Annotated in this window: 78 protein-coding genes, 1 tRNA gene and 3 pseudogenes (2 of these 82 running past the window's edge); 49 read left to right on the plus strand and 33 right to left on the minus strand. The window is 58.9% G+C overall.

All coding sequences use genetic code 11. The annotated features are described in order from the left end of the window. On the plus strand, nt 1-115 hold the 3' portion of the coding sequence (gene cydX, locus RBH71_RS09480; protein WP_004431852.1) for a cytochrome bd-I oxidase subunit CydX. Its footprint begins 8 nt before the window's first position; the window shows 115 of its 123 coding nt (coding positions 9-123); its start codon lies beyond the left edge, outside the window; the stop codon is at nt 113-115. A gap of 87 nt (nt 116-202) precedes the next feature. On the opposite strand, the gene RBH71_RS09485 is transcribed toward cydX, so the two are convergent. The 7 genes from RBH71_RS09485 to RBH71_RS09515 form a co-directional block, all read right to left on the minus strand. Beyond that, complete coding sequence (locus RBH71_RS09485; RefSeq protein WP_004431853.1) at nt 203-391, minus strand: hypothetical protein; 189 nt, start codon at nt 389-391, stop codon at nt 203-205. A gap of 22 nt (nt 392-413) precedes the next feature. After that, complete coding sequence (locus RBH71_RS09490; RefSeq protein WP_004431862.1) at nt 414-833, minus strand: DUF3597 domain-containing protein; 420 nt, start codon at nt 831-833, stop codon at nt 414-416. Between the two features lie 12 nt (nt 834-845). Beyond that, nucleotides 846-1,097: a GlsB/YeaQ/YmgE family stress response membrane protein gene (locus RBH71_RS09495; RefSeq protein WP_004431872.1), complete on the minus strand. Its 252-nt coding sequence runs from the start codon at nt 1,095-1,097 to the stop codon at nt 846-848. Nucleotides 1,098-1,232: 135 nt separating this feature from the next. Beyond that, on the minus strand, nt 1,233-2,090 hold the full coding sequence (gene nadC / locus RBH71_RS09500) for a carboxylating nicotinate-nucleotide diphosphorylase (protein ID WP_004431875.1): 858 nt from the start codon (nt 2,088-2,090) through the stop codon (nt 1,233-1,235). A gap of 1 nt (nt 2,091) precedes the next feature. Next, nucleotides 2,092-3,657 (minus strand): L-aspartate oxidase, encoded by a 1,566-nt coding sequence (locus RBH71_RS09505; protein ID WP_004431878.1) that lies wholly within the window; start codon nt 3,655-3,657, stop codon nt 2,092-2,094. Then, complete coding sequence (gene nadA / locus RBH71_RS09510; RefSeq protein WP_004431880.1) at nt 3,654-4,625, minus strand: quinolinate synthase NadA; 972 nt, start codon at nt 4,623-4,625, stop codon at nt 3,654-3,656. The genes RBH71_RS09505 and nadA overlap by 4 nt, the downstream gene beginning before the upstream one ends. 69 nt (nt 4,626-4,694) lie before the next feature. Beyond that, complete coding sequence (locus tag RBH71_RS09515) at nt 4,695-5,597, minus strand: NUDIX hydrolase (protein ID WP_004431893.1); 903 nt, start codon at nt 5,595-5,597, stop codon at nt 4,695-4,697. A gap of 208 nt (nt 5,598-5,805) precedes the next feature. On the opposite strand from RBH71_RS09515, the gene RBH71_RS09520 reads away from it, so the two are divergent. Continuing rightward, a complete protein-coding gene (locus RBH71_RS09520; protein WP_323687263.1) occupies nt 5,806-6,180 on the plus strand; it encodes a PAS domain-containing protein in 375 nt (124 codons plus the stop codon). Nucleotides 6,181-6,251: 71 nt separating this feature from the next. Beyond that, nucleotides 6,252-6,752: a hypothetical protein gene (locus RBH71_RS09525; protein ID WP_025595216.1), complete on the plus strand. Its 501-nt coding sequence runs from the start codon at nt 6,252-6,254 to the stop codon at nt 6,750-6,752. Between the two features lie 71 nt (nt 6,753-6,823). Here RBH71_RS09525 and RBH71_RS09530 read toward each other — a convergent pair. Then, nucleotides 6,824-6,899, minus strand: a tRNA-Ala gene (locus RBH71_RS09530). A gap of 152 nt (nt 6,900-7,051) precedes the next feature. Then, on the minus strand, nt 7,052-7,441 hold the full coding sequence (locus RBH71_RS09535) for a TIGR02300 family protein (protein WP_004431900.1): 390 nt from the start codon (nt 7,439-7,441) through the stop codon (nt 7,052-7,054). Nucleotides 7,442-7,639: 198 nt separating this feature from the next. Here RBH71_RS09535 and cmk point away from each other — a divergent pair, with 198 nt between their 5' ends. Together cmk and rpsA are read left to right on the plus strand one after the other, a co-directional pair. Then, entirely contained in the window at nt 7,640-8,320 is a 681-nt protein-coding gene (gene cmk / locus RBH71_RS09540; protein ID WP_004431904.1) for a (d)CMP kinase, read from the plus strand. A 149-nt stretch (nt 8,321-8,469) separates the two neighbouring features. After that, on the plus strand, nt 8,470-10,170 hold the full coding sequence (gene rpsA / locus RBH71_RS09545; protein ID WP_004431908.1) for a 30S ribosomal protein S1: 1,701 nt from the start codon (nt 8,470-8,472) through the stop codon (nt 10,168-10,170). 100 nt (nt 10,171-10,270) lie between these two features. Here the strand turns inward: rpsA and RBH71_RS09550 are convergent, their stop codons facing one another. The 4 genes from RBH71_RS09550 to RBH71_RS09565 form a co-directional block, all read right to left on the minus strand. Next, the gene (locus RBH71_RS09550; protein WP_323687264.1) at nt 10,271-11,827 is read right to left on the minus strand and encodes a hypothetical protein; all 1,557 of its coding nucleotides are present in this window, start codon (nt 11,825-11,827) and stop codon (nt 10,271-10,273) included. Nucleotides 11,828-12,086: 259 nt separating this feature from the next. Then, complete coding sequence (locus RBH71_RS09555) at nt 12,087-12,395, minus strand: hypothetical protein (RefSeq protein ID WP_038494666.1); 309 nt, start codon at nt 12,393-12,395, stop codon at nt 12,087-12,089. A 50-nt stretch (nt 12,396-12,445) separates the two neighbouring features. Then, on the minus strand, nt 12,446-13,678 hold the full coding sequence (locus tag RBH71_RS09560) for a hypothetical protein (RefSeq protein WP_038494669.1): 1,233 nt from the start codon (nt 13,676-13,678) through the stop codon (nt 12,446-12,448). An 82-nt stretch (nt 13,679-13,760) separates the two neighbouring features. After that, nucleotides 13,761-14,387 carry a ribonuclease D gene (locus RBH71_RS09565; protein ID WP_004431923.1) on the minus strand — a complete coding sequence of 209 codons (627 nt, stop codon included), beginning with the start codon at nt 14,385-14,387 and terminating at the stop codon, nt 13,761-13,763. 182 nt (nt 14,388-14,569) lie between these two features. On the opposite strand from RBH71_RS09565, the gene RBH71_RS09570 reads away from it, so the two are divergent. From RBH71_RS09570 to RBH71_RS09605, 8 genes are all read left to right on the plus strand, one after another. After that, nucleotides 14,570-15,184, plus strand: coding sequence for a nucleoside 2-deoxyribosyltransferase (locus RBH71_RS09570; RefSeq protein WP_038494672.1), 615 nt, complete (start codon nt 14,570-14,572; stop codon nt 15,182-15,184). After that, complete coding sequence (locus RBH71_RS09575; protein WP_004431929.1) at nt 15,181-15,930, plus strand: SDR family oxidoreductase; 750 nt, start codon at nt 15,181-15,183, stop codon at nt 15,928-15,930. Before RBH71_RS09570 ends, RBH71_RS09575 begins: the two co-directional genes overlap by 4 nt. 555 nt (nt 15,931-16,485) lie before the next feature. After that, the gene (locus RBH71_RS09580; protein WP_038494675.1) at nt 16,486-17,673 is read left to right on the plus strand and encodes a M24 family metallopeptidase; all 1,188 of its coding nucleotides are present in this window, start codon (nt 16,486-16,488) and stop codon (nt 17,671-17,673) included. A gap of 120 nt (nt 17,674-17,793) precedes the next feature. Further along, nucleotides 17,794-19,398, plus strand: coding sequence for an ABC transporter substrate-binding protein (locus RBH71_RS09585; RefSeq protein ID WP_004431933.1), 1,605 nt, complete (start codon nt 17,794-17,796; stop codon nt 19,396-19,398). 63 nt (nt 19,399-19,461) lie between these two features. Then, the gene (locus RBH71_RS09590; RefSeq protein ID WP_004431937.1) at nt 19,462-20,469 is read left to right on the plus strand and encodes an ABC transporter permease subunit; all 1,008 of its coding nucleotides are present in this window, start codon (nt 19,462-19,464) and stop codon (nt 20,467-20,469) included. Next, nucleotides 20,466-21,380 (plus strand): ABC transporter permease subunit, encoded by a 915-nt coding sequence (locus RBH71_RS09595; RefSeq protein WP_004431940.1) that lies wholly within the window; start codon nt 20,466-20,468, stop codon nt 21,378-21,380. The genes RBH71_RS09590 and RBH71_RS09595 overlap by 4 nt, the downstream gene beginning before the upstream one ends. A gap of 3 nt (nt 21,381-21,383) precedes the next feature. Then, complete coding sequence (locus RBH71_RS09600) at nt 21,384-22,223, plus strand: ABC transporter ATP-binding protein (protein WP_004431942.1); 840 nt, start codon at nt 21,384-21,386, stop codon at nt 22,221-22,223. Next, nucleotides 22,220-23,065, plus strand: a complete 846-nt coding sequence (locus RBH71_RS09605; RefSeq protein WP_111801361.1) for an ATP-binding cassette domain-containing protein — start codon at nt 22,220-22,222, stop codon at nt 23,063-23,065. The genes RBH71_RS09600 and RBH71_RS09605 overlap by 4 nt, the downstream gene beginning before the upstream one ends. 88 nt (nt 23,066-23,153) lie before the next feature. Here the strand turns inward: RBH71_RS09605 and RBH71_RS09610 are convergent, their stop codons facing one another. Further along, nucleotides 23,154-23,828 (minus strand): GntR family transcriptional regulator, encoded by a 675-nt coding sequence (locus RBH71_RS09610; protein WP_025595209.1) that lies wholly within the window; start codon nt 23,826-23,828, stop codon nt 23,154-23,156. Nucleotides 23,829-24,110: 282 nt separating this feature from the next. Here RBH71_RS09610 and RBH71_RS09615 point away from each other — a divergent pair, with 282 nt between their 5' ends. Beyond that, entirely contained in the window at nt 24,111-25,229 is a 1,119-nt protein-coding gene (locus RBH71_RS09615) for a mandelate racemase/muconate lactonizing enzyme family protein (RefSeq protein ID WP_111801360.1), read from the plus strand. Nucleotides 25,230-25,372: 143 nt separating this feature from the next. On the opposite strand, the gene RBH71_RS09620 is transcribed toward RBH71_RS09615, so the two are convergent. Both RBH71_RS09620 and RBH71_RS09625 read right to left on the minus strand, forming a co-directional pair. Then, entirely contained in the window at nt 25,373-26,395 is a 1,023-nt protein-coding gene (locus RBH71_RS09620; protein ID WP_111801359.1) for an LLM class flavin-dependent oxidoreductase, read from the minus strand. Nucleotides 26,396-26,529: 134 nt separating this feature from the next. Then, nucleotides 26,530-27,447, minus strand: a complete 918-nt coding sequence (locus RBH71_RS09625; protein WP_025595208.1) for a LysR family transcriptional regulator — start codon at nt 27,445-27,447, stop codon at nt 26,530-26,532. 232 nt (nt 27,448-27,679) lie between these two features. On the opposite strand from RBH71_RS09625, the gene RBH71_RS09630 reads away from it, so the two are divergent. From RBH71_RS09630 to RBH71_RS09690, 13 genes and pseudogenes are all read left to right on the plus strand, one after another. Then, nucleotides 27,680-28,888, plus strand: coding sequence for an ABC transporter substrate-binding protein (locus RBH71_RS09630; RefSeq protein WP_013762102.1), 1,209 nt, complete (start codon nt 27,680-27,682; stop codon nt 28,886-28,888). A 13-nt stretch (nt 28,889-28,901) separates the two neighbouring features. Next, nucleotides 28,902-29,687, plus strand: coding sequence for an ABC transporter ATP-binding protein (locus RBH71_RS09635; RefSeq protein ID WP_025595206.1), 786 nt, complete (start codon nt 28,902-28,904; stop codon nt 29,685-29,687). A 1-nt stretch (nt 29,688) separates the two neighbouring features. Then, a complete protein-coding gene (locus tag RBH71_RS09640; RefSeq protein ID WP_004431956.1) occupies nt 29,689-30,390 on the plus strand; it encodes an ABC transporter ATP-binding protein in 702 nt (233 codons plus the stop codon). 2 nt (nt 30,391-30,392) lie between these two features. Then, nucleotides 30,393-31,280, plus strand: a complete 888-nt coding sequence (locus tag RBH71_RS09645) for a branched-chain amino acid ABC transporter permease (protein WP_019566514.1) — start codon at nt 30,393-30,395, stop codon at nt 31,278-31,280. 1 nt (nt 31,281) lies between these two features. Next, the gene (locus RBH71_RS09650; protein ID WP_019566513.1) at nt 31,282-32,289 is read left to right on the plus strand and encodes a branched-chain amino acid ABC transporter permease; all 1,008 of its coding nucleotides are present in this window, start codon (nt 31,282-31,284) and stop codon (nt 32,287-32,289) included. A 72-nt stretch (nt 32,290-32,361) separates the two neighbouring features. Next, nucleotides 32,362-33,957 carry a GMC family oxidoreductase gene (locus tag RBH71_RS09655; protein WP_004431964.1) on the plus strand — a complete coding sequence of 532 codons (1,596 nt, stop codon included), beginning with the start codon at nt 32,362-32,364 and terminating at the stop codon, nt 33,955-33,957. A 13-nt stretch (nt 33,958-33,970) separates the two neighbouring features. Next, a complete protein-coding gene (gene mmsB, locus RBH71_RS09660) occupies nt 33,971-34,855 on the plus strand; it encodes a 3-hydroxyisobutyrate dehydrogenase (RefSeq protein WP_004431967.1) in 885 nt (294 codons plus the stop codon). Continuing rightward, nucleotides 34,852-36,807 (plus strand): acetoacetate--CoA ligase, encoded by a 1,956-nt coding sequence (locus tag RBH71_RS09665; RefSeq protein WP_323687265.1) that lies wholly within the window; start codon nt 34,852-34,854, stop codon nt 36,805-36,807. Before mmsB ends, RBH71_RS09665 begins: the two co-directional genes overlap by 4 nt. A gap of 4 nt (nt 36,808-36,811) precedes the next feature. Continuing rightward, nucleotides 36,812-37,597 carry a 3-hydroxybutyrate dehydrogenase gene (locus RBH71_RS09670; RefSeq protein WP_065663276.1) on the plus strand — a complete coding sequence of 262 codons (786 nt, stop codon included), beginning with the start codon at nt 36,812-36,814 and terminating at the stop codon, nt 37,595-37,597. A gap of 117 nt (nt 37,598-37,714) precedes the next feature. Then, a complete protein-coding gene (locus tag RBH71_RS09675) occupies nt 37,715-38,758 on the plus strand; it encodes a helix-turn-helix domain-containing protein (RefSeq protein WP_050923926.1) in 1,044 nt (347 codons plus the stop codon). Nucleotides 38,759-38,910: 152 nt separating this feature from the next. Continuing rightward, a complete protein-coding gene (locus RBH71_RS09680; protein ID WP_233284963.1) occupies nt 38,911-39,198 on the plus strand; it encodes a hypothetical protein in 288 nt (95 codons plus the stop codon). A gap of 71 nt (nt 39,199-39,269) precedes the next feature. Continuing rightward, complete coding sequence (locus tag RBH71_RS09685) at nt 39,270-39,500, plus strand: hypothetical protein (protein WP_004431981.1); 231 nt, start codon at nt 39,270-39,272, stop codon at nt 39,498-39,500. A gap of 104 nt (nt 39,501-39,604) precedes the next feature. After that, nucleotides 39,605-41,940: pseudogene (locus RBH71_RS09690) on the plus strand (glucose/quinate/shikimate family membrane-bound PQQ-dependent dehydrogenase). Nucleotides 41,941-42,020: 80 nt separating this feature from the next. Here the strand turns inward: RBH71_RS09690 and RBH71_RS09695 are convergent. From RBH71_RS09695 to RBH71_RS09710, 4 genes are all read right to left on the minus strand, one after another. Continuing rightward, the gene (locus RBH71_RS09695; protein WP_004431986.1) at nt 42,021-42,521 is read right to left on the minus strand and encodes a ferritin-like domain-containing protein; all 501 of its coding nucleotides are present in this window, start codon (nt 42,519-42,521) and stop codon (nt 42,021-42,023) included. Nucleotides 42,522-42,671: 150 nt separating this feature from the next. Further along, complete coding sequence (locus RBH71_RS09700) at nt 42,672-43,898, minus strand: NAD(P)/FAD-dependent oxidoreductase (RefSeq protein ID WP_111801357.1); 1,227 nt, start codon at nt 43,896-43,898, stop codon at nt 42,672-42,674. A 145-nt stretch (nt 43,899-44,043) separates the two neighbouring features. Continuing rightward, nucleotides 44,044-44,604 carry a type 1 glutamine amidotransferase domain-containing protein gene (locus RBH71_RS09705; protein WP_323687266.1) on the minus strand — a complete coding sequence of 187 codons (561 nt, stop codon included), beginning with the start codon at nt 44,602-44,604 and terminating at the stop codon, nt 44,044-44,046. Nucleotides 44,605-44,621: 17 nt separating this feature from the next. After that, on the minus strand, nt 44,622-44,849 hold the full coding sequence (locus tag RBH71_RS09710; protein ID WP_111801356.1) for a hypothetical protein: 228 nt from the start codon (nt 44,847-44,849) through the stop codon (nt 44,622-44,624). A gap of 44 nt (nt 44,850-44,893) precedes the next feature. Here RBH71_RS09710 and RBH71_RS09715 point away from each other — a divergent pair, with 44 nt between their 5' ends. The 4 genes from RBH71_RS09715 to RBH71_RS09730 are packed head-to-tail and all read left to right on the plus strand — an operon-like array spanning nt 44,894 to nt 48,906. Next, nucleotides 44,894-45,157, plus strand: a complete 264-nt coding sequence (locus tag RBH71_RS09715) for a hypothetical protein (RefSeq protein WP_075807788.1) — start codon at nt 44,894-44,896, stop codon at nt 45,155-45,157. Further along, complete coding sequence (locus tag RBH71_RS09720) at nt 45,138-45,968, plus strand: N-formylglutamate amidohydrolase (RefSeq protein ID WP_004432005.1); 831 nt, start codon at nt 45,138-45,140, stop codon at nt 45,966-45,968. Before RBH71_RS09715 ends, RBH71_RS09720 begins: the two co-directional genes overlap by 20 nt. Further along, nucleotides 45,965-47,842, plus strand: a complete 1,878-nt coding sequence (locus RBH71_RS09725; protein ID WP_111801355.1) for a flavohemoglobin expression-modulating QEGLA motif protein — start codon at nt 45,965-45,967, stop codon at nt 47,840-47,842. Before RBH71_RS09720 ends, RBH71_RS09725 begins: the two co-directional genes overlap by 4 nt. A gap of 17 nt (nt 47,843-47,859) precedes the next feature. Continuing rightward, on the plus strand, nt 47,860-48,906 hold the full coding sequence (locus tag RBH71_RS09730) for a glutathione synthase (RefSeq protein WP_111801354.1): 1,047 nt from the start codon (nt 47,860-47,862) through the stop codon (nt 48,904-48,906). A 1-nt stretch (nt 48,907) separates the two neighbouring features. On the opposite strand, the gene RBH71_RS09735 is transcribed toward RBH71_RS09730, so the two are convergent. Both RBH71_RS09735 and RBH71_RS09740 read right to left on the minus strand, forming a co-directional pair. After that, the gene (locus RBH71_RS09735) at nt 48,908-49,930 is read right to left on the minus strand and encodes an NAD-dependent epimerase (protein WP_004432021.1); all 1,023 of its coding nucleotides are present in this window, start codon (nt 49,928-49,930) and stop codon (nt 48,908-48,910) included. Nucleotides 49,931-50,016: 86 nt separating this feature from the next. Next, entirely contained in the window at nt 50,017-51,348 is a 1,332-nt protein-coding gene (locus tag RBH71_RS09740; protein WP_035252640.1) for a UDP-glucose dehydrogenase family protein, read from the minus strand. A gap of 376 nt (nt 51,349-51,724) precedes the next feature. On the opposite strand from RBH71_RS09740, the gene RBH71_RS09745 reads away from it, so the two are divergent. Both RBH71_RS09745 and RBH71_RS09750 read left to right on the plus strand, forming a co-directional pair. Further along, nucleotides 51,725-52,612: a DMT family transporter gene (locus RBH71_RS09745; protein ID WP_004432025.1), complete on the plus strand. Its 888-nt coding sequence runs from the start codon at nt 51,725-51,727 to the stop codon at nt 52,610-52,612. Nucleotides 52,613-52,717: 105 nt separating this feature from the next. Further along, nucleotides 52,718-53,698 (plus strand): glutathione S-transferase family protein, encoded by a 981-nt coding sequence (locus tag RBH71_RS09750; protein WP_004432027.1) that lies wholly within the window; start codon nt 52,718-52,720, stop codon nt 53,696-53,698. Nucleotides 53,699-53,702: 4 nt separating this feature from the next. On the opposite strand, the gene RBH71_RS09755 is transcribed toward RBH71_RS09750, so the two are convergent. Beyond that, nucleotides 53,703-54,605 (minus strand): LysR family transcriptional regulator, encoded by a 903-nt coding sequence (locus RBH71_RS09755; protein WP_111801353.1) that lies wholly within the window; start codon nt 54,603-54,605, stop codon nt 53,703-53,705. Between the two features lie 215 nt (nt 54,606-54,820). Here RBH71_RS09755 and RBH71_RS09760 point away from each other — a divergent pair, with 215 nt between their 5' ends. The 4 genes from RBH71_RS09760 (at nt 54,821) to RBH71_RS09775 (ending at nt 59,201) form a co-directional block, all read left to right on the plus strand. After that, nucleotides 54,821-56,350, plus strand: coding sequence for an aldehyde dehydrogenase family protein (locus RBH71_RS09760; RefSeq protein ID WP_013762124.1), 1,530 nt, complete (start codon nt 54,821-54,823; stop codon nt 56,348-56,350). Nucleotides 56,351-56,608: 258 nt separating this feature from the next. Continuing rightward, a complete protein-coding gene (locus RBH71_RS09765) occupies nt 56,609-57,562 on the plus strand; it encodes an aliphatic sulfonate ABC transporter substrate-binding protein (RefSeq protein WP_004432036.1) in 954 nt (317 codons plus the stop codon). 23 nt (nt 57,563-57,585) lie between these two features. After that, on the plus strand, nt 57,586-58,365 hold the full coding sequence (locus RBH71_RS09770; RefSeq protein ID WP_004432039.1) for an ABC transporter permease subunit: 780 nt from the start codon (nt 57,586-57,588) through the stop codon (nt 58,363-58,365). An 8-nt stretch (nt 58,366-58,373) separates the two neighbouring features. After that, complete coding sequence (locus tag RBH71_RS09775; RefSeq protein WP_004432043.1) at nt 58,374-59,201, plus strand: ABC transporter ATP-binding protein; 828 nt, start codon at nt 58,374-58,376, stop codon at nt 59,199-59,201. A gap of 43 nt (nt 59,202-59,244) precedes the next feature. Here RBH71_RS09775 and putA read toward each other — a convergent pair whose 3' ends face one another. Then, a complete protein-coding gene (putA, locus tag RBH71_RS09780; protein WP_004432057.1) occupies nt 59,245-62,931 on the minus strand; it encodes a trifunctional transcriptional regulator/proline dehydrogenase/L-glutamate gamma-semialdehyde dehydrogenase in 3,687 nt (1,228 codons plus the stop codon). 175 nt (nt 62,932-63,106) lie between these two features. On the opposite strand from putA, the gene RBH71_RS09785 reads away from it, so the two are divergent. Beyond that, nucleotides 63,107-63,577, plus strand: a complete 471-nt coding sequence (locus RBH71_RS09785; protein ID WP_004432060.1) for an Lrp/AsnC ligand binding domain-containing protein — start codon at nt 63,107-63,109, stop codon at nt 63,575-63,577. A 66-nt stretch (nt 63,578-63,643) separates the two neighbouring features. On the opposite strand, the pseudogene RBH71_RS09790 reads toward RBH71_RS09785, so the two are convergent. Further along, a pseudogene (locus RBH71_RS09790) lies at nt 63,644-64,211 on the minus strand (sigma-70 family RNA polymerase sigma factor). Further along, complete coding sequence (locus RBH71_RS09795; RefSeq protein WP_004432062.1) at nt 64,211-64,417, minus strand: NepR family anti-sigma factor; 207 nt, start codon at nt 64,415-64,417, stop codon at nt 64,211-64,213. The pseudogene RBH71_RS09790 and the gene RBH71_RS09795 overlap by 1 nt, the downstream one beginning before the upstream one ends. A 137-nt stretch (nt 64,418-64,554) precedes the next feature. Here RBH71_RS09795 and RBH71_RS09800 point away from each other — a divergent pair, with 137 nt between their 5' ends. Both RBH71_RS09800 and RBH71_RS09805 read left to right on the plus strand, forming a co-directional pair. Continuing rightward, nucleotides 64,555-65,349 carry a response regulator gene (locus RBH71_RS09800; RefSeq protein WP_004432063.1) on the plus strand — a complete coding sequence of 265 codons (795 nt, stop codon included), beginning with the start codon at nt 64,555-64,557 and terminating at the stop codon, nt 65,347-65,349. 95 nt (nt 65,350-65,444) lie between these two features. Then, entirely contained in the window at nt 65,445-66,434 is a 990-nt protein-coding gene (locus RBH71_RS09805) for a sensor histidine kinase (protein ID WP_035252645.1), read from the plus strand. Nucleotides 66,435-66,733: 299 nt separating this feature from the next. Here the strand turns inward: RBH71_RS09805 and RBH71_RS09810 are convergent, their stop codons facing one another. After that, a complete protein-coding gene (locus RBH71_RS09810; protein WP_004432069.1) occupies nt 66,734-68,458 on the minus strand; it encodes a sensor histidine kinase in 1,725 nt (574 codons plus the stop codon). Nucleotides 68,459-68,696: 238 nt separating this feature from the next. On the opposite strand from RBH71_RS09810, the gene RBH71_RS09815 reads away from it, so the two are divergent. Continuing rightward, complete coding sequence (locus tag RBH71_RS09815) at nt 68,697-69,272, plus strand: PRC-barrel domain-containing protein (protein WP_004432071.1); 576 nt, start codon at nt 68,697-68,699, stop codon at nt 69,270-69,272. 100 nt (nt 69,273-69,372) lie between these two features. Here RBH71_RS09815 and galE read toward each other — a convergent pair whose 3' ends face one another. The 4 genes from galE to RBH71_RS09835 all read right to left on the minus strand — a co-directional run bounded on the left by galE (nt 69,373) and on the right by RBH71_RS09835 (nt 71,647). Beyond that, a complete protein-coding gene (gene galE / locus RBH71_RS09820; protein ID WP_004432073.1) occupies nt 69,373-70,356 on the minus strand; it encodes a UDP-glucose 4-epimerase GalE in 984 nt (327 codons plus the stop codon). 198 nt (nt 70,357-70,554) lie between these two features. Further along, entirely contained in the window at nt 70,555-70,992 is a 438-nt protein-coding gene (locus RBH71_RS09825) for a hypothetical protein (RefSeq protein ID WP_004432075.1), read from the minus strand. Between the two features lie 9 nt (nt 70,993-71,001). Further along, nucleotides 71,002-71,346, minus strand: a complete 345-nt coding sequence (locus RBH71_RS09830) for a DUF883 family protein (protein WP_004432077.1) — start codon at nt 71,344-71,346, stop codon at nt 71,002-71,004. Nucleotides 71,347-71,413: 67 nt separating this feature from the next. Next, entirely contained in the window at nt 71,414-71,647 is a 234-nt protein-coding gene (locus RBH71_RS09835) for a hypothetical protein (RefSeq protein WP_004432079.1), read from the minus strand. On the opposite strand from RBH71_RS09835, the gene nspC reads away from it, so the two are divergent. Both nspC and RBH71_RS09845 read left to right on the plus strand, forming a co-directional pair. Further along, a complete protein-coding gene (nspC, locus tag RBH71_RS09840) occupies nt 71,646-72,743 on the plus strand; it encodes a carboxynorspermidine decarboxylase (protein WP_004432082.1) in 1,098 nt (365 codons plus the stop codon). The two genes, RBH71_RS09835 and nspC, sit on opposite strands and share 2 nt — an antisense overlap. Before the next feature lie 59 nt (nt 72,744-72,802). Then, nucleotides 72,803-74,041, plus strand: a complete 1,239-nt coding sequence (locus tag RBH71_RS09845; RefSeq protein WP_004432085.1) for a saccharopine dehydrogenase family protein — start codon at nt 72,803-72,805, stop codon at nt 74,039-74,041. A 121-nt stretch (nt 74,042-74,162) separates the two neighbouring features. Here the strand turns inward: RBH71_RS09845 and RBH71_RS09850 are convergent, their stop codons facing one another. Continuing rightward, nucleotides 74,163-76,010 (minus strand): DEAD/DEAH box helicase, encoded by a 1,848-nt coding sequence (locus RBH71_RS09850; protein WP_004432087.1) that lies wholly within the window; start codon nt 76,008-76,010, stop codon nt 74,163-74,165. Nucleotides 76,011-76,400: 390 nt separating this feature from the next. Here RBH71_RS09850 and RBH71_RS09855 point away from each other — a divergent pair, with 390 nt between their 5' ends. The 6 genes and pseudogenes from RBH71_RS09855 (at nt 76,401) to clpB (ending at nt 86,298) form a co-directional block, all read left to right on the plus strand. Then, nucleotides 76,401-77,678, plus strand: coding sequence for an aspartate kinase (locus tag RBH71_RS09855; protein WP_004432098.1), 1,278 nt, complete (start codon nt 76,401-76,403; stop codon nt 77,676-77,678). 176 nt (nt 77,679-77,854) lie between these two features. After that, nucleotides 77,855-80,123, plus strand: a pseudogene (gene ptsP / locus RBH71_RS09860) (phosphoenolpyruvate--protein phosphotransferase). Nucleotides 80,124-80,151: 28 nt separating this feature from the next. Then, on the plus strand, nt 80,152-81,234 hold the full coding sequence (gene prfA, locus RBH71_RS09865; RefSeq protein ID WP_004432104.1) for a peptide chain release factor 1: 1,083 nt from the start codon (nt 80,152-80,154) through the stop codon (nt 81,232-81,234). After that, nucleotides 81,231-82,100 carry a peptide chain release factor N(5)-glutamine methyltransferase gene (gene prmC / locus RBH71_RS09870; RefSeq protein ID WP_004432107.1) on the plus strand — a complete coding sequence of 290 codons (870 nt, stop codon included), beginning with the start codon at nt 81,231-81,233 and terminating at the stop codon, nt 82,098-82,100. Before prfA ends, prmC begins: the two co-directional genes overlap by 4 nt. Before the next feature lie 395 nt (nt 82,101-82,495). Further along, nucleotides 82,496-83,302, plus strand: a complete 807-nt coding sequence (locus tag RBH71_RS09875; RefSeq protein ID WP_004432110.1) for a DUF4167 domain-containing protein — start codon at nt 82,496-82,498, stop codon at nt 83,300-83,302. A gap of 371 nt (nt 83,303-83,673) precedes the next feature. Next, nucleotides 83,674-86,298, plus strand: coding sequence for an ATP-dependent chaperone ClpB (gene clpB / locus RBH71_RS09880; RefSeq protein WP_004432113.1), 2,625 nt, complete (start codon nt 83,674-83,676; stop codon nt 86,296-86,298). 68 nt (nt 86,299-86,366) lie between these two features. Here the strand turns inward: clpB and RBH71_RS09885 are convergent, their stop codons facing one another. Beyond that, a protein-coding gene (locus RBH71_RS09885; protein WP_004432116.1) for a M23 family metallopeptidase crosses the window boundary here: on the minus strand, nt 86,367-88,179 show its 3' portion. It continues 134 nt past the right edge of the window; the window shows 1,813 of its 1,947 coding nt (coding positions 135-1,947); the start codon falls outside the window, past its right edge — the gene reads right to left on this strand; its stop codon occupies nt 86,367-86,369.

Raw genomic sequence — 88,179 nt, forward strand, 5'->3', positions numbered from 1 at the left:
TTTCGCCTGGCTGCTCGGCCTGCCTCTCGCCGCTATTTTCGCCGTCATGAACGCCATGTGGTATGAGCTGATGGAAGAAAACGCCAGAAAGGCCGGGGCCAAGCCTGAAAAATAACGCTTCGGGGCACGGGGCAAAAAAGGGCGGCGTCCTATCTGGATGCCGCCCTTCTTGTAGAAATCGCCGCGATTGACACGCGCGGTTTCAGTGGATCGCGATGCCGCGCTTGTCCGCTTCTTCCTTGATGATGTCTTCGACCAGCGCTCTCTTCAGATTTGGGTTTCCCAGAAGATAGTCGTCGGCAATCTCGAAAATCGATTTCGGATTCTCTGTCCTGTGCAGGGTGTCGAGGTCCTGGCCGATCTGCTCTCGCAAGTTTGAATAGTCGTCCATCGCGGTTCTCCCGGTCACTGGTTCAATGCAGAAGTTCTGCCGGAACCTTGCCGCCGTTTTCAGACAGCTTCTTGATGACAGCCTTGTGCAACCAGATGTTCATTGTGGCTGAGTCCGAGGTATCACCGGTATAGCCGAGTTCGCTTGCCAGTTCCTTGCGAGCGGTTAGGCTGCTGTCCAGATCGAGCGCTTTCAGAAGATCGACGATCGAATGTTTCCAGTCGAGTTTCTGCCCGTTCTGCTTGACCGCCGCGTCCAGAATGGAGGCGACATCGACGCTGCCGGTGGATGCCGGAGCAGCGGCTGTCGGTGCTGGTGCTGCTGGCTGAGCCGGAGCGGCCGGGCTTGCGCCTGTCGTGGGCGCGCCAGCTGGCGCCGAAGTCTGCGGTGCAGCCTCTGCCTTGCCAAAAATCGCGTTCTTGATCTTGTCGAAAAAGCTCATTGTGTCCTCCCTCTATCGGCGAAATGCGCGCCCGATGGCAATGAGAATGCATGCGCCGATGAAACCGGCGATAAGGTATCCAATCCAGCCTCCGAGCGAAATGCCCACAAGCCCAAGCAGGAAATTGGCGACGATGGCGCCAACGATGCCGAGAATTATGTTCATGAAAAGACCCATGTTGCTTTTCATGAACTGTTCGGCAAGCCAACCGGCTACGCCGCCGATGATGATTGCTGCAATCCAGCCGATTTGTGCGTCTTCCATAACAGGCCTTTCCTTTGTGAGAGAGGTCCGCAGGCATATGGACAGGCTTTTGCGCGCACTGATCCCCCCGCCTCTTGACCCCAGGCAGGGAATTAACGGTCAATCGAGGATTTTGTTCCGGTCTCCTTGCTTTCGTCAGCTTTGGCTTTGAAAGTCCAGCCCGATATCCAGAACCGGCGCGCTGTGGGTCAGCCAGCCGACGGAGATGAGATCGATGCCGGTTGTTGCAATGGCTGCTGCGGTTTGAGGGGTGATGCGTCCGGAGGCCTCGGTTATGGCGCGTCCGGCGACGATCTGCACCGCCTCGCGCAGCTGTTCCGGCGGCATGTTGTCGAGTAGAACCGCATCGACCCCTTCCTCCATCGCTTCGCGCAATTGCAAGAGCGTATCGACCTCGACCTCGATCTTGACCAGATGTCCGACACCCGCCTTGGCGCTGCGGATAGCGTCACGCACGCCGCCGGCTACGGCGATGTGGTTGTCCTTGATGAGAACAGCATCATAAAGGGCAAAACGGTGGTTCATGCCGCCGCCGGCGCGCACGGCATATTTTTCCAGCGCCCTGAGGCCCGGCGTCGTTTTGCGGGTGCAGGCAACCGAGGCTCTGGTGCCGGAGATGGCGGCAGCAATTGTAGCGGTGACGGACGCGATGCCTGAGAGATGGCCGAGAAAATTAAGGGCGGTGCGCTCCGCCGTCAAAAGACCGCGCGAGGGACCCTCGATCGTCGCGATAATATCGCCCGGAGCGACCGCCGCGCCATCCTGCACCTGCCGCCTCATCACGATTGTCGGGTCCACCAACTGGAAAGCCAGTTCTGCGGCATCAAGACCTGCGATGACACCCGGTTCACGCGCCGCCATGACGACGACTGAGCGATGATCAGCGGGGATGACTGCGGCGGACGTGATGTCGCCCGCCAGACCCAGGTCTTCCAGAAGGGCGTTGCGGACAAGCGGCTCCACGATAATGCGTGGCAGAGGGGTGAGGGTCATGTCAGGCGCTCCGCGCAATGCTGGAAGAAAAAAGATTGGACGATGAGAGGTCATGGGCAATGGCGATGACATCGGACAGGCAAAGCCTGCGCCTTGTGGCGGTCGCGTCCTTTTCCGGGAAATCGTTACGGAAATAGGCCCCGCGCGATTCTCTTCGCAAGGCGGCGAAGACGGCGATTGCGAGCCCGACGATGGCGGGATCGGATGCCGGGCCGTTCTGTTCGGCCAGTGGGAGAAGTTCGCTGATCGCGCTGATCAACCCCGCTTCATGCCTGGCGATGCCGAGATGGCGGGAGACGATGGGCCTGACGATAGACGGGTCTGCTGCCGAAAGAACAGGCGTTGCGAATGGCGTGACAGCTGTCACCCGTTTTGATGCCGGTCGGGCGGCAATATCTTTTGCCGCACGCATGCCCATGGCAGCCGCCTCCAGCAGGGAGTTGCTGGCCAGCCGATTGGCCCCGTGAAGACCGGTGCAGGCGGTTTCGCCCGCAACCCATAGGCCCGGCACGGAACTACGGCCATTACCATCCGTGGCGACGCCGCCCATGTGGTAGTGCACGGCGGGACGGACGGGCACGAGTTCGCGGGCGGGGTCTATACCAGCCTCGCGGCATAGCAGGTCGATTGACGGGAAACGCGCCGAAAAACCGCTGCCGATCGCCTTGCGGGCATCGAGAAAGACTTTGCCGCCGCGCAGGATTTCCCGGTCGATGGCGCGGGCGACAATATCGCGGGAGGCAAGTTCTGCACCCGGAACGGTCGCCATGAAACGCTCGCCGCTTTCATTGAGAAGAACGGCACCTTCGCCCCTCACCGCCTCGCTGACCAGAGCCAGCGGCCGCCGGGGAGAGGAAAGCGCCGTTGGGTGGAACTGGACGAATTCCATATCAGTGAGGATGGCTCCGGCGCGCGCGGCGAGCATGATCCCCTGTCCGAAATTGCCGGTGGGATTGGTGGTGGCCTCATACAGCCCGCCGAGGCCACCGGTCGCAAGAATGACGTTTGTGGCCGGCAGAACAAAGCTGCCCTTTTGCCCGGCGCAGATGAGACCGGCTATGGCCCCGCCTTCTGTCAGCAGCCGGCGCACCTCCGCACCTTCCAGGACTGCGATGGACGGCGTGTTGAGAACGGCGGCTGCAAGAGCCCTCACAATGGCCGCGCCCGAGCCATCACCTTCGGCATGCAGGATGCGCCGGCGGCCATGGGCGGCTTCCAGCCCGAAAACGAGCCTGCCTTGTGCATCGCGGTCGAAACGAACTCCGGCTAGTTCCAGGGCATCGATGACTGCGGGGGCGGTGGAGACGATATCTGCTGCCATAGCCGCGTCACAGAGGCCGTCGCCTGCGGCGAGCGTATCGGCAAGATGCAGTGCAGTGCTGTCGTCAGCGCCAAGGCTTGCAGCAATGCCGCCCTGCGCCCAGGCGCTGGACGTTTCGCCACCGAGCGCGCCGCGGGTCAGAAGCAGGACCGGTTGCGGTGCGAGCGTCAATGCTGCCATCAGGCCGGCAATACCGCTGCCGACGATGACCGTCCTGCCTGCATATTGCGACAGAGCCTCACTCATACCGCCAGCATCCTTTCCACCGCGCGGCGGGCGGCGACCGCAACAGCCGGATCGATTGTCACCTCGTGGCGGTTTTCTTCAAGCGCTGTGCGGATATTGCCGAGCGTGATGCGCTTCATGTGCGGGCAGAGGTTGCAGGGGCGGATGAATTCAACATCGGGATGATGCACGGCGACATTGTCGCTCATCGAGCATTCCGTCAAAAGCACCACGCGGGCCGGTCTTTCCCGGCCGACGTAGTCCGACATGACAGCGGTCGAGCCGGAAAAATCTGCGGCCTCAACGACATCGGGCGGACATTCGGGATGCGCGAGAACGGTGATGCCGGGATGGCTTTCGCGCAATTCCCTGATGTCGTCGACGGTGAAAAGCTCATGCACCTCGCAATGGCCGCGCCATGCGATGAGTTCGACATTGGTCTCCCGCGCTACATTCTTCGCCAGATATTCGTCCGGCAGCATCAGCACGCGCGGCACGCCGAGCGATTCCACCACCTGGCGGGCATTGCCGGAGGTGCAGCATATGTCGGAAGCCGCCTTCACCGCCGCCGACGTGTTCACGTAAGTGACGACAGGAACGCCGGGATAGGCCTTGCGCAGAAGTGCGATGTCTTCGGGCGTGATGGAATCGGCGAGCGAGCAGCCGGCGGCCATATCCGGAATAAGCACGGTTTTTCCCGGATTTAGCAGCTTTGCCGTCTCGGCCATGAAATGCACGCCGGCGAGAACGATCACATCCGCTTCTACTTCCATTGCCTTGCGCGCAAGGGCGAGGCTGTCGCCAACGATATCGGCAACGCCGTGGAAGATTTCCGGCGTCTGGTAATTATGGGCGAGGATGACGGCGTTGCGCCTGCGCTTCAGATCGAGGATCGCCTCCACATCATCCTGAAAACCCATCCATTCCGCCTTGGGAATGACGCGGCTGACGCGGTCGTAAAGGCTTGCGGCAGATATCTGTTCGTTCACGGCACTCTCCCATTTATACTCTATTTGAGTATATCTACGGCAAACAGATATTCTCATTGTGAGCATATGTCAATTGCGGGAGAGTGGCAGTTTGGTTCCGGAAAGGGCGCGTTCATCCACAACGGTCTGGCGGAATCGGAAGAGCTTTGCAGGGCGTCCGCCGGTTTCGGTCGCCATGTCGCCAGTTTCTTCCACCAGCTGTTGCTGTTCTATCAGCCGGCGGAAGTTCTGCTTGTGCAGCGTCAGACCGGCGAGCGCCTCCACCGCGCGCTGCAATTGCAGCAGGGTGAAAGCGTCGGCCATCAGTTCGAAAACTACAGGCCGGTATTTAATCTTAGCCCGGAGGCGCGCGATGCCGGTGGCAAGAATGCGACGGTGATCGGCAAACATCGGTCTGCCGAAATTGATCCGAGGCTCACTCTGGGCTTCTTCGACCAGTCCGGCCTCATAGAGCAATTCGTAGCGCTGAAGTGTCAGTTCCTCGTTCCAGCCGCCGCCATCAAGGCCGAAGGTGAAGTCGGCGCGTAAATGGCGCTGGCCTTTGCAGGCAGGGTCGGAATCCGCCCAGCAGCGCAGCTTCTCGATGATTGTGTCCAGAACCGCCGGCCGGCCCTGCCGATGGTCTTCCCAAGGAAAATACTCGTACCAGCCATGCCAGATAGGGCGGCCATTGCCGGGCGGCTCCTGTTCGCGAACCAGCCCGAGATAACCGATCGATATGGTTCTTCCGCCAAGAATGTCATTGTTGCGGTCCCGGTCGGCGAAGGTGTAGAGTTGTTCGAGATAGCCGACGGGATGATGTGTCTGTTCGTGTATCCACTCTCTCAACCCGCTCTGAAGCGTCCTGTGTCCGAATTCAAACGGCCCTGATGGAAGTGCCGCGCCCGCCCGCACGGTCATTACCCGCGGCTCGTCCGTGGTGATGGCGGTGACGACGGCGATGAGTTCGGCGTGGGCAAGCCCTATGGTCACGGCGGCTCCTCTGGTAGATGGCGTCGGTATCGACCTTCTTTGGCACAGGAATGCCTGTTCGCCAACAAGCGGGCGGGGAAACGCGGATGCCGCCGCGCATGTAAAACTTTACGTAGCGATCAGACAAAAGAATAAGTGCTTGTGGTTAGTCGCGTATCGTCCTTTATGTTAAGACCCGCGTCAAAAGCATCCATAATGTAGAAGGCCGATGTTAGAGGATATATATCTCGAAGAAACACTTGTGGGTTATTACACCTGGAACGTGGGACAGAATCTGGTTTATCTGGATGCTGTGGCGGCTCGCCTGCGCGAATTTTCCGAAGAGAAAGCCGCCCGCGGCATTCCCGTGGATGATTTCATAGATCAGATCGAAAGCGGCTCGCGCGCGCGCGTGGCCAAGGCGGTTTACAACTCGCTGACGAACGGCGTGTTCTATGATCAGCAATACCGCATCGAACTCAAATCCGGCGATTTTCGCTGGCTGCGGACAACGGGCAGGGTTATCCTTGATGGTGACCGCATTCCAATCATGGCGATGGGCACGGTGCGAGACATCACCTCGCGCAAGATTTTATTGATGTAATATTTATCGCGTTCGGTCTGTCTTGAAAAACGCCGATCTATTTCTTGTCGATTGTTTTGATGTGCGGTGACATGGTTCGGCAGGTTTTCATTTTGCTGTTTCAGATCGTGCTGGTCACGGGGCTTGGTATAGCCGGCATCCGCATCGCCTCGCTCATGAATGGCGAGGCGGCATATCCAGCGACTGGCCTCTCCGCAAACACGGAAACGCTGTGGACGACCTCTCCGGTCAGGGTCGATCCCCGCCATCAGAATTATGAGCGTATTCCGACCCCGCCCGATCCATACCCCCTGAAAATATATGCGGATCAGCGCCTGCGCGTTGCGTCCAACAATCGCTTCACCTTCAAAGGACAGGAGTTCCGCCTCGCCGGCGTGGAAGACATCGACCGCAACCGGGTTTGCGCCGGACCTGACGGCCGCCGTTATGCCTGCGGCCTGAACGCCTTCAAGGCGCTGGAGAACCGCCTGCGCGGCAAATATCTGGAATGCCGGGTGCTGGAAGAAGGCGGCGGCGTTCCGTCGGTGGAATGTCGGATCAACGGGCAGGATGTGCGGGCGCTCTTGCAATAGTCAACGCGAAGAACAGACAATGCCGCACGAACGCCCGTGCTGGACGATAGAAATTTGTATTTTAGAAGGTTTGGTGGAGCTAAGCGGGATCGAACCGCTGACCTCTTGCATGCCATGCAAGCGCTCTCCCAGCTGAGCTATAGCCCCATAAGGGTTCCGGCATTTCGTCCGGTTCCGGGAACCGAAGCGGCTGTTGTTCCGTTCGGTGGCGGCTTACTACTTCGGCTAATCGAAGAGTGCAAGCACAAAAAACAGCCCGGCTTCATTTTTTTGTCGCCGGGCTGGTTTATCCAATAAGATCAAGCTTCTTCGTCGTCGCCCGGTACGCCGATGATGCCGGACATGTCGTCGTCATCGTCGTCTTCGTCGGCTTCAAGGAAGGTGTCGTCGTCGTCGCCGATTTCCACGTCGTCGTCATCGTCGCCCAGGTCCGGGATATCGTCGCCGCTGTTGTCGCCGTCGGCGTCTTCCAGCGATACGAGTTCGACTTCCGTGTTTTCGGCATCGACTTCCGCGACTTCTTCTTCTTCAGCCTGCTCGAGCTTTGCCTGAGCGGTGCTTTCTTCAAAGAAAGAGAGCGGCCAGGACTTGCCGCTATAGGGAGAAACGACCGGGTCGCGGTTCAGATCGTAGAACTTCTTGCCGGTATCGGGGTCTGTGCGCTTGGTACCAAGGTCCGCTTTTGCCACTGTCTAAGCCTCAAATTGTCGAATGAGTTTCGGTGTGTACGCCGTAAAACCGGCATAGACGGTAAAATTTCTAGCCGGTCCCCTTAATCGTTGCGGTCTTTCGTGTCAAAGACAAACTTTGGAGGCCGCCCTCCCATGATGCGACTTGTATGTCAGGCTGCTCATAAAGATTGGAGGCCGACGCACTCTACTGTATTAATGATGGACGCACAGGCAGAAAGCTTCATGACCTTTACGATTGCCATAGATGGGCCAGCTGCGGCGGGCAAAGGGACCTTGTCACGCAAGATTGCGGAGACCTATGGTTTCCATCATCTCGACACCGGGCTGACCTACAGAGCCACGGCCAAGGCACTTCTTGACGCCGGCCTGTCGCTCGATGACGAGAAAGTCGCTGAAAAGGTGGCGCTGCAACTCGACCTTGCCGGCCTCGACCGCGCGGTGCTTTCAAGGCACGATATCGGCGAGGCGGCGTCCAGGATTGCGGTGATGACGCCGGTGAGGCGCGCGCTCGTGACAGCGCAGCAGCGGTTTGCGGCAAAGGAACCGGGCACGGTTCTGGATGGCCGCGACATCGGCACGGTGGTGTGCCCTGATGCGCCGGTGAAACTCTACGTCACCGCTTCGCCGGACGTGCGGGCGCGCAGGCGTTATGATGAAATTGTCGCCAACGGCAGCGTTGCAGACTACGACGCCATTTTCGCCGAGGTGAAGAAACGCGACGAGCGCGACATGGGCCGAGCCGACAGCCCGTTGAAACCGGCTGAAGACGCGCACTTGCTAGATACGTCGGAAATGAGTATAGAGGCGGCGTTTCAGGCCGCGCGGATGATTATCGACGCCGCCCTGAAGAAACAGGTTTTTCGCGGAACCGCTTGAATCGGTCCGCGTTTAGTCCGGAATTGCCTGAAGACATGTCCTTGCGCCGGGAAGCCTTTTGAAAAGGCGGGCATGGGTTCGGGTATCAACAACGCTAGCCCACCGGCGCTTTTGTATTCGCTCTCGCGCGGATGCAATCAGGAGATTTCATGTCAGTATCTACCCCCACGCGCGAAGATTTCGCAGCGCTTCTCGAAGAATCCTTTGCCTCTAACGATCTTGCCGAAGGCTATGTTGCCAAGGGTATCGTAACGGCAATCGAGAAGGACGTTGCCATCGTCGACGTTGGCCTCAAGGTTGAAGGCCGCGTACCGTTGAAGGAATTCGGCGCGAAGTCCAAGGACGGCACGCTGAAGGTCGGCGACGAAGTCGAAGTTTACGTTGAGCGCATCGAAAACGCACTCGGCGAAGCCGTTCTGTCGCGCGAGAAGGCTCGCCGCGAAGAAAGCTGGGTCAAGCTCGAAGCCAAGTTCGAAGCTGGCGAGCGCGTCGAAGGCGTTATCTTCAACCAGGTCAAGGGTGGTTTCACCGTCGATCTGGACGGCGCAGTTGCCTTCCTTCCGCGTTCGCAGGTCGACATCCGTCCGATCCGCGACGTTACCCCGCTGATGCACAACCCGCAGCCCTTCGAAATCCTCAAGATGGACAAGCGTCGCGGCAACATCGTTGTCTCGCGCCGCACGGTTCTCGAAGAGTCCCGCGCCGAGCAGCGTTCTGAAATCGTTCAGAACCTCGAAGAAGGCCAGGTTGTTGACGGCGTCGTCAAGAACATCACCGATTACGGTGCGTTCGTTGACCTCGGCGGCATCGACGGCCTGCTGCACGTTACCGACATGGCATGGCGCCGCGTCAACCATCCTTCGGAAATCCTCAACATTGGCCAGCAGGTCAAGGTTCAGATCATCCGCATCAACCAGGAAACCCACCGTATCTCGCTCGGCATGAAGCAGCTCGAGTCCGATCCGTGGGATGGCATCTCCGCCAAGTACCCGGTTGGCAAGAAGATCTCCGGTACGGTCACGAACATCACCGACTACGGTGCATTCGTCGAGCTGGAGCCGGGCATCGAAGGCCTGATCCACATTTCCGAAATGTCCTGGACCAAGAAGAACGTACATCCCGGCAAAATCCTGTCCACGAGCCAGGAAGTCGACGTTGTCGTTCTCGAAGTCGATCCGTCCAAGCGCCGTATCTCGCTCGGCCTCAAGCAGACGCTGGAAAACCCGTGGCAGGCATTTGCCTTCAGCCATCCGGCCGGCACTGAAGTCGAAGGCGAAGTCAAGAACAAGACCGAATTCGGCCTGTTCATCGGCCTCGAAGGCGATGTCGACGGCATGGTTCACCTGTCGGATCTCGACTGGAACCGTCCGGGCGAACAGGTCATCGAAGAGTTCAACAAGGGTGACGTGGTCAAGGCCGTCGTTCTCGATGTTGACGTCGAGAAGGAACGCATCTCGCTCGGCATCAAGCAGCTCGGCAAGGATGCTGTCGGTGAAGCCGCAACGTCCGGCGACCTGCGCAAGAACGCAGTCGTTTCGTGCGAAGTCATCGCCGTTAACGACGGTGGCGTGGAAGTGAAGCTCGTCAACCACGAGGACATCACCTCCTTCATCCGCCGCAACGACCTCGCACGCGATCGTGACGATCAGCGTCCGGAGCGTTTCGCAGTTGGCCAGGTTTTCGACGCTCGCGTCGTCAACTTCTCGAAGAAGGACCGCAAGGTCATGCTTTCGATCAAGGCTCTGGAAATCGCTGAAGAGAAGGAAGCCGTCGCACAGTTCGGTTCGTCCGACTCTGGCGCTTCGCTCGGCGACATCCTCGGTGCGGCTCTGAAGAACCGCAGCGAATAATCGCTAGAGATCGTTTGATATAAAGAACCCGCCGGAATTTTCCGGCGGGTTTTTTGTTGGCTATAGTGTTCGTGGCACAGGCCAATGGGCGGCGCGGAATTCAGTGCATGCCACTCATCTTGAGGTAATAATTTTCCGCACTGTCGTCGAAAGCCGCTGTCCGCGGATTTTCCCCATCCCCAATCTCGTCATTGGCGGCGACCCTCTCTTCCATCTCGTCCTGACCGTCGGGATTTTCGCCCTCCGCCTCGCCATTCGCTTCATCCTCGGAAAATGGACCACGCCCGCGATGCGGCGTTTCCGATCTGTGGTCCTCTTCCGCCGGTGGGTATGCGACGAGCGGTAACGGCGTGCCGTCTTTTGCCAGAGCCGCAGCGATCAGCGATTGCGAAGCCGTTTGTTCCAGCATCGCCATTCTTGCTTCCGGGTCGAGAGCGGCGCGCGGCATGGGCTGGGCTTCTGGCCGGTTGGTAATCGTCTCCGTTTCCTCCCCGGTCGGGTGGATGGGCGTTGCGAGGGCAGTTTTTTCGGCAGGCCGCTCTTCGAGTGGTTGCGGTATGGCGCCCGGTGGCGTGGCGGAAAGCTGGGCAGCGGTGGTGGCTTTGGCGGGAAGTTTGCCGGCCACTGCAGCAAGGAGCAGGTTTTCCATATCCTTGACGCCAGCCGTGGACTGGCCGGATGGCGAGGGCAAGGTAGTGCGGGTTTCCCTCGGCTCCAGCTTCATCGTGTCCCGATGCTGAAGTGCAGGGCGCATCTCGGCGTTCTCAGCCCGTGGCGGATTTGCCGGGCGGGCATCTGTCGAAGCTTCCTTTGTTGTGCTGCCCGTTTGCGGCTGAGGCAAGCGTACGGTGCTTTCGGCGGCTTTCCCTTCCGGTTTTGCCGCATCGTGCGGAGAGTCGGACATGTCGGCAGGTGGGGCGGGAAGATTGACCTGTGGGCCTTGCGGCGCTGCCTGCGCCGCAACCATGGCTTTTATCGCGGCGGCGCTTTGGGCAAGCGGGCCGATAAGCAGAGGCAACAGCCGGCCGGGTGTGGCGGCGGTTGCCGGTTGTGCTGTTGTTGTGGTGGTCGTTGCCGGGTTTGGGCGGCCCTCAGCACTCTGGCTCTGGCCGTTCTGCTGTCTCGCTTGTACTGGCTGCGCGGTCACCGGATTGGCCGAATTGTTCTGCTGATAAGAGGACACCACCGCCTTCGCCGCAAGATCCGTTCCCTTGTAGCGGGAAAGTTCGATCAGCAGCGCAAGCCTTGCGGCATCCGGCCCGGTTGGATGTTTCAGGATTTCTGCGAGCATCGAAAGGCTCAACCCCTGCAGGACTTTGCTGACCTGTTGTTCCAGCGCCAGGCGCTGCGGTGCGGGCAGGGCGCGCAGCGCATCCGTCAGACGCATCACATAGGTTTGAATGGCTTCGCCGTCGCGCCTTGGCAGGTTCATCAGCTTGCCAAGCGCCTCCGCCAGAACGGCGGTGCTGCGGGAAAGCTGATATTCGCTGGCGAGAGAGGTGACTGCGGCTTTGGCGAAAAGACTGCTGCCATTGTCGGGAGCAAGATTGCTTGCCTGCGGCTGCACGGCCTCCTTCGGCTCCCCGCGCTGCGTCTGCGAGGCTGCGGCTCCATAGGCGGCATCGGCTGCCGGAATTTTCGGTACAGGCGGTAACATGCTGCGCTCCGTTCCTATCGATTACCGCCGCTGGCTACGAAAGGGCCAGTCCCTGGCTCTCTGATCCGCATTTGGCCTATGTTGAAAGATTGCCGCGCCGGTGATGTACAGGTGTCATCTCGCCCGCTCATGCGGGAGCGCCGTGTGCGTCGCTGGCAGGAATGCCAGCTCTTCGCGATGCACACAGAATCATCAACCCTAAGTCTGGGCCGTAGATATTAAGAATTCGCTAACCATAAAAATCGTGTCGATATGGCAATCAGGGAGAGACGCTGATGAACATGCGGTAAAGCCCGTTATCGTCGGAATTGACCGATGAAATATGGTCCGGTTCCCTGTCCGCTGCCTCAAAGGCTTCCGGCGGCATCGCGTCGAGCCAGCTCGCCTTGGGAAAACCTCTCTCGGGACGATTTTCAACGGGGGCGATGAGGTTGTCTTCCTCGCTTGCGGCAACGAAATTGTCGTCATTCGGCGCCAGTGGCGGAGCGGCGATGGAGAGCAGCGCTTGCGCCGCATTTGGTTCGGCATCGAGGCCGGCGCTGCCGGATATGCCGGAAATTTGAGACATGTTTGAACTCACATCATGTTTCGCTCAAGTGACTATCGGTAGCGGCGAGATCATGCCGCCTTCTTCTTCAGCAGTGCATAAATTCCATTGTCGTCTATCGAGATCGGCAAAATGGCGCTGCGGGCGTTATCGACGACTGCCTGAGCATCAAGCAGTTTTTCGGCGTCGTCTTTCTGATCGGTTTCCGTCTTGGTTGCGGCGTCTGTCTCTGCGGGTTCGTTGTCATTTTCGGCCGGGGCCGTTTGGCTAGATGGCGTTGCCGCGAGCACGGAGATAAGGGCGATTTCCGATGAAATATCGACCGGGCCTTGCCCGTCAGTGCCTTGCGCTTTTTCTTCGGCGGCAGCGTCTATGTGTTCCTTCACGACGTCCTGAAGTTTTTGCACATCCTCCAGCTTGCCCTGTGCGTCTCGGGTCTGGATATCCTCTTCCCGCTCCGCCGCAACTTCGGCATCGTTGATTTCGCCCATGCGGTTTTTGCCGCGTTCGGCCTGCAATTCTTCCTTGGTTTTCGGATCGGCGACGTCTTCCAGGCGCTGGATGACCTTCATCGTTTCCCGTGTCATGAATTGGGTGCCCTGCGCCTGATCGTTCATCGCATTCTTCACGGCGCGTGCCGCATCGCCAAATGGGTTTGCGATTGCGGCGATCATCTGCTGCGCGGAAATACCAAGTTCCTTGAGGCCAGTCGATTCTTCGAGATCATTGACATTTTTGGGTGCGGTGGCGCGCACTGCCATGATTGCTTTCGACATCTGCACGCCGAAATCTTCTTCCTTGCCGCTCAGGCCGGCATTTTGGGCAATGCGTGCGGCAAGTGCTGCCATGGGCGCGGTCTTGGCAGTTACGCCGTTATTCAGGACTTCCACGACCTGCGCTTCCGAAACGCCGAAGGATTTCAGCGAAATCGGCGTGGCTTTTCCTGCCGCATCGGTTTTTTCAAAGCCGTCGGTCAGGGTCAGCGCGTCCTGAAGCCTTTGCGCGAAAGCGGCGTTCGATTCATCGTTTTCCTGGGTGATGCCAAGCGCAGACGAGAAACGGGAGACAAGCGAGGCGAAGGCATCGCCATCAGGCTTCATGGCGCCGAACAGATAGGCGCTTATCTTTTCATTGGCAACGCGATGGCTTTGGTCCGGCTGCGGCTGGGTCTTTATCGTCTCGTCTTTTTTGGTGCCGTTCGCTTTTTCCTGCTCTTCGCGATGGCGCTCCTCAATGGTTTCCACCATCGACCGCATGAGGTCGCTGACTGCAATGCTTGCCGTCTGCTGCAACGGTGTAATCATCTGGAAGTCCCCGGCCACCCAAAGTTGCGGCCGAGAATAGGCAGTTTCGGTAAATCAGTCCTTAAACGAAGTGTGAAACCGCTCAGCTATGGGCGAAGATATCCGTTTCGTCCCAGCCCAGAAGATCGAGCTTGGCACGGGTCGGCAGAAACGCGAAACAGGCATCGGCATGATCGAGGCGACCATCACGCACGAGGCGGTGGGTCAGCTTGTCGCGCAGCGCATGCAAATGCAGCACGTCGGAGGCGGCATATTCGAGCTGTGCGGGTGACAGTTTTTCTGCTGCCCAGTCGGACGATTGCTGCGCCTTGGAGATGTCGACCTCAAGCATTTCCTTCAGATTGTCCTTCAGCCCGTGCCGGTCGGTATAGGTGCGGGTCAGGCGGGAGGCGATCTTGGTGCAGAAAACCGGCGTCGTCGTCACACCGAACGTGTGGAACAGAACGGCGATATCGAAACGGCCATAGTGAAAAATCTTCTGCCGGGCAGGGTCTGCAAGCATATGGGTGAGGTTTGGAGCCTCCTTCTGGCCGGCGGCGATGCGGATGACATCCGCCGTACCGTCTCCAGGAGAAAGCTGAACGACACAGAGACGGTCGCGGCGTGGCACCAGCCCCAGTGTTTCCGTATCGATTGCGATGGCGCCAAGGTAGCGTGCGGCATCTGCGGCGGAAATATCGCCTTCGTGATAACGGATGGTTGCTGCCATTGTCTTGCTCCGGGAATGTCCAGTTCGTTGCTCCGGCTATAACGGAAAGACAGGTTTGACGATACCGTTTTGTAGGTCGCTCCGACGCGCCTTGGCGCATGTCCGCTTGGTACTTGCGTTTGCGAAAGTCTCCGGGTTAGGTTTGCGAAAATCCTGTTTCTCCAAATTGTATGAAATTTCCTATGACAAAGAAAATCTATCTCGCCGGGCCGGAGGTCTTCCTCCCGAATGCCCGTGAAATGCTCGACCTCAAGGCCTCGCTTGCACGCGAGGCCGGGTTTACGCCGCTTTCGCCGGGCGATTTGGAAATTCCGCCCGCGGACACGAAAATCGGCCACGGCTGCAACGTCAATGCCATAGACGAGCGGATGATGCTGGAAGCGGATGCGGTCATCGCCAATCTCACGCCGTTTCGCGGCATCGCCGCCGATACGGGAACGAGCTACGAACTGGGGTTCATGTGCGCGCTGGGCAAGCCGGTTTTCGCCTACACCAATGTCGCGGCCAATCACTTCACCCGCATCATGGCGCAATATAACGGTGTTGCCGCAATCGATGAAACAGGGCGCTATCGCGGCCCGGACGGTTTGTCGATCGAGAATTTCGACATGGTCGACAATCTCATGCTGCACGGCGGAATTTTGCGGCGCGGCGGCGTTGTCATCGTCGGCAACGCCACGGCAGAGGCTCTCTATACGGATCTCGAGGCGTATAAGCGCTGTCTGGCGGCCGCCGCTGAAAAATTACTGACACAGACTGATCCCGACAGAACGAATTTACTGGAGACATCATCATGAGCGGTACCATCCTCATCACCGGCGCCACGTCCGGCTTCGGACAGGCCACGGCGCGGCGCTTCGTCAAGGAAGGCTGGAAGGTCATTGGCACAGGTCGGCGGGCGGAACGGCTGGAGGCCCTGGCGCAAGAACTCGGCTCCGCCTTTCACGGCGCTGCCTTCGATGTTACCGACGAAGATGCCACTAAAAAGGCACTTGCGGCTTTGCCGGAAGGTTTCCGGGACATCGATATTCTCGTCAACAATGCGGGGCTTGCGCTCGGCACCGCACCTGCACCGCAGGTGCCGCTGAAAGACTGGCAGACCATGGTGAACACCAACATCACCGGTCTTTTGAACATCACCCACCATCTTTTGCCCACGTTGATCGACCGCAAGGGCATTGTCATCAACCTTTCCTCGGTAGCTGCGCACTGGCCCTATGCGGGCGGCAATGTCTATGCCGGAACGAAAGCCTTCCTGCGGCAATTCTCGCTAGGTCTGCGCTCCGACCTGCATGGCAAGGGCGTGCGCGTCACCTCGATCGAACCGGGCATGTGCGAAACGGAATTCACGCTTGTTCGCACCGGCGGCAATCAGGATGCCTCGGACAATCTTTACAAGGGCGTCAATCCGATCACGGCCGAGGATATCGCCAATACGATCCATTGGGTCGCCTCGCAGCCCAAACATATCAACATCAACAGCCTCGAACTCATGCCGGTCAACCAGTCCTTTGCCGGTTTTCAAGTGCATCGGGAAAGTTGATTTCCAACGTCTTCTGCGGGAGTGCTAAAAAACAAAGCAGGAATTTTCGAGCTATGCAAAAATGCAATGCTGCATTGCGAGACTTGCTCTGTTAAAAATCGCGGATACCGCTATATTCAAAACATCGAAGCGACGCACTCCTCCTCCCAGTGTCGCTCGATGCGGATCGGTGGTACTCCTCCTCCCAATCACCGATCAAGTTTGAAGCCTGCCGCACCTCCTCCCGCGGCAGGCTTTTTCCTTTTCTGGGCTTCTTTTTCCAATGCATCTTGCGGTGAGGTTTCTGCGCGCCGTCTGCGCCCGGATGACCGATACCCCGCTTTTCCCCTTAAGTTTTCGGGGGATTTCTGATTTTCCCGTCAAGGCGATGATTGTCGAAATCGGGCGCGTGTCGATCACGATTTCGTTATGTCTAGATGAATATGCACAGTTTTGTGGCGGTGCATCGTCCTGGCCCATTGCTTAGGCCCCGGCCTGTGTTTAAGCATTGGCAAAAGAACGCTTGGGAGTTGCCGACACGCTTGTGTCTGTGCGCCTGAAAGCGGCGGGGAGAGAATGGCAGACTTTCAAGAGGCGCTGAAGCGGTTTCAGCCGATCGCGGTTTCATCGATCGCTGAAGACGAGCTCGGGTTGCGGTTGCGCGGCCTGCAAGCGCAGCTAATCCAGCAAAATATCAAGGCGGTCTGGCTCGATGCATCATCGTCGCTGACCTATTATACTGGCCTGTCGCTTGGTCTTTCGGAGCGCATTCACGGCGCCCTGGTGCCGGCAGAAGGCAAGCCGGTCTATGTCAGTCCGGCATTTGAGGAGCCGAAACTACGGACGATGATCCGTATCGAGGGCGAAGTTGCCGTCTGGGAAGAGGATGAAAGTCCTTTTGACCTGATGGCAAAGCGCATCGAAGCGCTCGGCTGTCCCGGCCACCTTGTCGCGATCGATCCTGCCACTCCTTTCGTTTTCGCATCGGCCCTGATGCAGCGTCTGGAAGGCCGCATCATTTCCGCCCAGCCGATGATTGTCGCACAGCGGCAGGTCAAATCCGCAGCCGAGATTGCCATCATCCAGGCGGCGATGGATGCGAGCTACGGCGTGCAGAAGGCCGTGTTCGAGGGGCTGCGTCCCGGCATATCCACCACGGAAGTGGCTGACTTCGTTAACGCCGCACATGTTGCGCTTGGCATGAAGCCGCTTTTCGTGGCGGTTCAGTTCGGCGAGGCGACGGCTTATCCGCATGGCGTGCCCTATGCGCAGACGCTTGTTGACGGCGACATGGTGCTGGTCGATCTCGGCGGCATCCTTCATGGCTATCGTTCGGATATCACCCGCACCTATGTGTTCGGCCAGCCGACGGAACGGCAGCGTTTTCTCTGGAACGCCGAGCGGGACGCGCAGGCTGCTGCCTTTGACGCGGCCCGGGTCGGTGCTGCCTGCTCGGACGTGGACAAGGCCGCGCGCGACAGCCTGAAGGCGGCCGGTTTTGGGCCGGATTATCAGGTTCCGGGTCTACCGCATCGCACCGGCCATGGGCTTGGGCTGGATATTCACGAAGAACCCTATATCGTTGCAGGAAATGCCACGGCACTTCAGCCGGGAATGTGCTTTTCCATCGAGCCGATGCTGTGCGTTTATGGGGAATGCGGCGTCCGTCTCGAGGATATAGCTTATATGACGGAGGCGGGACCACGCTGGTTCTGCCCGCCGGAAAAGAACCTCGACCGGCTGTTCCAGCCGGTCGCCGGGTAATTGGTCGGGAGGCACAGGACCGAACGGCGACACGGGGCTCCGCGTCGTCGCTGACCAGGACAGGTAGGCCCCTTAAAACGGGGTCGCATAAACTCAGAAAAAGAGGGAAAGGACCACCAGATGAAAACGCTGACCCGCAGTTTGCTTATAGCCTCTGCGCTTGCGATGGCTTCCGCCGTGCCCGCCATGGCGAAGACCTTCGTTTATTGCTCCGAGGCATCTCCGGAAGGCTTCGATCCTTCGCCTTACACCGCCGGCGGCACCTTCGATGCCTCCGCGCATCCGGTCTACAACCGTCTGACCGAGTTCAAGAAGGGCACGACCGAAGTTGAGCCAGGCCTTGCCGAAAAGTGGGAAGTTTCGAGCGATGGCCTCGAATACACGTTCCACCTGCGCAAGGGCGTAAAGTGGCACTCCAACGAGAAGTTCACGCCAAGCCGCGATTTCAACGCCGATGATGTGATCTTCAGCTACAACCGCCAGGGTGACACAAAGAACCCGTGGAACCAGTATATCGCAGGCATCACCTACGAATATTACAACTCCATGGAAATGCCGTCGCTGATCAAGGAAATCGTCAAGGTTGACGATTACACCGTGAAGTTCGTGCTGACCCGTCCTGAAGCACCGTTCCTTGCCAATATCGCGATGCCTTTCGCTTCGATCGTTTCGAAGGAATATGCTGATACGCTTGATAAGGCCGGCACCAAGGAAGACTTCAACAACCTGCCGATCGGCACCGGCCCGTTCAAGTTTGTCGCCTATCAGAAAGACGCGGTCATCCGCTACCAGAAGAACGCCGACTACTGGGGCGAAGCTCCGAAGATCGACGATCTGATCTTCGCGATTACGCCGGACGCTGCCGTTCGTCTGCAGAAGCTGAAGGCTGGCGAATGCCACCTTATGCCTTATCCGGCCCCGGCCGACCTCGCCACCATCCGTGCCGATTCCAACCTCAAGCTCGATGAACAGCCGGGCCTGAACGTTGCCTACTTCGCCTACAACACCACCGTTGCACCTTTCGACAAGCCGGAAGTCCGCAAGGCGCTGAACATGGCGATGAACAAGCAGGCGATCATCGACGCCGTATTCCAGGGCGCCGGCACGGTTGCCAAGAACCCGATCCCGCCGACGATGTGGTCCTACAACGACAGCATCAAGGACGATCCTTACGATCCGGAAGCTGCCAAGAAGGCTCTCGAAGCCGCTGGCGTCAAGGATCTGACGATGAAGATCTGGGCGATGCCGGTTCAGCGTCCATACATGCCGAATGCCCGCCGCACCGCCGAGCTGATCCAGTCGGATTTCGCGAAGGTTGGCGTCAAGGCCGAGATCGTCTCCTTCGAATGGGGTGAATACCTCAAGAAGTCGACTGAAGTGAACCGCGACGGTGCCGTCATCCTCGGCTGGACCGGCGACAACGGTGACCCTGATAACTTCATGGGCGTTCTGCTTTCCTGCGCTGCAACCGGCGAAGGCGGTGCAAACCGTGCTCAGTGGTGCAACAAGGAGTTCTCCGAACTGCTTTCCAAGGCAAAGCAGACCACTGACGTTGCCGAGCGCACCAAGCTTTATGAGCAGGCGCAGGTGATCTTCAAGGAACAGGCTCCGTGGGCGACGCTTGCGCACTCCACGCAGTTCGTTCCGATGTCCGCCAAGGTTTCCGGCTTCACCATGAGCCCGCTTGGCGACTTCACCTTCGAATCCGTCGATATCGCTGAGTAATCCCAAACAACAGGACGCGCGGAAGAACTCAGGTTCTTTCGCGCGTCTTTTCAGGAAAAAACCATGATCCGGTTCATTTTCGGCAAACTTCTCTATCTCGTTCCGACATTTCTCGGGATTACCATCGTTGCCTTTGCCTTCGTTCGCGTCCTGCCGGGCGATCCCGTGCTGTTGATGGCGGGTGAGCGCGGCATTTCGCCCGAGCGGCATGCACAACTTGCCGAACAGCTCGGCTTCAGCCAGCCTATCTGGCAGCAATATCTCCATTTTCTCGGGCGGCTGCTTCAGGGTGATCTCGGCAATTCGCTGGTCACCAAGAAACCCGTTCTGACCGAGTTCCTGGCGCTCTTCCCCGCGACAGTCGAGCTTGGCCTCGTCGCCATCATCCTCGCCACACTGATCGGTGTGCCGGTCGGCGTCATCGCAGCAATCCGCCGTGGCTCGTGGTTCGACCAGATCTCCATGACGACGGCGCTGGTTGGCTTCTCCATGCCTATCTTCTGGTGGGGCCTGCTGCTCATCATCATGTTCTCCGGCATCCTGCAATGGACACCGGTGTCGGGCCGTATCTCGTTGATGTATTTCTTCCCTTCCGTCACCGGTTTCATGCTGATCGACAGCCTGATTTCGGGGCAGAAGGGTGCTTTCGCTTCGGCTCTGTCACATCTCATCCTGCCTTCGGTGGTGCTTGCCACCATCCCGCTTGCAGTTATTGCCCGCCAGACACGGTCGGCAATGCTCGAAGTCCTCGGTGAGGATTATGTGCGGACAGCGCGTGCAAAGGGCATGTCGCCGTCCCGTGTCGTCGGCGTCCACGCATTGCGCAACGCCATGATCCCGGTCATCACCACCATCGGCCTGCAGATCGGTGTGCTGATGGCGGGTGCAATCCTGACCGAAACCATCTTCTCCTGGCCGGGCATCGGCAAGTGGATGATCGATTCCATCTCGCGCCGCGACTATCCGGTCGTGCAGAGCGGCCTGCTTCTGATCGCGGGTCTGGTGATGATCGTCAACCTGCTTGTCGATCTCACCTATGGCCTCATCAATCCAAGGATCCGTCACAAATGAGCGATGTGACCACAGCTCCCGGCGTCAGGCTTTCCGACGCCGCCATCCGCCGCCGGATGATCGCCGATTTCTGGTTCTACTTCCGCCAGAACCGTGGCGCCGTCGTCGGCCTTGCCGTCTTCCTTCTTCTGGTTCTGATCGCGGTTTTCGCAGCCGTGATTGCCCCGCATGACCCGACCCAGCAATATAGAGACGCGTTGCTCGTCCCGCCGGTCTGGCAGGATGGAGGCCGTACCGCATTCCTGCTCGGCACCGACGCTGTCGGCCGCGACATGCTGTCCCGACTGATCTATGGCGCGCAATATTCGCTGTTCATCGGCGTCGTCGTTGTTTCCATCGCCCTTGTCGGCGGCATTGTCATCGGTCTCGTCGCCGGCTTCTTCGGCGGCTGGGTGGACACTGTCATCATGCGCGTGATGGACGTCATCCTGGCGTTTCCATCGCTGCTTCTGGCACTGGTGCTGGTTGCGATCCTGGGTCCGGGGTTGACCAACGCCATGATCGCGATTGCCATCGTCTATCAGCCGCATTTCGCGCGTCTGACGCGTGCAGCTGTCATGAGCGAGCTTCGGCGTGAATATGTCACCGCCGCCCGTGTGGCGGGTGCCGGCAATTTCCGGCTGATGTTCAAGACGATTTTGCCGAACTGCCTTGCACCTTTGATCGTGCAGGCGACGCTCTCCTTCTCATCTGCCGTTCTCGATGCGGCGGCTCTCGGCTTCCTCGGCATGGGCGCGCAGCCGCCCGCATCCGAATGGGGCACGATGCTGGCCGAAGCCCGCGAGTTCATCCTGCGCGCCTGGTGGGTCGTTACCCTTCCCGGCCTGACGATTCTCGTATCGGTGCTCGCCATCAACCTGATGGGTGACGGGCTGCGCGATGCGCTCGATCCCAAACTGAAGCGGAGCTAAGCGATGAGCCTGCTGAAAATCAAGAACCTCACCGTCAAGTTCGCCACCGCCACCGGCGCGTTCACGGCCGTCAACGGCATCGACGTCTCCGTGGACAAGCATGAGGTGCTGGCCATCGTCGGCGAGTCCGGTTCCGGCAAGTCGGTATCCATGCTCGCCGTCATGGGGCTTTTGCCCGATACGGCGACGATCACCGCCGACGAGATGATCTTCGATGGTATAAACCTGCTGGCCATGTCGCCGCAGGAGCGCCGCAAGCTGATCGGCCGTGAGATCACCATGATCTTCCAGGAGCCAGTTGCGTCGCTCAACCCGTCCTTTACGGTCGGTTTCCAGATCGAGGAGGTGCTGCGCCTCAATCTCGGCATGGGCCGGTCTGCGGCGCGTGCACGCGCACTGGAGCTGTTCCGGTCCGTCGGTATTCCCGATCCGGAAACCAAGCTCAATGCCTATCCGCACCAGATGTCCGGCGGTCAATGCCAGCGTGTGATGATCGCCATCGCCATCGCTTCCAAACCGCGTCTCTTGATCGCCGACGAGCCGACCACCGCGCTCGACGTGACGATCCAGAAACAGATCCTCGATCTGTTGATGGATCTGCAGGAAGAATACGGCATGGCGCTGATCCTCATCACCCATGACATGGGTGTCGTGGCCGAAACAGCAGACCGCGTGGTCGTGCAATATAAGGGCCGCAAGATGGAGGAAGCGGATGTGCTGAGCCTGTTTGAGGCCCCGCAACATCCCTATACCAAGGCATTGCTTTCCGCGCTGCCGGAACATGCGACCGGCGACCGCCTGCCCACGGTTTCCGACTTTTTCGGCAAGGAGGGCGTTCAATGAGCATCGTTGTCGAAGGCAAGGGCATTACCCGCCATTATCACGTTCCGGGCGGCCTGTTCGGCGGAGCAAAGACCGTGCAGGCGTTGAAAGGCATCGATTTTGCCGTCGAGCGCGGCAAGACGCTCGCCATCGTCGGCGAGTCCGGTTCCGGCAAATCGACGCTTGCGCGCATCATCGCGCTGATCGATCCGGCATCCGGTGGCGAGCTGAAGATCGACGGCCAGCCGGTCGATATCGCAAAGCGCCGTCCCGGCACGGACATGCGCTCCAAGGTGCAGATGGTGTTCCAGAACCCCTATGGTAGCCTCAATCCGCGCCAGAAGGTTGGCGACGTGCTGATGGAGCCGCTTGTCATCAACACCAAAATGCCGGCGTCCGAGCGTCGTGAGCGGGCTGAAGCCATGCTCGTGAAGGTGGGGCTGGGCCCCGAACACTTCAACCGATATCCGCACATGTTTTCTGGCGGCCAACGGCAGCGCATCGCGATTGCGCGGGCGCTGATGCTCAACCCCGCACTTCTGGTGCTGGACGAGCCGGTCTCGGCACTCGATCTTTCAGTGCAGGCGCAGGTGCTGAACCTGCTGAGAGACCTCCAGGAAGAGTTCGAGCTGACCTACGTCTTCGTCAGCCACGACCTTTCCGTCGTTCGCTATATCGCCGATGACGTCATGGTTATCTCGAAGGGTGTAGCCGTGGAGCAGGGCACGCGCGAGGAACTATTTGCCGATCCGAAGCACGCCTATACGCGCCAGCTTTTTGCCGCCACTCCGGTAACGGATGTAGACGCCATCCGCGCCCGCGTGGAGCGCCGCAAGGCGGCACGGCAGCCTGCGACGGCTTGAGATCGACGATTGACCGATGAATAAGTGGAACAGGCCGGATTTCCGGCCTGTTGTTTTTTCAGGACTTTAAAAGATTGCGGAGATACGCTCAGGCGCCGGCCTCTCTCAGCAGACGCACCTGCCGCAGTGTATTCTGCCGGCTACGCTCCAGATGGCGCCATAGGGCGTCGATAATCTGGGCCTTGCTGCGGGCGGCTATGGCATCGGCAATATTCTGGTGTTCCTCGACAGAGCGGGCGTAGTCGCCAAGGATCGATACGAAAACCGTGTGGGTCTGGTCGAGAATGCGCCCATGCGTGCCGGAAATGACCGGAATGCGCGCGGCCGAAACAAGGGCCGTGTGGAAGCTGCGATCGTGAAACAGCGCTTTGGAGAGATCGTCCAGCGTCGCGCTCTTGGCAAATTCGCGGTGTTTCGCAAGGCTTTCCAGAAGCTGCGCATGCAAGGCTTCGTCCAGCTGCCCGGCATCGAAGGCCACTTCCACAGCGCCTTTTTCCAGCAGCATTCTGGCGGCGTAGAGTTCTTCCACATCCTCCACGGTAAAATCGCGTACTACCATGCCGCGCCTTGAGGAATTGACCACCAGCCCGTCTGCCTCGAGTTTCAGGCATGCTTCCTTGACCGGCGTGGGGCTGATGCCGAGATCGGCGGCAAGTTCGTTGGGCAACAGCCGTTCGCCGCCGCGCAATCTGCCGCTGACGATGCGCGCCCGCAGTTCCTGATGCGCTTGGTCGGCGAGCGTGACTTTGATCAGTGTGTTCATGGCAACACCATCACCTAACAGCGAGTGACAGGCAATGACAGAATATAAAAAATAAAAAATTTTTTATTTTACAATGATCGATTTTGCTTTAGCTGTATCCGTCATCGGAAGCTGGCTGCTGGAGGAGGGTGGCCGGGCAACCCCTGAGGCTTCATCTCCTGCGGTCATTGATCGCGGGGCAGTGGCGACATTCCACTGGTTGATTGGTGGAGCTTCGATCAGAACGGAACTTCCGTTTATTCCTCCCCAAAGGCTGCTCAAGCGTCGAGGAATTGACCGATCATGAAAATAACCGCTGTCGAACCTTTCATCCTGCATCTGCCGCTGACATCGGAATCCATTTCCGATTCCACCCACAGCATCACCCATTGGGGCGTCGTCGGCGCAAAAATTACGACGAGTGACGGCCTTGAGGGATACGGCTTCACCGGTACCCATGCGCACCTGCCGTCCGACCGGTTGATCACATCCTGCATCAGCGATTGCTATGCGCCTCTGCTGATCGGCGAGGATGCATCCGAACATTCGCGGCTGTGGACAAAACTTGCCCGTTATCCGTCCCTGCAATGGGTCGGCCGCGCGGGCATCACCCATCTGGCGCTGGCTGCGGTCGATGTGGCGCTCTGGGATCTGAAGGCGAAGAAGGCGGGCGTGCCACTCTGGCAATACCTCGGCGGCGCGCGCACCACAGGGGTCGAAGCTTACAATACCGATATAGGCTGGCTTTCCTTCAATCTCGAAAATCTGCTGGCGGGCAGCGCCAGGGCAGTTGAAGAGGAAGGTTTTACCCGCCTGAAAATCAAGGTCGGGCACGATGATCCGAATATTGATATCGGACGCCTCGCGGCGGTGCGCAAGCGTCTCGGCTCCGCGATACGCATCGCTATCGATGGTAACGGCAAGTGGGATCTGCCGACATGCCAGCGCTTCTGCGCGGCGGCAAAGGATCTGGATATTTATTGGTTCGAAGAACCGCTTTGGTACGACGATGTGACCAGCCACGCGCGGCTGGCACGCAACACATCCATTCCCATCGCTCTCGGAGAGCAGCTTTATACGGTGGATGCGTTCCGGTCATTTATCGATGCGGGCGCGGTTGCCTATGTCCAGCCGGATGTAACCCGACTTGGCGGCATCACCGAATATATCCAGGTAGCTGACCTCGCGCTCGCCAATCGCCTGCCTGTCGTTCCGCATGCCGGTGAGATGAGCCAGGTGCATGTGCATCTGAGTTACTGGCATCCGGCATCGACCATCCTCGAATATATTCCGTGGATCAAGGACCATTTCGAAGAGCCGATCCATGTTCGCGATGGTGTTTACAAGCGCCCGGAGCATCCCGGCGCCAGCACCACGCCTTTAGCCGAAAGCATCGCCCGCTACGGCAAAGCGGTGAAATGAACCAGAGGCTTCAGCCCGGATTGCATCGGCCACGGGGCGCCGGCGCCGTCAAAGGAATCGTGCGCTATCAAAGACTGGATCGCACCGTCACCCAGAATCTAATCCGGGGTGACGGCGTGGGCATGATGAAGGTTTTGCCAGACTTAGCGCCAGCCGAGTGCGGGCGCCACCTGTTTTAGGATCGTCTCGATCACATGGGCGTTGTAGTCGACGCCCAGCTGGTTCGGCACGGTCAAAAGCAGCGTGTCGGCCTCGGCGATAGCTTCGTCGGTTTTCAGCTGTTCGATCAGCGCTTCAGGCTCGGCGGCATAGCTGCGGCCGAAGATCGCGCGGGTCTTGTCGTCGATATAGCCGACCTTGTCGTCACTCTCGTTGCCGTAACCGAAATAGGACCGGTCGCGATCGTTGACGAGGGCAAAGATGCTGCGGCTGACCGACACGCGAGGCTCGCGGGCGTGTCCAGCCTCTTTCCATGCGGCGTGGTAAGCACGGATCTGTTCGGCCTGCTGCACATGGAAGGGTTCGCCGGTCTCATCCGTTTTCAGGGTGGAGCTTTGAAGGTTCATGCCAAGCTTTGCCGCCCAAACCGCCGTCGCATTGGAGCTGGAACCCCACCAGATGCGCTCGCGCAACCCTTCGGAGTGCGGCTCCAGCCGCAGCAGGCCGGGCGGGTTGGGAAACATCGGCCGAGGGTTCGGCTCGGCGAAACCTTCGCCCTTCAGAAGCTCGAGGAAGACTTCGGTGTGCTGGCGCGCCATGTCCTCCTCGGTCTGGCCCTCGGCAGGGCGGTAGCCGAAATAGCGCCAGCCGTCGATCACCTGTTCGGGAGAACCGCGACTGATGCCGAGTTGCAGGCGTCCGCCGGCGATGAGATCGGCTGAACTCGCATCCTCCACCATGTAAAAGGGGTTCTCATAACGCATGTCGATGACGCCGGTGCCGATCTCGATACTTTTCGTTCTTGCGCCAACGGCGGCAAGCAGCGGAAAAGGTGATCCCAACTGGCGGGCGAAGTGGTGGACACGGAAATAAGCGCCGTCGGCGCCGAGTTCTTCCGCAGCAACGGCCAGGTCTATCGATTGCAGCAGGGTGTCTGCAGCAGAGCGGGTCTGCGACTGGGGCGAGGGCGTCCAGTGTCCGAAGGATAGAAATCCGATCTTTTTCATGATGACCTTCCAAATGTTTAGGCTGCAGCTGACTTGAGCCGGCATCGTTATTGTCAGTCATATAGGCTGCAGTGCGGATTCTCCAATCCGCCACGCGTAGACACGGTGTCGCCGAAATGTGAACGACGGTTGTTTCAGGCGATCGTCTTGCGGTCGAGGATGAAGAGATTTTGGTGGGCGCGCGCCGTCGTGAGAATGAAATCCATCAGCGAGCGCACGCGCGGCACATTGGCAAGGTCCTGATGGCTTGTCAGCCAGTAACCCCGCCGCAGTTCCACTTCACCTGCCAGCACCATCTGCAGGTCCGGAAAGCGCGCGGCGATGAAGTTGGGCAATATGCAAAGGCCACGTCCGCTCAGCGTTGCAGTCAACTGCGCAAAAATGCTTGATGACTGGAAGTTAGGCCGGAGGCCGGGCATCACGTCGCGCATGTAATCGAGGCCCGGCGAGAAGATGAGATCCTGCACGTAACCGATAAAGAAATGATCGGGCAAATCTTCGCGCCGGGTGATTTTCGGGTGGCTGGCAAGATAGGAACGCGATGCGTAGATATGCAGCGTGTAATCGACGATCTGTTCGTTGATGTAGGGGCCTGCTTTCGGCGGATCGAGTGTGACCGCCACATCCGCTTCTTTCTTCGACAATGCCATGATCTGCTGGATCGTAACCATCTCCACCATGATGTGCGGATGGGTGACGGCGAAGTCTTTCAGCCTTTCCACGAAGAAAAAGTTGGAAAAACCTTCAGGCGCACTGAGCCTGACCACGCCGCGCAGCAGGCTGCCGCTTTCGGAAATATCCGATTGCAATCTTTCCGCTTCCGCCTCGATGCGCTCGACGGTATCGACCAGGCGCCGCCCGACCGTCGTCAGTTCGTAACCACGTGGATTTCGCTCGAACAGTTTGGTTTTAAGCGAGAATTCCAGCCGGTCGATGTGGCGGGAGACGGTGGCGTGGCTGGTGCGCAGACTACGCGCTGCCGATGAAAGTTGCCCGGTGCGGGCCACCGCCAGAAAATATTGCAGGTCGTCCCAGGTAAAAGGCGTGGCCAATTCGGTCTCCATTGCCAGGTCTGTTCAAAAATGAACAGTTCCTGTTCGCAATTTGATGATGCCCCGCTCTTGTGTCAACGGCCGAATTCGAGAAGTCTACATAGGGAGGCGCTGCTTTGAGGAGGGTGGCGCGACCGTTGTGGTGCAATACCGTGGGACGATCGCCATGCGCCTTCGTTCACCGTTGCACAGACCTATCTGAGGCTCGCAATCATCTCTGGGAGGAGAAGTCATGCGCAAGAGTATCGTTTTATCCACGGCCATGGCACTGGCGGCAGGCACCGCCGCTTACGCTGCCGAGATTTCGGACGGCAAGGTCAAGATCGGCATCTTGAACGACCAGTCGGGCGTCTACGCCAATTTCGGCGGTAAATACTCTTATGAGGCCGCGAAGATGGCGGTCGAGGATTTTGGCGGCAAGGTGCTGGGCGCGCCGGTGGAAGTGGTAACGGCTGACCACCAGAACAAGGCGGATGTCGCCTCCAACATCGCCCGGCAGTGGTACGACACCGAACAGGTCGATTCGATCATGGAACTGACCTCTTCCTCGGTCGGCCTTGCCGTGCAGGCTCTCTCGAAGGACAAAAAGAAGATCACCATCAACACGGGCGCTGCGACCACGGAACTGACGGGCAAGCAGTGCAGCCCCTATGGTTTCCACTGGGCCTACGACACCTATTCGCTGGCAGTCGGCACCGGCGGTGCGCTGGTGAAACAGGGTGGCGACAGCTGGTTCTTTCTGACTGCGGATTACGCCTTCGGTTATTCGCTGGAAGAAAACACGTCCAACTTCGTCAAGGCCAATGGCGGCAAGGTGCTGGGTTCCGTGCGCCATCCGCTGGCCTCTACGGATTATTCCTCCTTCTTGTTGCAGGCGCAGTCATCAGGCGCGAAGGTCATCGGCCTTGCCAATGCCGGTCTCGACACCTCCAACGCCATCAAGCAGGCCGCTGAATTCGGTATCGTTGCGGGCGGGCAGCGGCTGGCGGCCCTTCTCTTTACGCTTGCCGAAGTGCACGGCCTCGGTCTCGAAGCGGCTCAGGGCCTGACGCTGACGGAAGGGTTCTATTGGGACCGCGACGATGAATCGCGCAAATTCGGCGAACGGTTCAAGGAACGCACCGGCGCCATGCCGAACATGGTCCACGCTGGTACCTATTCCGCCGTGCTGCATTACCTGAAGGCCATCGATAAGGCCGGCACCGACGATGCTGACGCCGTGGCAAAGGCCATGAAGGAAATGCCTGTCAACGACGTCTTCTCGAAGGATGGCCATGTGGCCGCCAATGGCCGCATGATCCACGACATGTATCTGATGGAAGTAAAGAAGCCGGATGAGAGCAAGCAGCCGTGGGACTACTACAAGGTGCTTGCCACGATCCCCGGCAAGGAAGCCTTCATGGACCCCGCAAAAAGCGGTTGCCCGCTGGTAACGCAGTAAAAGGGGGAACTTCATGATGATCGCTCCCGCCCCTGCCGGTCAGGCGGAACCCCGCGTCGTGCTTTCGGCGCGCGGTCTCTCCAAGACCTTTGGCGCATTCGCGGCCGTGAAAAACGTCGATCTCGACGTCCATCATGCCCGCGTGCATGCACTTATTGGGCCGAACGGCGCCGGCAAAACCACGGTCTTCAACCTGTTGACCAAGTTTCTCCAGCCGACAGGCGGGGCGATCACCTTCATGGGAACGGATATAACAAAGACGCCGCCGGACAAGGTGGCGCGGCTCGGTCTCGTCAGGTCTTTCCAGATATCGGCGGTGTTTCCGCATCTGACGGTTCTTGAGAACGTGCGGGTGGCGTTGCAGCGGCCGAATAACCTTTCAACGCAATTCTGGCTGCCGCTCTCTTCACTCGACAGGCTCAATGCACGTGCCGAGGAGTTGATCGCAACGGTTGGCCTGACACGGGAAAAAAATGCACTTGCGGCCGATCTTTCCTACGGTCGCAAGCGCGTTCTTGAAATCGCCACCACGCTTGCGCTCGACCCGAAGGTATTGCTTCTCGATGAGCCGATGGCGGGCATGGGGGGCGAGGATGTCGCGCATGTCGCCGATCTCATCCGCGAAGTGGCCAAAACGCGCGCGGTGCTGATGGTCGAACACAATCTGAAGGTCGTGGCGGATATCTGCCATCAGGTCACGGTGCTGCAGCGGGGCGAAATTCTGGCGGAAGGCGATTACGCCACCGTATCCGCCGATCCGCGCGTGCGTACGGCCTATATGGGCACGGAGGAGGCGTGATATGGCGGCAATGCTCGAAGTCTCCAACCTGAAATCCTGGTACGGCGAAAGCCAGGCGCTGCACGGTGTCGATCTGACCGTCGGCGAAGGCGAAACCATCACCATTCTCGGGCGCAATGGGGTTGGCAAGACCACGACGCTGCGCACCATCATGGGCATCATCCGCAACCGCAAGGGCGTGATCAAGCTCGGCGGCAAGGATCTGATGCCGGTGCCGTTGCATCGCACGGCGAAATACGGCCTCGGTTTCGTGCCGGAAGAGCGCGGCATCTTCGCGACACTGAGCGTCGAGGAAAATCTGAAACTGCCGCCCGTCGTCGCATCCGGCGGCATGACGCTCGATGAAATCTACGAGCTGTTTCCCAATCTTTACGAACGCCGGGCGAGCCCCGGCACCAAGCTTTCCGGCGGCGAACAGCAGATGCTGGCCATGGCGCGCATCCTGCGCACAGGGGTCAAGGTTCTCCTGCTCGATGAGCCGACCGAAGGGCTTGCGCCTGTAATCGTGCAGCGCATCGGCGAGGTGCTGAAGACCTTGAAAAGTCGTGGCATGACAGTGGTTCTGGTCGAGCAGAATTTCCGCTTCGCCAGCCGCATCGCGGATCGTTTCTACCTGATGGATCATGGCCAGATGGTCAGCAATTTTCCGGTGGGCGAGCTTTCCGGCCGCATGGGCGAACTCAATAAAGTGCTGGGGGTTTAACGATGACGATGCTCTTCGGCGTTCCGCTTCAGGCCCTGCTCGGGCAATTGCTGATCGGTCTCATCAACGGGTCGTTCTATGCGCTCCTGTCGCTCGGCCTTGCCGTCATTTTTGGCCTCCTGCGCGTCATCAATTTCGCCCATGGTGCCCAATATATGCTTGGCGCTTTCGTCGCCTTTCTCGGCCTGCAATATTTCGGCATCAGCTTCTGGTGGGCACTGTTGGTGACGCCGCTTGTCGTTGCACTTTTCGGCGCGATCATCGAGCGCCTGCTATTGTCGCGGCTTTACGATCTCGATCCGCTGTATGGGCTGCTCTTCACCTTCGGCCTGGCGCTGGTGGTGGAAGGCACGTTCCGCTGGCTGTATGGTGCGGCGGGTCAGCCTTATTCGGTTCCGCGCGAGCTTGCCGGCGGTACCAATCTCGGTTTCATGTTCCTGCCGAACTACCGCGCTTTCGTCGTTGTCATCTCGCTTGTCGCCTGCATCGCCACCTGGGCGTTGATCGAAAAGACGAGGCTCGGCTCCTATCTGCGGGCGGCGACGGAAAATCCGACACTGGTGCAGGCCTTCGGTATCAACGTGCCTGTGCTCCTGACGCTGACCTACGCGCTGGGCGCGGGCCTTGCCGGCTTCACCGGCGTGCTGGCCGCGCCGATCTATCAGGTCTCACCGCTGATGGGCACCAACCTCATCATCGTCGTCTTCGCCGTCGTCGTGGTCGGCGGCATGGGGTCGATCATGGGCGCCATCGTCACCGGCTACATGCTGGGTATCGCTGAAGGCCTGACCAAGGTGTTCTACCCGGAAGCGTCCAACATTGTCATCTTCGTCATCATGGCCTTTGTGCTGCTCATCCGCCCCGCCGGACTTTTCGGAAAGGACGCCTGATATGTCCAAAGCCACTCACAACCCGACAGCCGGCGCGATGCCGCAGGCCGAGGTTTCCGCAACCGCTGGAACCATCAAGACCGTGCTGATACTGGCAGGATTGGCCGTGCTGATCGCTGCACCGATGTTCGTTTATCCGATCTTTCTGATGAAGCTGCTTTGCTTCGCGCTGTTTGCCTGCGCCTTCAATCTGCTGATCGGTTACACCGGCCTGCTTTCCTTCGGCCATGCGGCATTTTTCGGCGGCGCTGCCTATTTCACCGCCTATTCGGTGAAGGAATGGGGCGTCACGCCCGAGATCGGCCTCCTCATTGGCATGGCGGGTGCCGCCCTTCTTGGCCTCGTCATCGGCTTTTTCGCCATTCGCCGGCAGGGCATCTATTTCGCCATGATCACGCTTGCCTTGTCGCAGATGTTTTATTTCTTCTGCCTTCAAGCACCCTTCACCCATGGTGAGGACGGGTTGCAGGGCGTGCCGCGTGGACACCTCTTCGGCCTTCTCGATCTCAACGCGCCGCTGAACATTTACTACACGGTGCTTGCCGCCTTCGTGCTGGCACTTCTCGTCATCTGGCGTTTCGTCAACTCGCCCTTCGGCATGATCCTGAAATCCATCCGCGAAAACGAGCAGCGCGCCATTTCTCTTGGATACAGCGTGCAGCGTTACAAGCTTGGTGCTTTCGTCATGTCGGCGGCGCTTGCCGGTCTTGCGGGCGGCCTGAAGGCGCTGGTGTTCCAGTTCGCAACCTTGACCGATGTGGCCTGGCAGATGTCGGGCGAGGTTATCCTGATGACCCTGCTTGGCGGTATTGGCACCATGATCGGCCCGATCTTCGGTGCGGGGCTTGTCGTCGCGCTGCAGAACTATCTCGCGACATCCGATTTCCCGGTCACCATCATCACCGGCCTCGTTTTCATGGCCTGCGTTCTGGTGTTCCGGCGCGGCCTGATCGGTGAATTTTACGCTTCGCGGCTCGGGCGAAAACTGGGTTTTCAGCACCGGGGATAAGAATTTTTGAAACAGGGGGAAGGCTCCTCCGCGTCCGGGGCGACGCGGCAAGGGCGCCCCATGGAGAATAGCATGGCGGAATTTGACTATATCGTCATCGGAGCGGGAAGTGCGGGATGCGTTCTCGCCAACCGCCTCTCGAAAGACCCGAACAATCGCGTCCTGCTGCTAGAAGCGGGCGGCAACGATAATTATCACTGGATCCATATTCCGGTCGGTTATCTCTATTGCATCAACAATCCGCGCACCGACTGGTGTTTCAAGACGGCGGAAGAACCTGGGCTTAACGGAAGGTCGTTGATCTATCCTCGCGGCAAGGTTCTCGGCGGCTGCTCCTCCATCAACGGCATGATCTATATGCGCGGTCAGGCCCGCGACTACGATGTCTGGCGTCAACTTGGCTGCGAGGGTTGGGGATGGGATGATATCCTGCCCTATTTCCTGAAGTCGGAGGATTTTTATCGCGGCAAGGGCGACATGCATTCCACCGGCGGCGAATGGCGGGTGGAGAAGGCGCGCGTGCGCTGGGATGTGCTTGATGCCTTTCAGCAGGCGGCGGGTGAGGCCGGCATTCCTGCGACCGAAGATTTCAACCGGGGCGACAATGAAGGGGCCGGTTATTTCGATGTGAACCAGCGGTCGGGCTGGCGCTGGAACACGGCCAAGGCTTTTCTGAAACCGGCGCTTGGCCGCCGGAATTTGACAGTCATGACCAAGGCCCATGTCAAGCGTCTCATTGTCGAAGAGGGCTTGGTCACCGGCGTCGAGTTTCACCACGACGGCGTCTTGAAAAAGATGCGTGCACGGCGCGAAACGGTGCTTTCGGCAGGTGCAGTCGGTTCACCGCACATTCTGGAGCTTTCCGGCGTTGGCCGCGGCGACGTGTTGCAGGCCGCCGGTATCGACACAGTGACGGAAGTTCAAGGTGTGGGCGAGAACCTGCAGGATCATCTGCAATTGCGCATGGTCTATAAGGTTTCAGGCGTCCTGACGCTGAATGAGAGGGCCTCCACCCTGTTCGGAAAGGCAAGGATCGGCCTCGAATATGCTTTGACCCGCTCCGGGCCGATGTCGATGGCGCCGAGCCAGCTTGGTGTCTTCACCCGTTCCTCTCCGGAAAAGGAGACGGCGGATCTGGAATATCATGTCCAGCCGGTGTCACTCGACAAGTTTGGTGATCCGGTTCACACTTTTCCGGCCATTACGGCAAGTGTCTGCAATCTGCGGCCCGAAAGCCGAGGCTCAGTGCATGTGAAAGGACCGGATTTCGCCATGCAGCCGGAAATCCGACCGAATTATCTGTCGACGGAAGGCGACCGCCGGGTAGCCATCGATTCCATGCGGCTGACGCGCCGCATCGTCAACCAGCCCGCCTTTTCGCGGTTCAAACCGCAGGAATACCGGCCCGGCCCCACTTTTGAGAATGACGACGATCTGGCCCGCGCTGCGGGCGATATCGGCACGACCATATTCCACCCCGTCGGCACCCTGCGCATGGGCTCCGATGCCGAAAGTGTTGTCGATACGCGGCTGAAATTCCGCAAGCTTGCAGGTCTGCGTGTGGCGGACGCCTCCATCATGCCGAGGATCACGTCCGGAAATACCAATTCGCCAACGATCATGATTGCCGAAAAGGCTGCCGACATGATCCTTGCGGATAATCGCTAAGAGGAGCGTTCCCATGAAGACCGTCGCTTTTATCGGACTTGGCCATATGGGCCTGCCGATGGCCGCCAATCTCGTCAAGGCCGGTTATGCCGTCAGGGGTTTCGACCTTTCCGAGGCATGCCGCGCGGCGGCGAGGGAGGCCGGAATTCCCGTCGCTTTGGATTCTGCCGAAGCCATTGATGCGGCAGAAGTGATCGTAACCATGCTGCCGAAGGGGGAACATGTTGTTTCGGTATATGGTGATCTGGTGCAGAAAATAGCTGCCGGAACGCTTCTCATCGATTGCTCGACGGTGGATATGGACAGTGCCCTGAAGGCACACGAGCTTGCCGCTTCCGCCGGTTGCCCCTCCGTCGACGCGCCTGTATCTGGCGGTACGGGCGGTGCCAGTGCCGGCACCTTGACCTTCATGTGTGGCGGAGAGGCCGAGGCTTTCTCGGCGGCCAAGCCGGTGCTGGAAGCCATGGGCAAGAAGATCGTCCATTGCGGCAAGGGCGGCAACGGCCAGGCGGCCAAGATCTGTAACAACATGATCCTCGGCATTTCCATGATTGCGGTTTCCGAGGCCTTCGTGCTGGGCGAAAAACTCGGCCTTTCGCATCAGGCGCTGTTCGATGTCGCCTCCACCTCATCGGGTCAATGCTGGTCGCTCACCACCTATTGCCCGGTGCCGGGACCAGTGCCGACATCACCGGCGAACAATGATTATCAACCGGGTTTCGCTGCGGCGCTGATGCTGAAGGATTTGCTACTCTCGCAGGCGGCCGCGAGTGGAGCCGGCGTTGCCACTCCACTTGGCGCCGCAGCATCGACGCTTTATGAGAACTTCGTGGGTGAGGGCGGTGGCGCGCGTGATTTCTCCGCAATCGTCGAAATGCTACGCGGAGGCGAGGCATGATGGACGCCACGCCGTCGGATATTCTGTGGGTACCGCCAACGGAAAGGCTGGAGCACTCGGCGCTTTTTGCCTTTGCCACAAGGACCGCATCGCTGCATGGGCTTTCGGCTGATGATTATTCCGGCCTGCTGCGCTGGTCCATTGAGGCACCGGATGCCTTTTACAATGCCCTGTGGGACGAGCTGGGGATCATCGGCACGCGCGGCGAAAGGGCCTTCAAGCCTGGCGCGACCATGCGGGAAGCCGAGTTTTATCCCGGCGCGAGGCTCAATTATGCCGAAAACCTGCTGCGCGATGCCGATGAACGGTTGGCGATCATCGCCCATCGCGATGATGGCACGCGGCGTGAAATCAGCCGCAGGCAGCTTTATGCGGATGTCTCCCGCATGGTGCAGGCGCTTGTCCACGCAGGCGTGCAGGAAGGCGATCGTATCGGCGCTATCGTCACCCACGATATCGAGGCGATCGTCGGTTATCTGGCAACGAGCGCCATCGGAGCCATCTGGTCGTCCTGTTCACCGGATTTCGGCCCGGCGGGGGCGTCCGACCGGCTCTCGCAGATCGATCCGAAAATCCTCATCGCCGTGCCGGAATACGGTTATGCCGGCAAGCGGATCGATGTCGGACCGACCATCCGCGCGGTGGTGGAAAGCGCTGCACCTCAAAAGATTGTGCTGATTGGTGACGTTGTTCCCGCCAGCCTTTCCGATCTCGGCTGCGTGACGTTGAATGATTTCGTTTCGCCCTTTGAGCCGGGTGAAATCGCGTTCAACCGACTGCCGGTCAAGGCGCCGCTGGCGATCCTTTATTCCTCCGGCACCACCGGCAAGCCGAAATGCATCACCCATTCCGGCGGTGGCCTGCTTCTTCAGCATATGAAGGAGCAGAAGCTGCAATGCGATATCAGGCAAGGCGAACGTTTCTTCTATTTCACCACCTGCGGCTGGATGATGTGGAACTGGCAGGTGTCCGGCCTGGCGCATGGCGCCACCCTCGTCACCTATGACGGCAACCCGGGTTATCCGTCGCCCGCGCGGCTGATCGATCTCATTGACGCCGAACGGATCGCGACCTTCGGAACATCGGCCAAATTTATCGACGCATGCCTGAAGGCAGGGTTGAAACCGCGCGAAACCCATGACCTTTCATCCCTTCGGACAATCCTTTCCACCGGCTCGCCGCTCATCCCGCAATCCTTCGATTATATCTATCGCGACTGGAAGGCCGATCTGCATCTCGCCTCCATTTCCGGCGGCACGGATATATGCGCCTGTTTCCTTGGCGGCAATCCGCTGCAACCTGTTCATCGTGGGGAGCTGCAGGGCGCGATGCTCGGTATGGATGTCGATACCCTGGACGATGAAGGCCATCCCGTTCGCGGCGTGGCTGGTGAGCTCGTGTGCCGCAATGCCCATCTTTCCATGCCGGTCAAATTCTGGGGCGATGAGGACGGTTCTCGTTATCAGGCTGCCTATTTCGATCGCTTCCCAGGCATCTGGGCGCACGGCGATTTTGCCGAAATGCGTGCCACCGGCGGATATGTCATCCACGGGCGCTCGGATACGACGCTCAATCCCGGTGGGGTTCGCATCGGTACGGCGGAAATCTACCGTCAGGTGGAAGCAGTGCCGGAGGTCGAGGAAGCGATTGCCGTGGGTCAGGACATTGACGGTGACCAGCGGGTTATCCTCTTCGTGCGCCTTAAAGAGGGTGCAGCGCTGACGGAGGTCCTCGAAAAGACCATCCGTACGCGCATCCGCTCGGGTGCTACGCCACGACATGTTCCGGCAAGGATCATTGCCGTCACGGCCATTCCCCGTACGCGCTCGGGCAAGATTTCCGAAATCGCAGTTCGCGACACCATTCATGGCAGGCCGGTGAAAAACACCGACGCGCTCGCCAATCCCGAAGCGCTCGAGCTTTTCCGCAACCTGCCGCAACTGAAGGATTAGGATGATGGAGGATCAACCGAAAACCGTTCTGGTCACCGGCTCCACCAGCGGCATTGGCCTTGCCATCGCCACACGTTTTGCCGAGGCGGGATTTCTCGTCGCCGTCCACGGCATAGAAACCGTGGATGCGGCGACGCAGGCACTGGAGGCGGTTGCGAAGGTGGCGCGGCACCGGCCGGTCTATTTTTCCGCCAACCTCGCCAATTATGACGAGAGTGCACATCTGCCGGAAACCGTCATTGCCGAATTCGGTCATATCGACGTGCTCGTCAACAATGCCGGTATCCAGAAGGTCGCGCCGATCGACGAATTCGATTTCGCCGATTTCTCCCATATTGTCGCGATCTCCCTCGACAGCGCTTTTCATACGATCCGTGCAGCCCTGCCGGGCATGAAGGAAAGGGGTTGGGGGCGCATCGTCAATATTGCTTCCGCGCATGGGTTGCGCGCCTCACCCTTCAAGGGTCCCTATGTGGCGACGAAACATGCCGTGGTGGGCCTGACGAAAAGCGTGGCGCTGGAAGTGGCCGAACTTGGCATTACCTGCAACGCCATCTGCCCCGGTTACGTCTGGACGCCACTCGTCGCGGCGCAGGTTGCCGATCAGGCGCGCCTGCATGGCATGGGCGAGGATGAGGTGGTGAAGAAGGTGATGCTTGCGCCGCAGCCGACTCGACGTTTCGTGCAGCCGGAGGAAGTGGCGGAGATGGCGCTTTACCTCACCGGCGATATGGCGCGCTCCATCACCGGCACCACCATTTCCATCGATGGCGGCTGGACCGCTAAATAATTTTCGCGCATCCGGCTCAAGCGAACGATCTGCTATCCTTCCGGTATTGTGGGGCGATTTCAATACTGTATAGTTTTGCGTGCGGCGGGGTCAGCGCCGTGTTCACGGAACAGCGGTATTATGAACACAGGGTTTTCGGAAGCTCCGTTAGCGCGCTCGCGTTTCGATACACGCCATGTGCCGAAGCGCGACGCCATGGCGCTGTGGCGGGATTCGATCAACGTGCTTTTTGATGCCCGCCTGCGCAGATCGCAGGATGACGGGTTTTTTGCCAGTGTCGATGCAGCCTTCATCGGCAATGTCGCGCTTGGCCGCACCCAGTCCTCGGCGCAGGATTTCGACCGCTCGCGCCACAAGATTGCCCGGGACGGGATGGACGGCTTTCTCCTGCAATTTTACGCCAGCGGCCAAAGCATGTCGCGGCGCGGAGCGGGCGAGACTGCCGGCCCGGGCGATCTCTACATCATTGACATGGCGCAGCCGCTGGCCACAGCCACAACCGATCACGATCATCTGAGCCTTGTCGTGCCGCGCCGGCTGCTGGAAGGCAGGCTCATCGGTTCCGGCAATAATCACGAGCGCGTGCTGCCAGCCGGTTTGCCCCTGGTATCTCTGCTGCGGGAAACGATGACCAGCGTTTACCGCCACTTTGACGTCATGAACGCCAATGACGGCGCGGCCACGGTCTCGCCATTGCTGGAGCTTGCCGCGGCTGCCATCAATAATCATGTCCGGGAAGACAATGCGCAGGGTGTTCAGCGGGCGCTGCGAGCATCCATCAGGCGCTATATCGACAATCACCTGCTCGATCCGGCCTTGTCGGTGGAAAAGGTCATGGGCGAGTTCGGCGTATCGCGACGCACCGTCTACCGGCTTTTCGAACCGCTGGGCGGGTTTTCGGCCTGCATCACCCATAGGCGCCTCGAACGGGCAATGGATTTCCTGCGGGCGCCGCAGTCGGCCCATATGACGATAGCTGAGGTGGCGGCGTCCTATGGCTTCACCAACCCGGAAAATTTCAGCCGCGTTTTCAAGAAGACCTTCGGCCTGTCGCCGCGTCAGATGCGGCATTTCGCATCCGAAAACCGCGATACCATACCGGATATTATCAAACCGGATAGCGCAGAGTGGACACGCTGGATCGTGCAGCTCGGTCGCTGACGCGATTGTTTCGAAGCCGATCTGACACTGTATGACGGAATGTTGGCACAATCCGACCATTCGTTCCGCTTGTACCTTCGCAGGGATGCGCTTGCGCGGCGGGCGTGCCACAGTGCGGACGTTGTTTTTAATAGATATTTCGCCTGACAATCATGATGATACGAATTCTCAATTTTCTGGAGATGCTGCCCGTATGGCGGGTGCGTCGCCGCGACACGACGAGATACCTCGAAGCCGCCGGCGACCAATGCGACTTTGAAACGGCGGGACCACCGCTGTGGCTGTCGATTTCTGAAAACCCGCCGGAAATCCAGTGCGAAACCGAAGACGTCAATCGCCGGCCACCATTCTCGTGGCTGGGGATTGGGCAAAGTTTCAGTGCGGTCGATGAGTGCGACGGTGCCGGTTGCGATAGACTTGCGGTCGCAGAGTACGGCTAAGCTGATTTTGCTGTCTGGAACAAACTGTGTCCCTGTGAATTAAATCACCAGGGTTACAGGGAGTGAGAGACATGGCCAGAGAAAATACCAGCTATCTTGGCGGTCGGCATGATCCGAAAAATGAAACCGCAACGCGGGCGCGGCAAGGGGTAAAAGGACGTCCGGTTCTTGTCATCCTGGTTGTCAGTCTGCTTCTCGCGCTGGTGGTCTGGACGGTCGTCGAATATGCGGTTTTTGAACCCGACGAGAACCGGCCGCAAAACGCTCAGACGGAGACTGCGCCGGCGCCACAAAACCCATAACCATCATGCCGTGAAATTTTTCACGGTGAATGTTGAGTTTGTATGGAACCAGATTGCCCCCAATTCCATTTCACGCAAAGTGACAGGAATCGGGGGTTTCATTCATGGCAGTCACCGTTACTGCGGTTATTCTATCGCTGATCGGCCTTGCGCTGTTCGGTTTCGGCTCTCAGCTCGTCATGTTGGGCGGGAGCTTCTATTACGTCCTTTCCGGTATGGCCTTCCTGTTGACAGCCATTCTGCTGTTCAAGCGTAACCGGGCAGCTCTCCACGTCTATGCCGTCCTCATTGTCGCGACACTCGCCTGGGCCCTCTGGGAAGTGGGTTTCGACTGGTGGCAGCTTGGGCCGCGGGGTGGCATCGTCATTCTTATCGGCCTGTGGTTGCTGGTGCCCTGGGTCAGGAAGCCTCTCGGTTTTTCAAGCCCGACAGGGCTGAATTACGGCCCGAATGCCTGGCCACTCGCGCTCTCCGTTCTCGCCTCCATTGTGGTGGCGGGATATTCGATGGCGCAGGATCCGCATGACCAGGCAGGGTCCTTGTCTGAGGAGAAGGTGGCGTCCGCTCCGATCTATGGCGGCGACGTGCCGGATGGCGATTGGCATCAATACGGCCGCACGCCTTATGGCCAGCGCTATTCGCCGCTGACGCAGGTCAATGTCGATAATGTTTCGCAGCTGAAGGAAGCGTGGCGGTACCAGACCGGCGACGTGAAGCTACCGGATGATGTGGGTGAAACCACCTATCAGGTAACGCCGCTCAAGATCGGCAATACGCTTTATATCTGCACGCCGCACAATTGGGCGATCGCCATCGATGCCGCCACCGGCAAGGAAAATGGAAATACGACCCCAATGTCGGTCTTAACCCGGACCGCCAGCATCAGACGTGCCGCGGTGTTTCCTATTATGCCGAACCCAATGCCGCACAGGGCACCGCCTGCGCCCAGCGCGTTTACCTGCCGACCTCGGATGCGCGGCTGATTGCGCTTGATGCAGCGACCGGTCAGATCTGCACATCCTTTGCGGATCAGGGCGTGCTGCATCTGGAACAGGGCATGAAATACAATCCTGCCGGTTATTATTATTCGACCTCGCCGCCCGTGATCGCGGCGGGCAAGATCATCATCGGCGGTGCGGTGAACGATAACTACTCCACGCAGGAACAGTCCGGCGTCATCCGTGCGTTCGATGTGAACAGCGGCGCACTCATCTGGAACTGGGATTCCGGCAATCCGGAAAAGACCGAGCCAATTGCCGCAGGCGAAACCTACACTACCAACTCGCCGAACAGCTGGTCCGTGTTGAGCTACGACGAGGGGCTTGGCCTCGTTTACGTACCCCTCGGCAATCAGGTGCCGGACCAGCTTGGTATGGGTCGCAGCGAGAATGTGGAGAAATATTCCTCCTCCATCGTGGCGCTCGATATCAATACCGGCAAGGATCGCTGGGTGCGCCAGACGGTTCATCACGACCTCTGGGATATGGATGTGCCGGCCCAGCCGGTGCTGCTCGACATCACCAAGAACGGTCAAAGCGTTCCCGCACTCGTCGGCCCTACAAAGCAGGGCGATATCTACGTTCTGGACCGGCGCACGGGTGAGCCGCTTCTGCCGATTACGGAAGAACCGGCACCGGGCGGTACAATCCCTGAGGACTTCAGCTCCCCGACTCAGCCAACGACGGCGCTGTCGTTCAAGCCGGAGCCGCTGAAGGAAAAGGACATGTGGGGCGTCTCCATGTTCGATCAGCTCGCCTGCCGCATCCGGTTCCATCAGCTGAACTATCAGGGCCGCTACACGCCGCCCTCGCTGAACGGCTCCATCATCTATCCCGGCAATTTTGGCACGTTCAACTGGGGCAGCGTCGCGGTCGATCCCGAACGTCAGGTCATGTTCGGCATGCCGACATACCTTGCCTTTACCTCGCAGCTCGTGCCGCGCACCGACATCCCGCCGAAGGGCCAGGACGAGAAGGGCAGTGAGCAGGGGCTGAACCGCAATGACGGTGCGCCCTATGGCGTCTTCATGGGACCGTTCCTCGGTCCGCTGAAAATCCCCTGCCAGGCACCGCCGTGGGGTTATGTCGCGGGTGCCGACCTGCGCACCGGCGATATCGCCTACAAGCACAAGAACGGCACGGTCCATGACATGACGCCGCTGCCGTTGCCCTTCAAGGTGGGCGTACCGGGCATTGGCGGGCCGATGATTACCAAGGGTGGCGTGGCCTTCCTCGGTGCTGCCGTCGACAACTATCTGCGCGCCTACAACCTCACCACCGGCAAACAGCTTTGGGAAGCACGTCTGCCGGCTGGCGGGCAGGCAACGCCCATGACCTATGCGCTGGATGGCGGCAAGCAATATGTTGTGATGGTCGCGGGTGGTCACGGCTCTGTCGGAACCAAGCCGGGCGACTATGTGATCGCCTATACCCTGCCGTAAAACGAGGCGGAGCCAATCAAACAAAAAAAACCGGAATGGGTGACCATTCCGGTTTTTGCTTGTGCAGTTGGAAAAGGCGATCAGGCCGCCTTTTTTTGTGCTGCGGCATTGATCGATGTCTTGGCAAGCGCGCTCAGCGCATCGTCCGTCTTGGACTCTTCCTTCAGCGTCGCATCCAGCAGGGTAACGGCGTTGGCATGTCCAAGCTTTTCAGCCCATGCCTTCAGGGTGCCATAACGGGCGATTTCGTAATGTTCGACCGCCTGGGCCGAGGAAATGAGACCGGCATCGAGAGCTGCGGTGCCCTTGAAATCGTCCATAATCTCTTCGCCCTCGGCAATGATGCCCTGGATGGCCTCGCAGGTCTTACCCTGCGCCCGCTTGCCGATGATCTCGAACACTTCCTGCAGGCGTTCGATCTGGCCCTGCGTTTCTTCTTTGTGCTTTTCGAAGGCCTGTTTCAGCTTCGGGTCTGTCGCTGCCCGCGCCATTTTCGGCAGAGCTTTCAGGATCTGCCTTTCGGCGTAATAGATATCCTTCAGCGTATCGTAAAACAGGTCGTCGAGTTTTTTCTCGGCCATTGGTTCTTCTCCCATGGTGTGAAAGTGCGTGATGTACGCCATTGCGCACTGGAGACAAACCTTTCGGAGCCCCTATGGTTCCGGCTCTGTTGCGCGCAACGTTTTATATTCCAGCAGACGCTCCGCCGCATACGGGATGACGAGGGGGCATCAGTCGAAACGGAAGAGATCGGCGTCGGGATCCTTGCCACCATTAACGGCGGCGGCGACTATCTCGGCGGCGATCTGGCTGAAGGTGATGCCGTTGCCGCCAAAGCCCATGACGGCATAAACGTTCTTCATGCCGGGAACCGCGCCGATCAGCGGCAGGCCCGTGGTGGTCGTGCCGAAGCCGGCCGCCCAGCGATATTCGGGTTCGCCGATGTCGACGCCAAGAAGCTTTTCGATCTTGCGTTTGATTGCATCCGCCTTGGAGGCAAGCTTGCTCTCAGACAGGTAGGATGTGGAGTTCTCTTCATCCTCACCACCGGCAATAAGGCGCCCGTCCCGGTCGGTGCGCAGGTAGAGATAGGGATCTGAAGCCTCCCAGAGGATATGGCTACTCAGCCAGTCCGGCAGATCGATACCCTTCGCACTCGCCAGCGCCCAGGTGGAGATGATCTGGTGTTTCGGGCTTTCGAGCGATTTCAGGAATTCGTATCCGGTGCAGAAAACGATATTGCGTGCAGAAATGATTTTGCCCTGTGCCGTGGCGACGACCACCTCGTCACCGAGATTTCGAAGATCGGTGATTTCAAGTTGTGAAACGATCTCCGCGCCGGCGCCTGCTGTGTGGCGCAACAGGCCCGCCGTCAGCTGCGCCGGATTGGCGGAAGCGGAGATATCGCTGAGGATCGCCCCTGTCCGCTCAATCGCATAGTCGTTTTTAAGTTTTGCGGTGTCGAGAAAGCGGGCTTCGATCCCGGCCTCTTCGCGCGCTGCCACTTCGGCCTTCAATGCACGCAAACCCATCTCGTCTCCGGCAAGATAAAGCGCCTGTTTGCGCTCCATGCTGCAGGAAATGCCAAGCGAAGAAACGATTTCCTCCAGCCGCAGCACGGCGCGCGCGGAGCGCTGCCACGCCCGATCAGCAGCATCCTTGCCGATCATCTTTCTGAGCTCGATCAGGGGTGTGTCGATCTCGTGCTGTATCATCGCAGTGCTGGCGACACTGCTGCCCATCACCGGATCACGCCGGTCGACGATCAGCATGGATTGCCCCGGTCTCTGCAACGCATGGGCGGCAAGCGCGCCGCTGATGCCGGCGCCGACGACGATCGTATCGTAATGGTCGGAACTCGGGGTATTTCTGGTGCGGAGGCCTATGCGTGGCGTGTCGGCCCAAAGGGGTTTCGATTCCCTGAGGTCGCGTTCCTTCGTCAGTTCCGATGTGGGCATGGAGTTTTCCTGAAAGGTGCAGGGCATTTACGGTGGAAATGCCTGGCGGGTTACGTCTGGAAAATGCGAACAAACAAAGACAGAGAGCGCATCCGGCCATTTTGGATAGGCCGGATGCGCTCTGGTTTTTTTCCGCTTACTGCCCTTAGGCAGCGCGGCGCTCGTGGTTGCCTTCTTCGACCTCCTCGATGATTTTGGCGACAAAGGCGTCCAGATCATCGGGGCTGCGAGACGTGATGATGCCCTTATCAGTCACAACCTTTTCGTCCTTCCAGTTGGCGCCGGCATTTTTCAGGTCGGTTTTGATCGACCAATAGGAGGTCGCGTCGCGACCGCGCAGGGCATCTGCTTCAACCAGAAGCCAAGGGGCATGGCAGATGGCAGCCACGACCTTGCCGGATTTGACGAAATCTCGCACCACGCGCATTGCATCGTCGTCATGACGCAATACGTCCGGATTGATCTGGCCGCCGGGCAGGACGAGTGCATCGAAATCATTGGCGCTGACGTTCTTCGCGGAAATATCGACGGCGATGCTGTCGCCCCAGTTCTTTTCGTCCCAGCTCTTGATCTCACCATCCTTGATCGAGGCGATCTTGACGTCCGCGCCCTTGGCCTTCAGCTGATCATAGGGCACGCGCAGTTCCGAACGCTCATAGCCGTCCGTTGCGAGAATGACGATTTTTGCAGTGTTGATGGCAGTCATGTCTGTTTCCTTCCTGTTTATCTGTTTTCGTCTTTGTCCGAATTCACGGAGGACAGAAAAAACTCCACATCCTCACGGCGCTCCGGATCGAGCTTTTCGATATTCGTTTGCCAGAAGGTCTCGGCTTCTGCCGGTTCGTCTTCCCATTGGCGCACGAAGGTCTTGTTGTCGTCGATCATGACCTGGCGGGTGCCGCCGAGCCGCAGATATTCTTCTGCAAGTTTACGCGTTTCGGTCTTTTCCATGTCGTGGTTCCTTGTGCGTGGAAAGCGGGGACGGAGGGCGCCGGATGGGTAAGAAGCTCGGCTGCCATTTCGTTGGCCACCGGGAGAAAACGGAAAAATCCCGATGTTCTTCAGCGCCATCGTGTCCGTTTGACACGGCGGCCCTCCTGCCAGAACAACGTGAGCTTTCCGGTATGGTTCCGCATTTTTTCAGGCGGATTCTTGCCAAGGACAAATGTATCGCGCGCAATTTTTATCGGAACAAACCGGCAAGTCGTGCTGTTTTAGCCCAGATGCAGGGGAGGCAGCATGACAGCCAGACACAGTGACGGCGAGTGCCGCGGCAACGACGAAAACAAGGGTTTCTGGTCGATCGACTTCGGCAATTCACCGATCATCGGCACGGCCATTCATGATGGTCATCTCATTCGCCCGGACATAGCCTCGCTGATGGCTCTTTCCGCCGACCAGCGGCTGAGAGAGGAAGACCCTTTTACCGGCGAGATGATCGCGGGAATGACAAACCGCATTGTCGTTCACCATTCGCGTTTCGAAATCGATCTCAACCGGTTCGCCGATCAGGCAGTTTATCTGAAGCCGGAACAATCCTGGGGGCTGGAGGTCTGGAAACAGGAGCCGCCGGAAGAGGCCACCCGGCAATCGCTCGATTTTCATGCCGACTATTACGCAATGCTCGAAGCAGTTCTTTCAACCGTCGAGCGGCGGCATGGTGCTTTTGTCGTGCTGGACATACACAGCTACAATCATCGCCGGCAGGGCGCTACAGCGCCGCAAACGCCCCAGGCGGAAGCGCCTGATATCAATATCGGCACATTTTCCATGGATCGCAGCCGCTGGAGTGACGTCGTCAGTGCGGTGGGCCATCATTTTGCGACAGCCACCATCGGCGGACGCCGCCTTGATGTACGCGAGAACGTCGCCTTTCAGGGCAAGGGTGAGCAGACCCGGTTTATTCACGAGCGTTTTGCGCAGAACGGCTGCGCCATCGCAGTGGAGTTCAAGAAATTCTTCATGGACGAGTGGACCGGTAAGCCGGATAAGCGCGTCGTTTCCGATATTCGCGACGCTATCACCGCACTTCAGCCGGTTCTCGAAGAATGCCTGAGGGCGCGGCGATGAACGTCTCCTCGGCGCGTGGTGAACCGTTACAGGTTATCGAGCTGGTAGACGATGTCGTCGCCTGCCTTGAGGCCGGCAAAGCCGTCCGTCGTGATGTCGGAAAGAACGGCCGGCTGCATATCGACCGGCCGCTGCCGTTTCTTTGCCTGCATCTGACTGGTGGCACCAAGGACCTTGCGGCCCGCGATATCGCCTCTGCGCATGCATCTTATCTGATCGCATCGAGCATTCAGGAGGCTGCACCCCTGATTGCAGCCGTCGGCACGGCCATGCGCGAACGTTTCGGCGCCTTCATGGTTCTCGATATCGGCGAACTGGAACACGACATTCTGCTCGCTGACGATTCACCTTTCCTGCCGCATTATGAGGTTTCCGTCTCGGCAACATCTGAGCCGGAAACGCAAAGTGCACGCCGTGTTTTCATTAAGGCGGTTTGTGATGCCGAAGTGCGTTTCCGCACGCCCCGCATAACCCGGCCCGAACCGGATGCCGATCCGATCCTCAGATTTCAAAATGCCGGGCTTGATTTTCCCTGCATCAGCGTGCGTTTCGCGCCGATCTACCGACAGCCTGAATCCGGCGCCGATTATCCCGGCCTGCGCGAGACGATGATTGCGGATATTTTCGATGCCGGCCTTCAGGCCTTCTCGTCATTCGCTGCCGGTAAAGATGCACTCAAGGTTACCAGCCATCGCGCGCTCGGCCGCAAGGCCTTCGTTGATGCCGTCAGACGTGCCGATCGTTCAATAGACGACATCGTCTCGTCCTTTGATTTTCTTCTGTCCGTGACGCCGATCAATGCCCGCCGGGCCTTCGAGGAATTTCGCGATGGCAGCTTCCAATATGCGCCGCGCCTGCTTTACCGGCCGCTCGGCGTTGACGTCGAGGAGCAGAAACGCAAGCTCTATTCCGTCGTTTTCGATCATCTGGAAGACCCGGTGCTTTATCATCTCTACCGGGAGAAACAGCAGGAGATCGATCTGCAACTGACCATGCTCGCCAATCTGCATCGCCGTACTTTCACCGATTTCTCCCGCGCCCTTTACGGTGCCGTCGAACCCGCGCTTCTGACGCTGGCGCTCAAGGTGCTTGCCGATTGCCCACGCAAGGATGAGAGCGGCGAAATCGCCATGGTCGATTGTTATGCGGTCGCCAAAAAATCGCGCGAGATGATCGAGACCTATCTGGCGGAGGAGCCGGAATTCAAGGCGCGTGTCGAGATCAGGGATGACCTGCCGCCTGGCCTGATGGTGACGGGCGAGAAGCTCCTGATTTCTCGCCACACCGTCATGGAACAGCGCCGGGTCGAGGCGCTGCTGTCGCATGAGATCGGCGTGCATCTCCTCACCTATTTCAACGGTTCGTTTCAGGGCCTCCGGCTCTTCCGCACCGGCCTTTCCGGTTACGAGGGCGTGCAGGAAGGGCTGGCAGTGCTGGCGGAACATCTGGCCGGCGGCATGACGCGCGAGCGCCTGCGGCTGATCGCCGGCCGTGTCGTCGGCTGCGCCGCCATGCTGGACGGCGCGACTTTTGTTGAGACGTTCCGGACTATGACCCGCGATCATGGTTTCGACGAGGCTGGCGCCTTCAACATGGTTTTGCGCATCTATCGTGGCGGCGGTCTTTCCAAGGACGCGATCTATCTGCGTGGGCTTGCGGAGGTGCTGGAGCATCTGCGCAAGGATGGCGCGCTCGATCCGTTCTGGATGGGCAAGATTGCCGCTGCCCATTTCCCGGTGATGCAGGAGCTTGCCTTGCGCGGCCTCTTGCGTCCGCCGGGCGTACGTCCCGCTTTTCTGCTGCCGGCCAAGGCCAATGAGCGGCTGGAAAAGATACGGGCCGGATTATCCATCGCCGAACTGGCGACATTGTAATATTACAGGAGGGGCTTATGCGTATCGCATTTTTCGTCAATTCCATCGAAACTGAGGGGCCTACTTTCGCAACCGGCCTGCTGGCCATGGCGGCGCTCAATCGCGGTCACGAGGTGGTGTATCTGACGCCTGGCGATTTTACCTTGCGCTCGGATGATAGCCTGACCGTACACGCCACCGTTCTACCGAAGGCCAAATACAAGAAAGCCGATGCTTTTCACGCGGCACTTCAGGACAAAGCACTGGAACGGCGTACCATGGATGTAGAGGAAATCGACGCGCTGATGCTGCGCAACGATCCCTCGCTGGATCAGACGACGCGGCCATGGGCGGTGCATGCCGGCATTCTGTTCGGGCGGCTGGCAGAACAGCGCGGCGTTGTGGTTTTGAACGACCCGGAAGGATTGGCGCTGGCGCAGAACAAGCTCTATTTCCAGAGCTTTCCGGAAATCTTACGCCCGACCACGATCATCTCGCGCAATGTCGATGAAATACGCGCATTTGCGGATACCCACCCTAAGGGTGTCATCGTCAAGCCGCTGCAGGGTTCAGGCGGCAAGAACGTCTTCAAGATCGGCTCCAGCAAGGAGGCCAATCTCAACCAGATTTTCGAGGCGGTCAGTCTCGAAGGTTACTTGATTGCACAGGCCTATCTGCCGGCCGCCAAGGATGGCGATATTCGGTTCTTCATGATGAATGGCAAGCCTCTGATGCGCGACGGACAATATGCGGCTTTGCGCCGCGTTCCGGCAAAAGGCGATCTGCGCTCCAACATTCACGCCAAGGGCACTGCCGAGGCCGTGAAGGTGACGGACGAGATTGTGGCGCTTGCCGAAATGATGCGGCCGAAGCTGGTGGAAGACGGTATGTTCCTGGTCGGGCTTGATATTGTCGGCGACAAGATACTGGAGGTAAACGTGTTTTCGCCCGGCGGTCTCTCCAACATTCGCGACCTCACCGATGTCGATTTCAGCGATACGATCATCGAAGCCGTGGAAACCAAGATCGCCATGCAGAGCGCCTCCGGCGGTATGCTTTCAAATCGTCTTCTAGCGACGCTTTGATTTATTCGCGCAGCTCTGTCGACTGCATGTCACGATACCAGGCGACGAGGGCCTTGATGCCCTCCTCGACCGGGGTTTGCGGCACATAGCCCGTCAAGGCCCTCAGAAGATCGGGTGAAGCGAAGGTGCGGGGGACGTCGCCCTGCTGCATCGGCAACATGTTGCGGATTGCCGGCCTGCCGACCGTCTTTTCGACCGTTTCGACAAAGTGCATCAGCTCTACCGGCTGGCCGCCGCCAATATTGACGATGCGGAAGGGTGCGTGGTGCGACAGCGTGTCGGTGACGCCTTCCTCAGTTACCCGGTTTTCCTCGGACGGAATGACCTGGCTCAGCCGGACGATACCTTCAACGAGGTCATCGATATAGGTGAAGTCGCGGCTCATATTGCCTTGGCCGTAAATATCGATCGGCTCGCCGTTCGAGATGGCGTCGACGAATTTGATTGGCGCCATGTCCGGCCGTCCCCACGGTCCGTAAACCGTGAAGAAACGGAAGGCTGTGGTGGGCAATTTGTGAAGATGGGCGTAGCTGTGCGCCATCAATTCCATCGATTTTTTGGTGGCCGCATAAAGCGTCATCGGCTCGTCGGCCTTGTCGCTTTCCGCAAAGGGAATTTTTTCATTGGCGCCGTAGATGGAGGAAGTTGAAGCCAGCATCAGGTGTTTGACACGCAGGTTCTTGGCAAGCTCCAGCATGTTCCACGATCCGATGAGATTGGAATCGATATAGGCGCGTGGATTTTCGAGGCTGTAGCGAACACCCGCCTGCGCGGCGAGGTGAATTATGATTTCCGGTTCGGCAGCCTCTGCCGCGCGCTTCAGCGCATCCGTGTCTTCCAGCATGCCGATTTCCGCCCTGAAACCGTTGGAGCGGGAAAGGATCGCATGGCGTTTTTCTTTCAGGCTGACATCGTAATATTTCGTCATGCCGTCGAAACCGGTTACGAAATGGCCGGCATCGAGCAGCCGTTTGGCAACGTAAAAACCGATGAAGCCCGCGGTGCCGGTAACCAGATAACGCATGATGACTATATCCCAAATCCGTTGGTGCGTTTGCGGCCGAACCGAAGCGCAAAAACCGTTTTAATGAAACTTCGAAGGCGAAACCGCTATTGGCCCTTGTCGGAACTGCTGTCGTGTGGGCGGCCAATGCCGGCATAAACGAAGCCGTGCCCGGTGACCTCGTCCGTGCGGTAGATATTGCGTAGATCCACCAGAACGGGGTTTTTCATGATGGCCTTCAGGCGCGGCAGATCGAGTGCGCGGAACTGGTTCCATTCCGTCACGATCACGACGGCATCGGCGCCTTCGGCAGCCTCGTAGGGGCCGCTTGCATAGTCGATATCCTCGATCACATGGCGGGCATTCACCATTCCCTCCGGATCGTAGCCGACCACCTTGGCGCCGCCGTCCTGGAGGGTCTGGATGATGGCAATCGCCGGGCTGTCGCGCATATCGTCGGTATTGGGCTTGAAGGTCAGGCCAAGGACCGCGATCTTCTTGCCGCGCACGTCGCCGCCCACCGCGTTGATGACCTTGCGGCCCATGGCGCGCTTGCGGTTGTCGTTGATGGCAATGGTGGTCTCGATCAGCCGCACAGGGGCGTCATAGTCCTGTGCGGTCTTGGCAAGCGCCAGCGTATCCTTGGGGAAACAGGAGCCGCCATAACCCGGACCGGCATGCAGGAACTTCGCGCCGATGCGGCCATCGAGGCCGATGCCGCGCGAAATATCCTGAACATTGGCGCCGACCTTTTCGCACAGATCCGCCATTTCGTTGATGAAGGTGATCTTCATCGCCAGAAAGGCGTTGGCGGCATATTTGATCAGTTCCGAAGTGCGCCTGGTGGTGAAGAGCAAAGGCGACTGGTTGAGATAGAGCGGACGGTAAACCTCCGTCATCACCGGGCGGGCGCGCTCGTCGGAAAGACCGACGACGATGCGGTCCGGTCGCTTGAAATCCTCGATGGCCGCGCCTTCCCGCAGAAATTCCGGGTTGGAAACCACGGCAAAATCGGCCGAAGGGTTTTCTTCGCGGATGATGCGTTCCACCTCGTCCCCCGTGCCGACGGGAACGGTGGACTTGGTGACGATGACGGTGAAGCCGTCAAGCGAATGGGCGATTTCTTTCGCCGCCGCATAGACATAACCGAGATCGGCGTGGCCGTCGCCGCGCCGCGAGGGCGTGCCGACCGCGATGAAGACGACGTCGGCATTGGCAACCGCGGAGGAGAGGTCGGTGGTGAAGCTCAATCGGCCCGCCTTGGCGTTGTTGGCAACGATGACCTCCAGACCCGGTTCGAAGATCGGGATATGGCCGCTTTTCAGCGCTTCGATCTTCTCCGGCATCTTGTCCACGCAGATCACGTCATGGCCGAAATCGGCAAAACACGCACCGGAAACAAGGCCGACATAACCGGCACCGATCATCACTATCCGCATTCTTCTTCCTTTCGGTTCGTGAGGCGATGTTCGCGCAGCAAGCTTCAGGCGAAATCAGCGGGTGCAATCACACCACATTGTTTAGCCGCCTTCACGCTTGCCGCCAAGCGCCACGATCAACACGGGCTAACCTCTTTCCGTGACGGTGATATGATGGCGTCGACGGGACAAATTTGCCGCACCTTGCGGCCATCTGCATCGATGCGGTCGGATCGGGTGTTTTTGCGGCTTTTGCGGCTTGCACTCATAGGTAGCCGGGTCTAGCCATAGGGTGAGGATCAAATCTGCCAGACTGTCTGTCCCTTAAGGGGCGTCCGGGTTGCTTTAAGCGGCCGGGGTGCGCTTTGCGTTGCGGTCGCTGTTCGGGGAAGTTCAAATGCAAAAGGGTTTTCTGCTCGGTCTGTTCGCTTATGCGACCTTTTCCCTGGGCGATGCCACGATCAAGTCGCTTGGATCACAGATCAGCGTTTTCGAGATCGGCTTTTTCAGCATCCTGTTTTCCGGCATCTTCATCTTCTTCAGCAAGCCGCGTGAGGAAAGGTGGCGTGAATTCTGGCGCATGAGCCGTCCGTTTGCGGTGCACGGGCGGGCGATTTCCGGCCTGTTCGCCGGTATTCTCGGTATCTATGCCTTCACCACCATTCCGCTGGCCGAAGCCTATGCGCTGATCTTTCTCTCACCGTTGTTTGTGACAGTGCTGTCGGCTGTCGTATTGAAGGAAGATATAGGGCCATGGCGCTGGGCGGCCGTTCTGGCCGGCATCGTCGGTGTTCTGCTCGTCGTGCGGCCCGGCTTCAAGGCGCTGGAACTCGGGCACGTCGCAGCCATCGGTGTCGCATTCCTGGCGGCGATGACCATCGTGCTGCTCCGCTCGCTTGCGGGCAAGGAGAAGCGCACCTCGATAATGGGCGTGCTTTTGGTCTACGGCCTCACCTTCAACGGCATTGCCTCGATTCCCGAGTTCGTCATGCCCAATCTGCACCAGTTCGCCGCCTTTGCCTTCATCGGCCTCTGCACGGCGACGGGACAGATAACGCTGCTCGTCGCAACACGTATCGCGCCGGCCAGCCAGATTGCACCCTCGCATTATTCTCAGATCCTCTGGGCCGTGGCGATCGGCATGACTTTCTTCCACGAATATCCGGATGCGATCGCGGTGCTTGGGCTGGGTGTCATCGCCGCATCGGGACTTCTGACGATGATCCGCGAAAGGGTCAGGCTCGGCACAGTTCGCTGGAATCCGTTTTTCCGCAATCGGCTTTGAAGTCATCCATCGATCGGAAACAGTGCGTCAACCGAAGCGCGGCTTGTGGGGTGGGTGCAGACGGCCCCATAAGCTTTTCATCGATAGATGAATGGAGAGCCCAAAATGCTCGTGGATGGAAAGTGGACCGCCGAATGGCACCCGGTGCAGGCGACCGACAAGAAGGGTGGTTTCGTTCGCCAGACATCCGGCTTCCGCAACTGGGTAACGTCTGATGGTTCAGCAGGCCCGACGGGAGAGGGCGGTTTCAAGGCCGAGGCTGGGCGCTATCATCTCTATGTCGCGCTGATTTGTCCATGGGCCTCACGCACGCTGATCGGCCGCAAGCTCAAGAAGCTCGAGGATGTCATTTCGGTCTCAATTGTGGAGCCGGCGCTCTCCGACGAGGGTTGGAAATTCGGCGATTATCCAGGTTCGGATCGCGACGGGCTGAACGGCTTCGCTTATATGCACGAAGCCTATACCAGCGCCGATCCGCATTATACCGGCCGTGCCACCGTTCCGGTTCTTTGGGACAAGAAGACGAAAACCATCGTCAACAACGAATCCGCCGACATTCTCCGCATGCTGAATTCCGGTTTCGGCGATCTGGCCGATAACGGCATCGATCTTTATCCGGAAGATCTGCGGGACGCGATTGATGCGCTCAACGACCATATCTATCCCCGCCTCAACAACGGTGTCTACAGAACCGGTTTTGCCACCACCCAGCTTGCCTATGAGGAAGCCTTTGCCGACGTCTTCGCGACACTTCAGGAACTTGAAACTCGCCTGGCATCAGGCGGTCCCTTCCTCTTCGGCGATCGCCTGACGGAAACGGATGTCAGGCTTTTCGTGACGCTGGTGCGTTTCGATGCCGCCTATTACGGCCTCTTCAAGTGCAACCTTCGCCGCATTGCCGACTATCGGGCCCTGCAGGCCTATATGATGCGGGTGCTAAACATTCCGGGCGTGCGTGACACGGTCAATATCGACCACATCAAGCGCGGTTATTATTCGATCAAGGCGCTCAATCCGACCCGGATCGTGCCGGTCGGCCCCGATCTGCCGGGGCTTGACGAGGTTTCCATCGGCGGCACTGTGTGAATATCTAGGCCGGCTTGCCGACCTGATCGAGAAGCCATGCCTGGAAGGCGCGGGCAAGGACATTGTCCTGCCGCCCTTCCGGCAGGGCAACATAATAGCTCTTGTCGGTTTGCAGTGGAATGTCGAAGACGATTTCGAGACGGCCGGAGACGAGTTCCGCCTCGATCAGATATTTCGGCAGAAGGGCAAAGCCAATGCCGCTTATGGCTGCTTCAATGATCATCGAAAACCGGTCGAAACGGCTGCCTCTATAGGCATTCTCCGCCGTTACCCCATTCATCTCCAGCCACTCAGTCCATAGTTTCGGCCGTGTGGTCACGTGCAGCAACGGTTGTCGGTTAAAATCCTCCGGCTCTCTCATTCCCGCGCGCTGAAGCAGAGCGGGGCTGGCGACCGGCACGATCACTTCGTTGCATAAAAAGGTGCAGGTGCCGTGCGCCCAGACCGGCTGGCCGTAATGGATGGCGAGGTCGAAACCTTCCTCATCGAAATCGAAAGGGTGCGAGCGCGAGCCGATGGTGATGGTCATTTCCGGGTTGGCGTCGATGAAGCGGTGCAGACGCGGCATCAGCCAGCGGCTGCCGAAGGTTGGCAGGGTGGCGACGGAAAGTGATGCATGAGATGTTCCGGCCGAGACCGCGCGCACCATCAGCTGTTCGGATTGCTGCAACAGGCGCCGCACGTCTGGCAGGAATTTGCGACCCGCTTCCGACAGGACGACGCGCCGGCGGATGCGTTCGAAAAGCTGCATTCCGGTCTGCGCCTCGAGTTCGCCGATCTGCCGGCTGACCGCACTTTGCGTGAGGTTGAGTTCTTCCGCCGCACGGGTAAAATTCCCATGCCTTGCGGCACACTCGAATGCTTGCAGGGTTACGATATCAGGGACCAGTCTTCTGCGCGGATCCATACCATTCTCGCATCAACTTACCCGCTTTCCTCATTGGAAAAGGGTCATTATGGCCATATATGATTACGGGAAAGAATGGAATGGTGTTTTGCCGGCTTCGACGGAGGCGCCGTTTCACAAAATGATAAATTCGGGGAAAGAACAGCGACGGGAGTTGAAAGCGCCGTATCAAAAACGGCCTTTCCTCCCCTTTGAGCCAAAAAGGATAATTTGACATGGATGCGACCACGAAGCTTGACGTGAAACAGGAAGCCGCGGCCCTGCTCGACAGAATGGGCGTCGCCCGCGATCTTTATACCGGCGGCGATATGGCGTCGTTCAGCCCGGTAACGGGTGAACAGATCGCAAGCCTCAAGACCATTTCGGTCGAGGGTGTCGCAGCCGTGGTCGACAAGGCCGATGCCGCCTTCAAGATTTGGCGCAACGTGCCTGCTCCGCGCCGTGGCGAACTGATCCGGCTTCTGGGCGAAGAACTGCGCTCCTTCAAGGCAGATCTCGGTCGGCTCGTCTCGCTGGAAGCGGGCAAGGTCCCGTCCGAAGGTCTCGGCGAAGTGCAGGAGATGATCGATATCTGCGATTTCGCGGTCGGCTTGTCCCGCCAGCTTTACGGCCTCACCATCGCCACCGAACGCCCCGGCCACCGTATGATGGAAACCTGGCATCCGCTCGGCGTTGTCGGCGTTATCTCCGCTTTCAATTTTCCGGTCGCGGTCTGGTCGTGGAACGCGGCACTCGCGCTAGTCTGCGGCAATTCGGTGGTCTGGAAGCCATCTGAAAAGACCCCGCTGACGGCACTTGCGGTTCAGGGCATCTTCGAACGTGCCGTAGCCCGTTTTGGCGATGCGCCGGAAGGGCTGTCGCAGCTTCTGATCGGCGACCGCGCCGTTGGTGAAGCATTGGTGGACAACCCCAAGGTTCCCCTGGTTTCTGCAACCGGTTCCACCCGCATGGGCCGCGATGTCGGCCCGCGTCTGGCGAAGCGCTTCGCCCGCGCCATTCTGGAACTGGGCGGCAACAATGCCGGCATCGTCTGCCCGTCTGCCGATCTCGACATGGCGCTGCGCGCCATTGCCTTCGGCGCCATGGGCACGGCCGGCCAGCGCTGCACCACGCTTCGCCGTCTCTTCGTGCATGACAGTGTTTACGACCAGCTCGTGCCGCGTCTGAAAAAGGCCTACGCCTCCGTATCCGTCGGCAATCCGCTCGAAACATCGGCGCTTGTCGGACCGCTGGTGGATAAGGCGGCTTTCGACGGCATGCAGAAGGCGCTCGAAGCGGCCAAGGCGCATGACGGCGTGGTGAATGGCGGCGGGCGAGTGGATACGGGTGCGCCGGATGCCTATTATGTAAAGCCGGCACTTGTCGAAATGCCTGAACAGGCGGGGCCGGTGTTGGAAGAGACCTTCGCGCCGATCCTTTATGTGATGAAGTACAGCGATCTCGATCAGGCGATTGACGCGCATAACGCCGTTGCCGCTGGTCTGTCGTCGTCGATCTTCACCCGCGACATTCAGGAATCGGAACGTTTCCTGTCTTCGGAAGGCTCGGATTGCGGCATCGCCAACGTCAATATCGGAACCTCGGGCGCGGAAATCGGCGGCGCATTCGGTGGTGAAAAGGAAACCGGCGGTGGCCGCGAATCCGGTTCGGATGCATGGAAGGCCTATATGCGCCGCGCCACCAACACCATCAACTACTCCAAGGCGCTGCCTTTGGCGCAGGGCGTTTCCTTCGATATCGAGTAAATCGCTTCGCAAGTTTGCGCGTTCGATAGCGATATTGATCCATCATGCCGGTGCGGCCAGTCCGCACCGGCATTCGTCTGTTAAGCAGGCTTGGTAATGCTTCCTGCGATGATTTGCGGGAAAGAGGCGTCTCTGCGGAATTTTATTCCCGCAATATCGCTCATATTGAATTATCCTCTCTCTATCGTTTTCATCGAAAACCCTAGCATTGCTCCATATCGCAAACCGGCCCCAGGGGGTCGGCGACAAGGAGCTAAGATGCCAGCCATTACCCGTCGTGCCCTCTCCGCCAGTTTTCTTGTTGCCGCTGCATTATCCGTGCTGCCCTTGCAGGCGCAGGCGGCGGAAGAGCTGAAGATCGGTTATCAGAAAACCGGCCTGCCGGTGATCGCGAGGCAACAGGGCGTTATCGAAAAGGCGCTTGAGGCCAAGGGCGTCAAGGTTTCGTGGGTCGAATTCACCGCAGGCCCGCCGCTGGTGGAGGCCTTGAATGTTGGCTCCATCAATGTCGGCTGGACGGGCGATGCGCCGCCAATCTTCGGTCAGGCGGCCGGTTCGGCCATCGTTTACGTTGCGGCTCTTCCCTCAAACGGTAAGGGTGAGGCGATCTTCACCAAGCCCGAGAGCGGTATAAAGTCGGTTGCCGATCTGAAGGGCAAGAAGGTCGGCGTCGGCAAGGGCACAAGCGCCCACAATCTGCTGGTGGCGGCAATTGAGAAGAACGGCCTGAAATTTAGCGATATCGACGTGGTCTATCTCAGCCCGGCTGACGCGGCGGCAGCCTTTGCCAGCGACAAGATCGACGCCTGGGCCGTCTGGGATCCGTTCTATGCAATTGCCGAGACGCGCTATAAGCCCGTCACTCTGGCCCGCACCAGCGAGGTTCTCAATGTGAGTACCTATTTCCTCGCCAACCGCGACTATGCCAAATCCCATGCCGACACCATCAATATAACGCTTGATGCCCTGGGCGAGGCGGCCAAATGGTCCGCCGCCAACCGCGACAAGGTTGCGGCAGCCCTGCATGAGGTGACAGGTGTACCGCTGGAAGCGCAGACGCTGGCTGCGAACCGTTCGGAATTCGGTATTTCGAAAATCGATGACAAGATCATTGCCAGCCAGCAGGAAACTGCCGACCGCTTTTATCGCCTGGGCCTGATCCCTAAGCAGATCAGCATCAAGGATGCCGTCTGGTCAGGCGCCACCAACTGATCCCGGATACGGAGGGCTTCGCGATGAGCATCAGAAGGCGTATCGAGGCTGGAAGCATCACGGGCTGGTTGCTTCCTGCCATCATTCTTGCCGGCTGGGAGCTTGCTGCCCGCGTCGGTCTCATTTCGGCAAACGTCCTGCCGGCTCCCTCTGCCGTCGCGGAAGCCTTCTGGCGGCTTTTGCTTTCAGGGGAACTCATCGCCAATATCGGTGTCAGCTCCGCTCGCGCTCTGGCCGGTTTCGCCGTTGGCGGCGCGATTGGTTTCATCTTCGGGCTGGCCAACGGACTGTCGCGGTTTTCCCGCAGCTTTACCGACACGACGCTGCAGATGATCCGCAACATCCCGCATCTGGCGCTCATTCCGCTCGTCATCCTCTGGTTCGGCATCGACGAGGAGGCAAAGCTTTTCCTCGTGGCACTCGGAGTGTTTTTCCCCATCTACATCAACACGCTGCTCGGCATTCAGGGGGTCGATCCGCAACTGGTGGAGATGGGGCGTACCTATGGCATGTCGCCCTTCACCCTGTTCCGGCGAGTGATCCTGCCCGGCGCGCTGCCGTCCATTTTCACCGGCCTGCGTTATGCGCTCGGCATCATGTGGCTGACGCTTATCGTGGCGGAAACAATTTCCTCCTCTTCCGGCCTCGGCTACATGGCCATGCAGGCGCGCGAGTTCCTGCTGATCGATGTCGTCGTGCTGTCGATCCTTATTTACGCGCTTCTTGGCAAGCTGGCGGACAGTTTCGCCCGCTTCCTCGAAAGCATCTTCCTGCAGTGGCATCCAGCCTTCAAGAAAGTCTGAGGTAACCCATGTCGACCAGCAATGTTACGACGTTGAGACGCCCCGATGCCCCATCATCCTCCCCTTCCGGGGCAGAGACCAAGGTTGAACAGCGCGGCAAGCAGAACGACAGCAAGGTCGCTTTCAGCTTCCGCAATGTGACAAAGACCTTTGGCGATAAACCGGTTCTGCGCGGCATCGATCTCGATGTGCGGGAAGGCGAGTTTCTGGCTATTATCGGCAAGAGTGGATGCGGCAAGAGCACGCTTCTGCGTATCTTGGCCGGTCTTGATGCGCCCACAAGCGGCACCGTTTCGAAAGACGCATCGAGCCGCACTCGCATGATGTTTCAGGAGCCGCGCCTTCTGCCATGGGAGCGCATCGCAAACAATGTATCCGTGGGCCTGACCGGCATCGCCAAAGGTGAGGCGGCGAACGAGCAGGCGCTTGCCATTCTCGAAGAGGTTGGGCTAAAGGACCGGGCGGGCGAGTGGCCCTATGTCCTGTCTGGAGGCCAGAAGCAGCGCGTGGCGCTGGCACGCGCGCTGGTGGCGCATCCGCAAATTCTGGCGCTGGATGAACCCCTCGGGGCGCTAGATGCGCTCACCCGCATCGAAATGCAGCTTCTGCTGGAGCGCATCTGGCGCAAGCAGAAATTCACCGCCGTTCTCGTTACGCACGATGTTTCGGAAGCCGTCGCACTTGCAGACCGCATCGTCGTGATTGATGAGGGGCGCATCGCCCTTGATCTCGATGTGAAACTGCCGCGTCCGCGCCGACACGGCACCCCGGAATTCGCGCGGCTTGAAGAGCAGGTTCTGAACCAGCTTTTCGGTCGTGGTGAAATCGGTGGGTGATGTGATGGACCGGCAGGGTCGAGACCCTGCCGGAACCAGATAATCAGCCGATGCTCATCAGGCTGGCATTGCCGCCGGCAGCCGTTGTGTTGACGCTGACGGAGACTTCTTCCACCAGCCAGTCGAGATTGTAGGGCTGGGTTTCACGGTCAAGCGCTTCCGTCGTGGCGGCCTGAACCAGAACCAGAGGACCGGGCAGGGCGGCGATTTTCTTGTTGATCGCAACGACACGTTCCGCATCGCCCTCGATCAGCGCGCCGGCGAACGGTGCGGATTTTTCCCAGCTGTCAGCCCATGTGATGCGCGAGGTGACGGTTGCCGGCAATCCGTAGATCGACTTTTCCAGCCCCGACGCATTATCGATAACGACCGAGTTGCCGGTGGCAAGCGCTGCCGCAAGCTGGCGATAGAGCCCTTGCTCCGTGGCCGGAATAAGCAGCACCTTGCCGCGCGGATGCAGCGCATAGACGTTGCGTTCGCCGACTGGGCCTGCCAGTTCGGTTTCGAAACCGAGGCCGGATAGGGCTGCGGCCTGTCTTGCGGCTTCGGCTGCAACGCTCTGGCCGTTTTCATCCAGCCAGCGGGCGAGATCGACAGCCGCCTGGTCCTGCTGGCTGGCAACGCGGTCGATCTTCGGCGCGGTTTGTGTGACGCGGCCGAGATAGAGCGGACCGCCCGCCTTGGGGCCGGTGCCGGAGAGGCCTCGCCCGCCAAAGGGCTGGACGCCGACCACGGCGCCGATGATGTTGCGGTTCACATAGAGATTACCGGCCGCGACGCGCGACAGGACATGCTGGATGGTATCGTCAAGACGCGTATGCAGGCCGAAGGTCAGGCCATAGCCGGTGGCGTTGATCTCGTCGATCAGCCGGTCGAGATTGTCGCGCTTGAACCGGATGACGTGCAGCACCGGCCCGAAGACCTCTTTCTTAAGATCGGCGAGCGATTTCATCTCGATGATTGTCGGTGGCACGAAGGTGCCCTTGCCGGTTTCGCCGGCAAGCGAAATCTGCTCGATCCGGTGGCCGAGTGCGCGCATGCTGTCAACGTGTTTTTCGATGATGCCTTTAGCTTCAGCGGTGATCACGGGGCCGACATCGACGGAAAGGCTATCGGTGCGCCCGATGCGCAATTCGTGCAGCGCGCCCTTCAGCATCGTCAGGGTTCGGTCGGCCACATCTTCCTGCAGGCAGAGAATGCGAAGCGCCGAGCAACGCTGGCCGGCACTGTCGAAGGCAGAGGCGATGACGTCGGCGACGACCTGCTCGGCAAGCGCTGAGGAATCGACGATCATGGCGTTCTGGCCGCCGGTCTCGGCAATCAGGGGAACGGGCTGGCCGTTTGCGAGAACCCGGCCTGCGAGTTGACCCTGGATGAGCCGCGCCACTTCAGTGGATCCGGTGAACATCACACCCGCCGTGAGCGCTGAGCCGACTAGTGCCGCACCGGTCTTGCCGTCACCTGGCAGAAGCTGCACGGCGTCCTGCGGAACGCCTGCCTCATGCAGCAGGCGTACCCCCTGCGCGGCGATCAACGGGGTTTCTTCGGCGGGCTTTGCCAGTACCGGATTACCGGCAACCAGTGCTGCCGTTACCTGGCCGATGAAGATGGCAAGCGGGAAGTTCCACGGGCTGATGCAGACGACCGGGCCGAGCGGTGTCTCGTTGGCCTTGAAGGTCTTCCGGGCTTCCGCTGCGTAATAACGCAGGAAGTCAATCGCTTCGCGCACCTCGGCAATGGCGTTCGGCATGGATTTTCCGGCCTCGCGCATGATGAGGCCAAGCAGGGCCGGCATTTCGGCCTGCATCCGGTCGGCAGCGCGCTCCAGGCAGGCGGCGCGCTCCTCGACCGGCGTGGAAGACCAGTTGGAGGCTGCGGCCCGTTGCATTGCCGCTTCGACATCGGCCTCTGTCGGTTCGGTTACATAACCGACGACATCATTGTGGTCGCCGGGATTGAGGACCGGGCGTGTCTTTCCGCCTGCATGCGGTGCTGCGGCTTTCCATTCCGTCGTCGCACCTGCCTTAAGGACGTTGTCCAGCGCGGCAAGTGCCGTTTCATTCGAAAGATCGAGGCCGGCGGAATTTGCCCGTTCGGGGCCGAAGAGACCAGCGGGTGCAGCAATGCGGTCGTGCCGTGCGCCGGGAACGGGGTAAGCCTTGACCACGGTGACCGGATCTTCCAGCAGGGAAGCCACCGGCACGGCGGGATCTGCTATGCGGTTGACGAAGGAGGAGTTCGCGCCGTTTTCCAGCAGACGGCGGACGAGATAGGCAAGCAGCGTCTCGTGGGTGCCAACAGGCGCATAAAAGCGGCAGGGACGATCGAGCTTTTTCTTGCCGACGACTTCGCTGTAAAGCGGTTCGCCCATGCCGTGCAGGCACTGGAACTCGTAATCACCGAGTTTGAAGTCCGGACCAGCGAGATGGTAGATGGTAGCCATGGACTGGGCGTTGTGGGTCGCAAATTGCGGGAACACGACGTCACGCGCGGCAAGCAGCTTGCGGGCGCAGGCGATATAGGAGACATCCGTGTGCACTTTGCGGGTGAAGACCGGGAAGTCTTCCAGCCCGTCCACCTGTGCGCGCTTGATCTCCGCATCCCAGTAGGCGCCCTTGACAAGACGCACCATGATGCGGCGACCGGCACGTTGGGCGAGATCGATGATGTAGTCGAGAACAAAGGGGCAGCGGCGGCCATAGGCCTGCACAACGAAGCCTAGGCCGTTCCAACCGGCAAGATCCTTGTCGAGCGCCAGTTCCTCCAGAAGATCGAGCGACAGTTCCAGCCGGTCGGCTTCCTCGGCGTCAATGTTGAGGCCGATATCGTATTTCTTGCTGAGCAGCATCAGGGATTTCACACGCGGCAGAAGCTCCGCCATTACCCGCTCTGCCTGCACACGGGCATAACGCGGATGCAGGGCCGAAAGCTTGATGGAAATTCCGGGGCCACCATAGATGCCACGCCCGGCGGAGGCCTTGCCAATGGCGTGGATCGCGTTTTCGTAGTCCTTGTAATAACGCTCCGCATCCTTGGCGGTGGTCGCCGCTTCGCCGAGCATGTCGTAGGAATATTGGAAACCCTGTTCCTCCAGCGGTTTCGAGCGCTTGATCGCTTCCCCAATCGTTTCGCCGGTCACGAATTGCTCGCCCATCATGCGCATCGCCATATCGACGCCGCGGCGAATGACGGGTTCGCCAGCCCTGGCGATCAGCTTGGTCAGCGCCGCCGAAAGGCCGCTGTCATTGACCGTCGAGGTCAGCTTGCCGGTGATGACAAGACCCCAGGTTGCGGCGTTGACGAACAGCGAGCGCCCGCCGCCGATGTGGGACTTCCAGTCGCCGCGGGCGATCTTGTCGCGGATCAGCGCGTCGCGGGTGGCGGTGTCGGGAATGCGCAGCAGTGCTTCGGCAAGGCACATCAGGGCCACGCCCTCATGGCTGGAGAGCGAATATTCCTGCACCAGCCCCTCGACGCCGGTGCCTTTCGTCTTGGCGCGCAACGCCTCGATCAGCTTGGTTGCCGTGGTGCGAATGGCTGCGGCCTGCTCGGGCGTGACGGTCGCAGCATCGATCAGAGGCGCCAGGCACTCTTCCTCTGGGCGGCGGTAAGCGGCGGTAATTGCTTTGCGCAACGGGCTCTGCTCGCGCACGGGCGGTGCAAAATTCTGGAAAATACCGTTCACCGTCTGCTGCGGGTTTACATCGGCTTTGCTTGCACCATCGGCCATTCTGAAAATCCTGAAAAAGCTGTTGAAGACAGACTGTCAGCGGCAGCGTGTCCTCCGCTCGCCGCTTGTCATTCTGCTGTGTACAATATCATTGCCGTAAAAATTGCTATGGTCCTATTTTGAGGATAGAACAGGCCATATGAACTTTTATTATTCAAAATTGGCGTGAAATCACATGGCTAATAGTCATAAAACAGACGATCTGGACCACTTCGATCTCAAGATTCTCGAGGCCCTCAGCGAAGACGGGCGCATGTCGGTGCTGCAACTGTCGAAAAGGGTCGGCCTCTCCAAGACGCCGTGCCAGACGCGGCTCAAGCGGTTGGTGGATGAAGGTTATATTCTGGGCTTCCGTGCGGTGCTCAATCCGCAGAAACTGGGCGTCGACCATATCGCCTTCGCCGAGGTCAAGCTTTCCGACACACGCGAAAAGGCGCTTGAGGAATTCAACACGGCGGTGCGCAAGATCAAGGAGGTGGAGGAATGCCACATGATCGCCGGCGCCTTCGATTATCTACTGAAGGTGCGCACCAGCGATATCCGCAAATACCGAAGGGTGCTCGGCGAAAAAATCTCCAGCCTTCCATCGGTTTCCAACACTTCGACATTCGTCGTGATGCAGTCGGTCAAGGAGACCGGTATCTGACGACGCGGCGAAGAAAAACGGGCAGGCATGAGCCTACCCGTCTAATGCTTTGCGAATTCTGCCAGCTCAGCGCGCGGTGGCTGCGGCGGTAACGGCGCTCATCTGCGCGTCAGGACCAAACTCGTTTTCGTTTTCGATGCCGAGAAGTTCCTGCAGGCGCAATCGCGCGCGGCTGACACGGCTCTTGATCGTGCCAACCGGGCACCCGCAAATCTCGGCTGCTTCTTCGTAAGCAAAGCCCGAGGCGCCGATCAACAAGATCGCTTCGCGCTGATCGTCGGGCAACTTTGCAAGTGCCGTACGAAAATCCTGAAGATCGACCGAACCATGCTGTTCTGGCGGCACCGACAGGCGCGAGGTGTAAACCCCGTCGGTATCCTGTACTTCGCGGCCGGACTTGCAGAATCTGGCTGTAGAATTCGTTACGCAGGATCGTCACCAGCCATGCGCGCATGTTGGTGCCAGGCTGGAAACTCTCCTGTTTCGCCCAGGCCTTCATGATCGTATCCTGCACGAGGTCGTCAGCGCGATCCCTCGAACGGATGAGTGAGATCGCGAATGCGCGCAGGTTTGGCAGTGCCGCCAGCATTTCCCGTTTGAAATTGTATTCTGTCTGCTCCGGCTCTTTCGCCATCATTCCCCCGAAGCCTTGTCTTTGGCTCTGTTTTCGGCTTCATCGAGTTTCTCGAGAAGATCGAGGAATTTGTCAGGGATGCCTTCTTCCTGAACAGCATCGTAGAGTTCCCTGAGCTTGCGGGAAATCACCGCACGTCCAGAGTGCGGGACCTGAGGGTTGGCCGGATTGTCCGGAGAATCTTGGTCCGATTGAAATATGTTCATAACGTCCGGTATTCCTTTTGTGTCGTGGCAAGAATGCGCGATGAAAAAAATAGTTCCGGCGATCCGGAACTTTTTTTATGATGCGCACGTTGCTATCGTGGGTTTGCGTTGCAGACCGCATGAAAGGGGAGAATTCCATGTCAGTTTCTACACGCATCGCACCGCACCTGCCATATCTGCGCAGGTTCGCGCGTGCCGTTTGCGGCTCTCAATCCACTGGCGATGCCTATGTTGCAGCAACACTTGAAGCTCTGATCGCCGATATCAGCATCTTCCCGCCGACAAGCAACGATCGGGTTTCGCTTTATCAATTGTTCGTATCGATTTTTAGTTCCGTCACGATCAATATAAAGGCCGATGAAAACCTGTCAGGTTGGGAAAAGCGCGCTTCCGCCAACCTCTCTGCGGTACCAGCGCTCGCCCGCCAGGCTTTCCTTCTGACCACGGTCGAAGAGTTCACAGCTTCGGAAGCAGCAGAGGTTCTGAGGGTAACTGAAGCCCAGATCGGCCAGCTGATCGATGAGGCGGCCTCTGAAATCGCCCGCCAGGTTGCCACCGATATCATGATTATCGAGGACGAACCTCTGATCGCCATGGATATCGAGCAGATGGTCACCGATCTCGGCCATCGCGTTACGGGTATTGCCCGCACGCATGCGGAGGCGATCGATCTCTTCAACCGCACGCAGCCGAAGATGATCCTTGCCGACATCCAGCTTGCAGACGGCAGCTCCGGGCTCGATGCCATGAAGGAGATCCTTCAGATGACGTCTCTGCCGGTGATCTTCATTACAGCCTTCCCTGAGCGTCTTTTGACGGGTGAGCGGCCCGAGCCGACATTCCTCGTTACGAAGCCGTTCAACCCGGACATGGTGAAAGCGCTTATCAGCCAGGCCCTGTTTTTCAACGAAAGCTCTCGCGTCGCGGCGTGAAATTTGCCGAAACCGTAGACTGTCCGGGAACAACTACGGTACCCGGACGTTCGCGGTTACGGTCGTGAGGTGATCTCACGGCTTTTTGCAGGGAGATGAATTTGCATCGGCTGGCATGGCATAACGCGGAGAGGAACGAGAGCGAGCTACACGATTCGCTCGTCCTCGCTTTGCTCGATTCGGGCGAGACAGTCATGTTACAAGACTGGAACCGGGAGTATATATTCGTGGCCAATCTGCCGGATGTGTGGCGTCTGCCGACCGATAGCCATCCCACGGATGAAAATGTGTTTGGCACCGATCTTTCAGAGCGGCTTGCCGAACTCAAAAAAGATATGAATGTGGTGGGCAGTCGGGGCATGCTGGAAGTTAATGCCGGCAATGACCGGGTTTTCCAGTTCCAGATCCATTCCACCTTCAACCAGGCGAAGCAGGCGGTGATGAAAACCACTATTCGCGAGGTGACGGCGGAACGGCGGCGCGAGCAGCTTTTGCGCTCGCTGCTGCGCGAGGTCAGCCACCGTTCCAAGAACCTCCTGGCGATCATCCAGAGCCTTGCGGGCCAGACGGCCCGTTTCAGCCTCACCAAGGATGATTTTCTGCGCAAGTTTCGGGGCCGGTTACACGCTCTTGCCCAAAGTCAGGATCTCATCACGGATTCCGACTGGAGAGGTGCTCGCATATTCGAGCTTCTTCGCCAGCAATTCGATCTCTATGTGCCGGAATATCCTAATCTCATTCACATGGAAGGTGAAAACCTGCTGCTCAATCCGAATGGCGCGCTTTATATCGGTCTGGCTTTCCATGAGCTGGTCGTCAATACGGTCAGCCATAGCGGCAATCTCGCCTATCATCCGCCAATCTCGCTGCAATGCCGACAGGAAGGCGATTTTTGTATCGTTGAGTGGATCGAGCCGATCATGCCATCGAAAGAGCCGGCGCAGGCGAGGCGCGGCAGTTTCGGCAGCGTCGTGCTGGAAAAGGTCGTTCCATCCGCATTGGGCGGGAGTGCCGAATATCACCTCACGCCGGAGCGGATCGTCTACCGGCTTAAATTTCCTTCCGGGGACGTCACCGACATTTGAAATTTCGAAATAATGGCCCTCGGTTGGAGACCTGCCTCATAGGCAGCACTTCGGCCGTTTTTGCGAGAACGCAAAAAAAAGCACGGCCCGTGAAAGAGCCGTGCTTTTTTATTATGACAGGTTTTCAGGGGTGAAACCTGTTTATTGTCAGCCAAGCGTCAGGCGGGGACGGGGGAATTGCTTGGCCTGCAGTAAAAATGCATCCGCCCTAATTCGGTTCCACTAAAACGTATTTTTTTTGTGGAGGGCGAAATTAGCTGCTTTTCGTCTGCTGGTACGGGGATCCAGCACGCCATTTTTCAAAGCGGGCCTGCCTGATCGGGTCGCTTGGGTATAAAATAGCGCATCGGCGCTTCAAGCGACCATTCGAACCCGGTTTCGCGATACTCCGTCACCACCTGTCCGCCGAATGCGCCTTCCGCATGCCTTTTGATGACCGTGGTACCAAAGCCCTTGCGGCTTGGTTCCGTCGCCGGTGGCCCGCCCGTTTCGGTCCAGACGATATAAATCATCTGACGTCCATCTTTTTCGAGCGGCTTCCAGCTCACCGTGATTTTTCCGAGCGCAACCGACAGGGCGCCGTATTTGATGGAGTTCGTCGTCAGCTCATGCACCACGAGCCCGAAATTTTGCGCCGCTTCCGGAGAAAGCATGAAATCGTCCCCAGACAGCTCGAAGCGTTCCGAAACGGTGCCGAAAACGTCGAGGTGGGTCTCGATCAGCTTACGGATCGGCAAGCCTTGCCATTGAACCTCCGCCAATGCCCGGATCGACATTCCGAGACCGCGCAGGCGGTGGTCCACCTCTTTCTGGAATTCCGGGATGCTTTTGTTTTCCCGCCCCAATTGCCGGATCATCGCCTGAACCAGCGTAAGAATATTCTTGGAGCGGTGAACCAGTTCGTGCAGCAGAAGTTGCAGCCGTTCTTCCGACTGGCTTCTGTCGAAGGAAGCATTGGAGAGCGCGACGGCGACCTGGTTGGCTTCCTTGATCTTGGTATCGACGGGCGCCACGATCTCGCCTTCACCGATGCGTTCAGCCATGAGCGTGAGATCGCGAATGGAACTGCGCAACTGCCGGCCGACCAGATAGGCGCCGCCGATGGCGATGAGCACGAGCATCGTGCTGCCGATCATCATTTGCCGCCACGTGTCGACCAATGCTGCCTGACTTGCGGCAAGTGGCCCCCACATCACAGTTCGCCATTGCCAGCCCGGCAATTGGGCATAGGCATAGAGGTTGCCCTTGTCGTCGAAGAAATTGCCGCTGAAGGCCTGCATTTCTGAAAGAATGGCGGGGCTGGCAAATGGCTTGCCCACTTCCACCCCATTCTGCGCACTGGAAACGACAACACGATTGTTACCGTCGATAATGGCGACCGCCCAGTTGCGCGGCAGGTTTTCCGTGGGAATGAGCCGGCTCAGGTCACTTGTATTCTGCGTCAGGATCAGGGCATCTCCGGCGGAACCCAGATTGGGGTCGAGCGGCAAGGTAACGTTGAACACCCATTCCTTGCTCGTCGCGCCGAAAAACATGTCCGAAACGGTGATCCGACGGGATTCGATTGCCTTGGCCAGATTGGCCTCGGCCGGCACCTTGCTGAGAGGCTGGCCAAATGACACCCGGGTATTGAGATACTGTTCGCCTTCCATGGTAGCCAGAATGGCGTACAGGCCCTCCCGTTTCAGGCTTTCGGCAACACGTCCCTGAAAAGCGGCAAGATTGCCATTCTCGAGTTCCGGGAATTGCGACAGCAGATTGAGGGAGGTGGCGATTTCCTGCAGGCGCCGATCGATGTTGCGGCTGACGACCCTGACATCCTCGATCGTCTCCCGTTGCAGGTCGTCGCGCTTTTCGCTTTCAAGGCGCAGCATCAAGTAGCCGCCGAAAAGGATAAGCGGCAGGGTGATGACGGTTGCCATCACCACCAGATAGGTGCCGATGGAGGCCGTCGGAAAAAAATTCGCACTGCGTCGACGTAAAGCCGAGAACGTGTTTTTCAGTTTTTTGCCGGGTTGAGGCATGCAAAAACTCCGGCAGTTACGGCATTGTTACGTCACGGATAATACCGCGCCATCTTCCTTTAGCAATGCCTGATTTTTTCGTTCGGGAGCCGCAAAATGTCGCAATCGCGTCTATGCGACTGAAAAAATCGGAACCATTTCAATGGTCAGCCCGTTTGCAAAGCGAACCGGTCATGGAGTGGAAAGCGAAACTCGTCACCGCCCGGCCAGTCGAAAACGATGAAAGGAAGGTACGAAAATGGCAAAGAAACTTACGATACTCGTCACCGCCGCCCTGATGGGCACGACGGCTTTCGCGCCGCTTGCCATCGCTCAGGGTACAACCCAGCCAGCACCGGCAAATCCGAGTGCTCAGACCGAACCGGCAACGCCTCCCGCCACCCCGATGGCGCCGGCGGCTCCTCTGGCCAATGATAGCGCGGCCGCGACGACGGGCGGTGCTTACATCACCCAGCAGGGCGAAACGCAGATCAGTGCCAATGATTACATCGGCAAGTCGGTTTATACCGCAGCCGACGAGAGCATCGGTAACGTCACCAACCTCATCATGGAAAAAGACGGCGGTCTCGTCGCAGCCGTGATTGGTGTCGGCGGTTTCCTCGGTATAGGTGCCAAGGATGTCGCGGTGCCTATGGACAAGGTAACGATGACCCGCAACACGCAGGACGGCACCATTCGCCTGACGACGACCGAAACGGCGGAAACGCTGAAGGCTGCTCCGGAATTCAAGACGCTGGAACAGCAGGCCAGCGAAAAGAGCGCGGCAACGCCTGCAGCTCCGGACAGCACCACCACGTCCGCCACCAAGCCCTGATCCCCTTACCTGGGAGGCAGGAGCGGGATCGACCTCAACAGGCGTCCCGCGAGAGACACCGGCCATTGGCCGGTGTCTTTTTGTTTTAAATTGCGTTCGCTCAGTCCCCGGCGTTGCGCGAGGAATGCCAAGCCCAGGCGGATTTGATGATATCAGACAGGGAATAACGCGGCTCCCAGCCCAACACCGCCTTTGCCTTGTCGTTATTGGCGACAAGGGTGGTGGAATCGCCATCGCGGCGGTCGGTATATTCCACCGGGAAGGGGCGGCCGGATACGTCCGAAATCGCAGCCAGCAACTCCTTCACAGTCGTGCCGGTGCCGGTGCCAAGGTTGAGTTCAACCGTTTCACCGCCCGCCAGCAGATAGTCCACTGCCCGCACATGGGCGTCGGCAAGATCGAGAATATGGATGTAGTCACGCACGCAGGTGCCGTCGCGGGTGTCATAATCCGTGCCGAACACCTTGAAGCCTTGACGCCGACCGAGTGCCGCCTCGATGGCGAGCGGGATTGCGTGGGTTTCCGGCTTGTGCCATTCGCCGATGCGGCCTTCGAAATCTGCACCTGCGGCGTTGAAATAGCGCAGCATCACCGAGCGCAGCCCCTTATAGGTGCTGTAATCCTTCAGCGCCTGCTCGACTACCCATTTGGTGCGGCCGTAGGGGTTGATCGGCGCCTGACGGTGCGTCTCGTCAATCGGCACCTGTTCCGGCAAACCGTAGGTGGCGCAGGTGGAGGAGAAAACAAATGCCGTGACCCCGGCATCGATGGCGGCAGACAGCAGGTTGAGCGAACCGATGACGTTGTTGTCGTAGAAGGCCACGGGTTGCTTTACCGATTCGCCGACTTCAATCAGCGCCGCAAAGTGGAGTACGGCCTCCGGCTGGTGCTTGGCGAAAACCTCGTCCAGCCGCGCGCGGTCGCGAATATCGCCCTGCTCGAAGGGTCCCCAGCGGACGAATTCCTCATGTCCATTGGACAGATTGTCGAAAACGACCGGTTCATATCCCCGCTCAGACAGGAGAAGGCAGGTATGCGAACCGATATAGCCGGCACCGCCGACGACAAGGACTTTCTTCTTCATCAATCGCCTTTCAGAAAAAAAACGGGACGTGCGGGAGACTGTATTTCACTTTGTTCAAATAAGGGCGGCGTGGCACTGAGCACCATCAACCAGTCTATCCATCGCGGGTAACATAAAAAAAACTGCGCATCCATGGTCCGGATGCGCAGCAGCGAATGAGAGTTTGACGAAGAGCCTTAAACGCGCCTGAAGGCGTGCCTATTTCTTTTTCCTGGTGTTGGCTCTGGTTGCCAGAAAGCCGGCAGCCATGGCAACGGCGAGCGTCGCGTAGGGGCGCGCCTGGATCGCCAGCGTCAGGAGCGATTGCAGCGCCAGAGGTGCTGCGGTCAAGGGAGCCGCCGTCAAGGATGCGACGGGTCGTCTTGCGGCATAGGCTCTCGGACGTTTGACGATCGCAAGCGCCACCAACATGATGACACCAAGCAGAAACGCCGTACCGGCTACGACAAGCGCGGCCGGCCCTGCGCCGACATGCCGGGCCAGATAGATGGACCCCGCCACGACAGCAGCTACGAAGGCGATCAGGAAGAATATCCCGGTCAGCACCCAAAGGATTATCGTGGCGCGCAGGCGCCGTGTCACGACGCGTCCTTCACGCTGGGTGTCTCCCAGATAGACCAGCAATGCCTCAAGCATGATGCAGCCTTATCGACGTGTGAGGAGGGCGAGCACGAAACCGACACCAACGGCGATGCCGAGGGACTGCAGCGGGTTCTTCTGGACCTGATCCGTCAGATTGTCGTTCAGCGAGGAAATTTCGTTGCGAACGCTGTCGGCCATCTCGCCGGAAGCGGTCAGTGCGTCGTCGGCCACGCGGGCGGCCTGCGCCTTCAGTTCATGCGAGGCTCCAACGCCCAGCGCCTTAACGCTCTTGGCAAGATTTGCCAGATCTTCGCGAAGTTGGGCAAGCTGTGCTGCCACATCGGCTGCATCGCCGTTTTCGAGGGATTGCTGGATCTTGTCGTTGACGCTGCTACGCACGCTTGCCATGGGTGAAGTCCTTCCTGGAACATCGTTGATGGAAATGGCGTCAGGTCAAAAAGACTGCCGCCGCGGATCAATGCCGACGCTTACGAACTTTCGTTGCGGCAGCCGTAAACCCGATTGTCCGCCATTCAAACGCGCCGATGCCCGCTTGGTTCCGCGGCTTGGCGAGTTTTCTCCCGCGGATTTTGCGGCGGGGGCAATTTTCCGGGAATTCGGTGCCGGACATTTGTTTTCCTGTAACAAGCATCATATAAGGCCCATCATCCAGACGGACCTTGACTTCAATCAATATGTGAAAAGCCATGCTTCAGACGCCCTATTACCTCATCGACAAGACAAAACTTCTTCGCAACATGGAGAAGATTGCCTATGTGCGGGAAAAATCCGGCGCCAAGGCGCTTCTGGCGCTGAAGTGCTTTGCAACATGGTCGGTTTTCGATTTCATGTCGCAATATATGGACGGCACCACCTCGTCGTCGCTTTATGAAGTGCGTCTGGGCCGCGAGAAATTCAGTGGCGAAACCCACGCCTATTCCGTCGCTTATGCCGACTACGAAATCGACGAGGTGATTTCGAACGCGGACAAGATCATCTTCAATTCCATCAGCCAGCTTGAGCGCTTTGCAGAAAAGGCCTCCGGTATCACCCGGGGTCTGCGCCTCAATCCGCAGGTCAGCTCTTCGAGCTTCGATCTTGCCGATCCCGCACGTCCCTTCAGCCGTCTCGGCGAATGGGATGTCGCCAAGGTCGACAAGGTCATGGACCGGATCTCCGGCTTCATGATCCACAACAATTGCGAAAACGGCGATTTTTCGTTGTTCGACCGCATGTTGACGCAGATTGAAGAGAAATTCGGATCGCTCCTGTCGCGTGCGGAATGGGTCAGCCTCGGCGGCGGCATCCATTTTACCGGCGACAACTATCCGCTCGACCAGTTCTGTGATCGCCTGGCGGCCTTTTCGGAAAAATACGGCGTTCAGGTCTATCTTGAGCCCGGCGAAGCGTCGATCACCAAGAGCACGACGCTTGAAGTGACGGTTCTCGATACGCTGTTCAATGGCAAGAACCTCGCCGTCGTCGACAGCTCCATCGAAGCGCATATGCTCGACCTCCTGATCTATCGCGAAACCGCCAAGGTTTTGCCGAACGAGGGCGAACATCCCTACATGGTCTGCGGCAAATCCTGCCTTGCGGGCGATATTTTCGGCGACTTCCGGTTCGACAAGGAGCTGAAGGTCGGTGATCGTATCTCCTTTGAGGATGCGGCCGGCTACACCATGGTCAAGAAGAACTGGTTCAATGGCGTGAAGATGCCGGCGATTGCCATCAAGGAACTCGACGGCAGCGTGCGTGCCGTTCGCGAATTCGACTTTGCCGATTTCGAGCAAAGCCTGTCTTAAACCCTGTTTTAACATGAAACGAAGCTGATCCCTGCGGGGAAAAGGAGGCATCACCTGAAATGAAGAAGAACGTTCTGATCATCGGCGCCGGTGGCGTAGCACAGGTCGTGGCGCATAAATGCGCCCAGAACAGCGATGTATTGGGAGACATTCATATTGCGTCACGGACTTTGGAAAAGTGCCGCAAGATTGTCGAGTCCGTACGCGAAAAGAAGAGCCTCAAGACAGATGTGAAACTTGAGGCCCATGCGCTTGACGCGATGGATATCGAGGCGACGAAAGCCTTGATTACGAAAACCGGCGTAGAGATCGTCATCAACGTCGGTTCGGCTTTCGTCAACATGTCCGTTCTTCGTGCCTGCATGGACACGGGTGTTGCTTATATGGATACGGCGATCCACGAGGATCCCACCAAGATTTGCGAGGCGCCGCCGTGGTACGGAAACTACGAGTGGAAGCGCGCTGCCGAATGCAAGGAAAAGGGCGTAACGGCACTGCTCGGCGTCGGTTTCGATCCCGGCGTGGTCAATGCCTATGCCCGCCTTGCCAAGGATGAATATTTCGACAAGGTCACCTCGGTCGATATCGTCGATATCAATGCTGGCAGCCATGGCCGCTGGTTCTCCACCAACTTCGATCCGGAAATCAACTTCCGCGAATTCACCGGTGTCGTCTATTCCTGGCAGAATGGCCAGTGGCAGACGAACCAGATGTTCGAGGTCGGCCAGGAATTCGATCTGCCGGTTGTCGGCAAGCAGAAGGCCTATATGACCGGCCATGACGAAGTGCATTCGCTATCCAAAAACATGGATGGCGCCGATGTGCGCTTCTGGATGGGCTTCGGCGATCACTACATCAACGTTTTCACCGTGCTGAAGAACCTCGGTCTTCTCTCCGAAAAGCCGGTCAAGACTGCCGAAGGTCTGGAAGTCGTGCCGTTGAAGGTGGTCAAGGCCGTATTGCCGGATCCGTCTTCGCTTGCACCCGACTATGTCGGCAAGACCTGCATCGGCGATGTCGTCAAGGGCATCAAGGATGGCAAGGAACGCGAAGTCTTCATCTACAACGTGGCCGACCACAAGGAAGCCTACGAGGAAGTTGGATCGCAGGGCATTTCCTACACCGCCGGCGTTCCTCCGGTCGCTGCCGCCATGCTGATTGCCACCGGCGAGTGGGATGTGAAGCAGATGGCCAATGTGGAAGAACTGCCACCGCAGCCTTTCCTGAACCTTCTGAACAAGATCGGCCTTCCAAGCCGTATCAAGGACGAAAACGGCGACCGCGTCCTGACGTTCTGATCCATCAAGACAATAAAAAGCCCCGCAAAAGCGGGGCTTTTTTTGTGATGAAGTTTGCCGGTTACTTGGCATCATCCTCGGCCTTAAGCCGAGGATTTACCGCACGGTAATGACCCGCGCATCAGCCCTTTGCCGGCTTCGGTCCGCGCTTTTCGAAAGGCCGGTCCTTCTTGCCTTCGAATTTGGGCTTGTCGCCGAAAGTCTTTTTCTTTTTCCAGGGCTTGTCGTCGCCCTTGCGGTCGTCGGCTGCGCCGCCAGCATTATTGGGTTTGTTGAACTTCCGCTGGGCCGTGGCCGGGCGGGTGTCCTCGCGAACACTGCCAGTCATTTCCGGCTTGCCTTCCAGCGCCTTCAGACGAATGCCCTTTTCGAGCATCATGTCCTTGCCGATGGCGGAGGTGAAACGATCGACGGCATCGGCCGCCAGTTCCACAAAGGTCTCCGTCTGCTGCATGCGAATGGCGCCGATATCCTGACGGGTGATCTTTCCGAAGCGGCAGAGCATGGGGATGAGCCAGCGGGGTTCGGCGCTCTGCTTGCGGCCCACCGAAAGCGAAAACCAAGCGCTGTCGGAAAAGTCGGAACGTTCGCGGCGCGGCGCGTCGTTTTCAGGGGTTTCGAAGCTGTCGCGGCGCGGTTTGCGAGTATTGTCCAGCGCGACTTCGGTGATGTCTTCCGGGGCGGAACGTCCGGCGTGGTAAAGGCGCACGAAGGCGGCTGCTACTTTTTCCGCGCCATGCTGCTCGAGCAGCTGCTTGACGAAATCACGCTCGTCATCGGCCACGGCCTCGGTGAGAGCCGGGTCGGCCAGGAGACGGGCGCCGTCGCGTTCAACGATCTCTTCGACCGAAGGCGGGCGAACCCATGCTGCGCTGACCTTGGCACCTTCCAGAAGGCGTTCGGCCTTGCGGCGCTGGTTGACAGGCACCACGATGGCGCTGACGCCCTTTTGCCCGGCGCGGCCGGTACGGCCGGAACGGTGGAGAAGCGTTTCCGAATTGGTCGGCAGGTCGGCGTGGATAACCAGTTCGAGACCAGGCAGGTCGATGCCGCGTGCAGCAACGTCAGTCGCCACGCAAACCCGGGCGCGACCGTCACGCATTGCCTGAAGCGCATGCGTGCGTTCGTTCTGGGTCAGTTCGCCTGAAAGCGCCACGACGGAAAAGCCGCGATTGTTCAGACGGGCCGTCAGATGGTTTACGGCCGCACGTGTGGAGCAGAAAACGATGGCGTTGCGGGCTTCGTAAAAGCGCAGCGCATTGATGATGGCGTTTTCGCGGTCGGAGCCAGTCACCAGCAAGGCGCGGTATTCGATGTCCACATGCTGCTTCTGTTCTGAAGCGGTGGCGATGCGAACGGCGTTCTTCTGGTAGCTTTCGGCAAGCTTGGCGATGCTGCGCGGAACGGTGGCCGAGAACATCAGCGTGCGGCGGTTATCCGGCGATTCTTCCAGAATGAATTCCAGATCTTCGCGGAAGCCGAGATCGAGCATCTCGTCGGCCTCGTCCAGTACCACGGCGCGTAGCGACGACAGATCGAGCGCGCCGCGCTTGATGTGGTCGCAGAGGCGGCCGGGGGTGCCGACGATAATATGCGCGCCTCGCTCCAGTGCGCGTCGTTCGCTGCGGATATCCATGCCGCCAACACAGGACGCGATCGATACGCCAGCGAATTCATAAAGCCATTCCAGCTCGCGCTTGACCTGCATGGCCAGTTCGCGGGTTGGCGCAATGGCGAGTGCCAGCGGCGCGGAAGCCTGGCCGAAACGGGTGTTTTCCGACAGTAGCGTGGTCGCGAGCGCAATGCCGAAGGCAACTGTCTTGCCGGAGCCGGTCTGCGCGGAAACCAGCGCGTCCTTGTCGGCGAGTTCCGGCGAAAGCATGGCCTTCTGCACGGGGGTCAAATCTTTGTAGCCGCGTTTTTCCAACGCCTGCGCGATCGCCGGGGCGATACCCTGGGTGTCTGTCATCTACCGTCTTTCGGATATGAAGCTGCCTGCATCCGCCCGAAACCAATAGGTCCTAAAGTCTCCGGGGCAGCCGATGCAGGCCATTACGGCCATCTGGCCGGTTGCATTGCCGCGCTCCATACTGCGAATAGGCCCGTTTGTACAGTGCACTGCGGTACGCTCTTTCACAACGCCGCATGCGGTCGCCCATTCCATCCCGACATCTTCTTTCGCCGGGGCTATAAAAAAAGGCGTACCGCATGGTTCATAAACGGCATTGCGTGCCCCCCGCCTTTTCGCTAAGAGACCCGCAACTTGAGGCTCTTTATCAAAAAAAGAGCCGACTGGGTTTGTTCTTGTCCGCACCTGAAAAACGGCTGGCGGAAAAAAGGGATGGTACTGGTCAAGGCTATGGCTCGCATTGTCATGAAATTCGGCGGCACGTCCGTCGCGAACCTCGAACGCATTCACAATGTCGCACGGCATGTGAAACGCGAAGTGGATGCCGGCCATGAAGTGGCCGTGGTCGTTTCCGCCATGTCCGGTAAAACCAACGAGTTGGTGGACTGGGTGCAGAATGCTGCGAAGGTGGCTGGCGCCAACGCCGCCTCCTTTTACGATGCACGCGAATATGACGCGGTCGTTGCATCCGGCGAGCAGGTGACATCGGGTCTTCTGGCGATCACGCTGCAATCCATGGGCATCAATGCACGCTCATGGCAGGGCTGGCAGATTCCGATCCGCACAGACAATGCACATGGTGCCGCCCGCATTCTCGAGATTGACGGTTCGGATATCGTTCACCGCATGGGCGAGGGCCAGGTTGCCGTTGTTGCCGGTTTCCAGGGCATCGGCCCGGATAACCGCATTGCGACGCTCGGCCGCGGCGGTTCGGACACATCAGCCGTTGCCATCGCCGCCGCCGTCAAGGCGGACCGTTGCGATATCTATACCGATGTCGATGGCGTCTATACCACCGATCCGCGCATCGAGCCCAAGGCTCGCCGCATGAAGAAGATCGCTTTCGAGGAAATGCTCGAAATGGCGTCTCTCGGTGCGAAGGTTCTGCAGGTTCGCTCCGTCGAGCTTGCCATGGTACACAAGGTGCGCACCTTCGTTCGCTCCAGCTTCGAGGATCCCGATGCGCCGGGCATGGGCGACCTCATCAACCCGCCCGGTACTTTGATTTGTGACGAGGAAGAAATCGTGGAACAGGAAGTCGTAACCGGCATCGCCTATGCCAAGGATGAAGCACAGATCTCGCTGCGCCGCGTGGCCGACCGTCCGGGCGTCTCCGCCGCGATCTTCGGGCCACTGGCCGAAGCGCATATCAATGTCGACATGATCGTGCAGAACATCTCCGAAGATGGGTCGCGCACCGACATGACCTTCACCGTTCCTTCTGGCGACGTTGCCAAGGCTCTGCGCGTTCTGGACGAGAACAAGGCCCAGATCGGCTTCGACGTTGCACAGAACGAGACCGGCCTTGCCAAGGTTTCGGTCATCGGTATCGGCATGCGCAGCCATGCTGGCGTTGCTGCCAGCGCCTTCAAGGCGCTTGCCGAGAAGAACATCAACATAAAGGCCATCACCACCTCCGAGATCAAGATTTCGATCCTGATCGACGGTGCCTATGCCGAACTGGCCGTTCGCACTTTGCATTCTGCTTACGGTCTCGATAAGAACTAAGTTCGAGACATCGGTTCCCGATGCTCCGATTCTTCGGGGTTGCGTTCTTCCGATGTGGCGTTTCATGAAAGCGTGTCCCTTGCGGGACGCGCTTCTCGCGCTATAAATTTTTTAAATGACGTTTTGATTCTCGAATATTATGACATTCGGATCGGAAGCGTCGGGGAGCAAACGCGATGAGAGACCTTTCTGCAGGTCCGCGCGTCCTGCTAAAGCGGCTGCGCGAAATGATGGCGGAGCACCTTGAGCCGCAGGACCGTCTGGACCAGATCGTCCGTCAGATAGCCAGCAACATGGTGGCGGAGGTTTGCTCGGTCTACGTGCTGCGTTCCGACAGCGTGCTGGAGCTTTACGCTACCGAAGGTCTCAACAAGGATGCCGTGCATCTTGCCCAGCTGAAAATGGGGCAGGGTCTTGTCGGTACCATTGCCGCTTCCGCCCAACCTCTCAATCTTTCCGATGCGCAGGCGCATCCGGCTTTCCGCTATCTTCCTGAAACGGGTGAGGAAATTTATCATTCCTTCCTCGGCGTGCCGATTTTGCGCTCCGGTCGCACTCTTGGCGTTCTTGTGGTCCAGAACAAGGTCAGCCGAACATACCGGGAGGATGAAGTTGAAGCGCTTGAGACAACCGCGATGCTTATCGCTGAAATAGTGGCGAGCGGCGAATTGAAAAAGATCACCCGCCCCGGTGTGGAGCTGGACCTGACGCGTGCCGTTTCCATTGATGGCGATGCTTATGGCGAAGGCATCGGTCTTGGTCATGTCGTGCTGCACGACCCCCAGAATCGTTGTCACCAATCTGCTGAATGAGGATGCCGATACCGAAATCCTGCGTCTTGCCGACGCCATCGGTTCGCTGCGCCTGTCGATCGACGACATGTTGCAGCGCCGCGACGTCCCGACAGAAGGCGAGCATCGGGAGGTTCTTGAGACCTACCGCATGTTCGCCCACGATCAGGGCTGGGTGCGGCGCATGGAAGAAGCTATCCGCAACGGCCTGACGGCGGAAGCTGCGGTCGAGAAAGTGCAGAGCGACACAAAGGCGCGCATGATGCGCCTGACCGATCCCTATCTTCGCGAGCGCATGCATGATTTCGACGATCTCGCCAACCGGCTGCTGCGCCAGCTGATCGGTTTCGGCGGTCGAAGCCCCGAGCATGATTTTCCGCTGGACGCCATCGTTCTGGCGCGCGCCATGGGTGCCGCCGAATTGCTGGATTACCCGCGTGAGAAATTGCGCGGCCTGGTGCTCGAAGACGGTGCGGTGACGAGCCACGTCGTGATCGTGGCGCGCGCCATGGGCATTCCGATCATCGGGCAGGCGACGGGCATCGTCGCCCTCGCTGAAAATAACGATCCCATCATCATCGACGGCGATGACGGCCAGGTGCATTTGCGCCCGATGTCGGATTTGCAGCGCGCCTATGAGGAGAAGGTGCGCCTGCGTGCCAAGCGCCAAGAGCAGTTCCGCGCGCTTCGCAATGTCGAGCCGATCACCAAGGATGGCCAGAAGGTCAACCTCAAGATGAATGCGGGTCTTCTCGTAGACCTGCCGCAGCTCGAGGAATCCGGCGCCGATGGCATCGGCCTGTTCCGCACCGAGCTGCAGTTCATGATCGCCTCCAACATGCCCAAGGGCGAGGAGCAGGAAGCGTTCTATAGGTCCGTCTTGCGGCAGGCCAAGGGCAAGAGCGTTACCTTCCGCACGCTGGATATTGGCGGCGACAAGGTCGTTTCCTATATGCGCGGCCAGGAAGAGGAAAACCCGGCGCTCGGCTGGCGGGCGATCCGCCTGTCGCTCGACCGCCCGGGTCTGATGCGCACACAGATGCGCGCGCTTCTGCGTGCTGCCTCAGGTGCTGAACTACGCATGATGTTGCCGATGGTGACGGAGGTTTCCGAAATCCGCGCGGCGCGCGATCTGCTTCAGAAGGAAGTGCAGCATCTTTCGAAATTCAGCCATGCGCTTCCGAAAAAGCTGCAATTTGGTGCGATGCTGGAAGTACCTTCGCTGATGTGGCAACTCGATGAGCTGATGCAGGAAGTGGATTTCGTCTCCGTCGGTTCGAACGACCTGTTCCAGTTTTCGATGGCGGTCGATCGCGGCAATGCAAGGGTTTCGGATCGTTTCGACAATCTTGGTAAGCCGTTCCTGCGCATTCTGCGCGATATCGTGCGCGCTGGCGAAAAGCACCACACCTCGGTCACGCTTTGCGGCGAAATGGCAAGCAAGCCACTTTCGGCCATGGCTTTGATCGGCCTTGGTTTCCGTTCGGTTTCCATGTCGCCGACGGCGATTGGTCCCGTCAAGGCCATGCTTCTCGGGCTTGATGCCGCGAGCCTTGCCGATGAGCTGAACGCTGCGCTCGACGATCATAATTCGCTGGAAAGCGCGCGCGAGGTGTTGTTACGCTTTGCCGCGACGCATTCCATTCCCATTTAAAAGACCTGTTTCATAATCGGAGTGACTGGTGGCGAAGCTTCCCGTCGAAAAAATGCGCGAGTTGGAAAGGCGTTTCGGAGAGATCGAAGCGCGGATGTCGGCTGGTCCGGCAGCGGATGTCTATGTGAAGCTGGCTTCGGAATATTCCGAACTTGAGCCGGTGGTGAAAAAAGTCCGTGAATACGAAAAGGCGGTCTCCGAGGCCGCCGGTCTGCAGGCGCTGCTTGCCGACAAGACGACCGACAAGGACATGCGCGATCTGGCGGAAATGGAGCTGCCGGAGGTCGAGGCCCGAATTGGCCAGCTTGAGAAGGAAATGCAGGTCCTGCTGCTTCCCAAGGATGCGGCGGACGAAAAAAGCGCCATCCTCGAAATCCGCGCCGGCACGGGCGGATCCGAAGCGGCACTTTTCGCCGGCGATCTGTTTCGCATGTATGAGCGCTTCGCTTCAGCCAAGGGCTGGAAAGTTGAAGTTCTTTCCGCAAGCGAAGGCGAGGCGGGCGGTTACAAGGAAATCATCGCCACGATCAGCGGGCGAGGGGTGTTTTCCAAGCTGAAATTCGAATCCGGCGTGCACCGGGTGCAGCGCGTGCCGGAAACAGAAGCGAGCGGCCGCATCCACACCTCGGCAGCCACTGTTGCCGTGCTGCCGGAGGCGGAGGATATCGATGTCGAAATTCGCCCGGAAGATATCCGTATCGACACGATGCGGGCTTCGGGTGCAGGTGGCCAGCACGTCAATACCACTGACTCCGCCGTTCGCATCACCCATCTTCCGACGGGTTTGATCGTTACCAGTTCTGAAAAGTCGCAGCACCAGAACCGCGCCAAGGCCATGCAGGTTCTGCGCTCGCGTCTTTACGACATCGAGCGACAGAAGGTGGAAAGCGAGCGTTCAGCCGACCGCAAGAGCCAGGTCGGTTCCGGCGACCGTTCCGAGCGCATCCGCACTTACAATTTTCCGCAGGGGCGGGTCACTGATCACCGCATCAACCTGACCCTCTACAAGCTCGACCGGATGATCGAAGGCGAGATCGACGAGCTTGTCGACGCGCTGATTGCTGATTATCAGGCCGGTCAGCTTGCCCAGCTCGGCGAACAACAGCTTTGAGTGGCGGCGCTGACGGGACCGTTTCGACCGAGCTTGCCGCAGCCCGCAAACGGCTGCAGGCGGCGGGCATCGCCGATCCGCTGCTTGATGCGCGCCTGCTGGTCGCCGACGTTACCGGTTTTTCACTGACCGATTTCGTGATGAAACCGGACCATCCCGTCACTCGGGAAGAAAGCGCCCGCATTGCCGCCATGGTCGAAAGGCGCGCAGGCGGAGAGCCAGTCCATCGTATTCTCGGCTACCGCGAATTTCACGGGCTCGATCTTCTTTTATCGACGGAGACGCTCGAACCCCGCCCGGATACGGAAGTTCTGGTCGATACGCTGTTGCCTGCGTTGAAAAAAAATGTTGCCGACAAGGGCAGTGCGCGCATTCTGGATCTGGGTACGGGCACGGGTGCGATCTGTCTGGCGCTTCTCAAGGAATGTCCGGAAGCAACTGGCGTCGGCAGCGATATCTCCGCCGATGCGCTGGAAACCGCAGCGAAAAACGCTGCCCGAAATGGTCTCGCCTCGCGTTTTGAAACCATGCGTAGCGACTGGTTCAAAAAAATCTCTGGCAGGTTTGACATAATTGTGTCGAATCCGCCTTATATAAGAAGTGACATCGTCACAACGCTAGACCGAGAGGTTCGCCATCACGATCCGATGGCGGCGCTGGACGGAGGTCAGGACGGCCTTGCACCGTACCGCCTCATTGCTGCCGACGCAGGCCGCTTTCTTGTGGAAAACGGGATTGTCGGTGTGGAGATCGGTTTCGATCAAAGGCTTGATGTTTCCGCTATATTTGCTTCCCACGGCTTCTCTCTTCTCGACGCTGTGAAGGATTATGGCGGCAACGACAGAGTTTTGACCTTCCGGAGATAGTTGTTCGCGATACGTCTGCGGATTATTTGCAAGGATATTTTGCACAGCAAAAGAAAAGGCTTGGATTTCCGCATGAAGCGGGATAGTTTGCCGCCACATGCCGGGTGGCTGAGGACGAATTTAGATTCGTCAGGGTATGGGTCAGTCCCGAAGCGGGTTCTTTTGAGAACCCTGAAGGCTGGGCGTTTCCGGCATGTGAATCAGTAAACTTTGTTCGCAGGTGGCTCGTTGCAGCATTTTGCGCGACCGGTCGTCATACGCGGGGTCTTGTCTGGGGTTATCTCCAGCAGGGCGCGTAATGGAGCAATTTCAGGAAAAGTTTCCAGCGGTTTTCCGCCCGGAATTGCATGAAAATAACCAGATTGTCAGCAAAACAGAATTCAGGTGAGCAATTGATGAGGCCAGGACAGCAAAACAAGCGCGGCCGGGGGCGTGGAAGCAACAACAACAATAACAATGGTGGCGGTAACAACAACAACTTCAACCGCAAGGGCGGTAACCCGCTTACCAGGACTTATGACAGCTCCGGTCCCGATGTTAAAATTCGTGGCACAGCCCAGCACATAGCGGAAAAATACGCCACCCTTGCGCGGGACGCGCAGAGTGCTGGCGACCGCGTGATCGCTGAAAACTATCTGCAGCACGCTGAACACTACAATCGTATCATCGCCACCGCTCAGGCCCAGATGCAGGAGCGTTTCCAGCGCGACGACCGTGGCGAATACAATGCTTCGGATGCCGACGATATGGATATGAACGACGGTGACGATGGTGCACCGCAGCAGCAGTTCGAACAGCCGGAACGGGTTCAGCAGCCGGAGCGCCAGGAACGGCAGGAGCGCACCGAGCGTTCCGAGCCGCGTCAGGAACGCCGTGAGCGCCCGGACCGCCGCGAACGGCAGGAGCGCCAGCCGCGCCAGCCGCAGGCTTCGGACGAACGGCAGCAGCCGGTATACGACGCCAGCCAGGCGCCTCAGCCCGTCATCGAAGGCACGCCTATGGAAGTGGCCGTCGAGGAACAGCAGCAGCAGACGGAAGCGCCAGCGACTGAACGCGCACCAAAGGCCCGCCGCGCCACTGGCCCACGCCCGCGTCGCCCGCGCCGCGCCGCAACCGCGGAAGGTGCTGAGGGTGCCGAAGGCGGAGATACGCCAGCCGGTGATGAGGCAACACCTGCCACGCTCGAAAACGCTGCTGAATAAGCAGAGTTTTCAAAATACCACGCGATTGAAAAAACTCCGGCTTGCCGGAGTTTTTTTGTTTTTGGGGTCGGGTGTAAAAGCTTGGGCGCTTTTCGAAGGGGGCAATCGCGGCAAACAGTCGTGACGCTTATCAAGTCCGGCTAAAATTTCCCCGGCAGTCGTTTTCCTCCCCTTTAAACCGATGAAAATGCCTCCCATATTCCTGCAGTAAGGACGGATGCCGCATGCAGCGGTAACCGTCCATCAAGAGGCGGCAATCGTGAAATCTGTAAAACGCGACTGCCGTAGCGGGGCTTGCCTTTGAGGGAGCCTCAACCCAAACACCCGGATCCGTGCCGAAAGCGGGCGGGCCGGTATATGGAGGTTCGACTATGAATATTGAAAAATACTCCGAGCGCGTTCGCGGCTTTCTGCAATCGGCGCAGACGTTTGCGCTTGCGGAAAATCACCAGCAGTTTTCTGCCGAACATGTGCTGAAAGTTCTGCTTGATGACGAGCAGGGCATGGCAGCATCGCTGATCGAGCGTGCTGGCGGCGACGCCAAGGAAGTGCGCTTGGCCAACGATGCGGCACTGGCGAAATTGCCCAAGGTTTCCGGCGGCAATGGCGGCCTTTCCCTCACGGCTCCACTTGCGAAAGTGTTCTCGACTGCGGAAGAACTCGCCAAGAAGGCTGGTGACAGTTTCGTCACCGTCGAGCGTCTTTTGCAGGCGCTGGCGATCGAAAACTCTGCTTCCACCTCGGCGTCCCTGAAAAAGGGCGGCGTGACGGCGCAGGCGCTCAATCAGGTCATCAATGAAATCCGCAAGGGCCGCACGGCTGACAGCGCCAATGCCGAACAGGGCTTCGACGCGTTGAAGAAGTTCGCGCGCGACCTGACGGAGGAAGCCCGCGAAGGCAGGCTCGACCCGGTGATTGGCCGTGACGACGAAATCCGCCGGACCATTCAGGTGCTTTCACGCCGCACCAAGAACAATCCCGTGCTGATCGGTGAACCCGGCGTCGGTAAAACGGCGATTGCCGAAGGTCTTGCGCTGCGCATCGTCAATGGCGATGTGCCCGAAAGCCTTAAAGACAAGAAGCTTATGGCGCTGGATATGGGTGCGCTGATCGCTGGCGCGAAGTATCGCGGCGAGTTCGAGGAGCGCCTGAAGGCGGTCCTGAACGAAGTGCAGGCGGAAAATGGCGGCATTATTCTGTTCATCGACGAGATGCACACGCTGGTCGGTGCCGGCAAGGCCGATGGCGCCATGGATGCGTCCAATCTGCTGAAGCCCGCCCTTGCCCGAGGTGAACTGCACTGCGTTGGCGCCACCACGCTGGATGAATATCGCAAGCACGTGGAAAAGGATCCGGCCCTTGCCCGTCGTTTCCAGCCGGTGCTCGTAGATGAGCCGACCGTTGAGGACACGATCTCGATCCTGCGCGGCCTGAAGGAAAAATACGAACAGCACCACAAGGTCCGCATTTCGGATTCGGCCCTGGTTGCAGCTGCAACGCTTTCCAACCGCTACATTACCGACCGGTTCCTGCCCGACAAGGCAATCGACCTGATGGACGAAGCCGCTTCGCGCCTTCGCATGCAGGTGGATTCCAAGCCGGAAGAACTGGACGAACTGGATCGCCGGATCATTCAGCTCAAGATCGAACGCGAAGCCTTGAAGCAGGAGACGGATCAGTCATCCGTCGATCGCCTGAAGAAGCTCGAGGACGAACTGGCCGATACCGAAGAAAAGGCCGATGCCCTGACGGCCCGCTGGCAGGCGGAAAAGCAGAAGCTGGGCCATGCCGCAGACCTCAAGAAGCGGCTGGACGATGCCCGCAACGAACTGGCAAGTGCCCAGCGTAACGGCCAGTTCCAGCGCGCCGGTGAATTGACCTATGGCATCATTCCGGGCCTCGAAAAGGAGCTGGCTGCGGCGGAAGCGCGTGACAGCAGCGGTGCTGGCTCGATGGTCCAGGAAGTGGTGACGGCGGACAACATCGCCCACATCGTTTCCCGCTGGACCGGCATTCCTGTCGACAAGATGCTGGAAGGCCAGCGCGAGAAGCTGCTGCGCATGGAAGACGATCTTGCCAAGTCCGTGGTCGGGCAGGGCGAGGCCGTTCAGGCCGTTTCCAAGGCGGTTCGCCGTTCGCGCGCCGGTCTTCAGGATCCGAACCGGCCGATCGGCTCGTTCATCTTCCTCGGCCCGACGGGCGTGGGCAAGACCGAGCTGACCAAGTCGCTCGCCCGGTTCCTGTTCGACGACGAGACCGCGATGGTTCGCCTCGACATGTCGGAATTCATGGAGAAACACTCCGTTGCCCGGCTTATCGGTGCGCCTCCCGGCTATGTCGGTTACGAAGAGGGCGGTGCGTTAACGGAAGCGGTTCGCCGCCGGCCCTATCAGGTCGTGCTGTTTGACGAGATCGAGAAAGCGCATCCGGACGTGTTCAACGTCCTGTTGCAGGTGCTGGATGATGGCCGCCTGACGGATGGCCAGGGCCGCACCGTCGATTTCAAGAACACCATCATCATCATGACTTCGAACCTCGGTTCGGAATTCATGACGCAGATGGGCGACAATGACGATGTGGATTCGGTTCGCGACCTAGTGATGGAACGGGTCCGGTCGCATTTCCGGCCGGAATTCCTCAACCGTATCGACGATATCATTCTCTTCCATCGCCTGCGGCGCGACGAGATGGGTGCGATCGTAGAGATCCAGCTCAAGCGCCTCGTCTCGCTTCTGGGTGATCGCAAGATCACGCTCGAACTGGATGAGGATGCCCGCAACTGGCTTGCCAATAAGGGCTACGATCCGGCCTACGGCGCACGTCCGCTGAAGCGGGTGATCCAGAAGACGGTTCAGGACAGGCTTGCCGAAATGATCCTCGGCGGCGAGATCCCGGATGGATCGCGGGTCAAGGTGACCTCTGGCACCGACCGGCTGCTTTTCAAGGTCAAGCCCCCAAAGGGTGAGGCCGAGACTGAAACCGCTGATGCGGCATAAAACGAAAGGGCTCCGGTAACGGAGCCCTTTTTCGTATAGCGGTCCCTCTGGTCACGAGGCCCGGCGGACTAACGGCTCGCCACCTGATTGGGTTTTTCTTCGATGTTGAGTAGATTGTCGATCCGCTTTCTCTCGTCGGAGAACCGCGCGAGCGCTACGCCGGAAAGCGATTTGCCGCCAGGCAGACGCACTTTCATCGCGTCCACTTTCGTGCCGTTAACGATCAGCTCGTAATGCAGATGCGCGCCGGTCGAAAGGCCGGTCGAACCGACATAACCGATTACCTGGCCCTGCCGGACCTTTGAACCCTCGGTGACACCCTTGGCGATGGCGCTCTGGTGGTTATAGGAGGAGACGTAGCCATTGGCGTGGCGGATCAGGGTCTGGTTGCCGTAACCGGAGGCCCAGCCGGCCTTTTCGACAGTGCCGTTGCCTGTCGCGATGATCGGCGTGCCGCGGGCTGCCGCCCAGTCGGTGCCGGTATGCATGCGGCTGAATTTCAAAACGGGGTGGCGGCGCATGCCGAAACCTGATGTCATACGGCCGTTCGGAACCGGATTGCGCAACAGGAACTGCCGGATGCTCTTACCGTTCTCGTCGAAATAGTCGATGCTGTTATCGTCCGGGTTCTGGAACCGGTAAAACCGCGTCTCGTTATCGCCGAACTTGGCGTTGACGTAGAGCAGTTCGGACTTGTCCGTCGCCTTGCCATCCGCATCTTCCACGGAGAAGAAGGCCTCCAGCGTATCTGCCGGTTTCAACTGCGCCTGAAAATCGACGCTGCTGGCCAAAAGCTTGATGAGCTGGGAGACCATGCCCTGATTCATGCCATAGGCCAGAGCCGCCCGGTAAACGCCATCGTAGACGCTGGGCAGATCGCGGCCGGCGGCCGGTGCCGGGGTGCTGTCAAAGGCCGTCGCCACCGCGTCGAGCTTCGGCGGTTCGCTGGCCTTGATGAAATTCTTGCGATCGTCCACGGCCATGGTGACCATGTGGCGACCCTTGCGGTAAAGGCTTACGCGTACGATGTCGCTTTTGTCGTCTTCCTGAATAATGCCGACGCGGAGCACATCGCCGCTTTCGACATTGTTCGACTGGAGTTGCGGTGACAACAGGCCAGCGATTTCGGAGGATTGCGCCTTCGAATAACCCGCGCCGAATAAAGCGGCTTCGATGGTTTCGGTCTGGCGGGCAGGGATAACGTCGTCGGCATATTCCTTGACCGGAACCGAGGGCGATTGAGGGGTCGAAACCGACATATTCTGTTCGACGACACGGGCGGCAAGACCGGCGGTGATATCGACATCACCCTCATCATTATCGAAACGACGGGGGTCGATGTAATAGAGCGCTGCAAGCTGCTCGTTACCGTCTGTCAGGATCGAGCCGTTCGAGCGCACTGCCTCCTCCACCTCGTCGAAGCTCAGGGAGCCGGCGAAGGGATACTTGGAGTGCTGGATCGGAAAGGCGACCGTTTTCAGGCTGACTTCGGATTCGACCTCGGAGCCGTAGATTGTGCCCGTTCGGCTTGGCGCCGGCGCCGGGGCGTCCTTGTCGTCACCGCTTGCGAAAATGTTCAGGGGATCGAAGGCGGGATAATCGTCCTGTTTGGCGTAGTTGGACGCCAGCGGAATTTTGACGTGGGAAAAGGGAACCTTGCGGACCACTTCCTTGTCGCCCTCGTTGATAACGGTGGAGACTTCCATGATCGAGCGGTCCGAGGGCCGGGCCGCAATATTGGGCGCAATGAGGCGTGTGCCGCGGCGTGCCGCTTCCGCGGTATTGTTGCCCATATCCGCCTTGGCGAAGGCCTCGGCCGGAATGGCAAGCTGCTGGCGGCCATCGAGAGCTGCAAACAGCGCAACACCCATCAATATGGAA

Source organism: Rhizobium sp. AN68 (genome assembly GCF_030758035.1).
In the GTDB taxonomy this organism is placed as follows: domain Bacteria; phylum Pseudomonadota; class Alphaproteobacteria; order Rhizobiales; family Rhizobiaceae; genus Agrobacterium; species Agrobacterium tumefaciens.

Bases quoted from the DNA above. Each gene is read 5' to 3' on its own strand.
- RBH71_RS09485 (WP_004431853.1), bottom strand. From the start codon at position 391: ATGGACGACTATTCAAACTTGCGAGAGCAGATCGGCCAGGACCTCGAC.
- RBH71_RS09490 (WP_004431862.1), bottom strand. From the start codon at position 833: ATGAGCTTTTTCGACAAGATCAAGAACGCGATTTTTGGCAAGGCAGAG.
- RBH71_RS09495 (WP_004431872.1), bottom strand. From the start codon at position 1,097: ATGGAAGACGCACAAATCGGCTGGATTGCAGCAATCATCATCGGCGGC.
- nadC (WP_004431875.1), bottom strand. From the start codon at position 2,090: ATGACCCTCACCCCTCTGCCACGCATTATCGTGGAGCCGCTTGTCCGC.
- RBH71_RS09505 (WP_004431878.1), bottom strand. From the start codon at position 3,657: ATGAGTGAGGCTCTGTCGCAATATGCAGGCAGGACGGTCATCGTCGGC.
- RBH71_RS09520 (WP_323687263.1), top strand. From the start codon at position 5,806: ATGTTAGAGGATATATATCTCGAAGAAACACTTGTGGGTTATTACACC.
- RBH71_RS09525 (WP_025595216.1), top strand. From the start codon at position 6,252: ATGGTTCGGCAGGTTTTCATTTTGCTGTTTCAGATCGTGCTGGTCACG.
- cmk (WP_004431904.1), top strand. From the start codon at position 7,640: ATGATGGACGCACAGGCAGAAAGCTTCATGACCTTTACGATTGCCATA.
- rpsA (WP_004431908.1), top strand. From the start codon at position 8,470: ATGTCAGTATCTACCCCCACGCGCGAAGATTTCGCAGCGCTTCTCGAA.
- RBH71_RS09550 (WP_323687264.1), bottom strand. From the start codon at position 11,827: ATGTTACCGCCTGTACCGAAAATTCCGGCAGCCGATGCCGCCTATGGA.
- RBH71_RS09555 (WP_038494666.1), bottom strand. From the start codon at position 12,395: ATGTCTCAAATTTCCGGCATATCCGGCAGCGCCGGCCTCGATGCCGAA.
- RBH71_RS09560 (WP_038494669.1), bottom strand. From the start codon at position 13,678: ATGATTACACCGTTGCAGCAGACGGCAAGCATTGCAGTCAGCGACCTC.
- RBH71_RS09565 (WP_004431923.1), bottom strand. From the start codon at position 14,387: ATGGCAGCAACCATCCGTTATCACGAAGGCGATATTTCCGCCGCAGAT.
- RBH71_RS09570 (WP_038494672.1), top strand. From the start codon at position 14,570: ATGACAAAGAAAATCTATCTCGCCGGGCCGGAGGTCTTCCTCCCGAAT.
- RBH71_RS09575 (WP_004431929.1), top strand. From the start codon at position 15,181: ATGAGCGGTACCATCCTCATCACCGGCGCCACGTCCGGCTTCGGACAG.
- RBH71_RS09580 (WP_038494675.1), top strand. From the start codon at position 16,486: ATGGCAGACTTTCAAGAGGCGCTGAAGCGGTTTCAGCCGATCGCGGTT.
- RBH71_RS09585 (WP_004431933.1), top strand. From the start codon at position 17,794: ATGAAAACGCTGACCCGCAGTTTGCTTATAGCCTCTGCGCTTGCGATG.
- RBH71_RS09590 (WP_004431937.1), top strand. From the start codon at position 19,462: ATGATCCGGTTCATTTTCGGCAAACTTCTCTATCTCGTTCCGACATTT.
- RBH71_RS09595 (WP_004431940.1), top strand. From the start codon at position 20,466: ATGAGCGATGTGACCACAGCTCCCGGCGTCAGGCTTTCCGACGCCGCC.
- RBH71_RS09600 (WP_004431942.1), top strand. From the start codon at position 21,384: ATGAGCCTGCTGAAAATCAAGAACCTCACCGTCAAGTTCGCCACCGCC.
- RBH71_RS09605 (WP_111801361.1), top strand. From the start codon at position 22,220: ATGAGCATCGTTGTCGAAGGCAAGGGCATTACCCGCCATTATCACGTT.
- RBH71_RS09610 (WP_025595209.1), bottom strand. From the start codon at position 23,828: ATGAACACACTGATCAAAGTCACGCTCGCCGACCAAGCGCATCAGGAA.
- RBH71_RS09615 (WP_111801360.1), top strand. From the start codon at position 24,111: ATGAAAATAACCGCTGTCGAACCTTTCATCCTGCATCTGCCGCTGACA.
- RBH71_RS09620 (WP_111801359.1), bottom strand. From the start codon at position 26,395: ATGAAAAAGATCGGATTTCTATCCTTCGGACACTGGACGCCCTCGCCC.
- RBH71_RS09630 (WP_013762102.1), top strand. From the start codon at position 27,680: ATGCGCAAGAGTATCGTTTTATCCACGGCCATGGCACTGGCGGCAGGC.
- RBH71_RS09635 (WP_025595206.1), top strand. From the start codon at position 28,902: ATGATGATCGCTCCCGCCCCTGCCGGTCAGGCGGAACCCCGCGTCGTG.
- RBH71_RS09640 (WP_004431956.1), top strand. From the start codon at position 29,689: ATGGCGGCAATGCTCGAAGTCTCCAACCTGAAATCCTGGTACGGCGAA.
- RBH71_RS09645 (WP_019566514.1), top strand. From the start codon at position 30,393: ATGACGATGCTCTTCGGCGTTCCGCTTCAGGCCCTGCTCGGGCAATTG.
- RBH71_RS09650 (WP_019566513.1), top strand. From the start codon at position 31,282: ATGTCCAAAGCCACTCACAACCCGACAGCCGGCGCGATGCCGCAGGCC.
- RBH71_RS09655 (WP_004431964.1), top strand. From the start codon at position 32,362: ATGGCGGAATTTGACTATATCGTCATCGGAGCGGGAAGTGCGGGATGC.
- mmsB (WP_004431967.1), top strand. From the start codon at position 33,971: ATGAAGACCGTCGCTTTTATCGGACTTGGCCATATGGGCCTGCCGATG.
- RBH71_RS09665 (WP_323687265.1), top strand. From the start codon at position 34,852: ATGATGGACGCCACGCCGTCGGATATTCTGTGGGTACCGCCAACGGAA.
- RBH71_RS09670 (WP_065663276.1), top strand. From the start codon at position 36,812: ATGGAGGATCAACCGAAAACCGTTCTGGTCACCGGCTCCACCAGCGGC.
- RBH71_RS09680 (WP_233284963.1), top strand. From the start codon at position 38,911: ATGATGATACGAATTCTCAATTTTCTGGAGATGCTGCCCGTATGGCGG.
- RBH71_RS09685 (WP_004431981.1), top strand. From the start codon at position 39,270: ATGGCCAGAGAAAATACCAGCTATCTTGGCGGTCGGCATGATCCGAAA.
- RBH71_RS09695 (WP_004431986.1), bottom strand. From the start codon at position 42,521: ATGGCCGAGAAAAAACTCGACGACCTGTTTTACGATACGCTGAAGGAT.
- RBH71_RS09700 (WP_111801357.1), bottom strand. From the start codon at position 43,898: ATGCCCACATCGGAACTGACGAAGGAACGCGACCTCAGGGAATCGAAA.
- RBH71_RS09705 (WP_323687266.1), bottom strand. From the start codon at position 44,604: ATGACTGCCATCAACACTGCAAAAATCGTCATTCTCGCAACGGACGGC.
- RBH71_RS09710 (WP_111801356.1), bottom strand. From the start codon at position 44,849: ATGGAAAAGACCGAAACGCGTAAACTTGCAGAAGAATATCTGCGGCTC.
- RBH71_RS09715 (WP_075807788.1), top strand. From the start codon at position 44,894: ATGGGTAAGAAGCTCGGCTGCCATTTCGTTGGCCACCGGGAGAAAACG.
- RBH71_RS09720 (WP_004432005.1), top strand. From the start codon at position 45,138: ATGACAGCCAGACACAGTGACGGCGAGTGCCGCGGCAACGACGAAAAC.
- RBH71_RS09725 (WP_111801355.1), top strand. From the start codon at position 45,965: ATGAACGTCTCCTCGGCGCGTGGTGAACCGTTACAGGTTATCGAGCTG.
- RBH71_RS09730 (WP_111801354.1), top strand. From the start codon at position 47,860: ATGCGTATCGCATTTTTCGTCAATTCCATCGAAACTGAGGGGCCTACT.
- RBH71_RS09735 (WP_004432021.1), bottom strand. From the start codon at position 49,930: ATGCGTTATCTGGTTACCGGCACCGCGGGCTTCATCGGTTTTTACGTT.
- RBH71_RS09740 (WP_035252640.1), bottom strand. From the start codon at position 51,348: ATGCGGATAGTGATGATCGGTGCCGGTTATGTCGGCCTTGTTTCCGGT.
- RBH71_RS09745 (WP_004432025.1), top strand. From the start codon at position 51,725: ATGCAAAAGGGTTTTCTGCTCGGTCTGTTCGCTTATGCGACCTTTTCC.
- RBH71_RS09750 (WP_004432027.1), top strand. From the start codon at position 52,718: ATGCTCGTGGATGGAAAGTGGACCGCCGAATGGCACCCGGTGCAGGCG.
- RBH71_RS09755 (WP_111801353.1), bottom strand. From the start codon at position 54,605: ATGGATCCGCGCAGAAGACTGGTCCCTGATATCGTAACCCTGCAAGCA.
- RBH71_RS09760 (WP_013762124.1), top strand. From the start codon at position 54,821: ATGGATGCGACCACGAAGCTTGACGTGAAACAGGAAGCCGCGGCCCTG.
- RBH71_RS09765 (WP_004432036.1), top strand. From the start codon at position 56,609: ATGCCAGCCATTACCCGTCGTGCCCTCTCCGCCAGTTTTCTTGTTGCC.
- RBH71_RS09770 (WP_004432039.1), top strand. From the start codon at position 57,586: ATGAGCATCAGAAGGCGTATCGAGGCTGGAAGCATCACGGGCTGGTTG.
- RBH71_RS09775 (WP_004432043.1), top strand. From the start codon at position 58,374: ATGTCGACCAGCAATGTTACGACGTTGAGACGCCCCGATGCCCCATCA.
- putA (WP_004432057.1), bottom strand. From the start codon at position 62,931: ATGGCCGATGGTGCAAGCAAAGCCGATGTAAACCCGCAGCAGACGGTG.
- RBH71_RS09785 (WP_004432060.1), top strand. From the start codon at position 63,107: ATGGCTAATAGTCATAAAACAGACGATCTGGACCACTTCGATCTCAAG.
- RBH71_RS09795 (WP_004432062.1), bottom strand. From the start codon at position 64,417: ATGAACATATTTCAATCGGACCAAGATTCTCCGGACAATCCGGCCAAC.
- RBH71_RS09800 (WP_004432063.1), top strand. From the start codon at position 64,555: ATGTCAGTTTCTACACGCATCGCACCGCACCTGCCATATCTGCGCAGG.
- RBH71_RS09805 (WP_035252645.1), top strand. From the start codon at position 65,445: ATGAATTTGCATCGGCTGGCATGGCATAACGCGGAGAGGAACGAGAGC.
- RBH71_RS09810 (WP_004432069.1), bottom strand. From the start codon at position 68,458: ATGCCTCAACCCGGCAAAAAACTGAAAAACACGTTCTCGGCTTTACGT.
- RBH71_RS09815 (WP_004432071.1), top strand. From the start codon at position 68,697: ATGGCAAAGAAACTTACGATACTCGTCACCGCCGCCCTGATGGGCACG.
- galE (WP_004432073.1), bottom strand. From the start codon at position 70,356: ATGAAGAAGAAAGTCCTTGTCGTCGGCGGTGCCGGCTATATCGGTTCG.
- RBH71_RS09825 (WP_004432075.1), bottom strand. From the start codon at position 70,992: ATGCTTGAGGCATTGCTGGTCTATCTGGGAGACACCCAGCGTGAAGGA.
- RBH71_RS09830 (WP_004432077.1), bottom strand. From the start codon at position 71,346: ATGGCAAGCGTGCGTAGCAGCGTCAACGACAAGATCCAGCAATCCCTC.
- nspC (WP_004432082.1), top strand. From the start codon at position 71,646: ATGCTTCAGACGCCCTATTACCTCATCGACAAGACAAAACTTCTTCGC.
- RBH71_RS09835 (WP_004432079.1), bottom strand. From the start codon at position 71,647: ATGGCTTTTCACATATTGATTGAAGTCAAGGTCCGTCTGGATGATGGG.
- RBH71_RS09845 (WP_004432085.1), top strand. From the start codon at position 72,803: ATGAAGAAGAACGTTCTGATCATCGGCGCCGGTGGCGTAGCACAGGTC.
- RBH71_RS09850 (WP_004432087.1), bottom strand. From the start codon at position 76,010: ATGACAGACACCCAGGGTATCGCCCCGGCGATCGCGCAGGCGTTGGAA.
- RBH71_RS09855 (WP_004432098.1), top strand. From the start codon at position 76,401: ATGGCTCGCATTGTCATGAAATTCGGCGGCACGTCCGTCGCGAACCTC.
- RBH71_RS09875 (WP_004432110.1), top strand. From the start codon at position 82,496: ATGAGGCCAGGACAGCAAAACAAGCGCGGCCGGGGGCGTGGAAGCAAC.
- clpB (WP_004432113.1), top strand. From the start codon at position 83,674: ATGAATATTGAAAAATACTCCGAGCGCGTTCGCGGCTTTCTGCAATCG.